The 115343-nt window shown below is 44.1% G+C and carries 96 protein-coding genes, 1 tRNA gene and 1 other RNA gene (1 of these 98 running past the window's edge); 51 read left to right on the forward strand and 47 right to left on the reverse strand.

Going from position 1 to position 115343, the window contains the following annotated elements; genetic code table 11:
* The first annotated feature begins 947 nt into the window (after window positions 1-947).
* The 3 genes from FE810_RS09875 to FE810_RS09885 are packed head-to-tail and all read left to right on the forward strand — an operon-like array spanning window position 948 to window position 3658.
* Window positions 948-2018: a 3-deoxy-7-phosphoheptulonate synthase gene (locus FE810_RS09875; protein WP_138319899.1), complete on the forward strand. Its 1071-nt coding sequence runs from the start codon at window positions 948-950 to the stop codon at window positions 2016-2018.
* Between the two features lie 4 nt (window positions 2019-2022).
* Window positions 2023-3159, forward strand: a complete 1137-nt coding sequence (tyrA, locus tag FE810_RS09880) for a bifunctional chorismate mutase/prephenate dehydrogenase (protein ID WP_138319900.1) — start codon at window positions 2023-2025, stop codon at window positions 3157-3159.
* A 1-nt stretch (window position 3160) separates the two neighbouring features.
* The gene (locus FE810_RS09885) at window positions 3161-3658 is read left to right on the forward strand and encodes a thioredoxin family protein (RefSeq protein ID WP_138319901.1); all 498 of its coding nucleotides are present in this window, start codon (window positions 3161-3163) and stop codon (window positions 3656-3658) included.
* A 109-nt stretch (window positions 3659-3767) separates the two neighbouring features.
* On the opposite strand, the gene FE810_RS09890 is transcribed toward FE810_RS09885, so the two are convergent.
* Both FE810_RS09890 and FE810_RS09895 read right to left on the reverse strand, forming a co-directional pair.
* Complete coding sequence (locus FE810_RS09890) at window positions 3768-4199, reverse strand: hypothetical protein (RefSeq protein WP_138319902.1); 432 nt, start codon at window positions 4197-4199, stop codon at window positions 3768-3770.
* Between the two features lie 102 nt (window positions 4200-4301).
* Entirely contained in the window at window positions 4302-5033 is a 732-nt protein-coding gene (locus FE810_RS09895) for an AsmA family protein (protein WP_138319903.1), read from the reverse strand.
* A 149-nt stretch (window positions 5034-5182) separates the two neighbouring features.
* Here FE810_RS09895 and FE810_RS09900 point away from each other — a divergent pair, with 149 nt between their 5' ends.
* Together FE810_RS09900 and FE810_RS09905 are read left to right on the forward strand one after the other, a co-directional pair.
* On the forward strand, window positions 5183-6262 hold the full coding sequence (locus tag FE810_RS09900; protein WP_138319904.1) for an efflux RND transporter periplasmic adaptor subunit: 1080 nt from the start codon (window positions 5183-5185) through the stop codon (window positions 6260-6262).
* The gene (locus FE810_RS09905) at window positions 6262-9360 is read left to right on the forward strand and encodes an efflux RND transporter permease subunit (RefSeq protein WP_138319905.1); all 3099 of its coding nucleotides are present in this window, start codon (window positions 6262-6264) and stop codon (window positions 9358-9360) included. Before FE810_RS09900 ends, FE810_RS09905 begins: the two co-directional genes overlap by 1 nt.
* A 102-nt stretch (window positions 9361-9462) precedes the next feature.
* Here the strand turns inward: FE810_RS09905 and FE810_RS09910 are convergent, their stop codons facing one another.
* On the reverse strand, window positions 9463-9744 hold the full coding sequence (locus tag FE810_RS09910; RefSeq protein WP_138319906.1) for a hypothetical protein: 282 nt from the start codon (window positions 9742-9744) through the stop codon (window positions 9463-9465).
* Between the two features lie 377 nt (window positions 9745-10121).
* Between FE810_RS09910 and FE810_RS09915 the strand changes: the two genes are divergently transcribed.
* Window positions 10122-12920, forward strand: a complete 2799-nt coding sequence (locus tag FE810_RS09915; RefSeq protein WP_138319907.1) for a M16 family metallopeptidase — start codon at window positions 10122-10124, stop codon at window positions 12918-12920.
* Between the two features lie 94 nt (window positions 12921-13014).
* On the opposite strand, the gene pheA is transcribed toward FE810_RS09915, so the two are convergent.
* On the reverse strand, window positions 13015-14199 hold the full coding sequence (gene pheA, locus FE810_RS09920) for a prephenate dehydratase (protein ID WP_138319908.1): 1185 nt from the start codon (window positions 14197-14199) through the stop codon (window positions 13015-13017).
* 295 nt (window positions 14200-14494) lie between these two features.
* On the opposite strand from pheA, the gene FE810_RS09925 reads away from it, so the two are divergent.
* From FE810_RS09925 to FE810_RS09945, 5 genes are all read left to right on the forward strand, one after another.
* A complete protein-coding gene (locus FE810_RS09925; protein WP_138319909.1) occupies window positions 14495-15049 on the forward strand; it encodes a DUF2058 domain-containing protein in 555 nt (184 codons plus the stop codon).
* 81 nt (window positions 15050-15130) lie between these two features.
* Window positions 15131-15496 carry a glutaredoxin family protein gene (locus FE810_RS09930; protein WP_138319910.1) on the forward strand — a complete coding sequence of 122 codons (366 nt, stop codon included), beginning with the start codon at window positions 15131-15133 and terminating at the stop codon, window positions 15494-15496.
* A 187-nt stretch (window positions 15497-15683) separates the two neighbouring features.
* Window positions 15684-16709 carry a protein-methionine-sulfoxide reductase catalytic subunit MsrP gene (msrP, locus tag FE810_RS09935; protein ID WP_138319911.1) on the forward strand — a complete coding sequence of 342 codons (1026 nt, stop codon included), beginning with the start codon at window positions 15684-15686 and terminating at the stop codon, window positions 16707-16709.
* Window positions 16710-17327, forward strand: coding sequence for a protein-methionine-sulfoxide reductase heme-binding subunit MsrQ (gene msrQ, locus FE810_RS09940; protein ID WP_138319912.1), 618 nt, complete (start codon window positions 16710-16712; stop codon window positions 17325-17327).
* Between the two features lie 110 nt (window positions 17328-17437).
* Entirely contained in the window at window positions 17438-18289 is an 852-nt protein-coding gene (locus FE810_RS09945) for an RluA family pseudouridine synthase (protein ID WP_138319913.1), read from the forward strand.
* Between the two features lie 778 nt (window positions 18290-19067).
* Here FE810_RS09945 and megL read toward each other — a convergent pair.
* Window positions 19068-20306 carry a methionine gamma-lyase gene (megL, locus tag FE810_RS09950; RefSeq protein WP_138319914.1) on the reverse strand — a complete coding sequence of 413 codons (1239 nt, stop codon included), beginning with the start codon at window positions 20304-20306 and terminating at the stop codon, window positions 19068-19070.
* 309 nt (window positions 20307-20615) lie between these two features.
* Between megL and FE810_RS09955 the strand changes: the two genes are divergently transcribed.
* Window positions 20616-22187 (forward strand): sigma 54-interacting transcriptional regulator, encoded by a 1572-nt coding sequence (locus FE810_RS09955; protein WP_138319915.1) that lies wholly within the window; start codon window positions 20616-20618, stop codon window positions 22185-22187.
* 10 nt (window positions 22188-22197) lie between these two features.
* Here FE810_RS09955 and FE810_RS09960 read toward each other — a convergent pair whose 3' ends face one another.
* Both FE810_RS09960 and FE810_RS09965 read right to left on the reverse strand, forming a co-directional pair.
* Window positions 22198-23322 carry a hypothetical protein gene (locus FE810_RS09960; RefSeq protein WP_138319916.1) on the reverse strand — a complete coding sequence of 375 codons (1125 nt, stop codon included), beginning with the start codon at window positions 23320-23322 and terminating at the stop codon, window positions 22198-22200.
* Complete coding sequence (locus tag FE810_RS09965) at window positions 23319-24131, reverse strand: class I SAM-dependent methyltransferase (protein WP_138319917.1); 813 nt, start codon at window positions 24129-24131, stop codon at window positions 23319-23321. The genes FE810_RS09960 and FE810_RS09965 overlap by 4 nt, the downstream gene beginning before the upstream one ends.
* Window positions 24132-24244: 113 nt before the next feature.
* Here FE810_RS09965 and FE810_RS09970 point away from each other — a divergent pair, with 113 nt between their 5' ends.
* Complete coding sequence (locus FE810_RS09970; RefSeq protein WP_138319918.1) at window positions 24245-24877, forward strand: fumarylacetoacetate hydrolase family protein; 633 nt, start codon at window positions 24245-24247, stop codon at window positions 24875-24877.
* A 37-nt stretch (window positions 24878-24914) separates the two neighbouring features.
* Here the strand turns inward: FE810_RS09970 and FE810_RS09975 are convergent, their stop codons facing one another.
* The 3 genes from FE810_RS09975 to FE810_RS09985 form a co-directional block, all read right to left on the reverse strand.
* On the reverse strand, window positions 24915-25241 hold the full coding sequence (locus tag FE810_RS09975) for a translation initiation factor (protein ID WP_138319919.1): 327 nt from the start codon (window positions 25239-25241) through the stop codon (window positions 24915-24917).
* A 283-nt stretch (window positions 25242-25524) separates the two neighbouring features.
* Window positions 25525-26451, reverse strand: a complete 927-nt coding sequence (locus tag FE810_RS09980; protein WP_138319920.1) for an electron transfer flavoprotein subunit alpha/FixB family protein — start codon at window positions 26449-26451, stop codon at window positions 25525-25527.
* Window positions 26451-27200, reverse strand: a complete 750-nt coding sequence (locus FE810_RS09985; RefSeq protein WP_138319921.1) for an electron transfer flavoprotein subunit beta/FixA family protein — start codon at window positions 27198-27200, stop codon at window positions 26451-26453. Before FE810_RS09985 ends, FE810_RS09980 begins: the two co-directional genes overlap by 1 nt.
* Before the next feature lie 345 nt (window positions 27201-27545).
* Between FE810_RS09985 and FE810_RS09990 the strand changes: the two genes are divergently transcribed.
* Entirely contained in the window at window positions 27546-29177 is a 1632-nt protein-coding gene (locus tag FE810_RS09990; RefSeq protein ID WP_138320041.1) for an electron transfer flavoprotein-ubiquinone oxidoreductase, read from the forward strand.
* A gap of 177 nt (window positions 29178-29354) precedes the next feature.
* Here the strand turns inward: FE810_RS09990 and pdxH are convergent, their stop codons facing one another.
* Complete coding sequence (gene pdxH, locus FE810_RS09995; RefSeq protein ID WP_138319922.1) at window positions 29355-30008, reverse strand: pyridoxamine 5'-phosphate oxidase; 654 nt, start codon at window positions 30006-30008, stop codon at window positions 29355-29357.
* A 289-nt stretch (window positions 30009-30297) separates the two neighbouring features.
* Here pdxH and FE810_RS10000 point away from each other — a divergent pair, with 289 nt between their 5' ends.
* A complete protein-coding gene (locus FE810_RS10000; RefSeq protein ID WP_138319923.1) occupies window positions 30298-31185 on the forward strand; it encodes a polyphosphate kinase 2 family protein in 888 nt (295 codons plus the stop codon).
* 5 nt (window positions 31186-31190) lie between these two features.
* The gene (locus FE810_RS10005; protein ID WP_138319924.1) at window positions 31191-31670 is read left to right on the forward strand and encodes an NUDIX hydrolase; all 480 of its coding nucleotides are present in this window, start codon (window positions 31191-31193) and stop codon (window positions 31668-31670) included.
* Between the two features lie 49 nt (window positions 31671-31719).
* Here FE810_RS10005 and FE810_RS10010 read toward each other — a convergent pair whose 3' ends face one another.
* Genes FE810_RS10010 through FE810_RS10030 form a run of 5 tightly spaced genes read right to left on the reverse strand, consistent with a single transcriptional unit; the run spans window position 31720 to window position 36399 of the window.
* Window positions 31720-32379: a 3-oxoacid CoA-transferase subunit B gene (locus FE810_RS10010; protein ID WP_138319925.1), complete on the reverse strand. Its 660-nt coding sequence runs from the start codon at window positions 32377-32379 to the stop codon at window positions 31720-31722.
* An 8-nt stretch (window positions 32380-32387) separates the two neighbouring features.
* Complete coding sequence (locus FE810_RS10015; protein WP_138319926.1) at window positions 32388-33089, reverse strand: CoA transferase subunit A; 702 nt, start codon at window positions 33087-33089, stop codon at window positions 32388-32390.
* 25 nt (window positions 33090-33114) lie between these two features.
* Window positions 33115-33882 (reverse strand): 3-hydroxybutyrate dehydrogenase, encoded by a 768-nt coding sequence (locus tag FE810_RS10020; protein WP_138319927.1) that lies wholly within the window; start codon window positions 33880-33882, stop codon window positions 33115-33117.
* 3 nt (window positions 33883-33885) lie between these two features.
* Window positions 33886-35049: an E22 family MetX-like putative esterase gene (locus tag FE810_RS10025; protein WP_138319928.1), complete on the reverse strand. Its 1164-nt coding sequence runs from the start codon at window positions 35047-35049 to the stop codon at window positions 33886-33888.
* A gap of 54 nt (window positions 35050-35103) precedes the next feature.
* A complete protein-coding gene (locus tag FE810_RS10030; protein ID WP_138319929.1) occupies window positions 35104-36399 on the reverse strand; it encodes a GntP family permease in 1296 nt (431 codons plus the stop codon).
* A gap of 307 nt (window positions 36400-36706) precedes the next feature.
* Between FE810_RS10030 and FE810_RS10035 the strand changes: the two genes are divergently transcribed.
* Window positions 36707-39010, forward strand: a complete 2304-nt coding sequence (locus FE810_RS10035) for a TonB-dependent receptor (RefSeq protein ID WP_138319930.1) — start codon at window positions 36707-36709, stop codon at window positions 39008-39010.
* Window positions 39011-39128: 118 nt separating this feature from the next.
* On the forward strand, window positions 39129-39794 hold the full coding sequence (locus FE810_RS10040) for a response regulator (RefSeq protein WP_138319931.1): 666 nt from the start codon (window positions 39129-39131) through the stop codon (window positions 39792-39794).
* A 10-nt stretch (window positions 39795-39804) separates the two neighbouring features.
* Here the strand turns inward: FE810_RS10040 and FE810_RS10045 are convergent, their stop codons facing one another.
* Window positions 39805-40281 carry a DsrE family protein gene (locus FE810_RS10045; protein ID WP_171022327.1) on the reverse strand — a complete coding sequence of 159 codons (477 nt, stop codon included), beginning with the start codon at window positions 40279-40281 and terminating at the stop codon, window positions 39805-39807.
* 175 nt (window positions 40282-40456) lie between these two features.
* On the opposite strand from FE810_RS10045, the gene FE810_RS10050 reads away from it, so the two are divergent.
* Both FE810_RS10050 and FE810_RS10055 read left to right on the forward strand, forming a co-directional pair.
* A complete protein-coding gene (locus FE810_RS10050; protein WP_138319933.1) occupies window positions 40457-41173 on the forward strand; it encodes a response regulator transcription factor in 717 nt (238 codons plus the stop codon).
* Window positions 41174-41304: 131 nt separating this feature from the next.
* A complete protein-coding gene (locus FE810_RS10055) occupies window positions 41305-41703 on the forward strand; it encodes an ExbD/TolR family protein (RefSeq protein WP_138319934.1) in 399 nt (132 codons plus the stop codon).
* Between the two features lie 347 nt (window positions 41704-42050).
* Here FE810_RS10055 and FE810_RS10060 read toward each other — a convergent pair whose 3' ends face one another.
* From FE810_RS10060 to ccmA, 8 genes are all read right to left on the reverse strand, one after another.
* On the reverse strand, window positions 42051-42335 hold the full coding sequence (locus tag FE810_RS10060) for a hypothetical protein (protein WP_138319935.1): 285 nt from the start codon (window positions 42333-42335) through the stop codon (window positions 42051-42053).
* 80 nt (window positions 42336-42415) lie between these two features.
* Window positions 42416-44887: a TonB-dependent receptor plug domain-containing protein gene (locus tag FE810_RS10065; RefSeq protein WP_138319936.1), complete on the reverse strand. Its 2472-nt coding sequence runs from the start codon at window positions 44885-44887 to the stop codon at window positions 42416-42418.
* Window positions 44888-45331: 444 nt separating this feature from the next.
* Entirely contained in the window at window positions 45332-47140 is a 1809-nt protein-coding gene (locus tag FE810_RS10070; RefSeq protein ID WP_246037018.1) for a polysaccharide lyase family 7 protein, read from the reverse strand.
* A gap of 878 nt (window positions 47141-48018) precedes the next feature.
* A complete protein-coding gene (ccmE, locus tag FE810_RS10075) occupies window positions 48019-48480 on the reverse strand; it encodes a cytochrome c maturation protein CcmE (protein ID WP_138319937.1) in 462 nt (153 codons plus the stop codon).
* Complete coding sequence (gene ccmD, locus FE810_RS10080) at window positions 48477-48725, reverse strand: heme exporter protein CcmD (RefSeq protein WP_138319938.1); 249 nt, start codon at window positions 48723-48725, stop codon at window positions 48477-48479. Before ccmD ends, ccmE begins: the two co-directional genes overlap by 4 nt.
* 2 nt (window positions 48726-48727) lie before the next feature.
* A complete protein-coding gene (locus tag FE810_RS10085; protein WP_138319939.1) occupies window positions 48728-49471 on the reverse strand; it encodes a heme ABC transporter permease in 744 nt (247 codons plus the stop codon).
* A 1-nt stretch (window position 49472) separates the two neighbouring features.
* Complete coding sequence (gene ccmB, locus FE810_RS10090) at window positions 49473-50159, reverse strand: heme exporter protein CcmB (RefSeq protein WP_138319940.1); 687 nt, start codon at window positions 50157-50159, stop codon at window positions 49473-49475.
* Window positions 50156-50800 (reverse strand): cytochrome c biogenesis heme-transporting ATPase CcmA, encoded by a 645-nt coding sequence (gene ccmA, locus FE810_RS10095; RefSeq protein ID WP_138319941.1) that lies wholly within the window; start codon window positions 50798-50800, stop codon window positions 50156-50158. The genes ccmB and ccmA overlap by 4 nt, the downstream gene beginning before the upstream one ends.
* A gap of 418 nt (window positions 50801-51218) precedes the next feature.
* On the opposite strand from ccmA, the gene FE810_RS10100 reads away from it, so the two are divergent.
* The 11 genes from FE810_RS10100 to FE810_RS10150 all read left to right on the forward strand — a co-directional run bounded on the left by FE810_RS10100 (window position 51219) and on the right by FE810_RS10150 (window position 63016).
* Window positions 51219-53294 carry a heme lyase CcmF/NrfE family subunit gene (locus FE810_RS10100; protein ID WP_138319942.1) on the forward strand — a complete coding sequence of 692 codons (2076 nt, stop codon included), beginning with the start codon at window positions 51219-51221 and terminating at the stop codon, window positions 53292-53294.
* A gap of 18 nt (window positions 53295-53312) precedes the next feature.
* The gene (locus FE810_RS10105) at window positions 53313-53876 is read left to right on the forward strand and encodes a DsbE family thiol:disulfide interchange protein (RefSeq protein ID WP_138319943.1); all 564 of its coding nucleotides are present in this window, start codon (window positions 53313-53315) and stop codon (window positions 53874-53876) included.
* Window positions 53877-53880: 4 nt separating this feature from the next.
* Window positions 53881-54357 carry a cytochrome c-type biogenesis protein gene (locus tag FE810_RS10110; protein WP_246037019.1) on the forward strand — a complete coding sequence of 159 codons (477 nt, stop codon included), beginning with the start codon at window positions 53881-53883 and terminating at the stop codon, window positions 54355-54357.
* Between the two features lie 36 nt (window positions 54358-54393).
* A complete protein-coding gene (gene ccmI, locus FE810_RS10115) occupies window positions 54394-55650 on the forward strand; it encodes a c-type cytochrome biogenesis protein CcmI (RefSeq protein WP_138319944.1) in 1257 nt (418 codons plus the stop codon).
* A gap of 75 nt (window positions 55651-55725) precedes the next feature.
* A complete protein-coding gene (locus FE810_RS10120; RefSeq protein ID WP_246037020.1) occupies window positions 55726-56313 on the forward strand; it encodes a glutathione peroxidase in 588 nt (195 codons plus the stop codon).
* A gap of 33 nt (window positions 56314-56346) precedes the next feature.
* Window positions 56347-57363 carry a ferrochelatase gene (gene hemH / locus FE810_RS10125; protein ID WP_138319945.1) on the forward strand — a complete coding sequence of 339 codons (1017 nt, stop codon included), beginning with the start codon at window positions 56347-56349 and terminating at the stop codon, window positions 57361-57363.
* 31 nt (window positions 57364-57394) lie between these two features.
* Window positions 57395-59032, forward strand: coding sequence for a PepSY-associated transmembrane domain-containing protein (locus FE810_RS10130; RefSeq protein ID WP_138319946.1), 1638 nt, complete (start codon window positions 57395-57397; stop codon window positions 59030-59032).
* 319 nt (window positions 59033-59351) lie between these two features.
* Complete coding sequence (locus FE810_RS10135) at window positions 59352-60908, forward strand: SulP family inorganic anion transporter (protein ID WP_138319947.1); 1557 nt, start codon at window positions 59352-59354, stop codon at window positions 60906-60908.
* Between the two features lie 128 nt (window positions 60909-61036).
* Entirely contained in the window at window positions 61037-61399 is a 363-nt protein-coding gene (locus FE810_RS10140) for a DUF1289 domain-containing protein (protein WP_370738931.1), read from the forward strand.
* 162 nt (window positions 61400-61561) lie between these two features.
* Window positions 61562-61637, forward strand: a tRNA-Phe gene (locus FE810_RS10145).
* A 404-nt stretch (window positions 61638-62041) separates the two neighbouring features.
* Window positions 62042-63016 (forward strand): transposase, encoded by a 975-nt coding sequence (locus tag FE810_RS10150; protein ID WP_138319948.1) that lies wholly within the window; start codon window positions 62042-62044, stop codon window positions 63014-63016.
* A gap of 301 nt (window positions 63017-63317) precedes the next feature.
* Here FE810_RS10150 and FE810_RS10155 read toward each other — a convergent pair whose 3' ends face one another.
* Genes FE810_RS10155 through imuA form a run of 4 tightly spaced genes read right to left on the reverse strand, consistent with a single transcriptional unit; the run spans window position 63318 to window position 68927 of the window.
* Window positions 63318-63710: a hypothetical protein gene (locus FE810_RS10155; RefSeq protein ID WP_138319949.1), complete on the reverse strand. Its 393-nt coding sequence runs from the start codon at window positions 63708-63710 to the stop codon at window positions 63318-63320.
* Window positions 63711-63728: 18 nt separating this feature from the next.
* Entirely contained in the window at window positions 63729-66797 is a 3069-nt protein-coding gene (locus FE810_RS10160) for an error-prone DNA polymerase (protein WP_138319950.1), read from the reverse strand.
* A gap of 38 nt (window positions 66798-66835) precedes the next feature.
* Entirely contained in the window at window positions 66836-68245 is a 1410-nt protein-coding gene (locus tag FE810_RS10165; protein WP_138319951.1) for a Y-family DNA polymerase, read from the reverse strand.
* Between the two features lie 4 nt (window positions 68246-68249).
* Window positions 68250-68927, reverse strand: coding sequence for a translesion DNA synthesis-associated protein ImuA (gene imuA / locus FE810_RS10170; protein WP_138319952.1), 678 nt, complete (start codon window positions 68925-68927; stop codon window positions 68250-68252).
* Window positions 68928-68992: 65 nt separating this feature from the next.
* Here imuA and FE810_RS10175 point away from each other — a divergent pair, with 65 nt between their 5' ends.
* Both FE810_RS10175 and FE810_RS10180 read left to right on the forward strand, forming a co-directional pair.
* On the forward strand, window positions 68993-69700 hold the full coding sequence (locus FE810_RS10175; protein ID WP_138319953.1) for an SOS response-associated peptidase family protein: 708 nt from the start codon (window positions 68993-68995) through the stop codon (window positions 69698-69700).
* Between the two features lie 80 nt (window positions 69701-69780).
* A complete protein-coding gene (locus FE810_RS10180) occupies window positions 69781-70641 on the forward strand; it encodes a DUF2189 domain-containing protein (RefSeq protein WP_138319954.1) in 861 nt (286 codons plus the stop codon).
* Window positions 70642-70782: 141 nt separating this feature from the next.
* Here the strand turns inward: FE810_RS10180 and FE810_RS10185 are convergent, their stop codons facing one another.
* Both FE810_RS10185 and FE810_RS10190 read right to left on the reverse strand, forming a co-directional pair.
* Window positions 70783-71001, reverse strand: coding sequence for an EF-hand domain-containing protein (locus FE810_RS10185; protein ID WP_138319955.1), 219 nt, complete (start codon window positions 70999-71001; stop codon window positions 70783-70785).
* Between the two features lie 104 nt (window positions 71002-71105).
* Window positions 71106-73214, reverse strand: a complete 2109-nt coding sequence (locus tag FE810_RS10190; protein WP_138319956.1) for a cation:dicarboxylate symporter family transporter — start codon at window positions 73212-73214, stop codon at window positions 71106-71108.
* Window positions 73215-73484: 270 nt separating this feature from the next.
* Here FE810_RS10190 and FE810_RS10195 point away from each other — a divergent pair, with 270 nt between their 5' ends.
* Window positions 73485-75860 carry a diguanylate cyclase gene (locus tag FE810_RS10195; protein WP_138319957.1) on the forward strand — a complete coding sequence of 792 codons (2376 nt, stop codon included), beginning with the start codon at window positions 73485-73487 and terminating at the stop codon, window positions 75858-75860.
* A 387-nt stretch (window positions 75861-76247) separates the two neighbouring features.
* The gene (locus FE810_RS10200) at window positions 76248-79118 is read left to right on the forward strand and encodes a M14 family zinc carboxypeptidase (RefSeq protein ID WP_138319958.1); all 2871 of its coding nucleotides are present in this window, start codon (window positions 76248-76250) and stop codon (window positions 79116-79118) included.
* Window positions 79119-79198: 80 nt separating this feature from the next.
* Here FE810_RS10200 and FE810_RS10205 read toward each other — a convergent pair whose 3' ends face one another.
* A complete protein-coding gene (locus tag FE810_RS10205) occupies window positions 79199-80695 on the reverse strand; it encodes a CoA-acylating methylmalonate-semialdehyde dehydrogenase (protein ID WP_212744498.1) in 1497 nt (498 codons plus the stop codon).
* Window positions 80696-81191: 496 nt separating this feature from the next.
* On the opposite strand from FE810_RS10205, the gene FE810_RS10210 reads away from it, so the two are divergent.
* On the forward strand, window positions 81192-83771 hold the full coding sequence (locus FE810_RS10210; protein WP_138319960.1) for a TonB-dependent receptor plug domain-containing protein: 2580 nt from the start codon (window positions 81192-81194) through the stop codon (window positions 83769-83771).
* 336 nt (window positions 83772-84107) lie between these two features.
* On the opposite strand, the gene FE810_RS10215 is transcribed toward FE810_RS10210, so the two are convergent.
* The 4 genes from FE810_RS10215 to FE810_RS10230 form a co-directional block, all read right to left on the reverse strand.
* Window positions 84108-87578 carry a PAS domain-containing hybrid sensor histidine kinase/response regulator gene (locus FE810_RS10215; RefSeq protein WP_138319961.1) on the reverse strand — a complete coding sequence of 1157 codons (3471 nt, stop codon included), beginning with the start codon at window positions 87576-87578 and terminating at the stop codon, window positions 84108-84110.
* Between the two features lie 53 nt (window positions 87579-87631).
* Window positions 87632-89146 carry a matrixin family metalloprotease gene (locus tag FE810_RS10220; protein ID WP_138319962.1) on the reverse strand — a complete coding sequence of 505 codons (1515 nt, stop codon included), beginning with the start codon at window positions 89144-89146 and terminating at the stop codon, window positions 87632-87634.
* Window positions 89143-89805 (reverse strand): hypothetical protein, encoded by a 663-nt coding sequence (locus tag FE810_RS10225; RefSeq protein ID WP_171022328.1) that lies wholly within the window; start codon window positions 89803-89805, stop codon window positions 89143-89145. Before FE810_RS10225 ends, FE810_RS10220 begins: the two co-directional genes overlap by 4 nt.
* A 476-nt stretch (window positions 89806-90281) precedes the next feature.
* Window positions 90282-90521, reverse strand: coding sequence for an HP1242/YdcH family protein (locus FE810_RS10230; protein WP_138319964.1), 240 nt, complete (start codon window positions 90519-90521; stop codon window positions 90282-90284).
* 188 nt (window positions 90522-90709) lie between these two features.
* Here FE810_RS10230 and FE810_RS10235 point away from each other — a divergent pair, with 188 nt between their 5' ends.
* The gene (locus tag FE810_RS10235; protein WP_171022329.1) at window positions 90710-91483 is read left to right on the forward strand and encodes a DUF3313 family protein; all 774 of its coding nucleotides are present in this window, start codon (window positions 90710-90712) and stop codon (window positions 91481-91483) included.
* A gap of 297 nt (window positions 91484-91780) precedes the next feature.
* Window positions 91781-93028: a carbohydrate porin gene (locus FE810_RS10240; RefSeq protein ID WP_138319966.1), complete on the forward strand. Its 1248-nt coding sequence runs from the start codon at window positions 91781-91783 to the stop codon at window positions 93026-93028.
* A 222-nt stretch (window positions 93029-93250) separates the two neighbouring features.
* Here FE810_RS10240 and FE810_RS10245 read toward each other — a convergent pair whose 3' ends face one another.
* From FE810_RS10245 to ssrA, 3 genes are all read right to left on the reverse strand, one after another.
* Window positions 93251-94666 carry a metal-dependent hydrolase family protein gene (locus FE810_RS10245; protein WP_138319967.1) on the reverse strand — a complete coding sequence of 472 codons (1416 nt, stop codon included), beginning with the start codon at window positions 94664-94666 and terminating at the stop codon, window positions 93251-93253.
* A gap of 20 nt (window positions 94667-94686) precedes the next feature.
* Window positions 94687-95889: a dipeptidase gene (locus FE810_RS10250; protein ID WP_138319968.1), complete on the reverse strand. Its 1203-nt coding sequence runs from the start codon at window positions 95887-95889 to the stop codon at window positions 94687-94689.
* 492 nt (window positions 95890-96381) lie between these two features.
* Window positions 96382-96732: a transfer-messenger RNA gene (gene ssrA / locus FE810_RS10255) on the reverse strand.
* A gap of 284 nt (window positions 96733-97016) precedes the next feature.
* Between ssrA and FE810_RS10260 the strand changes: the two genes are divergently transcribed.
* Window positions 97017-97490 carry a hotdog fold domain-containing protein gene (locus FE810_RS10260; RefSeq protein ID WP_138319969.1) on the forward strand — a complete coding sequence of 158 codons (474 nt, stop codon included), beginning with the start codon at window positions 97017-97019 and terminating at the stop codon, window positions 97488-97490.
* Window positions 97491-97577: 87 nt separating this feature from the next.
* Here the strand turns inward: FE810_RS10260 and smpB are convergent, their stop codons facing one another.
* On the reverse strand, window positions 97578-98060 hold the full coding sequence (gene smpB / locus FE810_RS10265; RefSeq protein ID WP_138319970.1) for an SsrA-binding protein SmpB: 483 nt from the start codon (window positions 98058-98060) through the stop codon (window positions 97578-97580).
* Window positions 98061-98221: 161 nt separating this feature from the next.
* Here smpB and FE810_RS10270 point away from each other — a divergent pair, with 161 nt between their 5' ends.
* Window positions 98222-98659: a type II toxin-antitoxin system RatA family toxin gene (locus tag FE810_RS10270; RefSeq protein WP_138319971.1), complete on the forward strand. Its 438-nt coding sequence runs from the start codon at window positions 98222-98224 to the stop codon at window positions 98657-98659.
* On the forward strand, window positions 98656-99006 hold the full coding sequence (locus FE810_RS10275; RefSeq protein ID WP_138319972.1) for an RnfH family protein: 351 nt from the start codon (window positions 98656-98658) through the stop codon (window positions 99004-99006). Before FE810_RS10270 ends, FE810_RS10275 begins: the two co-directional genes overlap by 4 nt.
* A gap of 46 nt (window positions 99007-99052) precedes the next feature.
* Here FE810_RS10275 and FE810_RS10280 read toward each other — a convergent pair whose 3' ends face one another.
* Complete coding sequence (locus FE810_RS10280; protein ID WP_138319973.1) at window positions 99053-99439, reverse strand: hypothetical protein; 387 nt, start codon at window positions 99437-99439, stop codon at window positions 99053-99055.
* 494 nt (window positions 99440-99933) lie between these two features.
* Here FE810_RS10280 and FE810_RS10285 point away from each other — a divergent pair, with 494 nt between their 5' ends.
* Both FE810_RS10285 and FE810_RS10290 read left to right on the forward strand, forming a co-directional pair.
* Window positions 99934-100560: a PEP-CTERM sorting domain-containing protein gene (locus tag FE810_RS10285; protein WP_138319974.1), complete on the forward strand. Its 627-nt coding sequence runs from the start codon at window positions 99934-99936 to the stop codon at window positions 100558-100560.
* Window positions 100561-100938: 378 nt separating this feature from the next.
* Entirely contained in the window at window positions 100939-101589 is a 651-nt protein-coding gene (locus tag FE810_RS10290) for a PEP-CTERM sorting domain-containing protein (RefSeq protein ID WP_138319975.1), read from the forward strand.
* Window positions 101590-101834: 245 nt separating this feature from the next.
* On the opposite strand, the gene FE810_RS10295 is transcribed toward FE810_RS10290, so the two are convergent.
* From FE810_RS10295 to pspF, 6 genes are read right to left on the reverse strand one after another with little or no spacing between them, the layout of a single operon-like run.
* Window positions 101835-102614 (reverse strand): ATP-binding cassette domain-containing protein, encoded by a 780-nt coding sequence (locus FE810_RS10295; RefSeq protein WP_138319976.1) that lies wholly within the window; start codon window positions 102612-102614, stop codon window positions 101835-101837.
* Complete coding sequence (locus FE810_RS10300; RefSeq protein WP_138319977.1) at window positions 102614-103603, reverse strand: peptide ABC transporter ATP-binding protein; 990 nt, start codon at window positions 103601-103603, stop codon at window positions 102614-102616. The genes FE810_RS10295 and FE810_RS10300 overlap by 1 nt, the downstream gene beginning before the upstream one ends.
* Window positions 103603-104496, reverse strand: coding sequence for an ABC transporter permease subunit (locus FE810_RS10305; protein ID WP_138319978.1), 894 nt, complete (start codon window positions 104494-104496; stop codon window positions 103603-103605). The genes FE810_RS10300 and FE810_RS10305 overlap by 1 nt, the downstream gene beginning before the upstream one ends.
* Window positions 104486-105514 carry an ABC transporter permease gene (locus FE810_RS10310; protein WP_138319979.1) on the reverse strand — a complete coding sequence of 343 codons (1029 nt, stop codon included), beginning with the start codon at window positions 105512-105514 and terminating at the stop codon, window positions 104486-104488. The genes FE810_RS10305 and FE810_RS10310 overlap by 11 nt, the downstream gene beginning before the upstream one ends.
* Window positions 105515-105516: 2 nt before the next feature.
* Window positions 105517-107148, reverse strand: coding sequence for an ABC transporter substrate-binding protein (locus FE810_RS10315; protein WP_138319980.1), 1632 nt, complete (start codon window positions 107146-107148; stop codon window positions 105517-105519).
* 4 nt (window positions 107149-107152) lie between these two features.
* Window positions 107153-108253 carry a phage shock protein operon transcriptional activator gene (gene pspF, locus FE810_RS10320; RefSeq protein WP_138319981.1) on the reverse strand — a complete coding sequence of 367 codons (1101 nt, stop codon included), beginning with the start codon at window positions 108251-108253 and terminating at the stop codon, window positions 107153-107155.
* Window positions 108254-108475: 222 nt separating this feature from the next.
* On the opposite strand from pspF, the gene pspA reads away from it, so the two are divergent.
* The 8 genes from pspA to tyrR form a co-directional block, all read left to right on the forward strand.
* The gene (gene pspA / locus FE810_RS10325; protein ID WP_138319982.1) at window positions 108476-109174 is read left to right on the forward strand and encodes a phage shock protein PspA; all 699 of its coding nucleotides are present in this window, start codon (window positions 108476-108478) and stop codon (window positions 109172-109174) included.
* 41 nt (window positions 109175-109215) lie between these two features.
* Window positions 109216-109428, forward strand: a complete 213-nt coding sequence (gene pspB / locus FE810_RS10330; RefSeq protein WP_138320046.1) for an envelope stress response membrane protein PspB — start codon at window positions 109216-109218, stop codon at window positions 109426-109428.
* Entirely contained in the window at window positions 109425-109856 is a 432-nt protein-coding gene (gene pspC / locus FE810_RS10335; protein ID WP_138319983.1) for an envelope stress response membrane protein PspC, read from the forward strand. The genes pspB and pspC overlap by 4 nt, the downstream gene beginning before the upstream one ends.
* 122 nt (window positions 109857-109978) lie before the next feature.
* Window positions 109979-111421 carry a YcjX family GTP-binding protein gene (locus FE810_RS10340; RefSeq protein ID WP_138319984.1) on the forward strand — a complete coding sequence of 481 codons (1443 nt, stop codon included), beginning with the start codon at window positions 109979-109981 and terminating at the stop codon, window positions 111419-111421.
* Entirely contained in the window at window positions 111418-112455 is a 1038-nt protein-coding gene (locus tag FE810_RS10345; RefSeq protein WP_138319985.1) for a YcjF family protein, read from the forward strand. The genes FE810_RS10340 and FE810_RS10345 overlap by 4 nt, the downstream gene beginning before the upstream one ends.
* A 291-nt stretch (window positions 112456-112746) precedes the next feature.
* Window positions 112747-113550, forward strand: a complete 804-nt coding sequence (phhA, locus tag FE810_RS10350; protein ID WP_138319986.1) for a phenylalanine 4-monooxygenase — start codon at window positions 112747-112749, stop codon at window positions 113548-113550.
* 3 nt (window positions 113551-113553) lie between these two features.
* On the forward strand, window positions 113554-113892 hold the full coding sequence (locus FE810_RS10355) for a 4a-hydroxytetrahydrobiopterin dehydratase (protein WP_138319987.1): 339 nt from the start codon (window positions 113554-113556) through the stop codon (window positions 113890-113892).
* Between the two features lie 108 nt (window positions 113893-114000).
* Window positions 114001-115343, forward strand: the 5' portion of a protein-coding gene (tyrR, locus tag FE810_RS10360) for a transcriptional regulator TyrR (protein WP_138319988.1). 208 nt of this gene lie beyond the right edge of the window; the window shows 1343 of its 1551 coding nt (coding positions 1-1343); its start codon is at window positions 114001-114003; its stop codon lies off the right edge, out of view.

The raw sequence follows: 115343 nt of genomic DNA on the forward strand, positions 1-115343 counted from the left end.
GCGGAAGCAGTTTTACAATTTATTTTGATAGTATCCTTGAAATGAAACGGGAGTCCATATAGGGAATGACGCGAGGCTGGGTTGCTTTTCACTCGAAACAGCGTGTCCTCGGAGCTGATGACATCAGCGTACTCAAAGCGACGTTTTTCGTCGCGTTCCCGAAACAATCTTCGATTGTGTACTCGAAGTGACGATTTCCGTCACGTACTCGGAGTATCGCTTGCGATGCGTACTGCTCTTATTGGCACATAGCCGTTCAAGCGGTGGTGATAGATTCCCTGTCGCGGCAGGGAATGACGCGAGATTAGGTTGTTTTTCTCTCGGAATAATGTGTATTCGGAGCTGATGACACCAGCGTACTCGAAGCGACGTTTTTCGTTGTATACCCGGAACAATCTTCGATTGTGTACTCGAAGTGACGATTTTCCGTCATGTACTCGGAGTATCGCTTGCGATACGTACTGCTCTTATTGGCACTTGCAACCTGCCACCTTCGACCTTGAGGGAATTTAATTCCCGCTATTGTCACAAAGCCGCTATTGTCACAAAGCCGCCATCGTCATGCCGGCGTAGTCCGGTATCTAAACATTAAAAAGAAAGATTACGGCCGTCGCCACAATGACGAAGTTTACGTCTTCGACAAAGTCCTCAGCGAATGTGTTTTATACATTCGTCACCGATGAAATCCTCACCCAAAATCAATGGTTTCAATTGCCTGTACAATAAAATTGCCAAAAGGTGCAAAAAATACTTGCCAGTTGAAACAATGCTTGTTAAAAAGGTCTCACTCAGGCGAGTATGTTTCCAATAACAACGAGTAGCAATGCAAAACTTTAAACCACATTTCCGATATTACCGCCTTACCTATCTTTATTGGTAATCCTTTACCGATCCCTCGTTATTCGTTTTTATTTTTAGTTTTATTTATTTCATCGGAAGTCGTAACAATGCAAAACACCAGACTAAATGACGTTCACGTCAACTCAGAAGAAATCCTAATCACCCCAGATGCGTTGCGCGAGCAATTCCCATTGGCAGATCATCACCGGCAGTCAATATTACAATCTCGGGATATTATTGCGGACATTATTCACAAACGCGATCCAAGACTCCTGGTCATTTCCGGCCCATGCTCAGTGCATGATGTGGAAGCGGCCAAAGAATATGGTCGTCGCTTGAAGAAATTGCATGACCAGTACAAGGATACCCTTTACATCGTTATGCGGGTTTACTTTGAGAAGCCCCGTACAACGGTTGGCTGGAAAGGGCTAATTAATGATCCACATATGGACAATACCTTTGATGTCACCACCGGATTGAAAACAGCGCGAGAATTGTTGCTATATCTTACCGAGCTTGGTTTGCCGCTGGCGACAGAAGCACTTGATCCGATTTCACCCCAGTATTTAGCTGAGTTATTTAGCTGGTCGGCGATTGGTGCCCGTACCACGGAATCTCAAACTCACCGAGAAATGGCCAGTGGTCTGTCGATGCCAATTGGATTTAAAAACGGCACCAATGGCAGTCTGGATGTCGCCATCAATGCATTGCAATCTGCAGCATCGTCACACCGGTTTATGGGAATTAACCGCCAGGGCCAGGTTGCATTGATTAAAACCTCAGGCAACCCTGATGGTCATGTAATTTTACGCGGTGGTAAGCAGCCGAATTATGATTCTGTCAATGTCTCTTTATGCGAAGAACAGTTGCAGAGCAAAGGACTGGATCCTGCGTTAGTGATTGATTGCTCACATGCCAACTCAAGCAAAGACCACAATCGTCAGCCTTTGGTCGCCGATAATGTCGTCAATCAAATCTGTGAAGGTAATAAATCGATTATCGGGATTATGCTCGAAAGTCACTTAAATGGTGGCAACCAAAGTGCCAATACGCCAAAAGACGAATTGGCCTACGGGGTTTCGGTAACCGATGCATGTATCGATTGGCAAAGCACGGAAACTTTATTATTCTCGATGAATGAGAAATTGGGCGCGACGCTCAGTAAGCGAATAAGCTGATTGCATGCCAATAACAGACGAAAAGTTTAGCGCCGAGCTATCGGCGCTACGAGAGCAGATTGATGATATTGATCACCAGTTGCTCTCATTGCTGGCGACACGACGTAAAATCACCAGTCAGGTCGGGACACTGAAAAGTAAGGCTGGGGTGGCTATTTTTGATCCCTCTCGCGAACAGGCTTTGCTGGCCAGTCTGGCGGATAAATGTAAAGACTATGAAGTATCCCCGGATCTTATTCAGGATCTGTTCAAGCGTATTATGCGTGATTCTTATTCATCGCAAGATGAAAGAGGCTACCAAAAGGTCAATGCCGATATCGAAAAAGTTGTCGTAATCGGCGGTAAAGGCCAACTTGGGAGTATTTTTGTCGACCTGTTTAAGCGTTCCGGCTATCAGGTTCACACACTGGAAGCGCAAGATTGGCCCAACGCCGATAATATTTTAACCGGTGCGAATCTCGTGATTGTTGCCGTTCCGATCAATGTTACGGAACGAGTGATAAATCAACTGAGTGACCTGGATAAAGATTGCATTTTGGCCGATATTACTTCAATTAAGTCCGAGCCAATGACCCATATGCTTAACGTTCACAAAGGCCCTGTGGTTGGTTTGCATCCGATGTTTGGCCCGGGTGTGACAGGCATGATCAAACAAACCGTCATTGTGTGTGAAGGACGTGCTTTGCACCATTGTGAATGGTTAATGCAACAACTGCAGGTTTGGGGGGCAGAGCTTAAGTATTACTCAGCTGCTGAGCATGATGAAACCATGGCGATGGTACAAGTCATGCGTCATTTCTCGACTATCAGCTATGGTTATCATTTGATGCAAGAAGGCACCGACTTACAGCGCTTGTTGGATATGAGTTCGCCGATTTATCGTCTGGAATTAGCGATGGTGGGCCGATTGTTCGCTCAAGATAAACAGCTTTATGCGGACATTATCTTTTCTAATGGTAATAATGTCGCGGTTATGAAACGATATGCTGAACGATTTTTAACCTTGCTTAGTGCGGTCGAATGTCAGGATAAGGAATTGTTTTTAAATACCTTTACCCAGGTTTCCGATTGGTTCGGTGATTATGCACAAAGCTTCTTGCTCGAAAGTCAGCAATTACTTAATAAGACAAAGGAGAGCTAAAATGTCAGCCAATGTTTATTCTTATCTAAAGTACGGTCTATTAGTGGCCTGTCTATTCACCCTAACTGCGTGTCAATCGACTTCCTCAGACGATATTGAGCAAACTTACGGGGCAATGGAAGGGAGTGTATTGTTAGCCGACTATCCACAGTTCACCCTGTCCTATGAAAATTATGATGTCACGGAACAGGAAACTGCTGCGTTACAACCTTATGCGGAAGCGATTAAGGTAAAAGTGTTTTTTGGCACCTGGTGTCATGATTCTCAGCGTGAAGTCCCGCGTTTTTTAAAATTAGCCGAGCTGCTCCCTGAACTTGAATATCAACTGATTTCGCTGGATTATCAAAAATCCGATCCCGACGGAATGGCGGAAAAATACCAGGTTAAGTTCACACCGACTTTTGTGGTATTTAAAGATGGTCAGGAAATTGGCCGTGTGATTGAACGCCCACAAGTATCACTCGGTGAAGATATCGCCAACCTTGCGGCTAAACACTAACGATAAATGTTTGCATATCAAGGGGCAGAACAGTTGCACGTTCAATGACGCTGACTCCTTGATACGCTCTTATTCAGTTCTTGTTATCGTGCTGTTTATATTTCGCCCGCTATTTAAGTTCTTTTAATTCCGCTAACACCTGCTCGCGACATTTTTTTATCGCCTTAGTTACCGCCTCAATACTTTGTTTATCGGAATCTATTTGTTGAAAGTTCTGCTGCCACACCGTAAATAATTCATTAGAAGCATGCTGACTGGATCGTGACATGGCCGAGGTTAAATCCCGGATATAAAGCACATACGACCAACCTTTTAAAGGATCGCCCTTATTAACGTCGTCGTAATACGTGTAATCGACCAATAGTTGCAATTGTGCCAATGACATGATGATTTCAAAAGACGAGGTTCGAATATTGCGGTTATATTCCGTTTGCTCATTGCGCCAGGTGTTGTAAGCCAACGAAGAGATCGCAATAAATATCGAGATTATGGCAATAAGGTTATTTCTTAGTTGTTGTTTCAGGGTTACTTTTGTATTCAATTCACCTGTCCAGGCTCAGTATACCAAGTTAAATATTAGCTATCGGTAATGAAAAAGGCGAGCCTATAGTGACTCGCCTTTGGTTTGAGTGAGTAAAATGGATTAGTCTTTCTTAAAAAGCTTATCGAGAAGCTTTTTACCTTCTTTTTCTGCCTTATCCATAATCGTTTGTTTGGTCATATCTTCCGCTTGTTCTTCCACAACCTCTAACACTCGGTTCGCTAATTCCGCGCCGATTTGATCCGCTGGAAGCCCTTTGTCACCGCCAATACTGCCTAGCTCAACTGCTGGCACATTGACATCATAAACTTTTGAATTAAGTTTGCTGGTGTCTGCTTTAACCGCCATACCCGATAACGTGATCTTCTTTATTGCGATTAATGTTTCTTGCTTATCTTCTGCTTTTGGCTGCGGCTGCTTGTTGCCTTTTGGGAGTTGTTTTTTCACATTGCTGATCAGCTCCTGAATATTGGAGCTAGCGGTACCGGTAAATTCAATAAAGGCTTTTGGATCCTTAATTGTGACATGTTCAATTACGATAGGAGAGCCGCGTAAACTTTCCAAGTCGATATCCATTGCCACTTCGCCAAAGTCAATGGCATGCTTAGCATTAAAACCTTCAGGATTGGCAACTTTGAAGCCTCTGATCGCGCCAAAACCTTCCATTAATTTAAGGTCAACTTCCTGTACAGTCACGGGTTCGCCCATCAGCGCAGTACCGCGTATTTCCAATTGTGATTTTAAAAATCCATTCCAATCCTGTGACGCCAAATACCAAAGTGCGGCACCACAAAACAACAAAATAATGAGCGCAATTATGCCTAATTTTTTCATGGGATATCCTTTTGAACCTTATCTCAAATGTATTCGTATGTTGTTAATCGTAAAAATACTGTAAATCATAGAATTTAGCTTACTTGATTATCGTGTTAAAAGGCAATCTAAGCTATATTAACGCCAGTTTTATATTAAGAATTCATATCATGGAAAATCAAAACGCTTCTCGCCTTCCTTTAATTATTTTAGCTGTTGTTTTATCAGCGTTAATTGTTTATTTACAATGGCCAGAAGAAAGTGCCGAGCAAGAACGTGGAGCTCGACAGGTTACCGTCAAAACGTCGCCGGTGATCCGCGCAGAGTTTAGTGACGAATTCGAAGCATTAGGTACTGCAAATGCCAATGAACAAGTGATGATAACCGCGCAATATTCAGACATCGTGCAATCCATCTATTTTGATGATGGTGACAAAGTTGAGAGGGGCGACGTTTTAGTTCAACTTGCCAACGCCGAGGAACTCGCCAAAGTGAAAGAGCTGCAATCGAACTTGGACGAAGCAGAATCACAATTGAAACGATACAATAATTTGCTCGATCGTAATGTTGGCAGCATTTCACAGCGTGACGAGCAATTATCGAAAACTCAATCGATACGCGCGCAGTTGAAAAGCGCACAAGCGGTTCTCGATAACTTGACCATTAAGGCTCCGTTTGCGGGGCAACTCGGCTTCAGACAAGTCAGTGTGGGCGCGTTGATAAGCAATGGTGACGTGATTACGTCTTTGGATGATTTAGAAACCATTAAAGTCGATTTTGCCATACCAGAACGTTTTTTGCCCACAGTTTCGGTTGGTCAAACGATTACCGCCCGCAATGTGGCGTATCCAGATGAGTCTTTTAAGGGGACGGTTACTGGTATTTCATCGCGCGTCAACTCTATGACCCGCACCATTCAAATACGGGCAAAGCTACCAAATATGGAAGGTAAGCTACGCCCTGGTATGTTGATGGGCATTGCAATTAAGCGCAAGGTTGAAGAAATTATGCAATTGCCGGAGAGCGCGGTAATCCCTTTCGAAGACAGCCATTTTGTATTTGTTGCTGAGCAAGGCGTGGCCAAGCGAAAACCCGTGATAATCGGTCGTCGTAAACCGGGCATTGTTGAAATTATCAGTGGCTTGGATTTAGCGGAAGACGTCGTGGTAGAAGGTGCATTGAAGTTGCGTGATGGATCGCAAGTGAAAATTATCGGTGACTCCCCAACAACGGTGAAAGGAGACGAGTAATGATTCTTTCCGATTTATCCGTTAAACGCCCGGTTTTTGCAACGGTTCTTAATCTCCTTATCATCACCTTTGGTATCGTTGCATTTTTGATGTTGCCATTACGTGAGTATCCAGATACGGACAAGCCAGTGATTACCGTCTCCACCAAATACAACGGCGCTTCTGCCGCTATTGTTGAAACTAAAATCACTCAAGTGTTAGAAGATAGAATTAGCGGTATTGAGGGGGTTAAAAATATTAAATCCCAGTCCCGTGATGGGCGCTCGCGTATTTCTATCGAATTTGATATCGATCGTGACATTGATGGCGCGGCCAACGATGTACGCGACAAAATATCTTCCGAAATCGGTCGCTTGCCAGAACAAGCTGAATCGCCAGAGATCCAAAAAGCCAATGACGACGAAGACGTAATCGTTTGGTTCACATTACAGTCGGAAGTCTTTAATACCCTGGAACTTACCGATTATGCCAATCGCTATATTGTTGACCGATTTGCGGTGGTCAATGGCGTTGCTGAAGTGATGGTTGGTGGCGGCCGTACCTATGCAATGAAAATTGTATTAAATCGACAGGCGATGGCGGCTCGCAACATCACGGTAGCGGATATCGAATCGACCCTGCGCAAAGAAAATATTGAATTACCTGCGGGTGAAGTCAAATCCATCGATCGTAACTTTAATGTGCGTGTCGCTCGAAGCTATAATACGGCGCAGGACTTCGCGCAAATGGTGATTGCTCGCGGCGACAATAATTCGCTGGTTCGACTCGGTGACATCGCTGAGGTCAGTGTGACGGCTGAAGACGATGAAACCCTGTTTCGCGGATACGGTGAAAACATGGTCGGGCTCGGGATCATCAAGCAATCGACCGCGAATACGCTAGATGTGGTGGAAGCTGCTCGATCGGAAATGGACATTATCAAAGAAAACCTGCCTGCCGGTACAACGATTATTCCCAGTTATGATTCCTCCATATTTATTAAGCAATCGGTTGATGAGGTATACAATACGTTAGGCATCGCGATGTTAATGGTCGTGTTGGTTATCTTTATCTTCCTGGGTAATATACGGGCGACGTTTATTCCAGCCGTCACCGTACCCGTTGCTTTGATTGGCTCGATGATCATTCTCTCGGCGCTGGGGTTCTCCATTAATCTGTTGACCTTACTTGCACTCGTGCTGGCAATCGGTCTGGTGGTCGATGATTCCATCGTTGTCTTAGAAAACATATATCGCCGTATCGAAGAGGGCGAAACACCACTCATGGCAGCCTACAACGGTGGGCGCGAAGTCGCCTTTGCTGTTGTGGCAACAACGCTGGTATTGGTCGCAGTATTCGTCCCGCTGATTTTCTTATCCGGTGATATAGGCCGATTATTTACCGAGTTTGCTCTGGCAATTGCCGCAGCTGTGATTTTCTCTTCAGTGACCGCATTATCATTAACGCCAATGATGTGTTCCAAGCTATTAAAACACCGTCAACGTAGCTCATCATTTGGGCAATTGCTTGATAAAGGCTTTGCCAAATTAGAAGCGAGTTATGGCAATAGTTTAGTGTCGGTGATTAAACAGCCGATGATGATTTTTGTGGTAATGGGTTTAGCCTTTGCCAGCTTATGGGTACTCTTCGACAAACTGCCTTCTGAGTATGCACCAAAAGAAGATAGAGGTAGTGCCTTTATGATCATGTCAGGCGCTGAAGGCGCAAGTTTCGAACGTAATGCCGAAAACATGACGATGATCGAATCGAAATTAATGGACTATCATGACGAAGGGGTTCTTGAACGGGTTCTGGTTCGCGTGCCTGGTTTTGGTGGAACCGGTGGTATTGCCATTATTGGTTTGCCTGATTGGGAAGACCGTAAGGTTTCATCGTTTGAATTTATGAATATGTTTAATCGAGATTTGGCGCAATATACCGATGTCCGCGCGTTTGTGATGATGCGTGGTGGGCTCGGTGGTCGCGGTAGTGGCGGTCAGTCGATTGGTTTCGTGTTACAAGGTAATGACTTTGAAGAACTCGCTCGTTGGCGCGATATCGTTTTGGCAAAAGCTCAGGAAAACCCAAAGATTATTGGCTTGGATAGTGATTATAAAGAAACCTATCCGCAATTAATGGTGAGTATTGATCGCGCCAGGGCTGCGGATTTAGGTGTATCCGTTGGGGACATTGGCGCAACGCTTGAAACCATGTTGGGGAATCGTCGCGTAACCACGTACCTTGAGCGCGGCGAAGAATACGATGTGATGCTCGAAGGTGATGAAAATGATTATCGTAGCCCAAGCTCGATAGACAATTTATATGTGCGTTCGTCATCGACTGGGCAGTTAGTAGCATTGTCGAATTTGGTATCGATCACTGAAAATGCTACCTCGTCAAACTTGAACCGTTTTAACCGTCTGCGTTCGATTACCTTAACCGGCAATGTGGCAGACGATTATACCCTGGGTGAGGCACTGGACTATCTCAATGACATCGTCAAAAATGAATTGCCAGTGGAAGCCGCGGTGGATTACACCGGTCAGTCGCAAAAGTTAAAAGAAACGGGTAACTCGATGTTACTAATCTTTGCTCTGGCTCTGCTTATTACCTACTTGGTTTTAGCCGCTCAGTTTGAAAGCTTTATTCATCCATTGGTAATCATGATCACCGTACCATTAGCATTGGTTGGTGCGTTGGCTGGATTATACATGTTCGATATGACCCTTAATGTATACAGTCAGATTGGTATTGTGATGCTCATTGGTCTGGCGGCGAAAAACGGGATCTTGATTGTTGAGTTTGCTAACCAATTACGTGATAAAGGTGAAGCGTTTGAACATGCATTGATTCATGCATCAAAACAGCGTTTACGTCCAATCGTGATGACATCTTTCACCACTATCTGTAGCTCAATCCCATTAGTATTGGCTTCCGGACCTGGTTCTGAAAGTCGTATGGTTATCGGTGTGGTAATCTTCGCAGGTGTGGCGATGGCAACAATCTTTACGTTATTTATTGTACCCGGTGCCTATTATTGGTTGTGTCGAAACACCCAATCACCAGAGTTCATCACTCAACAAATTGAAGAGCAGCAGCGTAACGCCACTTCCAATTAGTGTGATTGCTAAATACAGATGAAAAACTTGAAAAAGCCGGCAGATGTCGGCTTTTTTATGGCTTAAATTACAAACGATTCGCGCAATTGAGAGGATGATTCGTTAGACACCCATAGTTAACAAGACACCCATAGTTAACAAGACACCCATGGTTAGCAAGACATCCATAGTTAATAAGACACCCATGGTTAGCAAGACATCCAAAGTTAATAAGACACCCATGGTTAGCAAGACATCCAAAGTTAATAAGACACCCATGGTTAGCAAGACACCCATAGTTAACAAGACACCCATGGTTAACAAGACACCCATGGTTAACAAGACACCCATGGTTAGCAAGACACCCATGGTTAACAAGACACCCATAGTTAACAAGACATCCATGGTTAACAAGACTGGTTAGCAAGACACCCATGGTTAACAAGACACCCATGGTTAGCAAGACGCCCATAGTTAACAAGACACCCATGGTTAGCAAGACATTCATAGTTAACAAGAGACTAGGCGTCAATAGTTAGCAAGATATCCGTTGTAAACAAGACTACGATTTACAATGCATGGATAATTTACATCGTTAAGCCAGACTTGTTTAAAGTGCGAGAAATGAATGAGTTAGAGTGTTCCAACCTGAGAAGCACTTTAGCTGGCGGATAAATCTTTACATTTTTAATTGCCTGGCAGACTCGTGTAACCTTTAAATTGTCGTGACTTTTATCCATAATGATTTAACTCAATGAAATTCCACAGGATTGGTGATCTTTATGATCTTTAAAAAGAATTTTTACTTTTGTCTGGCATTTACAACGGCGCTTATGGGCTGCTCTAGTGTTGATGATAATTCCCCTACGACGGCTGAAGATTCAACCATTGAACAGGCCGAAAATTTACCAACACACACGTTAGAGTATGTGCGCAATGTCGAAGGCATTGAAGAGTATATGCTCAGCAATGGTTTAAAAGTGCTGCTGTTTAAAGATGACTCGCAGCCAAAAACCATGGTAAATATCACCTATAAAGTTGGTTCTGTACATGAAAAGTATGGTGAGACAGGCATGGCTCATTTGCTTGAACATATGTTGTTTAAAGGTTCGACTAATTATGTGGAAATTGACAAAGAATTTAAACAACGTGGCATGGCTGCCAACGCCAATACCTGGTATGACCGAACCAGTTACTTCGAATCATTTGAAGCCAGTGAAGATTCATTGCACTGGGCATTGGGTATGGAAGCGGATCGTATGGTCAACGCGACGTTTACCGAAGAACAACTGAAAAGTGAAATGACGGTCGTACGCAATGAGATGGAACGCAATGAAAACTCACCGTCACGAATTCTCATGGCTCGTTTGGCTTCTGTGGCCAACCTCTGGCACAATTACGCCAATTCAACCATAGGTGCCCGCTCCGATGTTGAGAACTTCCCATTTCCTAAGTTACGTGAGTTTTATCATTCTCACTATCGCGTAGATAATGCCACCTTGATTGTTGCTGGTCGATTTGACAGTGACAAAACCAAACACCGAATAGAACAAACTTTTGGCGCGATTGACCAACCCCAAAAACCGGTCGAAAAATTGTATACCCGTGAACCTACACAAGATGGAGAGCGCGTGGTTAACCTTCGCCGAACAGGCGATGTGCCTTTTCTGGGCTTGTACTATCATGGACCATCTGGCCTAGACCCGGATGCCGCGCCGTTACAGGTATTGCAGGTAATTCTTGCGGATGGTAGCCGTGGTCGAATTAAAAAGGATTTAGTGGACAAGGATCTCACCTCTGGTGGAACCCAAGTCTCATTTTTTCTAAAAGAAGGTACTCAAATTTTATTTCTAGCCCAAGGTGAGAAAGGCCAGAATATTGACGAACTTAAGCCGTTGGAAAATGCATTGATTCGCCTCGCGGAAAATATCGGAAACAAGCCGATTACGGAAGAGGAAGTCGAATTTGCCAAAGCACTTCTCGCTAAGCAGGTTGAGCAGGAGATGCGCAATGCGACCGGCGTTGGTATGGCTTTAGCGGAATATATCGCTAAAGGTGATTATCGGTATATGTTCTATTTCCGAGACTTGGTTGAGCAGGTAACCGTTGAACAAGTACAAATGGTCGCCGAAAAATATTTAATCAGCTCGAACCGAACGTTAGGACGCTTTTTACCCACTCAAAACCCGAAAAGAGCTCAAATCGCCAAGGTTCCCGTGGCCAGTGAAATACTTGGCGATTATGTGGGTAGAGATGCCGTGACTGCCGGAGAAGTTTACGATAATTCGGTTGAGAATATTAAAGCACGACTTTACACTGAAACCTGGCCGGAAGGTACCAAAGTCAGTATCTACCCAAAAAAGCTTCGCGGAGAAGAAGTGCTCATCAAAATGTATTTTCCGACCGCGAATGAAGAGGCATTAAATGGTCACGCCATAGCCATGGGATTTATTGGCGGTCAAATCAAGGCGGGAAATGAAAATTACAGCAAATCGGAAATTGCTGACCGTCTCGATCAATTGAAATCTAGTTTGTCATTTGGCTCTAATGCGATAGGTGAGTTTAGTATTGATATTAAAACCGATGTTACAAACATGCCGGCGGTTATTGATTATATGGGCGAGTTACTGGCTGCACCAACGTTTCCTGCCAAAGAACTGAATATCGCGAAAAAGGGCATGATTGCCGGGCTAAACCAGCAGCGCACGGAACCCGGTACTGTCGCATTAAACAGCTATCGTGAAACATTATTTGATTATCCCACAGGGCATCCAAAGGCCTACATGGATACCGATACCCAGATTGAAGCCATCAAAGCGTTAGACAGTGTCAAACTTGAAGCTCTATACAACGAATTTTTTGCCATCAACAATGGCCATGTTGCGGTAGTTGGTAATGTAGATAGTAAAGCGGTTTCTGAACATTTACAGGCAGTGTTAAATCCCTATACGTCAGAGATTGAATACCAATACATCCCGATCAATCTGCGCGATAAGCAAGGCCTAATGGTAAGTTCTGAAACACCGGACAAGGCAAACGCTTCGGTCTATATGATTAACCCTGTGATGATTAAATCCACCGATGATGATTATCCGGCGTTATTTATCGCCAATTCAATCTTTGGTGGCGATGCGTTTACTTCGCGCATTGGTGCACGAATTCGTGTCAAGGAAGGTTACAGTTACTCGGTTGGCTCGGGCCTACAAGCCTCAACAAAAGATGATACCGGCGTTTTTTATGCAACAGCAATTTCGGCACCGGAAAATATGGATAACGTACTTAAGGCGTATCAGGAGGAAATTGACAAGGTCAATACCGAAGGGTTTAGTGATGAAGAAGTGCAGCGGGCGATTGACGGTTATATTAGTTCGCGCAAACGTCAGTGGGCCAGTGATGCTTATGTTGCGGGGATTTTAATTGATGCCACGGAAGAGGAACGCGACTTAAGCTATTACGAGGAGCGAGTGGAGGATTACAAAACGTTAACCACAGAACAAGTTAACGCCGCCTTTAAAAAATATATCGGCTCGCAAAAATCGAATGTTTTCAAAGCGGGTGACTTTAACAAATTGACGAAATAACTCTGTTAATCACATTCTATTGTGGAAGCGTTGTTTAAGTGAGCCCTAAGGCTCACTTTTTATTTGCACGGCTTAATATGTATCACTCAACGTACTATTCATTATGAAGAGCGGCAAAAGGCACGCTTGTAGGGTTTACCTGTTCACTTGGATAACACCCTAATACTTTGATAAAGCGCGTGAGTTCGGTCAACTTGGTTAAGCATTCCTGCATTGCAATGGATTTTAAATTTGCTTCTAAATCAATATAAAACATTTCTTCCCATGGGCGTCCTTGAATCGGGCGGGATTCTAACTTGGTCATATTGATATCGTATTGCTTAAGGACAACAAGACAATCGACTAACGCACCAGGCGCCTGGCCCGTCGCTAAAATTAACGTCGTTTTTGCAGGGATCTGTTCGGCTACATCCACAGGCTTGCGAGCGACCAAAATAAATCGTGAGTGATTTTCTTCTTGATTAGCAATGCCTTTTTGCAAGGCTTGCAAACCGTACAGTTGCCCGCCTTCTTCCGAGCCAATAACGGCCACGTTTGGCTGTGTAAGTTTTTCAACCATTTGCATGGCATCAGCGCTGCTTTCACAATATTCAATACGAATATCACTTTGTTTATTTAAAAAATTACTACATTGTTGAACCGGTTGTGCATGGGCATAAATGGTATCGATAGCATCGAGGGAGGTATTCCCCGCCGATAACAGGCAATGCTCGATGGGTTGCGATAACTCGCCAACAATCGAAAGATTGGTGTGCTGTAACAGATCATAGACTTCGTTAATACTGCCGGAACTAGTATTTTCAATTGGTAGCATACCGTAGTCGACATTACCGGATTCCACTTGATTGAGAATATCGTTAAAACTGGCACAGCCATATTCAATAATCTCTTCGGCGCGTCTTGAAAAATAGCGGTAGCTGGCAAGATAACTGTATGATCCTTTGTCACCCAAAAACGCCACGCTTACGGTGGGTGTCTTAGTATTTGGGTTCTTCAATTCCTGTAAAAATGCTTGTTGATTGAGCACCGAATCTTCAATGATTAACTGGAATAAACGGGTGACATAGTGGGCATCGAGACCTAAGGCTTTGCCTTGTTGGATCAATTTGACCAACAATTCCTGTTCTCGTTGCTGATCTCGAACCGGACGGATGATATGGGCTTTACTCTTTGCCACATTCATTGTCAGCTCACGCCTTTTGGCTGCCAGACCTAACAGCTGATTATCCAGTGATGAAATCTGTTCCCGAATTTTTAATAAATCTAATTTTTCTTCCATTGCCTGTCACCAATATATACATGCATAAAAAAACCTCCATCTGGAGGCTTTCATCGTTGTTATTTCACGAGAAACCCTCCGGCTAACACCGAATAAAGGTAATAAAGTGAAATACAACTAAAACGTTAGTCAATTTAAGCTCTGCAAATCGTTGCTTGTAAAATTTGAGTTAATACTTTAATACCATACAGTATGGGAGTGGTTAAAAACTGTCAACCGCTAAATGAGGTTATTTGATTTCAGCAGGATTCTGGTAGAATAGCGCCAGATTTGAATACAGGAATTGATAATCGATATGGCATCATTACAAGATCAATTGTTAAAGGCTGGATTAACCACCAAACAAAAAGCCCGTCAGGCAAACAGTGACAAACGCAAGCGCAATAAACAAAAGCGCAGCGGTGCGCAGGTGGATGTCAGCCTGCAAGAGAAAGTTAAACAAGATTTAGAGCTTGCTCGCCAGGAAAAATCCCAGAAAGATCAAGAGCTAAATGCTCAACGTCAACAGGCGTTAGCGGACAAAGAGCAGAAGCACCGAATCGCCCAAATCCTCGAACACCACACTCTAAAGGGTATCGATGGCGACGTGAAGTTTAACTTCACTCAAGACACAAAAGTGAAAAGCCTGTTTATCGATGAAAAAACCCATACGGCCCTTACCAAAGGGGTTTTAGCGTTATGTGCATTAGATCAATCATTATTTGTAGTGACGTCACAAACGGCTGATAAAATCGCGACTTTAGATGCGACCTGTGTATTAGTGAATTATGAAACGAATCAACAGGATCAGGCTGTGGATGAAGATGACCCTTATGCAGAATATCAGATCCCAGATGATCTTATGTGGTAATACACGTCCACCAACAACCAACAGTTTTATCGTCTGGTAACGAATTGCCAGGCTAAACCCGTTTTTTTTACAGGAGTCGTTATGACGATTATTCGCTTTATTTTAGGCAGATTGATTTTATTATTTAACTTTATTTTTGCCCCGAAAAAAGCAAAACGTGAACAGGAATTGCAACAACAGCTTGATGCAACCACCCGCCACTTTAGTTTATACCAGCTCAATGCTTGTCCGTTTTGCGTCAAGGTTCGTCGCACGATCCGCCGTGAAAATTTGAATATCGAAATTCGTGACATTAAGCAGGACAACATTCTGGCCGAATTGATGGAAAATGGTGGCAAGCGCACCGTACCGTGTCTTCGTATTGATCGCGAAGATGGTTCATCACAATGGATGTATGAATCTAAAGCGATCGTTCATTATTTACAGCAGGTCGCTCACGCCGCATAACGCTTCTGAGTGCAAAAAAACAAATATTGGAAGGACAGTTGTTACTGTCCTTTTTTTATCTCGACACTTTTCTCCTTTAGCCACTTTACAAGACGCTAGTCAATATTGCCTGTTATCGATAAACTCAGAGAAAGATTATTCATACTTTATCTGTCTTTGTGTATATCGAACTTTTCTGGCTTAATTTATGTTGATTAAAAATATTGGCAAAACAAGTATATCTGACGATGGTCGCTCGCGCGGACTAACCGAGGCGGATGTGACCGATGAGTCTGTTTATGTAAAGCGCAGGCAAGTACTTAAAGGTTTGGGGTTTGCCGGTGCCAGCAGCTTGCTATGGGCCAATGGTGTTGGCGGAATAAATACGGCCAATGCCGCGACGTTTAAAACCAAATCGTTAGAGGTGGTGAAAAGCAATTCTGATTTGGTGAGTGATACGTTGACGCCAGAAGCTAAAGTCATTAGTCACAACAATTTTTATGAGTTTGGTGCTCAAAAAAATGAGCCGCAGGAAAACGCTCAAAAATTCAATGTTGATCCTTGGTCATTAACGGTTACCGGAGAAGTCGAAAAACCCTTTACGCTCGACTACCAACAGTTGTTTTCAGTATTTGATTTGGAAGAGAGAATTTATCGTCTGCGCTGTGTAGAGGCCTGGTCAATGGTGATCCCCTGGCTTGGATTTGAGCTCAGCAAGCTCATTAAACGGGCGCAACCGACGAGCAAGGCGAAATATGTGGCATTTAAAACGCTGTATGATCCTGAGCAAATGCCTGGCCAAAGTAGTCGATTTTTGGGCGGTGGTATTGATTACCCCTATGTCGAAGGGCTGCGCATTGACGAAGCGATGAACTCTCTTTCGCTTTTGTCTGTTGGCTTATACGGAAAGACCTTACCGCCACAAAACGGTGCGCCGATTCGTCTGGTCGTTCCCTGGAAATATGGATTTAAAAGCATCAAGTCGATTGTTGAAATTAAACTTATGGAAGAGCGCCCACCCACAACCTGGAATATTCTCGCCCCGGGTGAATACGGATTTTTTGCCAATGTGAATCCTGAGGTAGATCACCCAAGATGGAGTCAGGCAAGTGAGCGACGCATTACCCGCGGAGGCCTGTTCACCCGCAATCGAATCAAAACACAAATGTTTAATGGCTATGGCGAACAGGTGGCCGATTTATACCGAAACATGGATTTGAGAAAAAATTATTAAATGAGCAGCTACCGACCTTCTTCTCGAACAATTATTATTCTGAAATGTTTCGTTCATACGATAGCTCTGGTTTGGGCACTCTATTATTATTTTCTTGCGATTAATGACCAGCTCGGCAGCGATCCCGTTAAAGCGATCATACATTTTACCGGAATGTCGGCACTCAACACCTTGTTATTAACCTTAATGATAAGTCCTTTAGCGAAATTATACCGATTGCCATGGCTATTGCGCTTCAGGCGATTGCTGGGGCTCTATGCATTTTTCTTTGCCTGTTTACACCTTGTTAATTTCATCTTCTTTGAGCTGCAATTCGATTTTAGTTTGTTTATTGAAGAGGTCATTGAGCGACCATACATCACCTTAGGTATGGCCGCGTTCGTTATTTTATTTGCGCTGGCGATAACCTCCTTTAAGAGATTGCAGCGCAAAATGGGACGCCAGTGGCAAGCACTGCACAATATGGTGTATCTCGCGGCAATATTGATCGTGATACATTTCTACTGGTCGGTAAAATCCGACATTATTGAACCTGGCGCATATGTGTTGGCACTGCTGATATTGCTCGCATTGCGTCGAGCAAAGCTACTTTCAGCATACTATCGTCGTTCTAACTAACGCTCTTTATCATTTTTGACAAATTTGATCGCAACCATTGGACGAGTTGACGTCTTTTTCATTAGACTACGCTTTAGAAGCATTGCACTTAATTAATCATTTGAAATTTCATGCCAAACTCCGTTTTCGAAATACATCATACCGTGACGGATGACTCAACGAATTGTGTTGAGCTTCTTACCGAATTGTCATCATTATCGGCAACCAGAATAAAACAGGTTATGCAGCAAGGTTGTGTTTGGCTCTCGACGGGGAAAAAAACAACGCGATTACGACGAGCGAATCGAACATTGAAAAGCGGTCAAACGCTGCATATGTATTTTAATGAAGAAATACTGGCGCAACAGGTTCTTTGCGCAACATTAATAAAAGACTGCGGGCATTATAGCGTTTGGTATAAGCCCTATGGCATGTTGTCACAAGGCTCAAAATGGAGTGACCATACCACGTTAACTCGATATGTAGAGCAAAAGCTAGTGCCACAAAGGCCTTGCTTCCTGGTTCACCGCCTCGATAGAGCAACCTCAGGGGTTATGGTGGTTGCACACAGTAAAACGACGGTTCGAAAATTAACGTCGGCCTTTGAAAATCGACAAACAGGGAAAATCTATCATGCCATTGTTTGCGGTGATGCATCGACATTAATTGATAAGCGAATTGACAACGAACTCGATGGTAAAAACGCCATTAGCGTTATCAGTGGGATAGAGTACGATAAATCGCGTCATCGCAGCAAAGTAAAAGTTGCGATTGAAACCGGGCGTAAACACCAAATTCGTCGCCATTTATCGCAATTATCTTTGCCGATTGTTGGGGATAGGCTGTATTCAACCCCTGATGATGGCTGGTCAGTATCGGAAGATCTACAACTTTGCTCCATTTATCTGGCATTTCCCGATCCCCAAAGCGATTTGCTGCAAGAATTTCACTTACCCGTACAATGGGACCTCAACCTCAAGTAAGCGCCGAGAAACAACAACCGCTTTCACGACCAATCACATAGTTTACACTTGCCAACTGTTAAAGTGACTTTCACATTGGCTGGAGCTTATCATCGCTAATAAATGTGCTTATCAAGACACCCATGTTTATTTAGAGTTACTCAAACTTTCCGCTATCAAGACACCCATGTTTATTTAGAGCTTCACAAACTTGCCGCTATCAAGACACCCATGTTTATTGGGAATTTCGCAAACTTGCCGCTATCAAGACACCCATGTTTATTTAGGGTTACTCAAACTTACCGCTATCAAGACACCCATGTTTATTTAGAGCTTCACAAACTTGCCGCTATCAATACATCCATGTTTATTTAGAGTTTCGCAAACTTACCGCTATCAAGACATCCATGTCTATTTAGGGTTACTCAAGATCTCAGAATTTATTGAATCAGAACGCTTTGTCGATGAAAGGAGGAGGAAAAACAATTAAATCCTCCAGATAAATTGATCCGCTGGTTAATTGCCGTGGGTGTGTAGTGGTCAAGTTAAATTGGTTATTCATTGATGGTGTCTTGATAAAAGTGAGAGTAGTTACATTGGTTATTTATTGATGGATGTCTTGATAGTGTTAATAGGTGCCTTGATAGTGCTTAGTTAATACGATTGTTAATGCGGCGTATAGAAAAATGGTAAAGCTTTATTTGTGCACGGGCGATGGTGATGACGACGTATTGGCAATAGACATCATTGCAATCGAGGTTGCGACCAATTGATGTCTATTCCTTGTTATCATTTTTGTTTACGCACAGTCAGCGATGGTTTGCGACGTTGCGTGCGGTTCTTGGGTGGTTTGAGGAATTGTGGACAGGGCGTTGTCGAGATCTGCGATGATATCGTCGACATGCTCAAGACCTACGGCAATGCGTATTAAGCCATCACTGATGCCAGCGTCTAATCGCTCTTCTGGTGAGTAGGGCGAGTGAGTCATTGAGGCGGGATGTTGAATTAAAGATTCCGCATCGCCGAGACTTACCGCGATGGAAAATAGTTGGGTTGCATTAATCAACGCCTTGCCATCGTCAATTCCACCATCGATTTCAAAACCAATTACGCCGCCGGCGCCAAGCATTTGTCTGCCCATGTATGGGTAGCCTGGGTGGCTTTTCAAACCGGGATAATATACGTTTTTCACCTTAGGATGGGATTGCAGATATTCTGCAACCTCCTGGGCGGACTCACAATGTTGTTTGACCCGAATCGCCAGAGTTTTCAAACCACGTAAAATCAACCAGGCATCGTGTGGACTCATCGTCGCACCGATATCTTTCAGTACGGTCAGCTTTATCTGCTCTATCATTGCTTCACTACCACAGACTATGCCAGCGACCACGTCGCCGTGGCCATTTAAATACTTAGTCGCGCTGTGGATTACGATATCAATGCCAAATTTAACCGGCTGCTGCAATATTGGGCTTAAAAAGGTGTTGTCGACTATGGATATCAGATTGTGCTTATTGGCAACTCTACCCAACATATCGAGATCGATGACGTCAAGATTAGGGTTGATTGGTGTCTCGGCAAAGACGACTTTTGTATTGGCCTGAATTGCCATTTCGATTGCCCCGCTCACGGTCATATCGACAAAACTCACCTCAATACCAAATCGGGTCAATTGATGGCGGATCAAAGAGTAACTGCAACCATACAAGGCTTTGGAGGCAATTAAATGATCACCAGCGGATAAGTTGGTTAATAGAGCGGCTGAAACCGCGCCCATGCCAGTTGCTGTAGCCGCTGCATCTTGCATGCCTTCAAGTTGCGCCACTTTCATTTCCAACTGTCTGACGGTTGGATTTCCCAAACGGGAATAGATATAACCCGCCGCTTCTCCCGCAAACCTTTCTCCACCTTGCTCGGCACTTTCAAAGACAAACGTTGAGGTTTGGTAGATAGGTGTTGTTAGTGCGCCAAATTGCTCGTCTTTAATTTTTCCGGCATGGATAGTTGCTGTTTCAATATGCTTAAATGACTTGTTCATAACCTTTAACCGATTGCTTGTTATTAGAATTTAAATTTGATTGGCTAAATGCCATCAGCGAATAATGCGTTGTTGATACCTAATCTTTAGCAATTCATACGCCATGTTTTTAAATTGCTTCTAAATCATATGGTTATGGTTTTCCTGTAAGTGTGGATAGTTATTTTGTAATACATGTATTACGGTTTGAAGGCGAGCTTGCTCTTGGGTAAATATTGTATTATTTTTATTACGGATGTAATGTTTAGGTTACGATTTGAGCCCGTACTGGTTTATGTATTCACCGTTTGAAATGAAATAGGAACAAACATGCGCTTGGCTGTAGAGTCTGAAGATAGAGTTGGTATTACTCAGGAAATATTATCCAAGGTGGCTGAGGCGGGCGTTAACCTGACGGCGATGGAAGTCACTCAGTTTTACAATTACCTGCACTTGGAAACGGAAAGTCAGCATTTATTGGCGCAGTTACTGAGTATTTCCGGTGTAAAGCAAGTTAAATCCATTGAATTGCTGCCTGGGGAGAGACTCGCCAAGCAACTGCAGGCGATGCTTGCCAAAATTCCGGAACCGATTTTAGATATTGATCGCAATGGTCGTATATTGATCGCCAACCAATCTGCCGAGGATGCCTGGCTTCGTTATTCTGCGAATCAGGATCGGGAACCGCTTATTGGCTTAACCCTATCTAAATGCATTGAACAAAAACTCCGGGTATTTCTGACCGATCAATCGGTTACCCAAGAAATTACGTTTTCCGGTCAGCAGTATTTTTGTGATATCACCCCGGTTAAAGTCGAAGACAAAGTGCAGGGGGCGGTTTTAGTCTTGCGTGCGCTAACAGACGTCGGCCGCCACCTCGCAGCGACACAAACCAGTGATCGCGGTGGCTTCGATAATATTATTGGAAAATCAGCAAACCTACTGCAAACGCTGGAACAAGGGCGAAAGTTCGCGAACCTTGATTTGCCGGTATTGATTCAGGGGGAAACTGGCACCGGTAAAGAGCTGCTCGCCCGGGCCATACACGACAATAGTAGCCGCGCAAGAAAACCATTTTTAGCAATAAACTGTGCTTCGTTAGCAGAGCACTTGCTCGAGAGCGAATTGTTTGGCTATGCCGCTGGTGCATTTACCGGTGCTCGCAGTGGCGGTAAACCTGGGTTGTTTGAGCTCGCCGACGGCGGCACCATATTCCTCGATGAAATCGCCGAAATGTCGATATATCTGCAGGCAAAGTTATTACGATTTCTCGAAGATTTTCGTTTTCGCCGCGTTGGCGGCGTAAAAGAAAAACAAGTAAATGTTCGTATTATCAGCGCAACCCATGAGACCCTGTTAAACATGGTGGGAGAAAAAACATTTAGAGAAGATCTATTCTACCGTCTGAATGTCCTTAGCTTGCAATTGCCGGCTCTGAGGGAGAGAAAAGACGATATCCCATTGTTGATGCACCATTTTGTCAAAAATGCTGCGACTCAGTTCCGTCAGGAAACGCCGGTAATTCCAGCAAAGATCCAGCGCAAAATCGTGAATTATGCCTGGCCCGGCAATGTGCGACAATTGCAAAACACGCTGTTTCGGGCTGTCGCATTGGCGGAATCAGGTAACCTGGTCTCTTTGGAGCTTGATCAGGAATCGGCAAAGGTGCAAGCTTGTGATGATGCGGGAACGGAACAGAGCGTCATTGTAGAGCAATTCGCGCAGCAGTCGGGTGACATTTCTCATGCAACCTTGAGTGAGGCTCATCATGATTTTGAAAAAGAGATTTTTCAGCGGCTCTTACCTTTGTACCCCAGCACCCGAAAACTGGCAAAGCGACTCGGTGTTTCACACAATACCGTGGCGTTGAAATTACGACAATACGGTTTGTCAGCGCGTTAACCCGACATAGCTAATGGCTATTAATGCCAAACATTCGATAGACCCCGCTTTTGAGGTATCCATTGAATAGTCGCTTATCGAACAACGCCAAACGATTTTTAAATGTTTCCCGCCTGATAAGGTATTTCAGACAGCGAATGACATTTTTATCTTTTTGATGTCGTGCTGCACGCAGCAAATTATCAACAATCTTGAAGTCTTCGATTTCCCGTAAGCGCCACCTTAATATCGGCTTTAAATCGTTAAGCGGTTGCAGTGTCGGACACTGACTCTTCAATAAACGTAAAATGAGCCTGGTGCGCAGGCATTTTTCACAAAGACCGCAATTATATCCTTTATCCATCCAGCACACTCGCAACGTTTGCATCGCGAGTCGATGCTTGCTTAAAAAAGCAAGTTTTTCATATCGAACCAAGGGAGTATCGTAGAAAAATCGTGTCGCTTCACTGGCATAGAGAGGGTCGGTAACGGGGGTAGTGCCGTCAGGATAAATATCTATAATTGGCTGGCTCGACGGGATCAGTACCATTTGAAAGCCGGTAAGCAGGCCAGTTGCTGCAAGCCCTGCACCGCAAAAATACTTCTTCCAGCTAAGACCGAATGCGTGGGGGAGGTAGCGAATATTGGAACGAATGTTAATTAACGGAATGTTAAACGTGTTGGCGAATGCCTGATTTTTTGTTTTAACTTCATCGAGAAGTCGATGATTGTCCAATTGTATGTCGATACCTTCAACAAATAGCAGGGCATCGAGCTGTTTTCGATTTTTCACGAAACTGTATATGCTATCAACGCCGCCCGAGAAAAAGCTGGCATTGGATTTGATATAGATATCACTTGTGCCTTGCTCAGCGACGATATCCACCATACTCAGGTGCGGCCACCATTGGCAATAGACCCGTTGTAATTGCGTTAAGCCAAATAACAAGGTTCTTGATAACGGTTTTTTAGACTGAACAATGATCGGTTGGCCAGTGTGCATAGCCGGTAGCAATGCGGCGGCAACAAATGCATCGATTACATCGGTTCTGCCGATATCGGTTGGCAAGGTAAACCATAGTTTAAAGTTGTCCAGATAGGCACTGATTGTATGTTGCTCGCCGTTTACCTCATGACTAAGCTCAGAGATTATCATAGCCTCGCTTCCAGCCCCGGGGATGTTGCTATTCGTATCGGTAATGACTCAGGCCGCTTGACCGTGATGAACAACAATGACCAGTTCATCAGTACTTCGCCATGCTTCACCTGATAACCCAGATAGCTGCCGATGCCGTCTACAATCTCATCTAAACTGGCCAGATCTAAGCCAAAAAGCATCTGACAGTAGCGGGCCATATCTTCAAGGGATTTAAAGCGCCAGTGATAACGCTCCTTTTTATGAGCAATCACGTCTAGCCCTGCGGCTTCTATCGCAGTAAAATCTCGGTCGTCTAAAAACATCCCATGGTGACCGATAGAATTAAATCTATGGACAAATTCATTTAAGAATTTACCGGTAGCACACCCTTGCAGTACATCGGCAATCACCCCTTTTCCGCCCGGTTTGAGGACTCGATAAATTTCTTGATAAATAGGCAGTCGATCAAAGGTATGGTGCATGCCTGCCAGCGAATAAAAACTGTCCTGACTTTGATCTGCTAATGAGATATGGTTTAAAGGACAAAGAATTCGATGACGGTTGTCATCCTGTGGGCAAAAATCGAAAAAAGTCTGGCTGGTCTCAATCGCAGTATATGAGATATTTTCCTGGTCCAGACTTTCATGCAAATATTGACTTAAATAGCCGCCGCCGGCAGGCAGGTCGGCTACATGTTGATTGGCGTTAACCGGGAGTTGTTTTAAAAGGTGGTTAAATTCTTCATCTCTGGCATTGGGGAAACGGCTCATTGCCTGCTGGTAAAGCTGTCCACGTTGCTCAAATATTCCTTGATAAGATAGGTTCATAGCTAACTGTTTTTATTATTGAAGTTCTTGGTGTAATCATTAGTATAGTTGACATTATTTATGCTGCTTGTTTGATCCGCAGCGATGTTTGTTATTTTCGACGGTGACTTTTTATGCATTCAATTCGTTTTCATCAGCAAGATATCTACCCCTCCAAAATCGTATGTATTGGACGTAATTATGTAGAGCATATTCATGAGTTAGGAAATACAGTTCCGGAAGATATGGTCGTGTTTCTTAAACCGAATTCTGCGCTGTCGAGTATTTTGCATGCAAAGCACAATGAGCCACTGCATTTTGAAGCGGAATTAGCCTTTTTATATCAACAAGGAAAATTCACCGCGGTGGCTGCGGGATTGGATTTAACCAAACGGGGTTTGCAGAGCCAACTTAAAGCGCAGGGCTTACCCTGGGAGCGAGCGAAGGCGTTTGACGGTTCGGCTCTATTTAGTGAATTTGTAGCGATTACGGATACAACATCGGATGGCACTGATATTATCGAGGAATTAAGCATCAGTTTGTACATCGACAATGTATTGCAACAACAGGGAGGTGTCGCAATGATGATGTACTCACCCAAGGATATTCTTCAACAACTTAGCCAGTTTATGACACTAATGGACGGGGATATCGTGATGACAGGTACGCCGAAAGGGGTAGGACGTGTGGTATCTGGAAAGTGCTACAAAGCAACCGTTAGCCGACAAGGCGAAATCTTAGTTTCCCATTCCTGGGAAGCGGGTTAATCCGCTATCCACTGGAGTCGAGGTGGAAAGGCTGAAACTAACCGCCGATAAACTTCACTTTGAAACCGGCTTTTTCTAGCTCAGCTTTGATCACATCGCGTTTATCACCCTGGATCTCAATGGTTTCATCAATCACGGTCCCGCCGGTACCACATTTTTGTTTTAAGGTCTTTGCCAACGCTTTCAGTTCTTTTGGAGCCAACCCTAATCCGGTAATAGTGACCACGCCCTTACCTTTACGACCTTTGGTCTCTCGTCGGACTTTGGCGAAACCATCCGATGGGGTAATCGTTGGCGCTTGTGGTTCCTCTTTAATTCGACCACCATCAGTTGAAAATACTAACTTGGATAATTGATCGCGCATTGCAAATTCACTTTATAAAAATCGGTTGTTGTAGGGATTATAACTGCTTTGGTTTTCACTTCGCAAAAGAGAATCACATCAATCTGCATAAATCGCGCGTAATGAAAACCGTCTAAAACCATTGCCAGCAGATCAAAACAGAAGCGGACAGTACAAAAAACAAATACAAAAACACCTGCAGATGCAGGTGTTTTTATTGTTTGAGTTTAATCAGCGCGTTAACTGCGTTAACTACTTAAAACGCATGACATGTCTTAGCCGCGCTAAGCAAATCCCGTTTAGATTAAAGCTTACTCTCTAATTCAGGTAGCACGTCGAACAAATCGGCCACAAGACCGTAATCTGCAACCTGAAAAATTGGCGCTTCGCTATCTTTGTTGATGGCGACGATGACTTTAGAGTCTTTCATACCAGCAAGATGTTGAATTGCGCCGGAAATACCCACCGCAATATACAGATCCGGGGCGACAATTTTACCGGTTTGACCAACCTGCATATCGTTAGGAACAAAACCTGCATCGACGGCTGCGCGAGATGCACCAATGGCCGCGCCCAGTTTGTCAGCAATGCCTTCGAGCAATTGAAAGTTTTCACCGTTCTGCATGCCTCGACCGCCTGAAATTACCACAGAAGCGGCACCTAAATCCGGACGTTCAGATTCGGTAAATTCATCTTTTACGTGGCTGGAAATGCCTGCGTCTGTCGCTTGTGACAGATTTACAACGGTAGCGTTACCATCCGTAGCCACTGCATCAAATGCCGTAGCGCGTACGGTAATGACTTTTTTACTATCTAAACTTTGTACGGTGGCAATGGCGTTGCCGGCATAGATAGGACGAACAAATGTATCGGCGGATTCGACGCTGATAATGTCGGATATTTGCGCCACATCGAGCATCGCGGCAACCCGTGGCATAAAGTTTTTGCCCGTGGTCGTTGCGCTGGCGAGCAAGCAATCATAATCACCACTAATTTCATTCACTAACAGGCTGATATTTTCTGCAAGCTGCTGTGCATAGGCGGCATTATCGGCGACCAATATGTTTCTTACCCCATTGGCTTTGGCCGCTTGTTCGGCGACTGCGGAGCAGTTTTCACCGGCAACAAGGACATCGACTTCGCCACCAATTTTTTGAGCGGCGCTCAATGTTTTCAACGTTTCAGCTTTGAGGCTGTTATTGTCATGTTCTGCAATTACTAAAATAGCCATTAGATCACCTTCGCTTCATTTTTTAATTTTTCGACCAGCTCATGCACTGACTCTACGACAACACCGGCTTCACGTTGCGCTGGCGGCGTGACTTTTAAAAGTTTACTGCGAGGGGATAAATCAATGCCGAAATCCGCGGCGCTCTTCACATCTAAAGGTTTACGCTTTGCTTTCATGATGTTGGGTAATGAAGCATAACGAGGCTCATTTAAGCGTAAATCAGTTGTGATAATTGCGGGCAGGTTGAGGCTTAATGTTTGCAAACCGCCGTCAACTTCACGTGTGACCGAAACTTTATCACCGTCGATACTCACTTCTGAGGCAAATGTGCCTTGGGCGTAGCCGGTTAAGGCAGCGAGCATCTGACCGGTTTGGTTATTATCACTATCGATGGCTTGTTTTCCCATCAATACAATTTGTGGCTGTTCTTCCTTGACGATCTGTTGCAATAATTTCGCAATATTTAGCGCATCCAAATTTCCTTCTACATCTATCTGGATTGCACGATCTGCACCTAACGCCAGAGCGGTACGAAGTTGCTCCTGGCAGCTTTTATCGCCAATGGATACCGCAACTATTTCCGTTGCCACGCCTTTTTCTTTGAGGCGTACCGCTTCTTCAACGGCAATTTCACAAAATGGGTTGATTGCCATTTTGGTATTCGCTAAATCCACATCAGTGTTGTCGGCTTTGACCCGAACCTTGACGTTGTAGTCAATCACTCGTTTGATTGGCACTAAAATTTTCATATTAACCCCATGGTGCCCGTGGCACGAATCTTCTTGGTGCAAATTACACCTGTATTTTTTTAATTAATTTACTGCACTTGCTGGTCAAATTCAATCAAGTGTTTTAAATTGATGTTTTAATTTTCTCGTTGTGTGCATGAAAGATTACTCACGCAGGGTCAAAAGATCAATGACAGCGGGGGTAGAAACTGATGTTTAGTATTCGCACAAAGTGTTCACATAGGTTTCCGAATGATAAAGTGCTATAACGTACTCAACAAACAACGAAGGCTATTGCAAATAGCCAGCTAGAATTATTACAACAAGTATTAACGTGAAAAGGGGGTTTACGTGGAACGTGAATCGATGGAATTTGATGTCGTGATTGTGGGGGCTGGCCCGTCCGGTTTATCAACGGCAATCAAATTGATGCAACAGGCTCAGGAAAAAGAACAAGAGCTTATGGTGTGCGTGGTTGAAAAAGGCTCGGAAGTAGGAGCTCATATTCTATCTGGCGCAGTATTGGAGCCCCGTTCACTGGCGGAGCTTTTTCCAAACTATGAAGAGTTAGGTGCGCCGGTACATACCAAGGTAACTGGCGATGATATCTATTATCTGACAGGCGCTGAGAAGGGAACGAAGTTACCGGGTTTTGCCACCCCAAAAACCATGCATAACGAAGGCAACTACATTGTTTCCATGGGCAACGTATGCCGTTGGTTGGCAGAGCAAGCTGAAGCGCTTGGGGTTGAAATTTTTCCCGGTTTCCCTGCACAGCAGGTAATTTATGATGAGGGTAAAGTTGCCGGGGTGATCACTCAGGATATGGGCCTTGATAGTGATGGTAATCCAAAAGATTCCTATATGCCGGGCATGGAGTTACGAGCCAAATATACGGTATTTGCTGAAGGTTGCCGAGGTCATCTGGGTAAAGAGCTGATCGCTAAATTTGCCTTGGATGAGGGGAAATCTCCTCAGCATTATGGTATTGGTTTTAAAGAAATTTGGGACATTGACCCTGACAAACATCAACAAGGTCTGGTGATTCATAGCGCGGGTTGGCCATTAACGGGGGATACTACCGGTGGTGGGTATTTGTATCATGCCGAGAATAATCAGGTCTTTGTCGGCTTGATTGTGGATTTAAACTACTCAAATCCGCACTTAAGCCCATTTGATGAATTTCAGCGGATGAAACACCACCCTGTATATAAACAGTATCTTCAAGGCGCAAAGCGAGTTTCCTATGGTGCACGAGCGCTGGCCAAAGGTGGATATAATTCACTGGTTAAGATGACGATGCCTGGTGGATTGCTCGTCGGTTGTGACGCCGGTACGATTAATTATGCCAAAATCAAAGGCAATCACACGGCAATGAAGTCGGGTATCTTGGCCGCGGAAACAATTTTTGACGCGCTGGCCAGTGGCGATCAAGGTGGTAACGATTTAGTCGACTTTACCCAACGATTTGAGTCCTCTTGGTTGTACGACGAGTTATACAATACTCGCAATTTTGGCCCGGCGATGCATAAACTCGGGACATTTGCTGGCGGTGCGTACAACACGCTGGATCAAAATGTATTTGCCGGTAAATTGCCGTTTCAATTTAAAGATGAAACTCGAGATTATGCGCAGTTAAAACTGGCAAGCGAAGCGCCGATGATCCATTACCCGAAACCCGATGGCGAACTAAGTTTTGATAAATTAAGCTCTGTGTTTTTATCAAACACTAATCACGAGGAAGAGCAACCGTGTCATTTGAAGCTTAAAGATGCTCTGATCCCGATCACGGTAAACTGGCCTAAATATGGTGAGCCCGCGCAACGTTATTGCCCGGCTGGTGTTTATGAGGTTGAAGAAAGTGATGAAGGTGCAAAATTTGTGATTAACTCGCAAAACTGCATTCATTGTAAAACCTGTGACATCAAAGACCCAAGTCAAAATATTACCTGGGTGACACCGGAAGGTACTGGTGGGCCGAACTACCCGAATATGTAAGGTAAACAAAAAAGGCGCTGTTAGCGCCTTTTTTTTATGGTGACAAAGGGGGATAAAGGTGACAGCTTGAAAGGGATAACTTTTAAGCAGCTGACAACGAATATCTCTGAATTCTGCCTTCTTAACGCTACAACCTTTAATGCCTTATTTAAAATAAAATGAGGCATTGCTACTGGGCTACGGTTGGAGCAAATAGGTTTGCCAGTTACCGTCGATTTTTTCAAAGCACAATCGATCATGCAGACGGTTCGCCCTACCTTGCCAAAATTCTATATAGTGGGGGACGACACGATATCCCCCCCAAAACTCCGGTAACGGGATATCTTTACCGGAAAACTCATCTTCAAGATGCTTTTCGATTTGGTGCAATTCGTCTTTGCTAGCGATTTTTTTACTTTGCTTAGATGCCCAGGCGCCAATCTGGCTACCTCGACCGCGACTGTGAAAATACGCCTCGGATTCTTCCTTGCTGATTTTCTCTACACGCCCTTCAATGCGCACCTGGCGCTGTAACACCCCCCAGTGAAATAACAACGCAACTTGGTTATTGCCGGTTAATTCCGCACTTTTGCGACTGCCATAATTGGTAAAAAACACAAACCCTTGGTGATCGAAAGATTTTAACAACACCATGCGTGAAGAAGGTTGTCCCTCGGCACTACAGCTACTTACCGACATCGCTTCAGGCAACAATAAACCGGATTTATTGGCGTCTTCGAACCAGGTGGAAAATAAAGAAATCGGGGATTTATCTTTAGGGATCTCGGCCATGGGGAGCGCGACCCCTTGACCAAATGTGAACAAACAGCGGATTTTTTCTAAAAATGTCATTGGCTTAGAAGTTCAGTAAATAATCTTATTCTAACAGGTATCTTTTACGATTAAACCTTGATGATGTTTTGTTAAGGTTTACTCATAAGGGGGAGTTTTCATGATAAAACGCTGCGCTGCCTGATATTGGTTGTTGTTAGGGAGTAAAAATGATTATTGTTTGTTTTAGAACGTTTTTTATAACCTTGTTTTTTATAATCTATTTGGCAAATATTAAAATCTGTACTGTAATTAAAAGGTCACAAAACAATAATAAACTGAGATCTTTTTGGTTCCCCCTTTATCAATTATGAAAGTAAACAGTGTTCATTACATTGATACCCCTTATGAAGGTATCAGTGAGGCAGATTATCTAATAGAAAAAAAGCGTCTTCAGGTAGAATTACTGAAGATCCAACAGCGCCTTGTTCGTGAGAATCAACGTTTAGCGGTAACGTTCGATGGCAGGGATGCAGCCGGTAAAGGTTCAACCATCAAACGCTTCACTGAATTTTTGATCCCCAGTTTTTTCAATATTGTCGCCTTAGGCATTCCCACCCCTGCGGAATCTAAGTATTGGTTTCGGCGCTATGAAAAGAACCTGCCAGAGCCCGGGAATATCGCATTTTTTGATCGTTCCTGGTACAACCGGGCGTTAATCGAACCTGTGATGGGGTATTGCACCGAAGGTCAGTATAAATACTTTATGAAAAAAGTGCTGGACTGGGAACACAAGCAAATAGACAACGGCCTGTTACTGGTTAAGTTTTACCTTTCGGTTGATGCCGAAACACAATTGTTGCGTTTTGAAGACCGATTAAGGAACCCGCTCACTTATTGGAAATTTTCCGATAACGATTTAAAAGCCAGGAAAAAATGGAAGTTATATACAGACTATAAATTACAGATGCTAGCCAGTACATCGTCGGTGAAATCGCCTTGGGTGATTGTTCAAGGCAACAATAAACGCGAGACTCGCTTAACCTGTATGCTACATTTAGTCAGACTGCTCGGCGAAGACGATTTTACTCCGATGACAGGAGAGCGGATCGTTAAGAATCAGGAAATCGAAGTCGCCGGTGTGAAATTTAAAGGTTTGAGCTTAAGACAAATCGCTGTACTTGAAGACCTGCAGGACAAAGCAGATAACTTCCCGCCTGCTAAATTGGAAAAGGTTCAAACCAGCAACACTGAGTAGCGATTATGACGTCAGAAACGAAAAAAGCGACTTTGAAAGATACCCTCGGATTGCCAACCATTGCTTCTGCCGGAGGTCTGGTTTACAACGATTCCCATCATATATTATTAATGTTCAAACGCGGAAAATGGGATATGCCTAAAGGCCGTATTGAAGAAAATCAAGCGGTTGAGATAACCGCGTTACGGGAAGTGAATGAAGAAACCGGCTTGGATATCAATAAGTTAGAAATCACCGGTAAGCTGGTTTCTACCTGGCACACAACCCGGCATGGGAATACCAAGTACTTAAAGAAAACTCACTGGTTTTTGATGAAATACAGCGGTGATGATGATAAGACTGACCCGCAAATCGAAGAAGGCATTATTGAATGTCGGTGGGTGCATTTAAGTGATTTACCGGAATATCGAGAATTGTTAACCGCGAGGGTGAACTATGTGGTCGATTTCTGGCATCAAAATATGGCCTATACACCCAGAAAGTAAACGATTGCAGCGCCAAGATTATCGTCGCGATAATCTGGCGCTTTTTGATTTAAGAAAATGTCATTTCCGGCACATCGTCGCTTATCACAAGCTCTCCATCGGTCAGTGCTTGGATCTCCTCAACGCTAACACCCGGTGCACGTTCTAATAGATAAAACTTGCCATCTTTAATCTCGATAAACGCGAGATCGGTCAGCACTTTTTTAATACAACCTTTGCCGGTAAGTGGCAAAGTACACTGTTTTAACAGCTTAGATTGACCATGTTTTGAGGCATGGGTCATGGTAACTATGATATTGTCTGCGCCAGCAACCAAGTCCATGGCACCGCCCATTCCTTTGATTAACTTACCCGGGATCATGTAAGAAGCGATATTGCCTTCAACATCAACCTCAAAAGCGCCCAATACCGTGAGATCCACATGACCGCCACGGATCATTGCGAACGATTCGGCACTGTCAAATAACGATGCGCCTTTAACCATAGTCACCGTTTGTTTGCCGGCATTAATTAAATCGGCGTCCAGCGACTCTTCGGTAGGGAAGGCGCCCATGCCAAGTAAACCGTTCTCCGATTGCAACATAACGTCCATCCCTGGAGGAATGTAATTAGCCACAAGGGTTGGGATGCCAATCCCCAAATTAACGTAATATCCGTCTTGTAATTCCTGAGCCACACGCATGGCCAGTTGTTCTCTTGATAATGCCATGTAACCTCCTAGCCTTGAGAAAGAGTGCGTTGTTCGATACGTTTTTCAAAGGTACCTTGAATCAGGCGATCGACATAGATCCCCGGGGTGTGGATTTGATCAGGATCTAGGCTTCCGAGCGGGACAATTTCTTCCACTTCAACGACAGTGATTTTCCCAGCAGTTGCTGCCAGTGGATTAAAATTGCGGGCGGTTTTTCGAAAAATCAGATTGCCGTATGGGTCGGCTTTATAGGCTTTTACGATGGCAAAATCACCGCGTATGCTCTCTTCGAGTATATATTTTCGGCCACCAAATTCGCGTACTTCTTTACCTTCCCCCACTGGGGTGCCGTAACCGGTTGCGGTAAAAAAGGCGGGGATGCCCGCGCCACCGGCACGCATTTTCTCGGCCAGCGTTCCCTGAGGCGTTAATTCAACTTGCAATTCGCCATTCATCATTTGCCTTTCAAATTCGGCGTTTTCGCCAACGTAAGAGGCGACTATTTTTTTGATTTGGCGCTCGCCTAACAGCAATCCTAAACCAAAGTCATCAACACCACAGTTATTAGATACCAGGGTCAGCCCTTTGGTCTTTTGTCGTTGAATTTCTTTAATTAGGTTTTCTGGAATACCGCACAGACCAAAGCCGCCGGCAATCACCGTCATATTATCGGTAAGTCCTGCTAGCGCTTCTTCGTAGCTACCAACCACTTTGTTAAATCCTGACATACTTACTCCTGTATTTGAAAACGGACTATTTAACCGTCCAACCGCCGTCGAGTACTAACGCTTGACCTGTCATGTTGCATGCGTGGCTGGACGCAAGAAACTCAACGGTATGGGCAATTTCTTCAATGTCGATAAATGATTTTTTCGGCATAGGCTCAAGCATGATTTTGTCGACGACTTCAGCTTCACTCATACCGTGTTGTTTCGCCTGATCGGCAATTTGTTGTTCTACCAAAGCGGTTTTAACATAGGCAGGGCAAATGGTATTGATGGTGATATCCGTATCTGCGGTTTCTAAAGCAATGACTTTGGAAAAACCTAATAAGCCATGTTTAGCCGAGACATAAGCCGATTTAAATGGCGACGCGACAAGACCATGAATCGACCCGATATTGATAATTCGCCCAAACCCCTTGGCGCGCATTTTTGGTAACATCCGCTGGCAGGTCCTGGCCGGCCCCACCAATAAAATATCCAGTATTAATTGCCATTTATCCATTGGAAAGTCTTCTAAACGAGAGACATGCTGAATGCCGGCATTATTGACTAGCACATCGATATCAATATTCTCGATATTCGCCATCAAACGCTCCAAGTCGTCGATGCTAGTGACATCTAAAGGGTAGCCGCAAGCGTTTAGTCCCTCTTTGGCAAGCTTGGCCAAAGCATCATCGACTCGCGCTTGATTGATATCGGTAATAATAATGTGATGGCCTTTTTGCGCCATGGCTTTGGCAACGCCAAAGCCGATACCACTGGCGGCGCCCGTGATCAACATGGTTTGTACTGTCATAGTTTACTGCTCCAGAAATGCACTCAATTCATTGGCTTTACTTTGGATTGAAAATATCCCGTCCAGGTGTCCCCATTTGCCTTCGATTTCATCATATTGTGAGCCTTCGCCGATGAGTTCATGGGCCTTTTGGGCCATGGCCGGGTAAAGCAATAAGTCATTGCTGGCAGGCAAAAACAGGGTTTTGGCTTTGACGTTTTGTAATGCACTGGCAAGATCATTGCCGTAACCGGCGATAAAGGTCTGGTTGGCTCGAACCAGATACAAAATATGATTGGCATCGATGAGTTTGGTGCGCTTTTCTGCGGCACCATATAGCCAGTCAACAACCGGATAATTGGCATTGATATCCATCAACGGCGCTTTTTCTAACGGGTTGTGGTTTGGATTAGACGCATTAAAAATCGCCGGGTGCATGGCTTCTTGCGTAATTAGCGCTAATGATTGCGTCAATCCGGTTATCGGTTTGTCACCGTCATAATAGTTACCCTGTTGCCAGTTTGGATCCTGTTTAATCGGGTAGGCCCATTTTTCTAATGCGGCGACTAACCAGGCATCGGCTTGTGCGGTGCCAATGACCGACACCATGCGCTCAACCATATCTGGATACGCGACCGCCCAGTCAATAGCCTGCATCGACCCCATGGATGGTCCGACGACGGCATGCAGCTTTTTGATACCAAGGCTGTCTAATAACGCTTTTTGGACATTCACAAAATCGCGAATGGTTACTACCGGAAACGTTAACCCAAACGGTTTTTGAGTACGTGGATTGATGGTTGCCGGACCTGTGGTAATGACATTTGGATCATAAGCACTGGCATTCACCAATGTATCTGAACTGATCACATAGTATTTATCCGTATCAATCGCTTTGCCGGGTCCAATAATGGCATCCCAATAACCCGGTAATGGGTCGGTTTCGGCATATTTTCCCGCGGCATGGCTATTGCCAGTAAAATAGTGTGTGATCAGGATCACATTGGATTTATCATCATTTAACTGACCATAGGCTTCCCAGCCAATATTGACCGTGTCGATAGTAGAACCATTAAACGTTTTAAAATTATTAACGGTAAATTGCTGTTTGTTTACCAGCATTGTCTCGGCAAACGCCGAACTGACTAGCAAAGACACAGATAACAGCAGTATTTTTATCATATTCATTCTTGTTACCTTCTTATTCTTCGTTTCTTATTAATAACTTAGGTTATTCATAGTTTAGAACAGAATAAATAAGCCGATGGCAATTGCCAAACCAATTAAGGGGACAACACCTGTCATGGCAAACATTGACCAGTAGGCACTGGCATGGGTTTCCTTACAGATTGCACGAATCGTCGTTACCACGTATCCATTGTGGGGCAGGGTATCGAGTGCACCGGAGCTAATTGCAACGACGCGGTGTAACTCTTCCGGATTCACCCCCTGATCGATGTAATGGGGTGCCAGTAATGGCAAAGCAATCGCCTGACCGCCAGATGCCGAACCGGTTAAACCGGCGATGACACTCACCGCAACTGCAGCACCGATAAGTTCGTTGCCCGGTATTTGCGTCATGATATCTACCGCAACGTTGAATGCATCGGTAGATTTCGCTACCGCACCAAAGCCAACAACAGCCGCGGTATTACCGATTGCAATCAAGGCGCCAGTCGTGCCTTCCGTGATGGCATTGCTGATATTGTGAAAGTGTTTTGAGTTGATGATCATAATACTGATGACGCCGCCACCTAATGCCAGGATCAAAGCGTTATGACCAAACATATCATGGAAAGTAAAGGATAAAGCTAACACCACTAACAGTGGTATTACACCCGTTATTGGGTGTGGGTAGTCACGTTCAGGAATATGCGGATCGTCGTCACGATCTTCAAATTTTTCGCCATTGGCGACGGCTTTGGCAATCATCCGCTTTAACCACCAATAACCGAAAAAGGCCATGAAAATTGCCACGACTATGCTTACTTCCCAACCAGCATAAGGCGATGTGCCGAGGTATTTGATCGGGATCCAGTTTTGGATTTCGGGTGATCCGGCGGAGGTCATGGTAAAGGTCACAGAGCCAAAAGCTAAAGCTGCAGGGATAAACCGTCTGGGTAAATTTGCGTCTTTAAACAGGCTCAATGCCATTGGATAGACAGAGAATGCGACGACAAACAAATTGACGCCACCATAAGTTAAAATGGCACAGGCGGCGACAACCGCAAATACCGCTTTTTTCATCCCAAGTCGGTCAACAATCCAGCGAGCAACACTGTCTGCCGCCCCGGTATCTTCCATAAACTTGCCAAATAATGAACCAAGCAAGAACATAAAAAACCAGGAGGCGATAAAGCTGGTAAAGCCTGACATATAAGTGGCGACGAAATATTCGTCGCCGGTGAGAATGGCCATTTGGTTCGATACGGCAACGATTAGTGCACACAAAGGGGCACTAATAAAGAGGTTCATTCCTCGCATGGTCAGAACTATTAGTAAAACTAATCCGCCGACCAAACCCAGCATACTTAACATAGGTATTTCCTGAATTGGTGATAATTATTATTGTTGTTTTGATTGAAATAAACTGAGCTGCCAGGGGCGCAAGCTGCGAATTACTGTTCGCAGTCAATTGCAACCCCGTGGTAAATTGTGCGTCAGAATCAACACCTTGGGTATAGTACTTAAGTATGAGTTACTTTCTTTTCGTGATCGGCTAGATTGTGTTTTGATTGAATTAAATTACTGCAAACCAGATGATTAGTGTCAGCCACAATGGATGATGCCAAATCAAAAGATATTAAACATAACAAGAATAATTCCAAAATTAATTGGGGGAGATATGAAGTCAACCTATAGTAATTCACGCAAAACACTTTGTGCATTGGCCGTGAGCGCTGCAATTTTTGCACCGACAACGGTATTGGCGCAAGAAGAACAAGAAGCACTGGATAGTGCAGGTCTTGAGCGTATTGAGGTTACCGCGCGTAAGACGGTCGAAAATCTGCAGGAAGTACCCGTTGCGGTTACGTCCATTGGTGAAGAAGAGTTATTGCTAAACGGTATTGAAGTAATGACTGAAGTTCAGCAGTTTTCACCAAATACGACGCTACAGCGCAGCCGTGGTACTAACTCTACAATCACTGCCTTTATTCGTGGTGTTGGTCAACAAGATCCATTGTGGGGTTATGAGCCAGGTGTTGGTATTTACGTGGATGATGTCTATATTGCCCGTCCACAAGGTGCTGTGCTTGATTTATTAGATGTTGAGCGCATCGAAGTGTTGCGTGGTCCACAGGGTACCCTATACGGTAAAAATACCATTGGTGGTGCAATCAAATACGTTACTAAGGAAATGAGTGGCGATGCCGAATTCGGTGTGCAAGGTACCGTCGGCACCGATAACCAGTTAGATTTTAAAGTGACAGGTCAATTGCCGGTCATCGACGATATGCTGTATGTGGGCTTTGGTTTCGCGTCGTTGCAGCGTGATGGTTTTGGTGAATATCTGGAAATCGACCCGCAATTGGGTGACCAGGATAACGAAAACTACAATAAAGATGTGATGGCTGGCCGGGTAACGGTGGAGTTCCGTCCTATCGATGATTTGTTCTTCCGTTTTAATTACGATAAGACAGAAGATGAATCCAATTCCAAAGGTGGTTACCGTTTATTACCAAGTATCCTGACCGATGCGCCAGTACCTGACAGCGTTTATGATTCTTATACCTCGCTGCCAACCTGGAACAAAGTAGAGCTTGAAGGGTATAGCTTCACCGCAAACTGGGATCTGTCTGATAACAGCAGCATCAAATATACCTTCGCTGATCGCGAAAGTTACTCACCGACTAACATTGATTTTGATAATACGCCACTGCGTATCTTCGATGTACCGGCGATTTATGATGATGAGCAAACTACCCATGAGTTGCAGTTTAATAACGTTGGCGATAACCATACATTTGTGGCCGGTTTATATCACTACGATGCGCAATCCTGTGGTCAGTTTGAAGCGATACTTGAAGTGTTAGGTAACGCATTAGGCGCGCCTGGTCTGACTCGTGAAGTAAGTGGTTGTTCAAATGGTACGTCGCAAGCGGCTTACGCACAACTATCCTATGATCTGACGGATCAGTGGTCTGTTACCGCAGGTGGCCGTTATACCAAAGATGAGAAAGACGCCATCGTTAATAATGGTTTGATTTTTGCCACGGTTTATCCTGAATCCGGTTGGGTTGATGGATACGTTCGCCCAGAAGGGGATTTGGTTCCTACCGTACTTGATGACTCCGATGACTGGTCAAAATTCACGCCACGCCTTGGTGTTGAGTTCCAGGCAACGAATGACATGATGTTCTTTGCAAGTTTCGCTCAAGGATTTAAATCCGGTACCTTTAACCCTCGTGCTACGACAGCAGAACCGGCGGCAGATCCGGAAAATGTAGATTCGTACGAAGTGGGTATGAAAGCCGAGTGGTTAAACAATGCATTGCGAACCAATGTAACCTTGTTCTCATTGGATCATGAAGATCGCCAATACATCTCGGTACTTCCGGGCGAAAGCTCGACCGACTTGAACCAGCGTTTAGGTAATATCGGTAGCTCAGAAGCGCAAGGTTTGGAAGCTGAAATTTCCTGGCAAGCCATGGAAAGTCTACGCTTCGATGTGGCGTTAGGTTATATCGATTCTGAATTTAGCGAAGTTATCGATTTCGATGCAGATGGTAATCCATTCGATAAGTCCGATCGCTTTACCGTTTCCAATACTCCGGAGTATACCTTCAACTTCGCTGCTAACTACACCTTAGAGACCGGTGTTGGTGACTTCATCTTTAATGGTAACTACTACTATCGCGATGATTATGTGTTGTTTGAAGAAAGTAGTTTGTTAACGCAGGAAGGTTATGGCTTGGTTAACCTAAGCGTGAACTGGTACTCCAATAGTGGTGACTGGTATGCGGGTCTGCATGTTAAGAACTTAACTGACGAAGAGTACCTGATTGGTGGCTATCAATTCGTTACGCCGGATCCGTCCGACCCAACGAACACCGATTTGTACACCGCAGGTCTTGGTGGCGATAATACCCTGATTGGTTATTATGGCGACCCACAAACAATCTCGTTAACTGTGGGTTATAACTTCTAATAACCGTTCTGGTAAGTCTGGTATCAGAAAGTTTCTCCCGCTTTCTGGTACCTGTTATCGATTCACGGTTTTGCTGTGAATTTAAACAAAGTATGTTATTAATAAGGCCTGTTTCCCAATGAGTTATGAAGTTGTGAAAATAGCCATCGCTGATGATCACCCATTATTTCGTACTGCGCTTATTCAGGCCGCTTCGAAAACCTTAGCCGATAGTAAAATTCTTGAAGCTGAATCCTTTTCCGAACTGCAGACCCTGATAAAAGAACACAGCGATCTGGAGTTGATTTTCCTTGATATTAATATGCCAGGCAATGATGGATTTTCTGGATTATCTCGGATTAAAAATGGATTTCCTGATATTCAGGTGATCATGGTATCTGCAATTGAGAGTGGCAAAGTTATAAGCCGAGCCATCGATCTTGGTGCCAGCGGTTACATTCCCAAATCCTCATCGTTAGAGCAAATATCCAGAGCCATAGGCACTGTCTTAAATGGAGAGACCTGGATCCCGGAAGGAATTGTGGTAGAAGATGTCAATGGACCTGAAAAACAACTGGCAGAAAAATTAGAAACCCTGACTCCGGCGCAATTTAATGTGTTGCAAATGATTTGTGATGGCTTGCTGAATAAACAAATTGCGTATGAAATGAATATTCAGGAAACCACCGTCAAGAATCATGTCTCGGCTATTTTGCAAAAGCTGAGTGTCAATAATCGCACCCAGGCAGGGTTAATTTATCAACAGCTTAAATCTGTTGACCAGCAAGTAGACACATTAGTGTGATCCAATCCCCTTAAAAGGGATTGAGAATGTAGCCTTGCTGTTGTAATAGTTGATTTGCGGTCATGGCCGATAACGCCATGTTAATACCTGGTTTTAGCTGCGATGAATCTATTTTGTAATAGCTCGCAGATTGCCCACAAACATAAATATCCACCCCGGCGTTGATCAAATCATTAAGCAATTCGTCATTGACATTGTCTTTGCTAAAACGTGCCTGATAAAGGTCTCTTGTCAGCATTTCCGAACTGGCCTTACCGTGAATTACCATTGCGATATCCAGATTTTTCAGTGGTACGCCTGCTCGAACATGCATATTGATAAACCTGGCAACGGTGTTGTAATTTGCATTAACCTTGTCGCTCTTGGAATCTTCGCTGATATCAAAAATAATCTTAAAGTTGCGCTGACTCGGGTTCTCTAAGGCGCCGGCGATTTGGGCATTTTGACCATAGTTTTTAATGATCGGCCCTGTCTTGAATTCCGGCACTTTTGCACTTACAGCGCTTGTAATTAAGGTGAAAGATAAACTAACTGCTAATATTAGATTCTTGAACATAGACAAATTTCAGTAATGATTGAATAGGATTACTGTTGCATAAAAATCGAGCACTGAAAAGTACTGAGTATGCGCAGCGCTTGATCTTAAAGTTTAGGGCGGAGCAATGAATCAACAAACAGGGAACATAAGTCAATTTTCAACCATAATGCTGGTAGAGGATGATCAGGTATTCTCCTCGTTGATGAAAACCTATCTGGAAAAATCCTCTTATGTGGTGGAGCAAGTATTTCGTGGCGACCAGGCTTATCGTACCCAAATAAAAACCCAGCCCGACTTAATTATTCTCGATATAGGTTTACCCGGTAAAGATGGCTATAAGGTGTGTCACGAACTAAGAAGTACCTATAAGGGGCCAATTCTTTTTCTTACCTCTCATGCCAGCGAAGCAGAGCATTTGGCGGCATTTAATGTTGGTGCCGATGACTATCTGGTAAAACCGGCAAGCCCGCAGGTGGTTTTGGCCCATGTTGATGCGTTGATGCGCCGCTATAAAGAGCAAATCAATTCGGGCAAGCGTCAAACCCTGGAAGTGGGAGAGATTTCGCTTACTCCAGCAGAGCAAAAATGCATAATCAATGGCGAACAAGTCGCGCTGTCTAATTTTGAATTCGAATTACTGACATTGTTGATGTACAACGTTGGCAAGGTGATCACTCGAGATAATATTTACAAGCTTTTACTCGGCCGTGAATATGATGGCTCGGAACGCTCGGTAGATGTCAGAGTTTCAAGGCTTCGAGACAAATTGATGAGCCAGGGCGCAGAGAAAGCTCATATCAAAACAATCTGGGGGAAAGGTTATCTTTTGAGCGAAGATTAACCAATGAAGCAAAAATTTGCGAAAAAATTGCATTTATCCGATGAGTTAATGTCCTTAATCGTTGCAATTTACCGCTTTTTTCGTAATTATGTGGGTTATTAAAAAATTAACTGTCCTTTTGGAGGTCTGTCATGGGAATTAAACGTGCCCGGGAGAATGACGAAGCTGAAGTCGATATGACACCGATGCTGGATATCGTTTTCATCATGTTGATTTTCTTTATCGTTACAACGTCTTTTGTTAAAGAATCTGGGTTGGACGTGAATCGCCCAAAAGCAACAAAATCTCAGAATGATTCAAAGCAAAAATCGATTTTGGTGCGTGTTAATGAATACGGTAATATCATTATCAATAACCGTATTGTTGATGAGCAGCGTGTTGAAGCTTATATCGAATCGTTGTTGGCGGAAAACCCGACTGATACCATCGTTTTAGATGCGCATGAAGATGTCACGCATGAGACGATTGTAACCGTAGCCGATCAAGTGAAAGCTTTAGGATTGAACATCGCCGTGGTGTCAAAAATTTAAACGCTATTTTTCACATTAAAAAAAACGACTGTGAATTCAGTCGTTTTTTTTTGCGCTAAATCAATGGTTATACATTGAATTGGATAAAGTATTTAATCAATCGCAACCCTTAACCCTCGACTCTCAGTCAGCAATCACCAATCAGCATTCACAACCATTAATCCCATCGACCATAAATCTCAATCAACAACGCAAGTCCCGTTTCGAAACCCATGGTTTTCAATCGTCCTCAAAACATGATCAAGAAACGACTATTTATTGCCACAGCGTTCAACAATGGACCCAGTTGCTGCATAGTCGCTCAGGTTTGACAATTTTCTGACTCGAGAGGGATGATAAGTAGAGAGTTAATTTATGGATGTCTCAATCGCTTGATCCTGCGCGATCACTTCTTCATCCAACAGATCGGATTTTGCCAGACCGAGTAAAACAAAAATCACGATTGTGCCGATAAAACTGCTAGCAAAAGCAACTTCTAATGAAGGAAAGGGTATTTGTGGCTGCAGCATCAACACCAGTTCAATAATGCAGGACGTTACGGCGGTTAAAGATAAAAATACCAAGACAAAATACAATTTAGGTGAGACTAAGATATGTTGTTTTTCTTGTTGTAATAACTTTTTCATGCGCATGGACTAAGATTCCCTGGACCTTAATGTTGTGAATATAAAAAAGCGATGGCAATACCATCGCTTTTTCTACGTTTAATTCCTTAGAAATTAAACGTTGTGCTTACGAAGAACGTACGACCAATTACATCATAAACACTGGGTACAGTATCCATGTCGTTACCATTCGGTACATTTTCCGGCTCAGTATCCAATAGGTTTTTCACACCCGCATTGAAGTTCCATTCGTCGCCAAGATAGTAAGTTGCCGATACGTTGTGATAAATCACATCATCGGTTGTAAACGGGTCACCCCAGGCGTTACCTTCCATACCCTTAACGTATTGTGCGTAATACTGCGCACTGAGGTTGTCAGTGACATCCGCATTGACCATAAAGGTAGATTTAAGCTCAGAATAACCACCGATGTTACCATCGATTGTACCCGTGTAGTCGACGCCATCCTGTTCAAATTCAAGCAAATAAGTGCTATCCCAGGTAAAACGATAGCGATCGAATGCGTATGATACATTCCAATCAAGACCTGAGGTATTTTGCTGACCAATGTTTGTTAGCGCGGATGTCAGGTTAGACAAATCACCACTTTGACTGATATTGATCGTGTCACAGGACGCCTGAACACCTTCAAAACACTGGTTTAACTCATTTTGAACATCAACACGGGAAATCGCGTCGGAAATTTCAAACTGCCAGTAATCGAATGTTGTCGATAAACCACTGGCGATTTCCCAGACAGCACCTAACGTGAAAGAATCACTTTCTTCCGGTTGCAGATTTTCATCACCGGTGTAGTTCACCAGGATTTGTGGATCGGGAGCGTTACCCCATGGATCCGCTAGGTAGTCATATGAACCAGAATTACCCGCATAGAGTTCGCTTACCGACGGCGCACGGAATCCCGTCGCCAATACGGAACGCAACATAAATGCATCAGTAAAGCGGTATGTCGCACCAAGTTTCCAGGTCGTTGCCCCACCAAAGGTAGAGTAATCGTCATAACGCGTCGCGCCTTCAACCGTAAATGCATCACTTAGCGGCACAGAAACTTCCAGGTATGCAGAGTTTACTGAATAATTACCGGCAGTAGGATCTTGCTGAGCTGCAGTGCTTTCGCCCAGTTGAGTGATGATATCAGGGGTATAAAAACCACTTTCATAACGACTTTCAACACCAACAGCATAACCAATATCGGACTCAGTCAAACCACTATAACCTGCGGCTAAGGTGAACTGCTCGTTGCCACCTTCGTTTTCTTCCACGTATGAAATTCCATCTTGCATAAGTTGGGAATTAGCAATTGCCTCAGGGCTAAACCAAAGGTCCTGGTTGGCATAGATACTCTGTTCCATATTTCCAGCGTGGATAGAGTTTTCAACCTGATCTTTGGCATCATTGCGGCCGTAAGTCGCGGAAAAATCCCAGGTTGCATCATTTTCCAGATAACCTTTTACACCAACAGAAGCACGAATTGTGTCGGTCTGTTGTTTAAAGATACGCGGTCCGGCATCTGACATACGGCGCTTATATAAAAGCTCCGCCGGAACATCACCGTTTTCATCTTGAAACTGGTCGCTCCATTTACTATCGAGTTTGGACGTGTCTAAATCGATTGCCGCAGGCTGTGGCGCCATTTGTTGGGTTGAATCGCGACGAGTAAACATCACATCGGCGCTAAATTCTGTATCAGCATCTAGCTCACGGTTAAAACCTGAAAATACGCTGACCAAATCATTAGGTGTCTGTGCATAGCTTTGCTTGGTGTAGTCATAGCCATAATCACGTGGGATAAAACCCCCATTGCCATCTGGCACTAAGCCGCCTAAGGTACCCTCTGGCACATAAGAAGACTGCCCTGGAGAGACAAAGTCTCGATCCGATTGGATGATCTCGCCACGATTTGAATATTGAGCACCCAACACTAAGTTACCACCGGCAAGTTCAAAACCCGTTAAGGCACTAAAACCTGAGCTGGTGCCATCGCCTTTATCGGTCTGACTGGCTTCCACTTTTAATTCGGTACCATCAAAATCTTTTTTAGTAATGATGTTTACCACACCGGCAATGGCATCCGAACCATAGACTGCCGATGCACCATCTTTAAGAATTTCTATCGATTTTATCATCGAAACCGGGATGGTATTTAAATCAACAGAAGAGTCTGCACCCGTTCCCGATGCCACCATACGGCGGCCATTTAATAAAACCAATGTACGCTGCGCACCCATACCACGAAGGTTGACCGTTGCACTACCACCAGAACCATTGTTTGATGTCGCACCCAGGCTCATACCTGCGGCCGTTGGCTGAACATTTAAAATTTCTTGTACAGAGGTAAAACCACTTTTAGCGATTTGCTCTGCGCCGATAACTGCTACTGGGCTGGCAGTTTCCATATCGGTACGGTTGATCCTTGAACCTGTGATTTCAATTCGCTCTACATCTAGCGCTTGTTGTGCATCTTGTTGTGCTTCGGCATTCGCGGCCGTGACAGAGAGCGCAGATACCGTCGAGGTACCAAATAGAAAAGCTTTAACGATTGAATTTTTATTGAACATATTTAACTCCTAATAAAAGCGTCCAATCCGTCCAAGGAACAGATTCGTAACGACTTGTGGCCATATTAGGTGGAAAATGTAATGAGTTAGAATAGTCTGTAACAGTTGCGATAGGGATGTTGCAGTTTAGTTAATTAAGTTGTGTATCTATCTGATTCATAATTACTTTAATAAGTGATTAAACACTCTAATGTTAGCGATTTCAGGTCTAGAAGGTTGCCTGATTATGTTATTCATTTACCTGACTTAAGTCTGACTTTTATTTCTAATGTGCTGAATTTAAACAGGTAAGTGATTAATTGTACGGAGGAAGGAGAAGTAAACTTTTAATAACTTGCTGTTGCACGAATGAAACAAATGATCACAAAGTATTTGCAATGTCATTGGCAATTTAGAAAGACTTGAGCCAGGTAATGGCTCAAGTCTTTAAACGAAAGTGATTAATTAGTGATTATAACCATCATGAGTATTTACGATACTGTAGAAAGTGGCCTGAACATAATCATCAGCGTCGCCGGTATTATTTTGATTATAAACCCCAGCTTTGAAGTAATTATATTCGTCACTACCATTGTGATATCCACTATTGCTCATATCGACTTTTTGAACCACATCAGGTTTGCCGTCACGCATAATGGTTACCGTCAGGTCGTGACCCACGACTTTAATGGAGTAACTGAACACTTCGCCCAACGCAATCCCGTCGCTTGGATTCGACGCTGAGCTGGAGTTGCTACCGATCATGTCATACTTCTGATCATTGCCACCATTTGGTTCATGGGCTAAGTAGATAGAGCCAAGGCTATTGCCAGGAAGTTTACGGTAGTAAAGCTTTGCTGGCTCATCGTTTCTCGCATGAATTTGGCCGACAATGACACGTCCAACTTGACCGCTGTCACCTGTGGTGGTGACGTGATCCACTTTAAGTGTTGATACGAGTTCACCATCAATGCCACCAGCATTGGATCTATCTTCGGAAGAATAGGTAGAAAATACCCAATTGTTTTTGTTGATGCCCTGCGTTGAAATACTTTCATCACCGCGGCGTAACATTTCTCTCAATTCCGATCGCGTATAGCTGGTATTAGTCGAGGTTTTTGGCGCATCAATGGGAGCTTTAAACACCAGTCCACCATCGGCCGCATAGTAAAACCACTCAGGGTGCTCATAACCGGCAACCAGTTCGCTTTCACTAATTGAATCGGATTTGCCATCACCGTTGTTATCAACAGGAACCCCTAAATACCAGTCGCTCAAATCAATGCCTGTCGTTGGTGGCGGCGTCGGCGGATCTACTGGTGGATTGGTGCCGCCATCAATATCACCTTGATCACAACCTAGAATTTTCGCTTCAATGATACTGTTCCAGGTATTCGATGAGTTGCCGTAACCGGTAATACGCAGATATCTTGCCTGAGCATTAAACCCATTAACCGTTTCATAACTGCTGCTCGAGCCCGAAGACTGACCACTAACAATGGCAGAATCCCAATTATTGTTATCTAATGAAGTGTCGATATCAAAGTAGGAAACGCGGCTGTTGCCTTTAAACCAGACAATTTGCGCAGCATTAACCGTTGCCTCGGCGCCCAAATCGAAAATGATTTGCTTTCCGGAGCCATTGGAAGACCAGCGTGACTCGCTACCTAAATCACCATCTATGGTATTATTGGGTCCATGACCATCGTTCGAACCGTCATCATAGGCGCCAACAATGACCAAGTCGCCTGTGGTGTTGCACTCACCGCCGGAAGGGGGCGTTGTTTCACCACCATCACCAGGATCGGTTGGCTCACTGCTTTGTGTCAGACTAAAATCATCGAAACGACCTTCACCTGAGCTATACTGCCCAAATAGGGTCACTTGCGTGGCAGATCCGGAGTTAAAGGACACCGTAACCGCTTCAAAGTCATTGCTACCGCCACTATTCGCATACGTTGTTCCACCTACAATCGCGCCGATTGCGCCACTGCCTTTGATAAAGGCCTGTAGTTGGTAGTTAGTATTTTCTGTTACCGTGACAACCTGCTCGAAAGCACCGGAGCTACCGGTAATTTTTGCCGAACGATTCCCGGAATAAGAATCAGAGGAGATGGCAGACGGATCCGTATCTGCCCAACCATCCCAGTTGTTTTCAAACCCTGAATTTTCTATTTCTACGGCATTTACGTGTGCCGATAAGCCCGTCGCACCAAGCGCCAGGCTCCCCAGTAGTAAGCTAGATAAATAGCTCTTGTTATAGTTTTTCATCATTTAGCCTTTTTATAATTATTAGTTTGGTATTACCAAATTGTTAAATTCAGTAATGGTTTGATACTGCCTTATGTAATACCAAAGATCAAATGTGGTCATTGATCACCAGTAAGCTGTTATTTTAAATGGTTTTTACTCATATCGATTAAAAACCAATCAGGTGAAAAAGGGGTGTATGAAAAGTGAATGCTAACTATTGCTTTCCGTGGTCAGGCCAATTTATGCTGGTATGGTTACCAATAAAAATGCTGATGACAGCCCGGTATTATGGGGCTCGTCTTATATATCAGTGATTTTGACATCCTGAAAAAAATTTTAATAGAAAACGTGTTAATCGGCGTAATTATCAATTTACGATTCGAAGCTTTAAATCACAACATCAAGAAAGGGGGATTGATCGCTTTATATTGCACGAATATAAGTTGAGCATTTGCAAGGCGTGAATTGCATAGACAAATCTACATAGAAGGCGGAGCGTTTACAGGACTTGGATTGCAGCTCCATCGTTAAAATCAATAATACCAATCACATTAAGTTTGTGCACAGCTCAGAGTTAGGACCGTAAATGAGCCTCTTGTAAACTCCCTTCGGGTGTGAAGTTATCAAGACACCCATGGCAATTGGAGTTATCAAGGCACCCATAGCAATTGGAGTTTTCAAGACGCCCATGGTAAATGAAGTTATCAAGACACCCATGGCAATTGGAGTTATCAAGACACCCATGATAAATAGGGTTATCAAGACACCCATAAATACGTCTGATCTGGAATTCATCAGATATTGAACGACGGTGGCTTGAATGTGGTAATTACAGTGAGATGGTGGTGTGTATCAAGAAAGAACCAGTGCTTGCAAAGCACTGGCATGTACGAATAAGGCTAATTGTAGTTTGCAGGCTTGTGATGTTTGCCAACCGCATCTGCGATTTCTTTTGGCATATACTCTTCATCATGCTTGGCCAGGACTTCAGAAGCCATGACTGTTGTCGGCGTGATGAGTTCACCCTGGGCAACAATGCCTTGACCTTCTCGGAATAAGTCCGGCAAAATCCCTTCATATTGCACAGTGATCATTGGGCCAGAATCAATCAGGTCAAAAGAAACCTTCAGAGTTTCTGGGTCCCGCTTAACGCTCCCTACAACAACCAGGCCACCCACTCGAATATTTTGACCAACTTCAGGCTTTAAGGTGCCGTCTTCTTTACCGTTATGAACTTCTGATGGCGTATAAAAAACGTCGACAAAGTTACTCAGACCATACAGAGATAAGCCAGCAACGGTGGCAACACCAAAAAGAATCAGGCTAATAATGGTTAATCGTTTTTTGCGTCTTGGGTTCATACTACTTCCCCGGAATCTGTTGATGTCTGCTGTTGATTTTGACCTTCAGCCTTTTTCTGTTGATAGGCTTTCAGTTGTTGTTCACGTTTAAGTCGTTGGCGGATTTTTTCTAATTGAACTTTAGGTTGTCGCATACTGTTGATGCCCAAGGCCAATAGTATTACCAAAGTGCAACCATAAGACAGCCAGATGTAAAATCCATGTTTGCCCATGGTCAGAAACTCAGAAAATGATTCAAATGTCATGGTTAATGCTCCTCTGCCAGAGCCATTTTCTTGACCCAGGGGCGCAGGCTATTGCGTGCCAGGACTTGTCCTTGAAAACGCTTGCAAATTAAGCTTCCAGCGAGAAATGCAAAACCGAAGAAGCAAATGACAAACGGTATATACATGCTCATCGCCATTGAAGGAGCGGCAAATTTTGTTACTGTCGCTCCCTGATGCAAGGTATTCCACCATTCTACGGAATAATGGATAATCGGTAGGTTTACCACGCCAACCAGAGCAAGAACACTGACCGCTTTGGCGCCTTGGTTCTTATCATCAAAGGCGTTGCCAAGGGCAATGACACCTAAGTACAAAAATAGCAAAATCAATTCGCTGGTTAAGCGAGCATCCCATATCCACCAGGTACCCCACATAGGTTTGCCCCAGGCAGCACCAGTAATTAGCGCAATCGCGGTAAAAGCAGCGCCAATCGGAGCAATGGCTGCAATCGCTGCATGGGCTAACTTTAATTGCCAGACCAACGCACAAAAGCCGGCTATCGCCATGGAAAAATAAAGCCCCATGGAAAGAATGGCAGCAGGAACATGAATGTAGAAAATACGAACCGTTTCGCCTTGCTGATAATCGGCAGGAGAATAGGCTAACCCCATAAACATTCCTACGACTAAAAGCAGCGCAGCAATTATGTTAAACCAGGGGATCAATTTCCCGGTAAAATGATATGCCACTTCTGGGTTGGCATAAGGGTGTAACCATTTCCACATGTTAGTTTGTACTCACTTTTAAAGCGGCGCCGACAGCGAATGGCGCTGTAATTAACGAGGCAAAAAATAGGGCTGCAATTATAGCAAGGTGGCCTTGATAAGGCGAGTTCATCGTTGCGGCATCAACTGCTGCTGTTGCCAATATCAATACTGGAATATACAGGGGTAAGATCAACAAGCTTAACAATACACCGCCTTTTTTCAGTGCCACGGTTAATGCAACCCCTATGGCTCCGAGTAGGCTGAGTATAGGCGTGCCTAGCAGTAAGGTCAGGAATAGTGCCCAATAGCCATCTGGATGAAGATTCATCATCATCGCTAATAATGGAGCTAGCAAGATTAATGGCACGCTTGTCACTAGCCAATGGGCAAATATTTTAGCTAATACCAAAATGAATACCGGACATGGGCTAAGCAGAAGTTGCTCAAGAGACCCATCTTGGTAGTCATTCTTAAACAATCGTTCTAGGGATAACAATGTCGATAACAGCGCTGCAACCCAAATCACTCCAGGGGCAATCGTCATTAACACGTTGGGCATTGCGCCCACTCCAATCGCGAATAGGGTGATTACAATAATGAAAAATAATAATGGATTAACAATATCATCTCGGTGTCTTAGGGCGATTGTTAAGTCGCGCGACAATATCGCCTGAAAAGCTTTTCGGTAAGAAAGTGATGGGTTCATAGTGCAAACACTCTCTCTAGGGTCAAGGTCTGATAACGAGATGTAGGCAAAGACAAGTCCTGATGTGTGGTCAGGATCACGATACCGCCTTGATCTGCATGCTCGAGTACCCTTTGCTCCAGACGCTTTACGCCCTGTTTATCAATCGCGGTAAAAGGTTCATCGAGAATCCAAATCCTGGCATCGGTTAGCCATAATCTTGCCAGTGCAATTCTGCGGTGCTGCCCAGCACTAAGATGGGCTGCGAGCGTGTCAGAAAAACCGTACAAATCGACCTGTTCTAATAGCTGTACACATTGGTCGGTGTTTTGCCCGCACAATTGCAAATTGAACTGCAAATTTTCCAACACCGTTAGCTCAGCTTTAACTCCCGGCGAATGGCCAAGATATAAAAGATCTTGATGGTATTCTTCATTACACTGGCCAATTAACGTGCCTTTATATTTGATATTGCCATTTTCTGGCTCGTGTAATCCGGCCAGGATCCTTAAAAGGCTGGTCTTACCGGTTCCATTCGCTCCTGCAATTTGCCAGATGTCTCCATTTTTAAACTGAAGATCCAGTTCATCGAAGAGAATGCGCTCTTCGCGAATACAGCTAAGATTGTCAGCGGTTAAGACTAGTGATGATGAAGTGTTCAATAGTTTCTAGTGTTTAAACAGGTAATTGGGCGTTTTTTGTCATTCTACAAGTTTGGCAGAAAAATAAGAAGAAAAAGATGCGCTGGTGGTGAAGTGTTCAAAGACGGCGCAAAAAGATTGTTGAAAAGTACGTGTAACCGCGGGGCGCTTGGCAAATAATTGCTGTAAGCCTTTGCTGATTGAACAGGTCATCTCTAGGTTGCAACACATAGCTTTTTGTTTAATCCGTGATGCGAGTGACAAGGATTTTGTACGATTGACGGCAAAATTGAGTGGGAAAATCAACATACCCTAGTTTTCACTGTAACACTGAGTATAATACTTGCAATATTGCGTAGAGTTCACAAATTTAAACATTTGAGCTCGCACAGACTAACATCGTTTTGCAAGGTTAACTTGCTGAATTCTGGAGTAATCAATGATCCCTGAGTTAGGACACTTCTCTCTTTTTGTGGCGCTTGCTTTAGCCATTTCCCTTAGCGTCATCCCTTTGATCGGTGTTAGCCTACAAAATCAACGACTGATAACCCTGGCAAAACCATTAAGCGCAGGCTTGTTTGTTTTTGTCGGCATTAGCATCGTGCTCCTTGGCTACAGTTTCGTGGTCGATGATTTTTCGGTGGCCTATATTGCCTCCCATTCCAATTCGCAACTGCCTTATTATTTTAAAATTAGTGCGGTTTGGGGCGGGCATGAAGGATCGTTATTACTTTGGGTCTTTGTTCTGACCGCCTGGACTATGGCTGTCGCAACCTTTAGTCGCCACGTCGACCAGGCGTTTGTCTCTCGAGTTCTGGCGATCATGGGCATGATAACCGTTGGCTTCCTGGCATTTACCTTATTTACATCCAACCCCTTTGAACGAATATTACCAACGCCTCCGCTGGAAGGCCGCGATCTTAATCCATTGCTGCAGGATGTAGGATTGATCATTCACCCGCCGATGTTATATATGGGATACGTTGGTTTTTCTGTTGCCTTTGCGTTTGCGGTTGCAGCGCTTATGTGCGGCAAAATGGACGCCGCCTGGGCCCGTTGGTCACGTCCATGGACCTTAGCTGCCTGGATCTTTTTGACCATCGGTATTGCACTTGGGAGCTGGTGGGCTTATTACGAGCTTGGCTGGGGTGGCTGGTGGTTTTGGGATCCTGTAGAAAACGCATCGTTTATGCCCTGGTTAGTAGGAACGGCGTTATTACACTCACTTGCAGTTACTGAAAAACGCGGTGCGTTTCGAAACTGGACAGTGCTGTTGGCCATTTTCACGTTTAGCTTGAGTTTATTAGGGACATTCTTGGTGCGCTCTGGGGTTATTACCTCGGTGCACTCGTTTGCCGCCGATCCTACACGGGGGTTATTTATCCTGTTGTTGCTGGCGATCGCGGTCATAGGTTCATTGACGCTATATGCGTTCAGAGCATCGAAAGTCGGTAGTTTTTCTCGGTTTAGTTTATTTTCACGGGAAACGGCGCTACTGGTTTGTAATGTCCTGTTGGTGATCTCCTGCTTAACGGTTTTGATGGGTACCTTGTATCCACTGCTTTTTGATGCCTTGGGTCTCGGAAAAATTTCGGTAGGCCCACCGTATTTTAATTTGGTCTTCATTATCATTACCACGCCTTTGTTTATCGCCATGGGCTTAGGTCCACTGATCCGCTGGAAAAAAGCCAAAAAAGGTGACTTGCAACGGCAGGTTAGCAAATTATCGGTGATTGCCTTAACGTTAGGTATTGCTTTTCCGTTTTTATACGGCGGACAATTTAACGTCATGGTGGCTTTTGGTATGACATTGGCGATCTGGGTTGCCTTGGTTGCCGGACGCGATTTATATAATCAGATTTATTTGGGAAGTGGCAACTGGCAATTTAAACGTATTAGCTTGAGCCATCTGGGGATGGCTGTTGCTCATATCGGCGTTGGTGTCGCTATTGTCGGGGTTACGCTCGTTTCAAATTATGAGCAAGAACACAATGTGCGTATGAGTGAAGGCACAAGCGCAGACATTGCCGGTTATGAATTTATTTTTAACGGGGTTAAAGCGGTAGAAGGGCCAAATTATTCGGCTGAGCAAGGGCAAATTGAAATCCGTCAGGATGGCGATTTTGTTGCCTTGTTGCAACCAGAGCGTCGAACTTATCGTGTCCAGACGATGGGAATGACCGAAGCTGGTATTGATCCGGGCTTGTTCCGTGATTTATACGTGGCCTTAGGAGATCCTCTGCCGGGCAATGCCTGGGCGGTACGGGTTCACTATAAACCCTTTGTTCGTTGGATATGGTTAGGTGCCATTTTTATGGGGATCGGTGGATTATTTGCAATGGCAGATAAACGTTATCGTCAGCGTAAGCAAGGCGTTGCTATCAATAGCAGCGTTGCCAACAATAAAGCGCTGCTGTTAGAGCCAGGGGCTAGGGAAGATAGCCACACAGAACCGGGTGACACTCTGGCAAATGCCAGAGTCAAAGACACTGCATTAAATGAAGCACACGATTAACGTTAAGGGATGATGCTTATGAATAAGGTGATTCGATTTTTACCACTTATCCTGTTTGTTCTGCTCGGAATATTGCTGTTTCGCGGTTTATCGCTGGATCCCAATGCGATGCCATCGGCATTAGAAGGAAAGAAGTTTCCGCAATTTTCGCTAACTGAATTGCAGCAGCAATCGAAAGTGTTAACCACCGCGGATTTTCAGCCGGGTATTAAGTTGGTGAATGTTTGGGCAACCTGGTGCCCGGGTTGTAAGTATGAACACCCATTTCTGTTAAAAATTGCCAATGATAAGCGTTTTGCCTTGTATGGTGTGAATTACAAAGATGAGCGGGGCGAAGCGCTGAAGTGGTTGCAGCAATATAAAAACCCTTATCAGTTCACCATGTTTGATGGCGAAGGAAAACTGGGGATGGATCTTGGCGTTTATGGTGCTCCGGAAACCTTTATCGTGGATCATAATAACCAAATTCGTAAACGTTTCGCTGGAATTCTTGATGAAGTCGTGTGGCAGCAGCAATTCGAACCTTTATTAAAGCAATTGCAACAAGAATACCAAGATTCTCAAGCTAATACTCAAGGCTAGCCAGATGAACATGCAAATAATCCAACGTCTATTGACGCCAATCAGCAGCTTCTTTATTGCTTTGTTTATGGCGTTTAGTATCAATGCCGCACCTGTTGATACCTACGAATTTCCAGATCCAGTAACCAAAAAGCGATTTCAACAATTGGTCTATGAGTTACGATGCCCTAAATGTCAGAATCAAAATCTCGCAGATTCCAATTCGATGATCGCAGTGGACTTGCGTAAACAGGTATACGACATGCTTATTGACGGGCGTTCGGATATGGAAATCGTTAATTTTATGGTGGAAAGATACGGCGATTATGTTTTGTATCGACCTAAAGTTTCTGCCGCCACTTATCTTCTTTGGTTTGGGCCAATCGGATTTATTGTGATTGGTGGCATTGTGATAGCGCTGTTTGTTCGCCAGTCTAAAGAACAATCACAACCTTTAAGTGATGAACAAAAACAACAGCTTAACGAAATATTAAAAGACTAACATCGCAATGCATTTTACAGGGAACCTGCAAGTTTTATGACCTTATTTGTAATCATCATTTCCATTCTATTGCTGGTCGCGTTGGCGATTGTTTGGCGTCATTTTTTACGCACTTCATTGAAAGCAAGGCCACAGGATTATCGCGGCCAGACCAATAAAGATTTGTACCATGAGCATTTGGCAGAAATCGCCTTAGATTTGGATAAAGGACGCATCGATCAGGAAAGTTTTGATTTTCTAAAGTCAGAACTGGATCGTAGTTTATTGGCGGATATGCAGGCGACGGAAAAAGAGCAGCGCAGTCGTGATAAGAAAACGTCAGTGTTATGGCCTGTGATCATTAGTGTCTTTGTCTTCGGGTTTTCAGGTCTGGGCTATTATCAGTTTGGTTCATGGCAGTTGGCGATGAACCCAGTAGCTGTGACTGAACACGGCGCAGGGTCTCAAGCCGAAGTGATCATTAACCGTTTAAAATCCTTGCATGAAGAGGTGAAAGCTAACCCAGAAAATACCGATGCCTGGTTTCAACTCGGACAAATCCTTACCTCGGTAGGTCAGTACGAAAGTGCCGCAGTGGCGTACCAAAAGGTCATTGATGTTGAAGGGGAGCAAGCAGATATCTTAGCGTTGCAAGCTCAGGTGAAATACTACCAAAATGGCCAGCAGCGAAACGACGAAATTGATGCGTTAATTGCGAAAGCCAAAGCGCTGGATCCGGAAGATGCTTCGACTTTAATGTTTATCGGTATGGATCACTATGTAAATGGTCGATTTAAACAGGCGGCGCAACACTGGCAAAAAATTATCGACTCCGGTCGGGCAGGTGTAAATACTCAAGCCTTGCAAGAAGCCATAGATGAAGCGTTGGCAAGTGCTGGGGATGGCAACAAAAAAGCAGACGCAGCTGAGGAGGTTGCACGTCAGGACGTGGTGAATGGCGGTCCTTCTTTTACCTTGGGTGTCTCATTTAGTGAGGACGTTATCAACGCGATGGCTGAACAGGAAGATAAAAATATTTTTGTTTATGCCGTGAACAGTCAGGGGCCGAGAATTCCGCTTGCCGCAGTGAAAATCAAAGCGAGTGACTTGCCGATGACTGTGGTCTTGGATGATAGCAAAGCGATGAATCCGCAAATGCAGCTAAGCGGTGCTGAGCAGGTAACTATCTACGCGGTGCTTTCGATGCAGGGCACGCCTGGGATGAATGCTGGCGATTACAAAGGTGAAATTGAAAATATCGAAGTTAAAGGTCAGCAACAAATGAACCTGATCATCGACAGCATCGTAAAATAACTTACTCATAAGTACTGTGGGTTTGCCTGAACTAAATTTCATCAGAGCAAATCGGATCCAATAAAGAGAGAGATTATGTTAAACCAAGGTATATTTTTAGCGTTTTCGGCGGCGATGGCGTTGTCCTTTAGCACGAATGCGTTAGCGAATGAAGCGACGAGCCCGAAAACTGTGGCAAATACAGAACAACAATGTCCGGCGATTCTAAAGCATACGGTGCGAAAGCTGCACTCGAGTGAACAAGTCGATTTATGTCAGGCTTATCAGGGAAAAACCTTGTTAATTGTCAATACCGCGAGCAACTGTGGCTATACACCACAATTTAAAGCGTTGGAGGCTCTGTATCAAGAATACAAAGATGATGGGTTAGTGATTTTGGGTTTCCCGTCGGATAATTTCTTTCAGGAAGAAGATGAAGAGAAAGACACGGCAGAAGTGTGTTTCGTAAATTACGGAGTGACATTTCCGATGTTTGCAACAACCGTGGTTCGTGGTGACGATGCACATCCGATTTTCAAAGAGCTTGAAGAGAAAACGGCAGCGCCATACTGGAACTTTTATAAATACCTGGTGAGTAACGATGGACAAAGCGTGCAACGATTCTCATCAAAAATTGAGCCTCAATCTGACGAATTAGTTACGGCGATTAAACAACAGCTGTAAGTAAACATTAGACACAAAGAAGAAGAGCAAGTTATGTCACGTTTTGTTTCAGCGGGTAAAAAATTGCACGATGTTCAGGTTGAAACAGGTGTGCTTCTTACAAATCTGGGCACTCCGGATAAGCCAACAGCAGGCGCGTTGAGAGCATATCTACGCGAGTTTCTCTCGGATCCCCGGGTGGTGGAAATTCCACGTTTACTGTGGATGCTCATTTTGCATGGCATCATATTGCGGGTTCGGCCGGCAAAATCGGCCAAGTTATACGAGAGCATTTGGACCACACAGGGCTCACCCTTGCTAGTGCACTCTCTTGCCCAGAAAGATAAAGTGACGGCGCAGTTGGCAGAGCAATTCGCAGGTAAGATATCGGTAGACGTTGCGATGCGATACGGCAATCCAGGCATTGTCCCTGCGCTGAAAAAATTCCAGCAACTTGGTGTTAAGCGTATCGTGGTTCTACCTTTATACCCACAATATGCAGGGCCGACTACGGGCTCGACCTTTGACAAAATTGTCGATGAAATTCTGCAGTGGCGCTATATCCCCTCTCTACATTTTCTAAGTTCTTACCATGATAACCCTGAATATATTACAGCCTTAGCCAATAGCATTAGGGAAAGCCACGCTGAACATGGAGCGCCACAAAAACTGATAATGTCCTTTCATGGCATGCCGCGTTTATTTTTAGACCGGGGAGATCCATACTATTGCTTTTGTCATAAAACCGCGCGTTTAGTGGCAGAAAAACTCGGGCTTGAAAAAGACCAATACCAAATAACCTTTCAATCTCGATTTGGTAAGGCGGAATGGCTTAAACCCTATACCGATGATGTTTTGGCGCAATTGCCAGAGCAGGGTATTAAGGATGTGGCGGTGATAAGTCCGGCGTTCAGTGTCGATTGTCTGGAAACGTTGGAAGAGTTAGAGGTGGAAAGTCGCGGGGTATTTATGAATGCGGGTGGTGAGAAGTTTCGATATATCGCCGCATTAAATGATCGCGATGATCATATCCAGGCGTTAGTGAGTGTGCTGAAACCTCATTTGCAATAGTGTCAGGTAGTGACTAGACAAGGAGCTAAAGTTGGTTACCGAGAAGCGATTGCGCAAGGTTCACAAGGTATTGTTATCTCTGACCTTTTTACAACTAATACTGTGGGGAGTTTCCGGGCTCTACATGGTGGTTATGGATATCGAGTTTATCCGAGGCAGCCCATTTAAAGCCCCAGTTCAGATTCTCACCGCGGATAAAGTTAACGTATCACCTCATCGGGCATTGGCAGCAATTGAAGAACCGATATCTATCCGCCTTGCAATGTTAGCCAACACGCCAGTCTATTTTGTTAATGATGACAAACATACTCGTTTGATAGATGCGAGTACTGGTGAATTCATTGAAAATATTAGCGAAAATCTTGCCAGCAATATCGCCTCAGCTTTATATCGCGCCAATGGTGATGCTCCGGCCATTGCATCTATCAAACTTTATACGGACGTTGCTCCAGATGAGTTACCCACTAGCTTGTTACCGGCCTGGCAAGTTCAGTTTGATGATGGTTTTAACACCCGTTTTTATATTCATGCCAACACCGGGGAACTCCTCCGTGTCCGTCACCAGTATTGGCGCTTGTTCGACTTCATGTGGCAATTACATATCATGGACTATGACGACGGCGCCGATGTTGATAACCCATTACTTAGCGTATTCATAATATCGACGCTTATATCGCTATTGACCGGTATTTCTTTAATGGTTATCCATTTTCGTCGCCAGTCTCATAAACACAAGCGGCAGGCATGCATTTATCAAGACACCCATACGAAGGGTAGTTATCAAGACACCCATGTGATGAGTAGTTATCAAGACACCCATGTGAAGGGGAGTTATCAAAACACCCAGAGTGACGAGCAGAAGAAAATCTTTTTTGGTAAAAACAATCGCCGCTGTGTCAGTAACCGAAAATCGAGGATAAAGCGAAACGCACGCACCTGGCACAGAAACCTAGCAATATTGTCGATTATTCCTTTAACTTTATGGTTACTCAGTGGCGCTTTTTTCAATTTTATCGAAGTGCATATCCGATCCGACTACCCGTTGAATGCGGGTACAGACACTGCGACGTTACCGCTGACTTCTGAAGCTATGATTGACCTTTTATCCCTGAAAAAAATCCTACGAGGCCAGGGGAATATCGTTGAAGTTGAACTGTTGCCTGATGGGCACTTCATAGATTTTCAGGGTTTGTTGTTAGTGAGCTCTGAAGAAAAGTCTCGGCTTTTCAATACAAAAACATTAAAGGCACTGGTTATCGACGAGCAATTGGCAATGAAGTTGCTATTGACAATACATTCATTTAGTCGTGAACAAATAACCGCCCATCTGGTGGCTGATGGCGGAGAAGACCTCCCAGGCTTTAATGAAGATATTTGGCAGGTAAATATAAATGATGATATCGGCACCTCATTTTATGTCGATAAATATAGTGGCAAACTCTACGGCCCTTATAATCGCTACACACGTATGAAATCTTTGTTTTTAAGGATCCATTTTAATGATTACGCAGGAGATATCGGGTTTAATCATTGGTGGAATGTTCTACTTGCGTTAATGTATTTGATGTCCTGCTGCGCAGGAACGTACTATTTATTTACGTTTGTTAGAAATAAATTAACCTTGCGAACCACTAGATCCAAAAAACAACATAAGCGCCAAGTTGCTTGATTTATCGGCAATTAATTCCATTCTGAGATTGCAAAAATACTGTATACACTGTATATTTCGCCGCGGCTTCCAACCTTGTTTTGCCTTAAATTTGCATCAAAAGGTGAGCCTCCAACATCCGTGATATTGCATCACAAATAATTAAAGAACCGTGAAGATTCATTACTCTTCGGTGCTGATTCGATGGGAATTACCGTTCCCCGACGCAGGTTGGTTCAGTATTACGTACTATATTTATTATCGTTTACAGTCTTGGCAATATTACCGAGACTTAGTTGTTTTTGCCTTGTTTATTTGTATCGGGCAAGATGAGTTGATTATGTTTGAATTACACGCAAGTAAAGTGACTAGCCTGAAGAACGACGTTCTGTCTGGTCTAACGGTAGCTCTAGCATTGGTTCCTGAAGCGGTTGCCTTTGCATTCGTCGCCGGTGTTGAGCCTTTGGTAGGTTTATACGCCGCATTTATGGTTGGATTGATCACTGCTGCATTTGGTGGACGCCCGGGAATGATATCCGGTGCAACCGGCGCAATGGCAGTAGTGATGGTGTCTTTAGTCGCCTTACATGGTGTGCAATATCTATTTGCAACCGTCGTTCTCTGTGGTGTCTTGCAAATTCTCGCCGGTATTTTCAAGCTCGGAAAATTCATCCGGCTAGTACCGCATCCGGTGATGCTCGGATTTGTGAACGGCTTGGCGATTGTGATTTTCCTAGCACAGTTAGGACAATTTAAGGTGTTTAATGAAGCCGGTGAATTGGAATGGATGACAGGCAACGCCATGTACACCATGTTAGGTTTGGTCGCATTGACCATGGCCATTATTCATTTTCTTCCTAAGCTAACCCGGGCGATCCCTTCTTCTTTGGTTGCAATTGTCGTCGTGACGTTAATTGTTTTGGGGTTGGATTTAGATGCCCGCACCGTGGTCGATTACGTGCGTGATATGACCAATGACCCGAATGCAACCATTGCCGGTTCATTACCGAGTTTCGCGATCCCAATGGTGCCATTCAACCTGGAAACATTTAAAATTATTTTTCCGTTCGCATTGGTGCTTGCAGCAATCGGCCTGATTGAATCTTTGTTGACACTAACTTTAATCGACGAGTTGACTGGTACCCGTGGTCAAGGCAACCGTGAATGTGTTGCACAAGGTGCAGCAAACACTGTAAACGGTTTCTTTGGTGGTATGGGCGGTTGTGCGATGATTGGTCAGTCAATGATCAATGTTAATTCCGGTGGGCGAGGCCGAACGTCAGGTATAACTGCTGCACTTGCATTGCTTGGTTTTATTCTTTTTGCTTCAGGCTTGATTGAAATCATTCCGTTGGCGGCGTTAGTCGGTGTTATGTTTATCGTGGTTATCGGTACGTTTGAATGGTCCTCATTCCGTATTATCCGCAAAATTCCAAAAACCGATGCGTTTGTGTTGGTACTGGTATCTGGTGTTACAGTTATCTCTGATTTGGCGGTTGCCGTAGTTGTCGGTGTTATCGTTTCTGCGTTGGTTTTTGCGTGGGAACATGCGAAACATGTTATTGTCAATCGTTCTACCGACGAGAATGGTTGGACTGTCTATGAAGTTAATGGCCCGTTATTCTTCGGTGCAATTAGTTCATTTTTAGACCAATTTGATATCAACAATGATTCTGATGATGTCATCGTGGAATTTAAAAACTCCCGCGTTGCAGATCACTCGGCAATCGAAGCCATCGATACATTGGCTGAACGTTATCTGGCGAAAGGCAAGAAGTTGCATCTACGCCATTTAAGTGCTGAATGCCGTGTGCTTTTAACCAAGGCGGAAGATCTGGTTGAAGTCAATTATATCGAAGATCCTAACTACCATGTTGCGACGGATAAATTAGCGTAGTTATTTTTAACTGCCATTAAAAAGCCCGCGCATTGTCGCGGGCTTTTTGTTTGTTTCATGCGTTTTTTTTATCGACTTAATTTTTATCGTTGATTAAAAATCATACGCTCGTCTCAGTGTAGTTTTCCATGTTATATTTAATGGATGCTCACAGATTAAACCGCCAATTAACCATGAAAGACTTACAACTAGAGTTTTTTGAAATTCCAAGCCCTTGCCGTGGGGTTTGTGAATCGGATAATCGTGGTTACTGTCAGGGTTGCTTCAGGACGAGAGATGAACGTTTTGGTTGGTTAAACCTTACTAATTCAGAGAAGCAGCGGGTGATTAAGCTTTGCCTGCAAAGAGAAAGGCGTCGCAACCAACCCCAAAAATTAGAACAAGAGAGCGCCGCGCCCGAGCCAATACAAGCTTCATTACTAGATGCCCCATCTCGAGATATTTTGGATAAGGATTTAGGTGTGGATGATTTCGACGACTTTGAGCTTTAGCCAATATTCACCTCATTGAACAGAAACGCTGTGTAATTATTGTTCGCTTGACCTTTTTTCGTAAAAAAGGGGTTGCTAAGCGGATTAACACCCTTTATTATACCGCCTCATTCAGCAACACGCAGTGATTGTTGAGCAGGGATTTGCCCTTTAAACATATTTGCCCAGATAGCTCAGTCGGTAGAGCAGGGGATTGAAAATCCCCGTGTCGGTGGTTCGATTCCGCCTCTGGGCACCATATTTGAGAAACCAGCCTTATGGCTGGTTTTTTCGTTTTTAAGGGCCTATAACTGGAATTTTCGTTAGATCCGATCCTTAGTCGTTCTCGCTCTTTTCCTTTTAACGCAGCAAGCTTAATTAATTTAGACCGCTTAAATTAGACACCCATCGTATCGCCCATCCATTTGTATCAGCGCTTAAATTAGACACCCACCGTATCGCCCCATTCATTTGTATCAGCAAACTATACATCCGTTGTTAAACTAGACACCCCATCGTTGTTAAACTAGACACCCAATACTACGTCACTATTTCTGTCGATATAGGTTGGTTTCGAGATGCCAAAAGAAAATTTCCAGCACTGGCGGAAACTCTTAATTTAGCTAATCTAAAATTAAGTAAAAGTTTCCAAGGAATGGAACAATGCCAACCCCTCGAAAACAACAGGTATGTCTGCAGGCCACACCCTACTACCACTGTATAAGTCGATGTGTACGCCGTGCTTATTTATGTGGTAAAGATAAAGTTACCAACATTAGTTATGACCATAGGCGTGGATGGATTGAAGAACGCCTATTGTATTTGTCACAGGCATTTTGTATTGATGTCTGTGCTTATGCGGTGATGAGCAATCATTGTCATGTTGTACTTCACGTAGATATCGACAAGGCTAGGGATATGAGTGACTTAGATGTACTAAATTGTTGGCATCAGGTTTGTCGAGGTACCATGGTTACTCGAAAGTATGCTCTCGAAGGGAAAGTAGAAGAGCATTTAGAATCGACACTAAAAGAAACGATTTCTGTTTACCGGAATCGCCTGTCAGACATCAGTTGGTTTATGCGTTTATTAAATGAACCGATAGCCAGAATGGCAAATGCGGAGGATGAGTGTACTGGACGATTTTGGGAAGGAAGATTTACCAGTCAGGCATTATTGGATGATTCGGCATTAGCTGCCTGTATGGCCTACGTTGATTTGAATCCGATTAGAGCAGCAGGTGCTAAATCACCTGAAACGTCAGAGTATACAAGTATTAAACGGCGAATTGCGGCTGCCGAAACTGGAAAACAACCCAAGTCGTTAATGAGTTTTGTCGGTAATCCAAGACGAGACATGCCGAAAGGGTTACCTTTTTTATTTAAAGACTATGCGGAGTTGGTTGATCTGACTGGTCGAGTGATACGAGATAATGTCTCCGGATACATCGATTGTAACTTGCCAGATATACTTTCTCGATTAAATATTTCTCCTAAAAATTGGATCCGTTTGACGACAGGTTTTGAACAACATTTTAAAGGTGTAGTTGGGCAAATATCTTCTCTTACAGAGTTTTGTGAAATGCAAAATAGAACGCGACGCCCCAATTTTTTTAATTGCCAACAACTTTTCAAATAACCATTCAAGTTCGAAGGACAAATAAATATCTATTTTTGTCGAGACTCTTCACGTTTATATTTTGTCAACGAAGATATTTTTTACAAAAGCAGCCAACGCTTTGTTGTTTTGTTTTAAATTCGTTTGTTGTTTAAAAGCTTTTATGTTGGAAAAGCAAAAGTACGCTATTGATTCGGGGACCAATTTAAATTTCCTTATCTAATGATGGGTGTCTAGATAAGTTATTTCAATTGCTGAGGTGGGTGTCTAGGTAGTTTGTAGTATTTAGGTTGGGTGTCTTAATTATTTCCATATTTAGGTTTTAATATAGATTATCAAGACTCGTCAGAATACCAGTTGCGTTGTCTAATAGAGCTTTTTGGCGTTCTTCTTCGGTTAAGATGTTAACAAATGGGGTTTTGCGGCGCAGGCGACGCATTTTCGGTGTGTTCTCTAGCATGGCGGCACGAAAGTCGTTTGGATGTTCAATGATATCCAAAATACTGTCCCAGGTGATATATGCACCATATCCAATACGACCAAGCTCTCGGCGCTTTTCTAATGTTTGTCGTACCTGCGGGACTAACTCAATCTGGCGTAGCATCTTTTCGGTAATGGCAACATGTAGGGCCAATACCTGGCGATCAATATACTCATCTTTGATGCCGTTCTTTTTGACTTGATAGGAACGGTTTTTTCTGCCTGTACCTTGCATAAACTAATCAATACCCATTTAGTGAAAATCTCTGGATTGAGTCGTTAATAGTGATAGTTGTTCGCTGCGGTCAATTAACTTACCGGCGATAATATGGATCACTTCGCCCTCGCGTTCCAGTATGCCTTTTACTTCCAATACCTTTGCGGACAAAAATGCCTGTTTTTGGGCTCTGGCGGTGCCTGCCCATACCACGACGTTAATATTGCCAGTATCATCTTCTAAAGTCATAAATGTAACCCCAGATGCAGTCCCCGGAGATTGCCTACCAGTGACTACGCCCACAACTGTCACCAAAGACTTATGGGTTCTACCCGACAACTCATTCATACGGATGAAACCGGACAAGCGACCAGCCTGTTCTAACAATGTGATTGGATGTGAGTTTAAGGTTAACCCCGTGGCGGCGTAATCTTCATTCAATGTTTCAACATCCGTTGGTGAAAAAGCATGAGCTTCATTGATGTTAGCTTGTTTGAACAAGGGTAAATTACTTTCATTATTCATTAACGCCCAGCGGCTTTGGTAGCGATTACCGGTTATGGTTTGTAATGCATTTGCACTTGCCAGGTTTTGTAAGTCTTTGTTATTGATGGCGAGTCGGTGCAATTGATTTAACGTTTGGTAGCCTTGCTCAGGGCGATGTTCCAGTAACGTTATACAAGCCTTAGAGGATAAACCTTTAATAATGCGTAAACCTAATCGAATAGCATAATCGTTCTGCCTATGAACAACACTATGATCGTATTCGGATGTATTTACGCAAACGGGGAGTATCTGAATATTATGGCGATGGGCATCCTGAATCAGTTGTGAAGCACTATAAAATCCCATTGGTAAGCTATTTAATACACTGGCATAAAACATCGCCGGATAATAATATTTTAACCAGGCTGATACATAGGCGAGTACGGCGAAGGAGGCGGAATGGCTTTCGGGGAAACCATATTCGCCAAAACCACAAATTTGTTCGAATAGTCGCTCGGCAAATTCTGTCGGGTAACCTCTTTGCTGCATCCCGCTGATAAGTTTGGTTTTAAACCTAGCCAGTTGACCATTTTTTTTCCAGCTCGCCATCGCCCGGCGCAATTGATCTGCTTCACCACCGCTAAACCCTGCCGCGACCATCGCCAGTTTAATGACTTGTTCTTGAAAAATTGGTACCCCTAAGGTTCGCTCTAGCACGGCTTTGACAGCTTCGGAGGGATATTCAATGGCCTCAATACCACTACGACGTTTTAAAAAGGGGTGCACCATATCGCCTTGAATAGGCCCTGGGCGGACAATCGCGATTTGAATAACCAGATCATAATAACAAGCGGGTTTTAATCTCGGCAGCATACTCATTTGTGCCCGCGATTCGATTTGAAATACACCGACGGTATCGGCTTTTTGTATCATGGCATAGACGTTTTTATCATCTTGCAGTCGGGTGATGTCAGCAATACTCAATGAGCGATTTTCTAATGTTTCAATAAGAGTGAAGCATTTGCGAATGGCACTTAGCATGCCTAACGCGAGGACATCGACCTTTAATAAGCCTAAGGATTCTAAGTCATCCTTGTCCCATTGAATTACGGTGCGATTTTGCATTGCCGCATTCTCGACCGGGACTAACTCATATAAAGGGCCTGAAGAAATCACAAACCCTCCGACATGTTGGGACAAGTGGCGAGGAAAACCGATCAACTCGTTAACCAGATGAATAAAGTGGCGACCTTTATCGGACTCTGGCTGTAACCCTAATTCAACAATTTGCCCTTGCCAGCCTAAATGTTTATCACGGCGGTTGATGTTTTTAATAAAAAACTCTAACTGTGGCAAAGCGATCCCTAACGCTTTACCCACTTCACGAATAGCGCTTTTTAAACGATAACTGATTACGGTTGCGGCAATTGCGGTGCGCTCTCTGCCGTATTTTTGGTAAATATATTGGATCACCTCTTCTCGGCGCTGGTGCTCAAAATCGACATCGATATCTGGGGGCTCGTCGCGTTCTTTGGAAATAAAGCGTTCAAATAATACCGAAATTTGTCGCGGGTCTACCGAGGTGATCTCCAGACAATAACAGACAATGGAGTTGGCCGCAGAACCTCGCCCCTGATAGAGGATCTGCGCTCGCTGCGCAAACTGGACGATATCGTGGATAGTAATAAAATAAAAAGGGTAATTGAGCTCTTCAATTAAGCTAAGTTCTTTATCAATAACCTGCTGGATATGGCTTGGCACGCCATCCGGAAAGCGTCGTTTTGACCCTTGTTTCACTAACTGGCGCAAATAGTGCATTGCCGATATGCCTTCAGGCACAAGTTCGGCGGGGTATTCATAGCGCAATTCTTGCAGATTAAAGGTGCATCGTTCTGCAATCTTTTGAGTTTCCTGCAACCAATCCAAGGGAAATAAGCGTTTAAGCTTTTGCTGACTGCGTAACGCGCGTTCTGCATTGGGAAGAAGATCTTTACCAAGTTGCTCAATGGGAATGCCATTACTTATGGACGTTAGGGTATGTTGTACCGCTAATCGATTGGCGTTGTGCATTAATACACCGCCACATACGGTGATTGGCAGCTCAAATTGTTTCGCCAATTGCTGACAGTGATGTTTATACCTTTCATCGTCTGCACTTAAATGGCGTTGATAACCGAGCCATAATCGCTCATGGTGATATTTACACAGCCATTCCCCCCATTCATGATCCGAAGCCGTGGCTGTTGGTAACCACAAAATTAAACAATGCTTTATCGACATTAGGTCCCATTGGGCAAGTTGATACTCTCCTTTGTTACTGCGTCGCCTGGAATTACTGATAATGCGGCAAAGCTCGGCGTAGGCCTGACGATTTGGACACAGCAGAATTACTTGTAACTGTTGCTCTAACCAGAACATGCTACCAACGAGTAAACGGATCCCTAACTGATTATTCTTAATTACCGTATGAGCTCGGACAACGCCTGCCACAGAGCATTCATCAGTGATTGCCAGAGCTTGATAACCTAAAAATTCCGCCTGATGGACCAATTCCTCAGGGTGTGAAGCGCCCTGCAGGAAAGAAAAATTACTTTGGCAAAATAACTCTGCGTAGCTCAAGTGTTTAACTCCATTAATCGATGGTCAGGCTAACCGATTCAACTGAATAAACCATGGACAAACCAGCTTTGGCCTGAGGTTCGAAATATCCACAACCACTGTCCTTTTGAGTTTCGGGCAATAAAATAATCACGGGTCACGGGGTGTTTATCCCACCAGCCGGCCACGATGCGTTCGGGACCATGTTGAATATTCATTTTCTCCTGCACGGGTAAGGGCTGCGGTAAAATAAAGCTTGGTTGTAAAACCGTGGCGCTGGTTTTGGTTGGCTTTATGGTTGAGTGTTTTTGTAATGGCGGGCAAGGAATCGTAGATAATTCCGGACGATGATCATCAACTTGAGTAACTCCTTGTACTCGGCCTTTGCCTAATTTAGCTTGTAATCGAGAAACCAGTTCGTTGGCAGAAATTGCACCACAATGTTTGCTAAACATATCCATCACTCGAAAATCATTGCCTCGAATTTGCATCGCCTCAACCGTAATGGCAATAACCGGTGCACTGACTTTGATCGACTCCAGTGTTAACTGGCTTAAATTCAGCCACCGTTTCGCCTGATATTCCCCTTCGGCGCTATGAACCTGGAAATGCACGCTTTCGCTATCTCGTAGATGTAATTCAATATTTAGTTGTCCGGCATGTTTATCCCGAAAGCGTAAAAATTGTTCTAGTAAATGAAAAACCTTAAACAGGGGTTTTTGTAAATACTGAAGGTTGGATATTTCAAACATTAATTCCAGGTAGTGTTTGAATGTTTCCGGAGGGTGATAAAAATCCACTGGGTGTCTTAGTTGGCCGGTTAGGCGCCCTATATATGTAACTAGCTCTATATCAAAACGTTTGGCGATGTCGGTTAGCGGTAAACGCAGTAGATCGCCAATACTCTGGACCCCAACACGGCCCAGATGATTCACCACTTTTTTGGTTAAATCCGTTACCTGCAGTGGCATTGAACCGAGCAAGTTGTCTATCTGTTGTTTGTTGTCGTTAAGTTGATTCGATGCGCTCATCGCCAATAATTTGGCCGCATAAGGCGAGTAACCACATCCGTACTCGTATCTTAAGTTCAGTCGCTGTAAATGTTTTGTGAGTACTTGCCAATAGTTATCCAGCCCCTGATAAAGACTCAGCATATGACTTACCCTTAGCAGTAACCCATTAGGTGGATACAAACTGATATCCGCAGTAACCAGATATAACCATTGGGCAATATGAGTCAGTTTTGCTGTTTCCTGTTTCTCATCGTATGCCAGTACCTGTAGGTCCGGACATAAAGCCGCGGCTGAACCAAGGCCCATGCCAATTTTGATACCGGATTTTTTCGCATTTTCATTCCGCTGTACAACATCACTTTTTCGACCGTGTACGATGGCAACAGGCAGCGCGTTATCCGTTTGATAAAGACTATCCAGTTGTAGCGACGGGAAATGAAGGTACAGCCACAGCATAAGATTAACCGGCTTTCGATGCAGGAAAATAAATCAGGTTATCGGGGATCTCCCCTAAGGTCAGGGACGGCCAATGACGCTGCATATCAATATGAAACGCTTTCGATGGCCAGCCACGCTTGCGCTTATTAATTTGTGCGTCAACCCCAGCAGGACTCGCCGATAGGGACAGGCTTAAATCCAGCGGTAATGACAGCGTTTCATAGCGCTTTTGGCGCAACATAAAGACTCGGCTTGCGCCTTTCTCAGCCGCAAGTTGCAGACGTTTCACCTGATGAATTTCAATGGCTTGATCTAACCACAATAATACGGAACCGCAAGCACCACTTTTCAGGCATTCTTCCGTCGACCACAATGCATCTTTTTCTTGTTCGGGAGTAATTATGACAACATGTTGTAAATCTACCTTTTGTGCCGCAAGCATGGTGGCATTTACATGCCCTGGTGGATTAATAAAAATCAGCAAACGATCCGGATCTGCGGTGAGTGTTGGCAATAATAGTCGTAGCTCACCGATACCTGTTTCGGTTAATATTTCAATGGCTCCAGCTTTAATTAAACCACCGTTAAGGTGTTGATCAAGCTCGGAATAACCGGAAGATTCTAGTTCGGGTTCTGGTGTTTTTACCGCACCATGCCACACTAAATGGCGATGCTGGAGATCTTTAATTAACTTATTCATGACTAAATACCTGTATGAATGTACAGTATATTCGATCTTTTTATTTATGCAAGGCAATAAGTACTATGTGCGGACGATTAAATATCAGTGATGATCCTTTTGTGATGGAGTTGATCAATTGGTTAGGCGTGGAAAGCCCGCGGGAGAATATTCATTGGGGACGTTTTAAAAGAGCAACGGATACGATTTCCATTATTCGCCAGAACGAAGGCCAACGGGTAATCGATGATGCGACTTGGTGGTTGTTACTGGACAAAAATGAGCAAGGCTTTAAACCATCGCGCTATACCAGCTTTAATACCCGCTATGACAAGTTAAATGTCCCTCGTAGTGCGGGTTATATCCCATTTCGACAGAGTCGCTGCATCATCCCGGCAAAAGGCTTCGGTGAAACGGAATTTCAGAATAAAAAGCCCGTTCATTATTATGATATGGAAGCGCTACCTGGTGAGGCCCTTGCATTCGGGGGGCTTTACCGCCAATGGGTACATCCGCAAACCGGTGAAGTGCGGCTGTCGTGCTCAATTATTACCTTGCCTCCCCACGATAAATTGCGTCATATCCACTCAAAAGCAATGCCATTGATACTCCCCAGGCATCCAGGCCTGTTATCTGCCTGGTTAGATCCGAGCTATCAGCAGGTTGAAAATTTTCAGTTTTTGCTCACGCCTAATTTACCCCAGGCACTTAGCGCTTATCCGATTGATAAACCGAGCTTACACCAACGCATTGGTGCGATTGAGAAAATTGCCGCAGATCAGCAAAGAGCGTAGATACGGCATTTAGTCTAAACTTTACGGCACAAGGTAACGTATATAGAACTGTATCAGGCAAATAGTTGTTAGGAGGTTATATGCCAGTTGATCATACCGCCGGCTCTAAGGATGTGAAAGATACTGAACAAGACGCTAAGTCTGAATTCAGTGATGCACTCGAAGATCGACCAGATGATTACTTTGTGCAACGCAAGTTTGCTAAGGCGATAGATTGTCATCCCGTTGCCCAGTCCGCTCCATTTCATTGGCTTGCTCTTGCGGTTAATGACTTTACCAGAGCACCTTTGCTTTCTTTGATTTATGGGGTCATATTTAGTTTGATACCGGCAGCATTGATTGTTCTGGTATTGGCCGCGGATACGCATCTGGTAATTTTACCCGCGTCGGTGGCGTTTGCTCTGATAGGGCCGGTATTTGCGACCGGGCTTTATGATGTTGCATGGGAACTGGAGAAAGGCCATACGCCAACGTTTCGTCATAGCCTGAAATCGATGTTTCGAAACCCTGTCGGTGAATGGGGGTTTGCGATATTGCTAATGCTGATGATGCTGGTCTGGATGCGTATCGCTGCTTTGATTTATGCACTGTACCCAACAACCTTAACCCCCTCTTTAGAAGAAATGGTCGGCTTTTTAACGTTAGGCACTCTGGCTGGGGCGGTGTTATTGGCCGTGGTTTTTGCTTTTTCTGTCTTTACACCGCAAATCATGATGGAACGCAGAGTGGATATTATGACCGCAGTTGCCACCTCGTACAATGCAGTACGTAAAAACCTCAGCACTATGGTTGTATGGGCGGCTTTAATTCTAATTTCGGTGCTGATTGGGTTTGCGACATCCGCAGTTGGCTTTATTGTGATTATGCCGATTTTAAGTTACGCCAGCTGGCACGCTTATATCGCCACCATTAAAACCACACGTCCGAGAAAATACGAATAGCCATTATTCAGCCAAACCAAGACTAAACGCACGCACATAAAAAAGGGGCAGAAAACCTTATCTGCCCCTTTCGCGAAAAAGTGTCCATAATTAAGTCCTAAACGTGTAAACCTATTTCAGGACGGGACAAAGTATTAATGTTTACAGCGCTAAATCAATAATCATTTCCGTAAGCTCTTCTTTGGAAATGCTATTGTCGTGATTTGCATCAAATTTTTTGAAAATGCTTTCACACATGCGTATGCCTTTGTCTTGTAGCAAACAATGGATTAGCTCGACAAACTCGCTACGGCTAATGGCTCCATCTTTGTTTTCGTCGAAAATTTCAAACAGCTCATCGACCCATTCTTTAATCTGCATTTTACTCTTCCCAATCTAATTGACTTAACGCCACTCTAACCAGTTAACGGGCGTTTGTGAATCATTATTTTGTAATCAAATACCACTGCCAATGGTGCTGAATGCTAACGAACAAAGCCAATCGGTTTTTTCCCTTCAATCCAGAAAGTGAAAAGAGCATCGATGGTTTTGCCACTTTTTTTCATCGATATCCAGTTATTCATAAACTGCTCGAATTCATAATCCTGTTTTTGTACCGGAAACGCCATTCCCATTTCCGGCAGCCTTGGCTCTGGAATAACAACCGTATAATCCGGATACAGTAATGTCCAGGCCGACGCACCGGCAGCGCCATAAATCATCGCATCTATCTCCAGCTCTTCATCGATAAAAAATTGCCGTGGCGATGAAAGCTCATGAACAACATTATTTGGCATGTTTTTCTTTACGGTTCTGTCGTAGTAGTAGGTTTCCGGCATACCCAGTACAATCTCAGAGTTTTCAACAATGCGGTGCCAATTGCCATATTTACTGCGCTCGTTATCACGCACTAATAACGCCAGGGTTTCCTGAACATGCGGGTTGGTTAAATTATGATTAATTAAATTCCCCGGCGTAACCGGCAAAGAAGCGACAATATCCAGATATCCACGGTTTAAGAACTCTTCTATGTTGCGCCTTTTAATGCGTATAAATTCAATATCTACTTCAAGTTCTTGCGCGAGCAAATGTCCTATTTCAATGTCTAATCCCACCAACTCGCCATCTTTGTTATGAAATGCATAGGGCAATGCATCGGCGTAGTACCCCATTCGAATTACGCCACGGACATTGATTCTCTCCATGGTATTTTCAATCGAGTCGATATCCGGTGTTTCATCCGGTAGTGGTTCTTTTAGCACGCGAGCGCTTGCAGCGGGCAATAACAAATCACGATCGATGAACTTTTGGTAACCTTCATATTGATGGCTAATTGAATTGAAAGTGAAAGATAGCGCCACCAGGACCAAAGAGGTACATAACGGAACGGAGATCATAAAAATAACGAATGGACGCAGATAGAACTTCACTTTATGCATAATGACCATAGGGATCAGCATACAAAGTACGGTAATAAACATTACGGATAGTAGGGCCGCCAGACGACTGACCAACAATTGTTCCGCCACCACATATAATTCAAACATGGATGCGGAGATGGAAAACCGTTCGAGGATATTTGGTACGGCGATCATTTGTGAACCAAACAATTGTAAAATGCCGGTAAACACCAGGCGAGGGTAATCAGAAATGGCAATTTCTTCACCATTAAACCAGGCCGCAAACAGGATAAACAGCAGCACCAGTAATTTTCCCCCCATCGGTAAACTGTAGGAAATTGGCGCAATAATTGACGGCAATCGAGTGCTGGAGTTGTGGCTATGTGAGTGCGCAATCAACTGTTTTTTTACGTCTTCAGCAATCACAGGTATCACCACAAAAATGCTGCCAGTGGCAAATCCGGTAATTAGGGCTGAACGACAGGCCAAAAAAACCTGAGAGATGGTTAACGGCGTAAAAATAGCGACGATTAAAGGCAGAATGACAAACGTTAGTAACAACACCATTGAGGCGGTGGTCACAAAATAGACCAAAAGGCCATCCATCTCATCTTCGGCAAGCGTTGCACTGGCATTCCAGGCGATAGCAATAACCCCATACGGTGCCATTTTCATGACCGTGTTGGTTACCCGGGTTAATGCCTGACGGATGTCTTTAAACACATACAGGCTACGGCGTTTATTGTGGATACCAATAAATCCGATACCAATAAATACGCTAAATACCACGATTGCCGGAACGACGCCGTTTGCCATGGCATAAAAAGGGTTGGCAGGAAGGAAGTACTCTAATGGATTCGAGGTTTCTTTTTCACGAATAATGCTGGCGGAATAAAATGCGGCAGAATTCCAGTCCGGAAATGCAATTGGGGCAAGTAAAACAATACCAACCACGACACACAATAAAATCGCAAACGAAACGGCGCCATATTTCGCCAGACGTCTGGCCTGTTGACGACTCATTGAACCAATACCAAATACCAATGATACGGCGATATAAGGTAGGGCAGTCATTTGCAACAGCATAACAAAACCCTGACCGATATAGTCGATCACATCATTGCTATAGCCAGAGACAAAACCAATGCACAGGCCGAGAATCATGGCGATGATGATTTTATTTGCTTGGGACATTTATCGTTTTCACCATCCTTTGTGACTAGCTAACGCCTCACGAATACAATGGCAAGGAGTAAATGTGTTGGATATTTGGGCATTTACTCGCTCAAATATCAACGATTACTAGCAATCTGATTATGTTTAAAATAAAGTAAACAGGATTAAAAAATTATAGATAACTGACGGGTAATTGCATTGTTCTCCCTAATTATTGTCGCAATAAAATAATCCATACTGAGCTTCCCCCAGGCTCCATACTTAAGTGGTTGTAGCTAAAAACAAAAAATGAAAAAGCTTAGTGTTAAAATTAAAGAGCAGTATAAACCTGTTCTGTTCGTAGCCCTTATCTCTTTATTTGGCTATGCATTGAATTTCTATCCCATCCCATTATTTAATAATATTGATTTGGTATTGGGGAATGTGGCTTTTGTCATCGTCGCCATGCGTTTTGGCATGCTTTATTCGTTGTTGTGTGCATTAATTGTCTGTATTTCCCTGACCGAATCAACGGGACATCCTTTTGGCTTCTGGCTGTTTGGCTTAGAGGCGGTGTTTATTGCCTGGTTGCGTAAGCGGGGCTGGTACATTTTGTACGCCGACTTACTTTTCTGGTTTGTCCTTGGTATGCCGCTTACCGCATTGCTATTGTTCTATCAAATTAACATGCCGGAACAGTTATGGTTTTTGACGACCATAAAACAGGCTTTTAATGGTTTGGTTTATGCGTGTCTTGCGGGCCTAATTGTCTACTTTTTCCCAGCATTGTTTGATATTTCCTATCAGCAACAACCCCGTGCCGTTCGCACATTACAAAACCAGTTAGTCTATGCGTCTTCTTTGGTAATCAGCTTTTCCATTATCACCACTTCAATTTTTGTGAGCCATAAGGTCATCAAATCCCAGCACGATATCATTCAGCAAAATATCATTGAACGTAAGCACCACTTTGTGCAAACCACCAATAATTATTTGCAGACCTACCAGTCGGCGATTGAAAATCTTGCCATTATGCTGAATGCCAATCCGGATGACCTGACTCGCCAAGCAACCAAAGATCAGAGCTTGGCGTATGTTGAAAAGTTTCATAACAAGTATCCAGATTTTCTCGGGATTGCCCTGATTGCAGACGACAAACACCTAGTATACACCAGTCCATCGGCACTCATTGACCAGGTTAAGGACAGAGTCGGCACGGTTAAAGTGGGTCAGGATGAATTTTTCATTGGCGCACAAGTCACGTCTGGCAGTTATATTTCGAAAGTGTTTATCTCGAAATACCTCGGCGACAAGCCAATCATTACCATAAGTCAGGCACTGGATTTTTCCGGCGCAGACATTTCCTATTCAGGCTATAAACCAGTATTGGTGGCAGCTCTGGATAGTGGCAAATTCTCTAAGCTGGTATCGGCGAATTTGCAAAATAAGATGTCCTATATTATTACCGATCGGGTCGGTAATGTTGTGTTTGCCTCACCACAGTTAGGCATTGAACCGTTAAAGTCATTTCAGTTTTCCGCGGAAAATGATTATGCGTTTGGTAAAACCAAATTGGTCCGTTTTAAAACCAAGGAAGGCGATTCAGCGGAATACTTTCTTTCTCAGGGGAATTTGAAAAATGGCTGGCAAGCTTATGTATTGGTCGACTCCATTGCCGTCGTCAAACAGGTTGAACGAGAATATATCCTGGTATTTGCCCTATTAATTCTGGCATTTCTTATCGCCGTTTCTCTGGCGCAGCGCATTGGTTCGGAATTAACTCAGCCGATGGTGTTTATTCTTAAACAACTGAAAAAGTTTGATCGCAATAATAAGCTTGAATTTGCGCCTTTATTTAAAGGCGCACCGCAAGAAGTTATCTTGCTTTATGCCGAATTGCAGCGTAATAAAACGGAGATTCTCGAATATCAGACCGAGCTTGAGAATAAAGTTGCCGAACGCACCGATGAGTTGGAAAGAGCCAATGCTAAATTGACTCAACTGGCGCAAAAAGATGGTTTAACCGGTGTGTTTAACCGTCGCTATTTTGATGAGCATTTTGGCTTGCATCGCAAACTAGCATATCGTAATCAAACCAATATGGCGGTGGTGCTTATCGACCTTGATCACTTCAAGGGGGTAAATGACCAACACGGACATCTGTCTGGTGATGAATGTTTACGTGTGGTGTCGGAAATTATGAGCGAAGAATTTAGTCGGGAAACGGATTTAATTGCTCGCTTTGGCGGTGAAGAGTTCGTTCTTATGGTGACACAGATCACCGAGCAAAACCTGTCGTATAAGCTCGAACGTTTACGCCGCACAATCGCCGCAACGGTGATCTATGACGAACAAAACAAACCCTTTCATGTCACAGCGAGTATCGGTGCACTGTTGGCTCCGGCAACCTATAGTGATGAAGTGCAAAGCTGGGTTAAGCTGGCGGATCATAAATTGTACCAGGCCAAACGTGAAGGTCGAAATCAAGTGTGTATGGAAGTGCTTGCTAACGATCAGAAAGTTGAAATCATTGTTGATTCGGTTGATTCGGTTGATTCGGTTGATTCGGTTGATTCGGTTGATTCGGTTGATTCGGTTGATTCGGTTGATTCGGTTGATTCGGTTGATTCGGTTGATTCTGAAAACAAAAAAACGGATGCACAACTCAGCAAAAACGATCATTAAATCACTAGAAATGTCGCTAGGCTTTTTACGACTTAGCCATTTACCGGGTTAAGTGTGGCCAGGCGATTCATGTATTTTGATTTGTTTCATTGCAAATTGCCCAGGTGAGGGCGGCAGCAACGCCATTGTGAGACTTAAACGCTAAAGCATCTGATTGTTTTCACGCATCAGGAGCCGCGAATTGCTGTCGCTATTCCACCGATTTTTTACAACCCTTATCAAGTGCTAGCCACGCCTAAGAACCTGGCAGCAGCGGCTTAAATGCTTTTGCTACAAGATGTTAGATAAGCCAATCAGGCTCAATATTCTATGCGTATTTCCATCTTTACTCTTTATCTTTGACAGCCAGAAACCTATAGTGGAGTTAAAACAACGATAAGGAAGGTTATGAAACTGTTTTTAAAAGGGCTTTTATTGACAGGCCTACTAGGCATAACATTGATGAGTCAAGCGACGGTCTTGATGAAACCCAACCCAGTCCCTGGGGCGGAATACCCGCCATTATTGCAGGGCGATTACCTCGATAACATCACCACTCCGGAAGATTTCCTAGGCTTTGATGTTGGCCAGAAAACCGCAACACCGGCGCAAATTAATGCCTTGGTAAAGCGATGGGCAACCGAAAGCGACCGGGTTAAGCTGGTAGAATATGCGCAAAGTTATGAAGGACGGGCGCTGCATTATCTTGTTATATCAAGCTCGGAGAATATTCAGACACTTGATACCATCAAAAGCAATATCAGTACGCTAAGTCAGCCGGCAAAGTTGTCGGACAATAAGATTGAGCAACTGCTAACGGATACTCCTGCGACCGCCTGGATGGCATACAGCATTCATGGTAATGAGTCTTCCGGAGCGGATTCTGCATTGGCATTGATATACCACTTACTTGCCAGCAAAGATGCGGACAACAAAAAGATGTTAGACGAATTGCTGGTTATCGTCGACCCGATGATGAATCCAGATGGTCGAGCCCGTTTTACCAAACAACTGCAACAAAATCGCAGTACCGCACCGAACTTCGATGTGCAGTCTTTATTACATTCTGGAGTCTGGCCCTTTGGTCGTACTAATCACTACCATTTTGATTTAAATAGGGATTTTTACTATGCGGTAAATCCAGAATCCCGTGGCCGAATTAAAGCGATCAATGACTGGAATCCATTGTTAATGATTGATGGTCATGAAATGGGGGCATTGGATAACTTTTTGTTTGGGCCGCCGCGGGAACCGATAAATGAGCATATTGCCGACAGCATTAATCGCTGGAGTAAAGTATTTGCCCAGGATCAAGCCAGTGCGTTTGATAAAAAAAGCTGGCCTTATTACACCGGAGAATGGTTTGAAAACCTGTATCCTGGATATTCAAATTATGCTGAATATCGAGGCTCAATCCATATTCTCTATGAGCAGGCCCGTACCGCAGAAGATGGTGTGCGTTTGCGCAATGGCACCATTCGTAGTTACAAAAAATCGGTGCATCATCAGTTTTATTCCGCCTTAGCGAATCTCGATACGCTGCAAAAAAACCGTAAAGCGATTTTTTCCGATTACATAAAAAATCGAAAAAGCCATATTGATCGCAACAGTAAATACGCCGATCAATCTTTTGTCGTTTTAGCCAATAATAACCGCTCTCGCGTTCAACAATTCCTTGATTTGATGGATATTCAGGGCATTAAATATTATCGCAATGAGCAACCTCTGAAGGTTCGCGATGTCACCGACCAACTCGGGCAGGTGAGTAAAAATAAAACCGTTCCGGTGAACAGTATTATTATTCCTAACCGACAATATAACGCCCCCTTGATTGCGGCAATTTTAGAATTCGATGCGAATATTAAGGACTCAGTATTATTAGAAGAGCGCCAAAAAACGTTACGTGATGGCAGCTCGGTGATGTATGACTCTACTGCCTGGAACTTAACCATGATGTATGGTCTTTCAGCCTGGCAGGTCGGTCAGCACCTGTCTGGTGGTCTGGCAGAACATCAAGCCCTAAAAAGTCAGTTTAATGATATGGAAAATGCGATTGCCTATCTGATTGACGGTGCAGATGATGCCTCGGTGAGTGTGGCTGCACGTTTACTGGAACAGGATATTAATGTCCGGGTATTGGACAAACCCGGACTTTACAACAAGATTGATTTTGCCCGCGGTACCGTGGCGATTACTCAAGCCGATAATTCCCACAAAAGTGGCTGGTTAGAAACGTTAAAACGTGTTGCTGAAGAAACTGGCGCTGAGGTTCAGGCAATCAATCAGGGGCTAGGTGATGGCGATTTGCCTGATATTGGTTCAGAGCATTTTCAATTGCTACGCAGACCGCAAATTGCCATGTTGACTCAAAATGGTATCAGCCCTTATGACTACGGTCATATCTGGCACCTGATTGATACGCAGTTAGGCGTACGCCATTCTCACCTGGCACAGGAGATGATTTCCAATGCCGATTTGCGTGCATACAATGTTCTGGTTGTGCCAGGACGTTGGTACGGTGAGCTTTCTAAAGGCACATTAAAGGCGGTTGAAAACTGGGTGAATAACGGTGGCACATTAATTGTCACTGGTAGCTCTGTTACTCAATTTGCCAAAGCCAAGGACTTTATCCAGACTAAATTACTTGATGATAGTTTCGAAAATATTCAGGAATATAACCTTGCCCTTACGCGTCAATGGCTGTCTGAGCAGGAGAAAATATCAAATGACAATGTGCTCGACTCGCACAAGGTGGCGGATAGTATTTGGTATCCATGGCAGAACAGCAAAGAGCTCAAGCCGATGGATAAAAAACAGCTCACTCAATGGAGTCAATGGACCGAAGCCTTTATGCCATCCGGGGCATTATTGGCGACTCGTACCGATCAAAAACACTGGTTAACCTATGGCGTTGATCGGATCCTGCCGGTGCTTACCGATAACGCTCCGTTGTTGATGACCAAATCGGTTACCGGTGCAGTTGTTCGTTATGGTGTTCATGTCGATAACGATGATGCCAAAGAGCGGATGATTGGTTGGTCTACTGTGCCTAAAGGCAATGATTTATCATTGCGGATGAGTGGCTTATTGTGGCCAGAAGCGGCTCAGCGCATTGCCAATGCCGCCTATCTTACTCGAGAACGTAAAGGTAACGGCCAGGTTATCCTGTTTGCCAATTCGCCAAACTTCCGAGGGGCCACCAAAGGCACTGCGCGTTTATTATTAAACGCCATGATCTATGGACCAGGGCTAGGCAGTCGAGCGCCATTACAGTTATAGCGCTTGGATTCTAAATATTAGAATCTAGCGTCAAAAAAGGGAGCGAAAGCTCCCTTTTTTATTGATGAAAATCCGTGGTTTTATTTCAGACTGATTGTCGTATGGATTTCATCACCTTCGCTGTGATCTGGCTCAAACCACCGCGCGGTCACGGTTTTAGTCTGTGTCCAAAATTGCGTAACCTGTTTACCGTTTGGCCCCAAATCGCCGAGCTTAGATCCTCGGGAACCGGTAAATGAGAAATAGGCGACAGGGACAGGAATTGGCACATTGATACCCACCTGACCCACATCAATATCATTTTCAAATTTTCGAGCGACATAGCCTGAAGAGGTAAAGATTGAGGTACCATTACCATTTGGGTTGCCATTGATGATCGCAATCGCTTCATCAAGCGTTTCCACTTGTAAAATGCACAGCGCCGGACCAAAAATTTCCTGCTGATAAATATCCATATCCGTGGTTACGTCCGTAAACAAGGTCGGTCCGATGAAATTACCATCAGGATAACCCGGTACTTGAACATCACGACCATCTATCAGCATGGTTGCACCTTGCTGTTCACCGGTATTCAAAATATTGATAATGCGCTGTTTCGCTTGCGGTGACACCACGGGGCCTAAGTCGGCACGGCGATTTGTGCCGGCATCGATCACCAAAGTCTTCGTTTTAGCGACGATTTCATCTAACCATTCGCGACTATTGCCGACCAGAATCGTTACCGGGTTTGCCATACAACGTTGACCCGCAGCCCCGAAAGCAGAACCGATAATGTCATTGATGGCACGCTCTTTATTCGCATCAGGCATCACTACCATATGGTTTTTTGCGCCCATCATACATTGTGCGCGCTTGCCGTGCTGGCTGGCATGGTTGTAGATATGGGTGCCCACTGGTGTCGAACCGATAAACGAAACGGCTTTCACTAACGGGTGCTCACAAATACGGTTTACCACATCAGGGCCACCATGAACGACGTTCAATACGCCTGGCGGAACCCCGGCTTGTAATGCCAGATCCACCATTAACATGGTTGACGATGGATCTTGCTCTGAGGGTTTTAATACGAAGGTGTTGCCGCAGGCTATCGCTGCCGGGAACATAAATGCGGGAAGCATTATCGGAAAGTTAAATGCCGTGATCCCAGCGCCCACACCCAGTGGCTGATTCAATGTATAAACATCGACATTCGAGGCCGCGTTATTTGCCATTTCGCCTAACTGTAAACGAGTGATCGAGCAGGCGTTTTCTACCGCTTCCAGTGCTCGGCCAACTTCACCTTCCGCATCGGGTAAGGTTTTTCCATGCTCTTCGGTGATCAAGGCCGCAATTTGCTCGGTATGATCCTGCAATAACTGCTGAAACTTAAGCATGATACGCATGCGTTTAGTCAGTGATGTTTTACTCCACGTCGCAAAAGCACGGTGGGCACTTTCAACGGCGGCATCCACTTCTTCCAGGGTTGCCATTGGCACTCTGGCTACGACTTCCTGAGTCGCTGGGTTCAGTACATCTAAGTATTGCTGAGACGTTGACGGCACTTTTTTACCATCGATCAGCAATTCAATTTCACGCATTGTCATAATTTAACCTTTGTTTTCTAACCGGGTTTTCTAACCGGATTTACTTGCCGCGTTTTCTCGCCGTGTTTAGTGGTGAGAAGGTAGCAACCAGCAGATTTGTTGTTGTGATATCAGAGCCATGAATTTCGGTGTTTGTGCGCAAAATGCACGGAACCCAAACGGTTTGATATTTTTATTATTGTTTAATGCTAGGTTAGGGAGTCGTCGTGTTTGATTCAAGGATGTTTCATTTTCATCTTTAACGAGATCCTTTGATTTGTAAATATAGCTGAACATCCGCGAGGCCAAATGTTTGCAACATTAATTTTTTTCATCTTTGCTTACATCTTTTTCGCGTGTTTTTCATACAAAAGCTTTGCTGGATGGGCGTTAATTGGTTGTAAATAGTTCGTTAGTATTATATAAAAGTCGATGTTCATCCGATTGTAAACAACAACGTACAATACATTTCACTATGGATGATAAAAATAAAATATTTCAGGGAGTTAATATGTCAGTTAAATTTAGCAAGCGCAGTTTAGCGTTGGCAGTATCGGTGGCTTTATCAAGTCAATCGGCACTGGCAGCAGAAGAAGCTGCTCAAGAAGCGGTTGCCGAAGAGGATATCGAACAAATCGTTGTCGTTGGTAGTCGTGCGGCACCTCGTTCAGTCGCTGATTCACCGGTTCCAGTCGATGTAGTTGATGGCGATGAGTTAAGAAAGTCTGGCTCGTCAGATATGCTTGACCTGTTAGTCGCATCGGTTCCATCATTTGCGGCTCGTGCTCAACCTATCAGTGATGCTGCAACCTTGGTTCGCCCGGTAAACCTACGTGGTCTATCTTCCGACTCAACATTGATTTTACTTAACGGTAAGCGTCGTCACCGTGCATCGGTTATCGCTTTCCAGGGTGGTGGTGTCAACGATGGTGCCCAAGGCCCAGATATCTCAGTGATCCCGTCGGTTGCGTTAAAGCAAGTCGAAGTACTTCGTGATGGTGCATCTGCACAATATGGCTCCGATGCGATTGCGGGTGTGATGAACTTCGTATTGAAAGATGATGCCGACGGTGGCTCGATTTCAGCCAAATACGGTGAGTATTACGAAGGTGACGGCGGTACAACCACGGTTGATGGTAACATTGGTCTACCTCTTGGTGATGACGGCTTTGCTAACTTTAGTTTTCAGTTGAAAAATGCTGATGCGACCTCCCGAAGTGTACAACGTCCAGATGCTGCAGGTTTGATTGCCGCTGGTAATACGGATGTTGGTAATCCAGCCCAAATCTGGGGTCTGCCAGAAATCGAAGACGATATTACTCTATTTGGTAATGTTGGTTTGGATATCGGTTCTGATAAAGAAGTTTATCTATTTGGTAACTACTCAGAGCGTGATGTGACCGGTGGTTTCTATTATCGTAACCCACATAACCGTGGTAACGTTTATTCCATCGATGGTGGTGAGACCTTACTTGTTGGTGATGTGGCTCAAGCATCCGGTGCACCTCGCACTTGTGCGGTCGTGCCAGCGAACGTTGATAATGTTTTGAACACTCAGGCATATCAGGACATGGTTGCGGATCCAAACTGTTTCTCAATGAACCAAATCTTCCCAGGCGGTTATACACCAGCATTTGGTGGTAATATCACCGATACATCGCTTACCGGTGGGGTACGTGGTGATTTTAATGACGGCTTCATGGATGGTGTATATTTTGATTTAAGTGCCTCGGTGGGTCGTAACGAATCTGACTTTAACCTGGCAAATACCTTAAACCCTTCTTTAGGCTTAAGCACTCCAACGGAATTTGATACCGGTAAATACATTCAATTGGAAAAAACCATTAACTTTGATTTAAGTAAGGGTTTTGACTTTGGTTTGTATGAACCAGTAAATATCGCGGGTGGTCTTGAGTGGCGCGAAGAAAGCTTTGAAATCATTGCGGGTGAAGAATCTTCCTGGAAGGCGGGTCCTTATGCCGATCAGGGTTTCAACATCGGTTCTCACGGTTTTAAAGGCTTTGGTCCTGAATCTCAAGGCGTCAACACTCGTCGTAATATTGCTGCGTATTTAGATACTGAATTCTATTTCAGTGACGCATTTATGGCAGGTGCCGCAGTACGCTGGGAAGACTATGACAGTTTTGGTAGCACCTTCGATTACAAAATCACGGGTCAGTTCTCAATCACGGATGACTGGTCATTGCGTGCATCCCACAGTACGGGTTTCCGTGCTCCAACGGTTGGTCAGGCAAACGTGGTTAACACCCAGACATCCCTTATCAATGGTGAGTTGATTCAAACTTTCCTTGCACCAGCGACCGATCCATTGTCAGCGTATTATGGCGCGGAAGTTTTAACGCCAGAAGAATCTACCAGTTATACCTTTGGTACGGTTCTACAATTCGGTGAGCTATTTATTACTGCCGATATCTACAGCATTGAAGTGAAAGATCGTCTTGCACAAACGTCACAAATCGACGTGGAAGCTGATGACTATGATGATCTTCGCGCTGCAGGTGTACAAAACCCAGAATTGATTTCAGCGGTGACCTACTTTGCCAATGACTTTAATACCACGACTTCTGGTTTAGACGTCGTTGCTAACTACAACATGGAAATGTTTGGTGGCGAATCAGGGTTCAGCCTGGCCTATAACTACAACAAAACTGAAGTCGATAGCGTTGACGTTCAGGATGATGGTTCGGTACGTACAGGTCCAGACAAGGTAAGACGTTTGGAAGAAGGTATGCCTGAGCATCGCGGAACCTTTACCGTGAGCCAGAGCTGGGATTCTTTCGGCATGTTTGTTCGTGCAAACTACTTTGGTGAATACTGGGCGGTTCATGCTGATGATGCTGGCCCGGGTGGTTGGAACCAAGATGCAGATTCTGCAATCACGTTCGACGCCGAAGTCAGTTACTTCATGAGTGAGCACTTTACCTTTACCTTAGGTGCGAACAACATCTTCGATCAGGAAGCGGAACGCATTCCTGATGAATTCAACGGTGTTGGTGGTCAGTACTATGAAAGTGGTCCGTTCGACTATAACGGCGGATACTACTACGGTAAAATCACGTATAGCTTCTAATAAAGAACGCGTTTAAAAAAGGACCTTCGGGTCCTTTTTTGTTTTTGGAAGCGGCAGTGGAGTCAAGACGATAAATGTCTTGAAGGTGGAGTCGAAGCAAAAACGCTTCGAGGGTGGAGTTGACGTACGACGTCGATGGTGGAGTCGAGATAAAACTCTCGAGGATAATCACATGGCCGGATCCCGTATTGCTTTACGCAGTGACGCTCCGACTTGGCTGTTCTCGAAACAGCGTTTACCCTCAGCTGATGCATCAGCGTTCCCGAAGTGGCTTTTTCAGCCACGTACTCGGAGTATCGTTTACGATACGTACATTGCGATGCGTACTTTGCCTAGCTATTTCACCAGTTGTTTAATTGTCCGTTTTAATGCTGCAGGTTTTACCGGCTTATTCAAAAACTGAAAACCCTGTTCACGAATTGCTTCGCGAATTTCTTCACTGTGATCGGCACTATTCATAATTATCGGAATATCACTATCGACTTGTTGGTGTATAAACTTAACCACTTCCAGGCCGGTAACGCCATCGTCTAAATGAAAGTCAGCAATAATCAAATGCGGTTGGTGTTGTTCGGTTACCTGGACTGCCATATCTTGATCTTTTGCCTGCCAGGCTTGGCATCCCCATTCACTCAGGCGTTTATCCATCGCCGATAGCACCGCATCATCATTATCAATAATTAATACTTTTAATGACTTAAGGTCCTGGTGGTTTACCGGGTTAACTGGGTTGAGCGCCACCGTAGGGATGGGGTTATCGCTTAACATTATCACCGGTAACTGAATGCTAAACTCACTACCATGACCAAACTCAGATTTTAGGGACAGTTCGATACCAAGGATCTTGCAGATCCTTGATGTGATCGCCAGACCCAGCCCCAGACCTTGTTCCTTGTTTTTATTAATTTGTTCAAAGTCGTTAAATATCCGCTGTTGATCTTCATCTCGTATACCAATACCGCTATCTTTTATGTGTAAGAATATCGAGTTGAGCTTACGCTCAAGGACAAGTTCCACTTTCCCGTGGGAGGTGTAGCGAATGGCATTGGTCAATAAGTTTTGAATTACCCGGCGCAGCAGAGTTTTATCACTGCGGGTACCGACGTTTTCGATATTCGCATGAAACTCCAGTCCTTTTTCTTCGGCCATCATCTTAAACTCTTCACAAATGGGTTGTAAAAAGGTGCCCAGATAGAAATCGTCAATATGTGGGCGAATGGTGCCGGCGTCGAGTTTGGTGAGTTCTAAAATTGACGAGAGCAACTGCTCGGCATTTTCCAGAGAATGACTGATATTTTTACTCAGGTCGCGAATATCATCACGGTCACACTTTTCCTGTAAGATGGACGAAAACAGATTGGCCGCATTAAAGGGTTGCAATAAATCATGGCTTAGTGCGGCAAAGTAACGGGACTTGTTGATATTGGCTTGCTCAGCATCCTGTTTCGCTTCCCCTAGGGCTTTATTCAATCGCTGCAAATCTTCGGTACGTTGTTCTACTCGACTCTCTAGGTGCGCATTGATTTCTTCTAACGCCTTTTGGGTTTTTACAAACTCAGTAATGTCGGCATAGGTAGTCACGAAGCCACCACCAGGTAACGGGTTGCCATTCATTTCATAGACTTGTCCAGACTTTTGAACTCGCTGAAAACGATAGGGAATACCTTGTTGTAAGTAGGTAATGCGTTTTTCCACTTCCTGTTGTTTCGAACTTCCCCCGAAAAAGCCGCGGTTGGCATTAAAGCGGATAATTTCTTCTACCGGGCGGCCGACAAAAATCTCTTCGTCCGGGTAGTTAAACATTTCGATGTAGCGACGATTCCAGGCGACTAATCTTAATTCTTTATCGACGACCGAAATCCCCTGATTGACGTTTTGAATGGTGGCTTGTAACAAGGAACGATTAAAACGCAGTAATTCACTGGCTTCATCGACAATATCGACCACATCATTTACCAGAGCATGGCGCTGGCTTTTTGCGGAATTAAGAAGCAAACGAGCCGAGGGGCCACCTATCACACCGGATAATTCCTGTTCGACTTTTGCCTCAAACTCACCGGTAATCAGATACTCATCATGCACTTGTTTATTGCCATAGTAGTTTCCGATTAACGTATCGGCGTACGTCACGCCAAAGAATCGAACCAACAAAATACGCACATCTCCCAAGGTTAAAGGCGTATTCCCATAAGAGAAATGTTCGCTGTCGTGCTTGACGCGAATGTAGTTGCGAGCCTGCAATTGTTCACTCATTGACGGGGCGGTTGTCAGGCTAAAATAGATAAATGTCAGGATATTTAAGCCTAGGCTCATTAATACCCCATGGGAGATAAAATCGATATCCACGGTAAACAGTGCGGTGGGGATCAGCCATTCAAATCCAAACAAGCCCTGGGCGAAATAGTGTTGGTAAAACTGAGAGTCTTGCAGCATTGAAGGTAGCAGTAACGTATATGCCCAGACTAAAGTGCCGATGACAATACTGCGATATGCGGCCTTATGATTGGCTTTGCTCCATAGCAAGCCGAGAAGCATTGCCGGTGAAAATTGCGCAACTAAAGTCATCGCCATCAGACCGGTGACCGCCAATAGTTCGGAATTCGATATCGATTGATAGTACGCCCAGGCGGCGAATAAAATGACGGCAATGGTAATGCGGCGGATAATCAATAATCGGTTCGGACTCAATTGTTGACTATCGACAAGTGATGTTCGTTTTCCTTGCTCATGGGCCAGAAGTTTCGGGGTGATCAGGTCGTTGGAAACCATAATGCTAAGCACTATTGTGGCAACAATAACCATAGACGTGGCGGCGGAAAAACCACCGAGATAAGATACCAAAGTCATCAGATCATTGTTTGCGTATATTGGCAACTGCAACATAAAAGAATCACTGCCGATATCCTGATTGGCAAACAGAATTAGGCCGGCATAGGCGATAGGTAAGGCAAATAAGTTTAATGCGATCAAAAATAACGGAAATAGCCAGCGCGCACTTTTCAGTTCTAACTCGCTTTTTTGCTCGATAAAGGCCATGTGAAATTGTCTGGGTAGGCAAAACATCATCAACACGCCAAGTAACGCTTGGGTCAGATAAACATAACCAGGCGGAGCCTTGATGGCGGTGAGTGCGGAGTGCTCTTTGGCGGCATGTAGCAACTCTGTCGGCGAAGCAAAAATCCAGAAGCAGACAAAGATACCAACCAGTAAAAATGTGACCAGTTTAACAATGGATTCAAAGCCGATTGCCAGTAGCAAGCCAGGATTTTGTTCTGATGGGCGAATGCGGCGAGTACCGAATAAAATTGCAAAGATTGCCAGCATCACGGTAAATACCAGGGAGATATCTACCCAGCCAGTGACTCCTTGATATTGAGTGACGGCGGTAAAACTATCGGTTATCGCACGTAGCTGAAGCGCGATATAGGGAATAATGGCACATACAGATACTAAGGTAATCAATCCGGCAAGTCGGGTTGATTTTCCATATCGGGACGAGATGAAATCTGCCAAAGAGGTCAGCGACTGCTGACGACAGATTTCTGCAACCTTTAACACCAATGGCCAGGCGAGGATAAAGGTGATGATTGCCCCAGCATACGTGGGTGTTAACCACCACCCCGTAGTCGCGGCCTGCCCGGTGACACCATAAAATGCCCATGAAGTACAATACACCCCCAGGCCGAGGCTGTAGACAACGGGTTTGAATCGCTTGGGCAGTTGATATTTATCACCAATAAAGGCAATTAAAAACAAAAGGATCAGATAACAAATGGTTACCAGAACCATCAATGATATGGGTAACATGGACAAAAATTTCTTATTCTTTTTTATCCATACTAACTATTTTTTTCCGGTTGTCATCTATTACCTAACGGATAGTGACGATGTACAACGTTTTTCGGCGTCAATGGATATCGCCGCCGGCAGCGCCACAGCGCAATCAGCAGTAATAATGGCCATTGCGATAAAGCGGCACCATCATCATTGTTGGTGGTTGTTTTACTCGCATCAAATGGAAACGCATCCCGATTATCGCCAATCCCATCGTTATCAGAATCTTTTGATTCACTGTCATCGAATGGGAAAGCATCACTATTGTCGCCTACACCATCATTATCGCTGTCCAGCCATTCCAGAGGGTTAAGTGGAAAAGCGTCTTCGCTGTCGATGACATTGTCATTGTCATCATCATTATCGGTATGGTTGTCGGTGCCATCATTGTCGTAATCTTCGCTACTTGCTGGTGGTACTTCGTCATCTGGTGCATCAATATCATTCGGGTCGCCCGCAAGTAGCCGAATGCGATGATGAAAAGGTGTGTAGTTATTGTCAGGGTTGAGATCAGCCTCATTGGCATTGGTTTGTATATCGATAATGAGGGTGTAATTGCCTAATGGGTAATCGTCACTAAATGGCATAACTAGACGTTTAGTGATTAGCTGACTTTCCGAATGGGTTACGGTTGGTGAAATAAAATGTTGAGCAAATGCTTGATAGAGGTTTGCACGAAAACCATTGGTGTCATAATCGCTTGAGCTAAGGAGATAAAAAGAGGCGGTGGCATTACTCTTTATGTTGCCTAAATCCAGATAGACAAAACTAATTTCAATACTTTTTCCCTGTCGAATCTGGGTTGATGCTGGTTTAGGTAACGGCACATTGTAGCGGCCATTGCTACTACTTTGATACAAGGTGATTGCTAGATCTAAGGCACTTTGATCACTTGTATATAAATTGCGCAGGCCGGCTATTTCATCGGCAACAGGGACTCGCTGGTAAAGATAACCGACGCTTGGGCCTGGTGAACTGGGTCTGAGATTTGAGGGGGCGGGTAGATTCCCGGTTTCATGATCCAGACCCGACATATGACCGATTTCATGAACCAGCACCGATTGCAAGTTATGACGGCGTGAATTGAGATCCTGTTGGGTCAGAGACGGGTCTTTATTTTCTACCAGCCAACTGTAGCTGTTATTGAGGCTGATATCGGCTTCAGAAAATTCACAGCTGCTCTGATAATATTCAAATTGGGTGATGCCAAGGGTATCGCTGTCGAGATCATCGCTAAAGTAAACCTTGTTGATACCATCCCCGAGGGCCGATGATGTCGAGTTGTCATTGCTGATCGCATATTGCAAATTACTGCCAATAACATTGTTCCAGGAATTGATTGCAAAGATGGCGGCGTTGCGAAACGCGCTATCGCGCGGAAAAGATATATCGGACAAACTAATGGTGGTAACACCATCAGGCCAGTGTAACGCGCCCTGGTCATTGTTGCAGGTATAATACTGGCTTGCAGTTGCCGGTTTTAACAAGACCAACACAAGCGTCATAAACAGCAACGTGACACGGATGCGATTGTATTTCATTGCTGACTCATTTTTAATTCAGTGGCATTGTGCCGTGGCAGGGTATAGGTTTCAGGGTGAACACTTTCTAATTGTGTTGTCCTTTTCGTCACGGTTACTCGGCTAATGGATTCGATAAATTGCGCTTCTGTCATTGGTGTTAGCAGAGGCGTAGTTTCAGCCGGTTCTGGCGCTCCAATCAGAATAACATCTGGCACGGTTAATCTTTGTACCTGGATTTGATCATTGACGATGCCAAGCACTGGGTTTAATTGATAATCGTGAACCATATTTTCGTTAACCACAAACATGCCCTGGCCCCAACCGGAGATAGGTACCATACGCTTGCCATTACCTTGCAAAAATAAGATGAGGTTTTGTGCCAGTTTAAATTGTGGCGCGCCCTGAATCTTTTGTACTAAACCGTTGACTTCGCCGCCGTGGCTGACCAGAGTAAACTCCGCAAAAGCGTAGTCTCCCCGATGCAAATCCAGATTGGTAAGGGTAACAAATGTGACTATGGTGCCATTGTCTAATCGGCGGCTGCTTATCTGCTGAACCTGTCCTTGCATAATGGCATCCGCATTCAAGACCAATTCAGTAAAAGAACGGTATTTCAGCGCCGTTGCCAAAGACTGACAGGAAAACAAAGCAATGCTGATAAATATCAGAGAGTTCACGAATCGATTACGGATACGCAGCATAGAGTCAATTCTCTTGTTTAGATAAACAAAAACTCAGTAGCTGCACTTTAATGCGCTTCGTTATTGGACCGTTTACGACTGTTGTTTGCGACCCAAAACAAAGAAAGATTACTGATGTGAAAATCGTCCATTGATTTACAATCTCGCCCTATAAAATCACAGGTATTTGGGCTTGTCCTGATACCTGTTTGCTTGACCGAACCTAGCCAAATACTGTTATCTTCGATCCGCAGGCCGGTGTACTTCTCTAAGCTTAGCTCAACCTTTGGCTCCTGGTAGGCGATTGATGTAAAGATTGGCAGCAAGGGTTGCAGAGGCGAATATGGAAAAGGCCAGCGCTATCGCTGCCAGCCCTGATATTTACCCCTGATTTATATAATTATTTATACAAATACATAGGCATATGCGAATACGAATAGACACGCAAACATCTATGCAAATGCTAGAAGTGCTTACTCAGCCTTTAAACGAGCATAAAGTGCATCCTTGAGGGCTGCCCGATGCTTTTTCATTTCATTGAAGTGTTCATCATCTGTGGGAACGTTGTTTTTTTCCAGGGTTCGAATTTCTTTATCTAGCTGATGATATTCATCACTTTGGGTTTTAAACGACTGATCTGAAGCTTTCAGCGATTGGATCTTTTCTGCATATTCAGGGAAGTCGATATCGAGAGCATGGTTTTCAATAGGCATAGTTAACCTTCGTTTGTTGAACTTTGGTGGGTTGTAGCATTAAAACTTTAAAGAAAGTATAGGCAACATTTCTGTCTCCACGAAAGCCATTGGCGAAAATCACGGTCGACTGTTAAAGCAATTATCAAAGGGTTGGCCATTTTGGTATAAGCTTAATGTTAAATTACTTTACTTTGTGGAGAGGATTAATGCTTAAAATTCAGACAGTAACAAACGATATTGTGATGATGGTAAGGTCTAGAGTTAATGGCCTAAAGCACCAACAAAACGGTTTTTTATTGCTTGTGTCACTGGTGCTTTTTTCCTGCTCTTCAGAGCCGCCGAGCCTGCAAACCGGTGCGGATAAAGAGGTTAACAAGGCGGGTTTGACCCGAGTAGACAATTCGCCAATGGATCTGTCTTACGCAAGAGAAGATGTTGCATGGAGCAAATACCACAAATTGATGTTTGCAAAGGTAAATGTCAATAATGATCACCCCGATGATTATCGTCCGCCACGCATTGACCCTATGTCTGACGGTCCTAATGCGACTTATGATTTGGACGATGCGACATTACTCAAAATGGGGCAAGAGTTCGTGAAAGTGGCACAGGGTGTCTTTGATGAGGATCAACCTTTTGAAATCGTTACTCAGGCCGATGCTAATACGCTAGTGATTGAAGTGATGATCACCGATATTCGTCTCACCGCACCGGTCGAGTCGTCACGTCGCAGTTATAACTCAATTGGTGGCACCACATATACGGAGTCGTCAGGAAGCCTGGTGATTGCTGCGGGCCTGAAAGATGGTGAAAGCGGACAAATTTTAGCTCAGGCCCTTGATCGCGGTGCAGCAATCGATCAATGGAAACAAAATACTAAAGTATTTAATTGGGGAGATATGCGCACCATTTACCGTAACTGGTTAACGACGTTCAAAAGCAGTTTGATCCGCGTATCGGCAAGCGATCAACAGCCTTAACCGCATCAAACCCAAGACACCGTATTTTAGACAACATCACCGGTACTGTTCACTGGCACCCGAGACCATAATTTCCCATATGTTTCGGTGCCGTTTTTGTACCGTCGTAGTTGCGCCGCCGTTGTTTCTGCGACTTGCTGTATTGTGATCAGAGATATGTGTAGTGCAATTTGCGCCTTATCACCAAGCATTGAAGCAAAAATAACCCTGTTACGACGGCTTTTCCTCTCGATTATGCTCAATCTTAAGTGATAACGCAGACCTAAACTAAACTGTTAATTTTAAGTCTTTTTTAAGATGAACCGTTTTCTAATCGTTACTTTTTCCTATTTGCTACTCACGAGTGTGTTTGCACAGACAAATGGCGCTGATGCGACTAAGAAAAAACATGCCGGTCTGTCAGGGCCTGCGTCAGTAGAAGCACAACTCGAAGACGCAGCCAGAACCAACACACCGTTATATTACTGGCCTGATGTCGATAAGGCGTTGCAACCCTGGTTCGCCTTTAAAGACGATTTGTACCAAACCAGTGGTTTTAAATTTGGGATTTTTTATAACGCCCTATATCAACACGCAAACAAAACGTTGCCAGATCAAGAAGACACGAGTGCACTTGGGATCATTCGCTTTAATGGAGCATGGGATATTCTTCGAACGGCGGATAATTCAACCGGAACCTTGTATTTTAATGTGGATAATCGGCATAAACTTGCAACGGAGATAGCGCCGGCTGATATGGCAAGCCAGATTGGTTATGCCGGAATGACTGGAACACTATTTTCTGATGTTGGCACTGTGGTCGTGGATCTAAATTATCAGCATCGATTTAATCAGGATCAAGGGGGCATTGTTGTCGGGCGCTTTGACCCCAGTGACTATGTCTTTGTGTCGGGTTATGCCAATCCCTGGACTTCCTTCCAAAATGTCGCTGTGCTATTGAACCCAGCGGTTGCTTTGCCTGATGTCAGCTGGGGTATCGGCGCCGGAAGTTGGGTAAATGATCAGATTTACATGTTAGCCACCATTAATGATGCCAATGGTACCGTCACCGACAACCTCGAATTTTTATCGGGTGGCAGCGAGTTCTTTACTGCCGCTGAGGTTGGCTGGTCACCAGCTTCCGAATTACGATTTAATCGACAGATTAACCTTAGCATTTGGCATGCAGATCAAAGGGATGGTGTCACATTCGATGATAGTCACGGTGTTGCGATATCGGCTAGCTGGCTCTTTGATGATGTGTGGATGCCAATTATGCGTCTAGGCTGGTCAGAAGGTGAAGCGCCGATCTATAACCGTACCGCAACCGTTGGATTGATATATCGACCACCGATTCGCTCAGATGAATTTGGTATGGCAGTGAACTGGGGCAGACCCGCGGTTGATGGATTAACTGATCAAATCACCACCGAAGTCTTTTATAAATTACAGTTCTCGCAAAATCTGGCCATTACGCCGAGTTTGCAATACCTCAGAGATCCGGCGTTACACCCCACACAAGATGCTGTGACTATTTTTGGCCTGCGTTTCCGGCTTACTCTGTAATACGGACTTTTGATAAGGTTCGTCGCTAATCTGAGTTGTTCATGCCTTTTTCAACGGTAATGTTTTCAGTGGTAATGTATTCAACGGTAATATATTCGTTCCCTTGATAGGGGGATTACGGAGCAGGCGAATGAGCGTGCACAAAAGCGCTAATTAACGCTCTCTTAATTAACGATCTCATTGAATCTTAATGCTTGAAAAGCCTCAAACAGAGTCACCATTTTACAGTTTGTTATAAACAATTTTGCCATCTTTCATTACAAACGGAATGGTCTTGATGGTACGTTCTTCTCTTGGTGTCGCCCACATATCAAAACTCGCGCCCAAAACGGACAAATCTTTTAACGGGTTACCATCGACAAGAATAATATCAGCATAGGCTCCTTCTTCAATAACACCGAGTTTACTAGGATATGGGTTGTTTTTACCCGTCAATGCCATAAGCTTGCCATTATTTGATGTCATATAAACCAGAGTTTTATAGTTACCAAAACCTTCCACGAATTGACCCATTTGAAAATCACGAATGCCTCTGGATGCCAATTTGCTGGAAACAACGACATCGGTGCCATAACCGATATTGATATCCGTAGCATTTGCAAGAGCAATCCAGTTTTCATAGTTTTTAATAATTTGCTCTACCTTTGCTTTTAACGGTAGGTCTGGATTGCCATATTGTGGGTGCTTAAGGAGCTGATTAGAAAATCCTGCCATTGCGGGGACTAGATACGCACCTTTCTTTTTCACGTTTTTAAATGTTGATTTTTCGGTCATTAAATTGCCATGTTCAATCGACATAACCCCCGCATCAAGTGCGCGATTAACGGAATCATCATGGTAAGCATGGACGGCACCTATTGTATCCCATTGCTTTGTTGCTGTGGTCATTGCTCTGAGCTCATCCATGGTTCCCTGGATGGAATGTATCGGATCGCGCATTGAAGTAACGCCGCCTCCAGCCATCATCTTACAAAAATCGGCACCTCCGGCGAGACTGTTACGACAGGCTTTTAACACTTCATCAGCGCCGTCAGCAAGCGTAGAAATACCTAACTTTTGAACCTGACCATTCTTATTGCCATCATCCCCCAATGCTTGTGCATTGGTTCTCCAATCGCCATGGCCTGAGGTTTGGGAGATACAAGCGCCCGCTAAATAAATACGAGGGCCAATTAATGTACCTGCTTCAATATGTTTGCGCATGCCATCATGCATACCACACAAGTCACGTACCGTTGTAAAGCCTGAATATAGGTACTCCTGTGCGGCATCATAGGCTAAAGCCCCTATTTCTTCCCAGGTCATATTGCTAACCCCATCAATAGCGGCAGGATTATCCAGATTCTGTAGATTGAGATGCACATGTGCATCGATCAAACCCGGCATTAACGTGCGCCCGGCACCATCAATCACCACGACGTTTTTATGGCCTTGAATCTCCGTGGCAGATACTTGTTTTATGATGTTTTTTTCAACCAAAACATAATGATTTTGATAGAGTTTGTTATCTACTCCATTAAAAATGTTGACATTCCTGAACAGTGTCTGAGTTGGTAACTCTTGCTCGTTGTCAACGGCAAAGGCTGAAAAAGTACAGGCTAAACTTAACGGCAGTAAAAATTTACGGAATGTTTTCATTTTAATTTATCCTGTAGGCGTTATTTCCAATTCGCTTTATATACGCGTAAAACGTTTTCGCCCAAAAAGCCCTCTATCTCGTCTTTTGTCCAGTTATAGCGATCCTCTAGCTCTCGGACAACACCCCATATTTCGCCGGGTTTTCCCATATGCGAAGGCGTTGCATATCCTGACTCAATGGGAAAGTCTTTTGGATTACGTAAGATCCAATCTAGCGTTTCAGCATAGTTATAAACATAGTCAGGGCCTACACAAGTAGCTTGAGGGCCCACCAGATTGCGAATATATTGCACATGTTTGGCAATATCATAAGGAGTCGCTTCGCCTTTCGCATTGAGAAACCCGCCAATAAACGTCACACAAATTACGCCATCAGTGGCAGCAACAGCTTTAACCGCTTTATCGGAAACATTCCGAGGAATATCCTGAAATGTCATTAATTGTGAATGTGACATCATCACCGGCTTGCTGGAGTGAGCAGCCATTTCAATGCAGGTATTGTCACTCGAGTGAGAGCAGTCGGCGACGATACCCAAGCGGTTCATTTCTTTTAATACCTGCAAACCAAACTCGTGAATGCCCTCATCGGTTCCATCCAAATTAGATTCTCCTCCATCGGCAACATCGGGCAAATCAATATTGTAGGTGAAGTTCATTTGTCGGAGTCCAAGCTTATAAAACACCTCTACGTTATTAATATCTTTAGCTAACGGTCGCATGCTTTGAAAATTGTGGATGATACCGAGCTTGCTCGCCTGCTTTGCTTCTTCAATATCGTCGAAGCTTTTTACTTGCAGATAACGTTCAGGTTGCTGTTGCCAATAAGCATTGGTTTCTTCCATTCTCCTTTTGACTACCTCAGGTGTGTCATCTGGCTTGCCGTTAGAAACGGTTGCGGAGACCAATGTATATTTATTGTCTATCGAGTGTTGAATGGCTTCTTCATAGATTTGTGACGTAAGTCCCGCAGGAAACCCTGGCGCGCCAACAAACAGAGCATCGACAACATTAGAGTTATTGTATTTTTTTTGCATTTCAGCATCTTTGGCGCGGGCTTCTGCCGAGCGCGGCTCCGCGACATCAACTAAATATTTGATATATTCAGGGAAATCTTTTTCATCTGTAGGGCGGGGGCGCATTTCTATTTCAGCGTATGCTGATGTTGAAATTGCCATCGCTATCATCGTGCTCCATAGCACTACTATGTTTGTTTGTGCAGTCATAAATTCCTCGTTTTGAACCAATGAAAGTGCTCTGTTCACCTGTCGTTTATGGCCGGGCCCTTGCTACAAGGGTTTCAATATTAAAGCGAATAAATCCAAAAGCTTAGTTCTCTAAGTATCAAACAGTTTCGCGTGAATATTAAATTCTAGGCCAAGCTTTCAGATGCTGCCATTGCGGCTAACCCTGCGCATATACTCGGTTTGGTTACGTTTATTCGACTTGGCTTGTATCGGCGAAGAAAGGCTTAGCAAGATTTAGAAAGATTTAGAAAGGTTTAATTTGGATGGGCTTAATTTGGTTTCTTTCACAAAGGTTACTGATTTTGGCTGATTTTGAGAGCGGAATAACCATTCTCTGCAATCAAAGCCTTGTCTAAAAGCCTTTAAATTCTTACTGAGTGAGCAATAATTTAATGTGACTGGTATTATTGGGCAATAGTAAGTATTAGAGACAAAAAAAAGCCCCAATTAAGGGGCTTTCATTTGATGATTTGGTGGAGCCGGCGGGAGTTGAACCCGCGTCCAAAAAACCTACATCCTCGGTCCTACATGCTTAGTCGCTCTTTTGTTTAACCAGTCAGTCGCCGAGCGACAGGCTACTTTCTGGTGAGTCTGATACTATTTCGCGGTTCACCGTCAGACACAGTTCCCTCGCTAACCCATTTAGTATGACCATCGCATCACAAGCCAATAGGTGAGGCTACGTGAGGATGGCTAGCATTAAGCTGCTAGTGCGAACGTTTCGTCGTTTGCAACTATAGTTTTGCGGCTTTTTACCAGGCCAACCGCCCCTGGGCATGCACCTTGGGTTTCGTGAATCTTGTCGAATCCTGAATCGGCCCCAAAGTAAACTCGATTAATTAGAAACTTAAATAACCATTAAGTTCCCTAACCGAACTGCTATTGTAGCTGTTCTTGGTTCGGTAAACAACGTGAGAAAATATTCGACAATAACTGCCTGTAAAATAACCAGGTTTATCACTAACCTTGTATATGCCATATTATTCAGCGTATTATTGTTCTTAGTGGTCGTACCAGGTGCGGCAAATTGCTTTTGATGGCAATATAACTGTCGATGACGATATAACTGTCGATACAAGATAATAGATTAGCGTAAAGGATGTTAGATGGCACAGCCTCCTAAAGTATTAGATATTTACAACAAGTGGACGAAGTTCGCGTTTGGTAAGCGACTGTTTTCCTGGTTTTTTGCCCAATGGGCGCCTTACTTCAAAACCATTAAACCTTTAGTGCTCGACCTTGAACCGGGTAAGTGCGAAGTGCTAATCAAGAAAAAGAAAGCGGTACAGAATCATATTGGCACGGTCCATGTTATCGCCATCTGTAATGGTCTGGAAATGGCGATGGGGGCTTGTGCGGAAGCGACGATTCCCAATCATTTACGCTGGATCCCTAAAGGCATGAGCTTAGACTATACCGCTAAAGCGGGTAGTGATATTCGTTGTGTCGCGGACTGTCGGCAGATGGACTGGCAAGAAGGGGATTTTCTTATGCCCGTGACCGCCTATGATGACAATGACGTTGTCGTTGTTAAAGGCCATATTAAACTTTGGGTAAGCTTAAAGCCTGCGAAAAAATAAACCGGCGTGTTGAAATGCTTCACCACGAATATTAAAAAAACTCCAGCGCATGTGGAGCTTTTTTGTTTGCCGACACCGCGTAAAGGGTTACTGGGTACTCTTTTTCATCAGTCGGCCTTGATCGACTTTCCACTCTCGTTCTTTGATATCCGCGCGTTTATCGTGGGTCTTTTTGCCCTTACCAAGGTAAAATTCCAGTTTAACCCAGCACTTTTTCCAGTACATAGCGGTGGCGATCAATGAATAGCCATCTCGTTCGACACTTCCGGAAAGACGGTCGAGTTCACGACGATTCAATAATAATCGGCGGCTACGTGTCGGATCACAGACGACGTGACTTGAGGCGGCATTCAAAGGCAGTATCTCACTGCCAACCAGAAATGCTTCGCCATCTTTCATCATCACGTAGCAGTCAGAGATATTGACTTTACCACTGCGGATACTTTTGATTTCCCAGCCTTGTAGGCTCATACCTGCTTCAAATTTGTCGGTAAGGGTATAGTTGTGCCTTGCCTTTTTATTCAAAGCAATCGTATTGCTGTTTGCTTGTTTCGATTTTTTCTTTGCCATAATGGCGAATATTATACGTAAAGAATGGCTGAATGGTACAGGTATTCTGGCTTTTCATTGTAAATTTACAATCTCCTGCCGCAGATGACGCATTGGGATGATTTTTAATGAGGTTTCAGCAACGCTTTGTTATCATATCGCAATATTTTTTAGGGGGTTGAATGCCTGCAATTAATCGAAGTGCGCTAGTTATGCACAGCGCTGCGGAAATGTTTCATCTGATTAATGATATTCCGTCCTACCCGAAATTTTTACCGGGCTGCAAAGATGCCAAGATCATGGCCCAGGACGTGAATTCGATGACCGCGTCGATATTGGTTTCAAAAGCTGGCGTGGAAAAGTGGTTTACCACAAAAAATGCGTTAGTTGAAAATGAACGGATCAGTATGAGTCTGCTCGACGGGCCTTTTAAGCGTTTGACGGGTGATTGGCTGATTACCCCGTTAAGTGACAGTGCCTGTAAGGTTTCTTTACAGTTAGATTATGAGTTTTCCAGCAAGTTAATCGAGCTAGCGATTGGTAAAGCATTTAATGCATTAACCAACAATATGGTTAATGCATTCACCCAGCGTGCCAAAGAGGTTTATAAAAATTTATGAGCGCGGAACAGTTATTAATTGAAGTCGTTTATGCACTCCCGGATAAGCAAATATTGCTGTCCCTGCATGTTGAGGAAAGTTCGACAATTGAGCAGGCCATCGTTGCATCCGGGATGATCCAGCAATATCCACAAATTGATTTGCAAGTGAATAAAGTTGGTGTGTGGAACAAAGCTGCGAAATTAACGGACTTGGTTGAAGATGGAGATCGTATTGAAATCTATCGCCCTTTGATCGCCGACCCTAAAGAAGTGAGAAAGCGCCGTGCTGAAAAAGCAAAGCAAGAGGGACGTGCAGACAAAGTTACCGGGGGGCGGGTGAACCCGCTTCGTGGCCAGAAAACTTAAAACCTCAATCGACCCAAGCGCGGGACGAAGAGATTAAACGCGAATTTTAGAAAGAGAACAACCTGGCAAGTTTCGATGGCTGACACTGCTCTGAATCTTCATCGTGAGAATGTTGACTAAAGGTTTCTCCAACTAAGGCAAAAAAATACTGAACCCGATCCTGGGCTTTCATGGCCGTTTCAAAAAAGCTATTCGGCTTGCTCTGCTGGTGACTTACTAAGCGATAACTCGGTACTTCGATGAGTTGTGCTAATGGTTTATTGATCAGGGCATCATAGGCAGTGAAATGGTTGCCAGCAACCGTGGTAATGCTCACTTGCATATCTTTGGTAAAGTGAACTTTGCTGTCTTCTACTGCGAATACCGATGTTGTTACAAAAACCGTTAGCATCGATGCTAAGGTTAACGATATCGCGTTTTGTGTCCTTTTCATGCTTCCCCCTCGATTGGAAGTGCTGCCGTTAGTATACAACGTAATACAACTTTAATTAGCTGCCTGACTTTCCTTTCGGTCTTCCCACCAACCACGCTGACCTTGTTGCAGCGAGTATTTATCGTCATAGAGCTAACTTGCTATTTTAAGATATAAAACATTTGCTGAGAATACCAACGCAATCCGATGAAATCCCGCTTCGGCAGGATGAACGACACACGTGGTTACCTATATTCCTTTCTGTACCACCTTCACCGAACTCTTTCGTATTTTATGGTTGTTTTCTGAGCGATGCAAGATTATTGCTTTATCACTGTAAAACACCCCATTGTTGTAGGATCTTTTTACAATCTTGAATAAGTATGGTTAACCTTGGTTTTGCCAAAGTTAGTTATCTACCTGTTTTTTCGTAGGAAAAAATTGAGTTCTAAAAAGTGGCATAGAGACTGCATTATCCAATCCGCAGTTCATTTGTCATTCGGAGGTTCTATTAAATGAAAATGCTAAAAGTAATAACCGCTCCTTTATTAGCGACACTTTTATGTTTCAGTGGAATAGCTAATGCGGAATTAATCAAGGTCCTCGATTTTGAGGAATTAACCGATGCCTTAGGTGAAGGTAACTGGGATAGTCCATTAGAAGTTGAAACTTCAGTTGAAGGTTTAACCGTGGTTCTAGAGGTTGCTTCTGGATATCTTTATTTAGATAAAGGCGCAGGGCTGGGTAATTGCCAATCTGACAGCGGTTGTGCCAAAGACCCAGACGATAACTTTAATGTGGGTGAAATGTTCACGTTTACCTTTATGGCAGATGGTGAAGTATTTGTTCCTGAAGGTGCAACACTTCAAGCAGTCGCTCATGATTACGAAGGCTTTTTTGCTGGCAGTATGGCGGATATGAGTGATGGCGGTGAATGGATGCTAGATGATAGCGAAATTTATACCTTTGCAGAAGGTGAATCGTTCTCTATGACCGTAACTGTTGGCGAATACTATATCGCTGCACTGTGGCTAGATGATGGTCAGTTACCACCGCTAGGTGTTCCTGAGCCAGCTAACCTTGCGTTAATGGCATTAGGTATCTTTGGTCTTGTGGCATCTCGTCGTAAGTTACGTCGTTAAGTCATGGCAACCAGGTAACTACCTGATAATTTAACAGGTAATATGCCATTGTTGAAAGCCAGCGTAATCGCTGGCTTTTTAACGTGTGCAATAAAACACCAGCATTAAAACACCTTAACGCTTTTCGATATCAATTCATTGTGTTTTGCCGTATTTCTCTCCGAACGCTGAGCTCATATACTTTCAATTCGAACAAACAACCGGCTCACCCGATTAATTTGTCATGAATTTTTACAGAGTCGATGCGTTCTAGGTCAATGAAATTCTGCCTTGTAGCTATCTTTTTGAAATCTAAATCAAAAAGAATAAAAAATCAGATTGGCTTATTAATTGCTTTAAAGGGGTTGGATTTCATTCGACGTTTGGAGGTAAATTTAAATGAAGATCCTAAATGTGTTAAAAGCGACTGCATTAGCGGCAATTTTATCGTTTAGCAGCATGGCAAAAGCCGAATTGATTATGCTCTTAGACTTTAATGCGCTGGCTAATGAACTTGGCGATACCGTCATAGAAGACAATCCTGCCACCTTTGATCTTGGCGCCATCGTGCCGGGCCTAATGGTGACCATCACCGCGACTCCGGAAGACAATTACCACTATTTAGATGAAGGTACAGGCCTTGGTATCTGTGATACCTTGGATGGCTGTGTAGCCGACCCTAGTGATAATGCCAATGTAGGAGAAGGCTTTATCTTTGAATTTACTCTTGACGACGTTGCATTCGTTGCCGAAGGGTTTTCAATCCTGGTAATCGGCCATGATTATGAGGGCGGCATAATGGAAGGCACAGTTGTTGCGATGAGTGATGGTGGTGAATTTATGCCAACCAATGACGTTCCTGTCTATACATACTCAGAAGCGAGTGATATGTTTTCACTAGAAGTGACTGCAGGTGAAATCTATCTGGCGTCTATCTGGTTTGATGATGGTAGCTTGCCACCACAGGGTATCCCAGAGCCAGCCAATATTTTGTTAATGTCATTGGCATTAATCGGATTAGTGGCATCCCGTAAAAAAATGCAAAAATAGTCGTTAAAAGGAATGCCATTTTAGGTCATTGTCGAAGTACTTCGGCATCATGATACCTCGGTAGAGAATGAAAGCACCTAGCAGGATTGGTATTGTTTTTAATTATTAAACCTGAAAAAAGCGAAGCCACGGCTTCGCTTTTCTTTTGACAAGGGCTTGGTATACGTGTGTTGGAAGTAAGCCGTGGCCAAGTTAATTAAAGCAACAAATAACCTGATCTTATTGCCTTTTATGGGAATGTAAAATTAGATGGCAGGGCGTTTTCTTTGGCTCATAATAAGCTTTTTGGTGTACTTGTCTTTTGGGTCTTTAAGTACCTGCTCGGTTGTTCCTGTTTCTACCACTTCTCCATCACGCAATACGATCATTTTGTCACTAAAATGCTCAACGATATCCAGATCGTGGGAAATGAGTAAATAGGCCAGACCCATTTGTTGTTGTAAGTCGAGAAGAAGGTTTATCATTTGAGCGCGCAAAGATAAATCCAGCGCGGCAAGCGCTTCGTCTAAAATGACCAGTTGCGGCTCTAAAATGATGGCACGTGCTAACGATATGCGTTGTTTTTGACCACCCGAAAACATGTGTGGATAAAAGTGCATGTGATCTGCCAGCATTCCGACTTTTTGCAGAGTCTGTCGAATCAACAAGGTTCGCTGTTGCGGATTGAGTCGAGTATTGAGAAGTAATGGCTCTTCGAGTTGCTGCTTGATGGTTAAACTAGGGTTTAAGGTATTGCCGGCATCCTGGAATATCATTCTGACGTGCTGACATCGTTGCTTAAAGTTACCGGTTTGCAGGTGTTGGCCATTTAAAATAATTTCACCCGTCGTCGGACGTGCGGCTCCAACTAATAACTTGGCAAGTACTGATTTGCCCGAGCCGATACCGCCCACAACCGCCATGGTTTGTTTTGATTCAAGCTTGAACGATAGCGGCTTCAATACTGTTTTGTATTCTTTTTTCCACCAACCACTATTCACTTTATAGCGTTTACTAAGGTCATTTACTTCAATCAAACTGGCCATTAGTATTCATCCTTGTGAGAGAAATGGCAGCTTACCTGGTGACCATGGTAAGAGCGAATTTGCGGGGCGGTGACACATTTTTTACGGGCATTTGGACATCGGGGGCCGAGTCGGCAACCGATAGGCAGATGCTGCAATACCGGGATAGTACCAGGCAGTGTTTCCAACCGGGCTTTCTTTTGCCATTGTTTTTGAGGTGTTGGGGTACTGGCAATGAGTGCCTTGGTATAGGGATGAAAAGGGGTTTTAAAAATTTGCGCGGTTGTTCCCGCTTCAACAAATTGCCCGGAGTACATTACAGTAAGGTTATCGGTCCAATGGCTGATTTTATCGAGCTCATGGCTAATTAATAATACGGACATGCTTTTTAATTGATTCAAACTGGCCAGTAGGCGAAAGATCTGGGCCTGATTGGCCGGCTCCATCGACGCCGTGGGCTCATCGGCGATCAATAGCTTGGGGCGCCTTGCTAATGCCATGGCAATCATTACTCGCTGACACAGAGTTGTGGTCAGTTGATGGGGATATGATTTGGCAACCAAGGTGTGCTTTTTTATCCCGACTTTGTGGAGTAATTTAATTGCCGCTTTTCGGCGCTGCTGGGCTTTTTGCCAGAAATAGCCGGACAGTTGCTTACTATCAATCGCTTCCTCAATTTGCTCGCCAATGGTGTTGGTTGGGTCGAGGCAACTCATTGGTTCCTGGAAGATAATGGCGACATCACGAGTAATAATCTTTTTGCGTTCTTCCTCGGTTAAGCGCAATAAATCAATACCCTGCCAGTGAAACCGATCCGCTTCAACTTTCCACTTGTCATCAAGTACCCCCATAATGGCTTTTGCCAACAAGGATTTGCCGCTACCTGATTCACCAACCAGACCACGAAACTCCCCCTCTTTTATCGACAGACTCACCCGGTCAACAGCCAGGATCGGTTCCGCAGTTGACTGTAAAGTGATACTGAGATTTTTCACATCAAGAAGGTTCATTAGTTCTCTTTTTGCAATTTAAGCGAATGGCGAAATCCTTCACCTACTAAGTTTGTAACCACGACCGCGATTAAAATTGCCAATCCTGGCAGGTAAGTCGTCCATGGCGCGATATAAAATAGATCCAGACTGTTGGCGAGCATCGACCCCCATTCTGGCAATGCCACCGGAGCTCCCAGTCCTAAAAAACCAAGGGCGGCGATATCTAAGATTGCCGCCGATTGTGCCAGTGTCGCCTGGATAATAATTTTGTCAATAATGTTTGGGTAAATGGAAGTCACTAACACCCGCAATTCTGACGCACCATCGAGGATCGGAATTAATACATAGCCTTTTTTCTGCTCTTCTTTAATGGCATTTCGAGTAATATGGATAAATTGCGGGATCAGCACTAATCCAATCGCCCATAATACATTGGTTAAGCCGGGGCCGAGAATTGCAACGATAATAATCGCCAGTAACAGGGACGGCATGGATAACACGACATCGAGAAAGTGCGTCAACAAACTGGCTTTTACACCCCGGGAAAGCGCTGAAATAGAACCAATGACGACACCAATCACCAACGCCAAGATAACCACGATGATACTAAGGCCAAACGTCAGGGATGTCCCCTGAATCAACCGCGATAGCATGTCTCGGCCTAAATCATCGGTGCCAAGCAGATAACTGATATTGCCATCAACATGCCAGGCTGGTGGCATCAGTAGCATATCGAGATTATTTTCCATCGCCGAATGGGGCGATAACAGTGGACCAAAAACGGCGAGCAGCAATAACAGCACATAACACCCCAGAGCCCATATGGCCACAGGGGTGGATTTAAAGGTGAGCCATAGTTGTTTCATTGGCGCCGGAAATTCTTCTTCGATATAAATCTTATCACGTGCCATGACGAGCATACCTTTCTACGGGGTTTAGGGCGGCGTAAATAAAGTCAGCAAAAATATTAATCAGGAATGTAAAGCTGGCTAACGCGATAAGGCCACCTTGGATGGCGGTGTAATCGCGCTGGAAAATACTATCTATCAGCCAGCTACCAGCGCCTTGCCAATCGAAAATAACCTCGGCAATCATTGCCAACGTCATCAGGTTGGCAAATTGTAAGCCCATATCACGAATAATTCGCACCAAAGCATTACGAATGCCGTGGTGATAGATAATTTTGAGATTCGATAACCCTTTTGCTCTCGCCGCTTTTATATAATTCGATTCAAGGACTTCGAGCATGGAAGTGCGGGCCAGGCGAATAAATATCGTCATTGGTGCTACCGCCACCGCAATGGCCGGTAATACCAAGTGCTTGAGGGCGTCTAAAAACGCCTGCCATCGGTAGGGCGAGTCACTCAATAAAATATCGATTAATTTAAACCCAGTGACCTGCTCTATTTCAAATAATAAGTTGATCTGTCCCGAGGATGGAAACCACGGCAGGATGATCGCAAACACTAGAATCAAAATTAGCGCCAGCCAAAATACCGGTAATGAATAGCCAACCATGGCAATCACTAAGATGGTTTTATCGGCGCCTTTGTTATGAAAAATTGCAGCAATAAACCCTAGAGGAATACCAAATAACATCGCCAAAAACAGTGCTGCTAGGCTTAATTCAATCGTAGCCGGCAGGTAAGTTACCAACTCCTCACTGATCGGGCTTTGGGTCGACATTGAGACACCGAAGTTACCGCTAAAGATTTCTTTTAAATAGGCGAGGTACTGGAAAAACAACGACTGATCCATGTGGTACATTTGTTCATAGGTGGCAAGCTCAGCATCACTGGCATTGACCAACCCTGTCATATTGACAATCGGAGAACCGGGGAAGAAATAATTTAGGCTAAACGCAACCAGCGTCAACATTAGCAAGGTAAAAAACAATAAATTTAAGCGACGCAGGGCAAAGCTAAACATATCTAGTTTTCCTCCTTGGTCACTTTTTTAGTGTCGGCGAAGCTAATGCCGCCAAATGGCGCCAATATATTGCCTTGCACAGTTTCGACTTTTGCCTGCGCTCTTTTTGCATGGGCAATGGGTAATAGTGGTAACTCTTCGGTTAGTAACTCCTGCGCCTGCAAGTAATATTCGCGGCGTTTTTTATTGTTACGGGTTAACAAAGCCTTGGCGAGTAAATCATCGAAATTCTGATTACACCAAAAGCTGCGGTTACTGCCAGAACGGGCACTAGAGCAACTTAGCAAAGGTGAAAAGAAGTTATCGGGATCCGGATGATCCGCCGCCCAACCGATCAGTACCGCCTGATGTTCTGAATTGGCTAGCTTACCTAAAAAGGTTGTCCACTCATAGGTAATGATATTGACGTTGATGCCAATTTTACCAAGATCCGAGCGGATCAGTTTCGCCATTTTCATTGCATTCGGATTATAAGCCCGTTGTACAGGCATAGCCCACAAATCGAGGGTAAAGCCCTCGCTAAGTCCAGCGTCTTGCAATAATAATTTGGCTTGTTCAGGGGCGTAAGGGAGCAATTCACTGGGTTTGTCATAGGCCCAGGAAGCGCTTGGCAATAAAGAGTGGGCAATTTCTGCCTGATCGAAATAGACGGCATTAATGATCGCTTCCCGGTTCACGGCAAGGGAAACGGCTTTTCGCACCACCGGATTATCGAAAGGAGGTTTGGATGTATTAAATGCCATAAATGCGACATTAAACGAGGTCACCTCTTCCAGTCGCAAATTCTCTCGACTGCGGATCTCTTGTGGCGCTATGGGGTAGGAGATAACGTCACATTCATTGGTCAAAAGTTTGGTTAAACGGCCAGTATTATTCGGGGTAATATTAAAAATTAGTGTTTCGATGCCAACGTCATGAGCCCAGTAATTTTCATTGCGTTGAAAACGGATTAAGGCGTTGCTGCGATATTCATTAAATTTGAATGGACCGGTACCGATTGGTAGCGAATCTAACATTGGCAATACAGCGGGATCGTCTTCCGACAGTAATTGATCCGCATATTCTTTTGACAGAATGACCGCAAACGGCGCACCGACATTAGACAGGAAGGAAGCATCAGGCTGGTTTAGCTTAAACCGTATGGTGTAATCATCAATCTTCTCGATGTTGGTTACAAGTTGTTCAAAGTTAATGCTTTGGAAAAAGGGAAAGTTGCCCCTGACGGATTGATAAAAGGGATGCGTTTTGTCGAGGATGCGCTGGAAACTAAAAATCACATCATCGGCATTGAGGTTTCTTGAAGGGGTAAAGTAACGGGTTTGATGAAACTGTACATCTTTGCGTAGGTAAAACGTGATCATGGTACCATCATTGGTGACGTGCCAGGATCTTGCCAATGACGCCTCTAGCTGATAATTATCACGATTAAAGTCAATCAAACGATTATATAATTGTCGGGTTGTGGCATCAATGGTTGTGCCAGAAGTAACGAGCTGTGGGTTAAATGATGTGGGCGACCCTTCGGAACAATAAACCAGTCCATCGTTAAAGATGGACTCTTCGTTTGTTGTCGGTTCACAGCCACTGATAAAGACAATCACAGATGTGATTAGCCAATACCATTTGCATCTCATTGCTCTATGACTCTTCACTGTCATTACTGTCCAACAAATTGTACTTTTTTAAATAACCACGCAGTTGGTGGTAGGTTAATTCCAGTGCCTGGGCGGTTTTTTTCTGATTATACTGATTGGCGGCCAAGGCATCTTTGATCAAATTAATTTCAAAATCCTGCGACAAGCTCTTTAATGAAACTGGATATTGAGTCGCCTCGACTTTTAACCCTTTGTCTTGTACGTCATTCACCGTCACTTCATTGCTGCCGTGGTCCGTGCCAGGTTTCGTTAACGGTGCGCTCAATTGGCGATCCGCGGTTTTGATTCGGGTTGCTGGGCGATAGGGTGATTCAAATGGGTTAATGACCAGATCACTGACGGGTATATGGGGATTATTATGACGATAGACACTGCGTTCTACAACATTCTTTAATTCACGTATATTACCGGGCCAGTCATAGTCGAGTAGGGCGCGCTTTACTTTCTCATTAAAGCCTGAAAACAACTCGAACTCCAGTTCTCGTGCCATAGTAATGGCGAAGTGCTCCGCCAGAATTAAAATGTCTTCCTGGCGCTCACGCAGCGGTGGTAAGGTAATGACATCAAATGCCAGGCGATCGAGCAAATCGGCACGAAATTCACCTTTGTCGGCAAGGGTAGGAAGATCTTCGTTCGTCGCGGCGATGAGTCTGACATCGGTTTTGATGGTTCTTGAACCACCGACTCGTTCGAATTCGCCATACTCAACCACGCGTAGCAGTTTTTCCTGGATCAAACCCGATGTGTTGGCCAGTTCGTCAAGAAACATCGTGCCACCATCAGCCTTTTCAAAACGTCCTTCATGACGTTTGCTGGCACCGGTAAATGCGCCACTTTCATAACCAAACAATTCACTTTCTAACAGGTTTTCATTGAGCGCAGCGCAATTGAGTTTAAGGTAGGTTTGATCCCAACGTTTCGATAAATAATGTAGGCGAGCGGCAACAAGCTCTTTACCTGTGCCACGTTCACCAATTAACAGCACCGGCTTCGATAAGGGCGCTACTTGAGAGATATGCTCAAGTACCTCAAGGAAACTATTGGACTGGCCAATCAAATTATCCTGTTGTTTAAAGCGACTCATAATCGTCCTAATTATTAGTTTATTTCACTAACAAATAGTGTATTTTATTAAAGCGTTCCAGAGAAGTTTTTTTTATTTTTTATTTAACCCCACTAAAAACATAGGGTTGCAGGAAATTTCAAAGTTGGCATCAATAATGAATAATAATATCCAGTCATTCGTTATTTGTGTTAGCAAATGCGAAACATGAAACAACTAAATTAATAAAATGAGGTAATCATTATGGGTGTTTTTTCAAGATTTACAGATATTATTAATTCAAATATCAACAGTCTGCTGGACAAAGCCGAAGATCCAGAAAAAATGGTGCGCTTAATCATTCAGGAAATGGAAGATACCCTGGTTGAAGTTCGTTCATCATCCGCAAAAACTTTAGCGGATAAAAAAGAGCTGACTCGTCAACTTGCAAAAATGGCAGCCGATGCCCAACAGTGGCAGCAAAAAGCCGAGCTTGCATTGAATAAAGGTCGCGAAGATTTGGCAAGAGCCGCACTTATCGAACGCAAGAAGTGTGAAGAAGCGAAAACATCACTGAGTGATGAATTAGGTCACTTTGATGATCACATTGTAAAACTTCAGGATGAAATTTCTCAGTTGCAAGAAAAACTTGCGGACGCGAAAGCGCGTCAAAAAGCGATTGTGATGCGTGGCAAAACTGCATCTTCTCGCTTGAAAGTGAAAAGTAAACTGGATTCAGGCAAGGTTGATGATGCATTGACTCGCTTTGACCGCTACGAGCGTAAAATCGATGATTTGGAAGCTCAGGTAGACTCATACGATTTAGGCTCTAAATCGTTGGCAGATGAAATTGCAGATCTGGAGCAAGACGAAAGTGTCGATAGTGAATTAGAAGCTCTTAAGGCTAAACTAAGTCCGAAAAAGAAACCTGCTGCGAAAAAAGCAAGCACAACTAAGAAGTAATAGGGTTTTAAATAAGGAGAATTATCGTGGAAGAGTTACTAATGGTACCTGTCATCTTGTTTATGGCTATTGTCGCGCCTATCTGGTTGGTGCTGCACTATCGCTCAAAGCGACAAATTAGTCAGGGCTTGACCGAAGACGAATATCAACAGTTATCAGAGCTTTCCGAATTAGCCGATAAAATGGCCGCGAGAATTAAAACTCTGGAGGCGATTTTAGATGCGGAAACTCCCGATTGGAGGGATAGAGCATGAATAAGAGCCGAGGCGAATTATTTCGCGATCCGCAAAAAGGCAAATTAGCCGGCGTGTGTGCTGGTATCGCCGACTATTTCGGCTGGGAAACCTGGTTGGTGCGGATTTTAGTGGTGTCTGGTGTGTTATTGGGGATGGGCTGGTTTGTGATTTTATACATCGCTGGCTGGTTTATTCTTGATAAGAAACCAAACCGCAAATCTGCCAACGACATTCACCAGAACTTTAAACAGCAGATGGAAGAAGATGAGATTGTCAATGAACACATTAAAGTGAAATCTCGGATCTGGCAATCAGGTGAACCTCCGAAGCAGGCGTTTCATGATATCCGCACTAAATTCCATACACTGGAAACGCAATTGCAGGGTATGGAGCGATATGTAACCTCAGCCGAGTTTACCGTATCCCGTGAAATCAATAAGTTGTAATGCAAAAGCCAGGTGGTAACGCCTGGCTTTATTGTTAAATCCCGAGTCCTAGTTTCTTTCCATCACAGCGCTTTTCACTTACATTAACAAGAGTAAACGTTAACTCATTAGTCGCAATTGGCATGGCAATTATAAATCGAAAAAAATTATCCACCTGGAAACAAAAAATCCAATCCGGTGCGGGCGACCTGTTAAATCGTAGCCTGGATCAACATGTAAACCTGGCAGTAACCGGATTGAGTCAAAGCGGCAAAACCGCATTTATTACCTCGTTAGTCAATCAGCTGATTAATGAAGGGCATGGCAAACCGTTAAGTTTTTTCAATGCCGTGCATGAAGGACGATATATTGCCGCCAAACGCGTGCCTCAGCCAAATTTACAAATCAGTCGATTTGATTATGACGCGGGAATGGCAAAACTCGGTGAACAAGAGCCAAATTGGCCAGAGCCTACCCGCAGTATTTCTCAGATACGACTGGCCATTCGTTATACTCCGCAAGATTCTTTATTAAAATATGCATCGCAAATGTCGACGTTATATCTAGATATAACCGACTACCCCGGTGAGTGGTTACTGGATTTGCCGATGCTCAATCAAAGCTATCAGCAATGGTCGAAGTATATGACTCAGTTATTAACCTCTCAACCCCGGGCTGGGTTAGCAAGCGAGTTTTTACAAAAGCTTGAACAACTAGACCCTCTAGCGGTGATATCAGAAACTAAGCTCAAAGAGCTCGCCGATGACTACACACAATTGCTATTAAACTTTCGACATGATCTAGGGTTATCGGTTATTCAACCGGGGCGATTTATTCTTCCTGGAGAACATGAAGGGGCTCCGGTATTGCAATTTGTCCCTTTTCCTTGCTTTGAGCATTTAACCGCCGCGGACTATGCCAATGCCGATGAACAAAGCTTTATTGCGATGTGTCAGGCACGCTATCAGGAATATCGAGAGGCGATTGTGCGCAAGTTTTATAAGCAACACTTTGTCAATTTTGACCGACAAATTATTCTTGCCGACTGTTTAACCCCATTGCATAGCGGCCCTGCCGCGTTTAATGATTTACAACACGCAATCGCGCTGATCATGGAAAGCTTTTCCTACGGCAAATCCAATGTTCTGCGACGGTTGTTTGCCCCCAAAATCGATCGAATCTTGTTTGCCGCCACGAAAGCCGATCATGTTACCAGTGATCAACATCAAAATATGACGACCTTATTGGAGCAGGTCATTATTAAGGCCAAGAAGTTACTAACGTTTGATGGCATTAAAATGAAAACCTTATCGATTGCGTCGATTCAGTGTACTGAACAGGGAAAAAGTGAATATCAGGGCAAGAAATTGTCGGTTTTAAAAGGTAAACGCCTGGATAATAATCAGATTATTACCCTGTTTCCTGGCTCGGTTCCGGCTAAATTGCCGCAACCAAGTTTTTTTAGTCAGAACAAATTCGATTACATTCAATTTAAACCGATGAATGCCATCGACGAACATCAGGCGCTCGATCATATCCGACTTGATCAGGTGTTGCAGTTCTTGTTGGGAGATAAACTTAAGTGAGCCATTCCGATAAAAGTAAAGATCAGGACTTTCAACAACAGATTTTATTTTCTCAGTCAGAAACTGAGATTGACAGCGCATCGCAACCGAATACCCCAGTTGTTCTTCCTGAAGAGGCCTGGCAAGCGGTAGATGAAATTTTTGAAGACCACGATGAACCGCTGCCACGCAAGCGCGCGAACTGGTTGTGGCGGATTGCGGGGTTTAGTTTCACCGGCATCGTGATTTATGAACTCGTTGATTTTTTTATCGCAGGTTTTGCATCTTCACCACTCGTCACCGGTGTTTATGCATTACTTGCCGGTTCTGTAGGAACCATTGCGCTGTTAACTTTGTTCAAAGAGCTCAGAGGACTGCGTCAATATCGCCGGCAACAGGACAGACAACAGCAAGCAAGCGATTACCTTGAACACAAAGGGCATGGCGACAGCCGTAAATTTTGTCAAAAACTGACCGATAAGTTGCCCATGGATAGTGTCGAAGTGCTGCATCATAAGTTCGCTGACAACCTCAGTGAACATTTCAATGATGAAGAAGTCATGACCCTATATTCACGTCAGGTATTGTCTGAAGTCGATAAACAGGCCATGGAACAGGTGGCGAAATTTTCCAGCGAGGCGGTGGTACTGGTTGCCATTAGTCCGATTGCCATCGTAGATATGATGATATTGCTGTGGCGCAACCTGCGCATGCTCGATAAAGTTGCGGGCCTGTATGGAATACGACTCGGTTATTGGAGTCGCATCAGTCTTATCAAACAGGTCTTTGTGAATATGGTCTATGCCGGCGCCAGTGAAATTATTGCGGATGTTGGCGTTGATATGCTCGGTGTTGAAACGCTCGGTAAGCTATCAACTCGATTAGCTCAGGGCTTGGGCGCTGGGATGTTAACCGCTAAATTAGGGATTCGTACGATTAAGTTATGTCGTCCGGTGCCATTTGTGGAAAACCCTCCGGGGATCAAACAAGTTCGTCGTCAGGTGGTCGCCCAGGTGCGGCAACTGATGAGCAAGGCCACAACCAAAAACGACTAGTTCGCAAGGGATTTCATTATCGCTTTTTAATGGCCCTGCAGGTCAGGGCTTGACCGGATAATCAGCCAAATGACAGCGCCTGTACCTAATTCCTTACACCTGATAAAACGCCTCAAGCCTGATCTGTTTTTCTTCTGATCTGACATTTCTTACTATTAACCCATAAAGTTGCAATTCAGCGGTGTCACACTCAATGCCTATGCTTGGGTCTAATCATAATCATAACTCGACACTGATTTGAATTTGCCAATAAACCTGAAAATCAGGACAACAAGATAGGAATAGAAGTGAATGGCGAAAAGCACAACCTATGTGTCAAAAGCAGCCGATGACGATGGCAATATCTGCTGGACCGAGCAAGAAAACCGGATCTGGCAAAAGCTCTATGCGCGTCAGATTGAGTGCATCGAAGACAAGGCGTGTCAGGAATATCTCGATGGTTTGAAATTATTAGCGCTGCCTCAGGATCGAGTGCCGCAATTAAACGAAGTCAGCGCTGTACTTGAGCGGACCACGGGTTGGCAATGTGCACCGGTTCCAGCCCTAATCGGCTTTGGTGAGTTTTTTAACTTACTTGCACAGAAAAAGTTTCCGGTTGCGACATTTATTCGTAGCGAGGAAGAGTTTGATTATTTACAGGAACCGGATATCTTCCATGAGATATTTGGCCATTGCCCACTGTTAACAAATCCTGCGTTTGCGAAGTTTACCCAAACCTATGGCGAACTTGGATTAAAGGCCAGTAAAGAAGATCGGGTCTATCTGGCTCGACTATACTGGTTCACCGTAGAGTTCGGATTAATGCAGACCGAAAATGGTCTTAAAATATACGGTGGCGGAATATTATCTTCACCCGGAGAAACGCAGTACGCGATGCATGACGAAGGCCCGTTACGAAAACCATTTGATGCGTTAGACGTGCTGCGGACGCCTTACCGTATCGATATCATGCAACCGGTATATTTCTTAATAGACCATATCAATCAATTAGATGAAATCAGTAATCTTGATTTAATGGCGTTAGTCGAATCCGCCAAAAAATTAGGGCTACATGATCCGTTATTCGCCCCAAAGATGATAAAACAAGCGAGTTAAGCAATGACAGAACAATTAAATGCTCAAGTATGTGAAGCCTGCCACGCCGATGCACCTAAAGTCAGTGATGCCGAGTTGGCACAATTAGTGAAACAAATTCCCGATTGGGTGCCGGTAGTCCGTGATGATGTGATGATGTTAGAGCGTGAATTTAAATTTAAAAACTTTAAACTGGCGTTAGCGTTTTCCAATAAAGTGGCAGAACTGGCAGAAGCGGAATTTCATCACCCTTCAATTTTGACCGAATGGGGCAAGGTTACGATCACTTGGTGGACCCATGCGATTGGTGGATTACATAAAAATGACTTTATTTGTGCGGCCAAAACCGACGCACTTTTATAGTTTTCATCATCTAATTTCAGTTACTGAAAGAAAAAGCTCCCAAGTGGGGCTTTTTTTTTGTAAAATTTAATTTACAGTCATTCATCTAATCTATGCAGGAACCGTGACGTGCGTTTACAAATTACTTGCCAGGACCGAGTCGGTATTGCTCAGGAAGTCTTAGCTATTCTGGTAGAGCGGGAAATTAACTTAAAAGGTATTGATGCCATTACAGAGTCCGGAGAGATATATGTACATATTCCGGATCTTGAGTTTTCTCAATTACAGGACTTTATGCCACTATTGCGATTGGTTGAAGGTGTGATTGATGTAAAAACCACCACCCATATGCCGTCGGAACGCGAACATAACCTGTTAGAAACCATCGTCAGGACGTTACCGGACCCTCTGATTTCCATCGATATTCGTGCCAATGTTTATGGTCTAAATGAATTGGCGGAGCAAAAGCTTGGAGAGTCAGAAGCGGATGTCATTGGTCAGCCAATCAGTCATTTTATTAAAGGCTTTAATTTTTCTAAATATTTAGATAGCGGAGAGATCCTTCCTCATACCCGTAAACTGCGCCTTCATGATGAAGATTATGTCGCGGATATCTTGCCTATTTATGTACCCGGCGAAGATGGTCATGAAGTCTTTACCGGAGCGTTACTGATGTTGAAATCAGAAGCCCGCCTTGGTCAACAAATCAGCGCGTTTAAGCATCCCAAAGGAAATGACTTTGTAGGCGTTCAGGCCAGTTCTTCGCAAATGCGTAAAGTGATCCGCGAAGCCAGGCGAATGGCAGGGCTAGATTCGGCGATCTTGATTCAAGGTGAAACCGGTACCGGAAAGGAACTGTTGGCGCGCTGTTGTCATAATGCCAGTGATCGCAGTGACAACCCGTTTATGTTGTTAAATTGCGCGGCGTTGCCGGATGACGCCGCAGAAACAGAACTGTTCGGTAAGTATAGCGCCGAAGGGCAAAGCAAAAGAGGCCTGTTTGATTTAGCGGATGGCGGTAGCGTGTTTCTTGATGAAGTGGCAGAAATGTCACCGAAGCTACAGACTAAGTTGATTCGCGTGCTTCAGGATGGCAGTTTCAGACGAATTGATGATGAGAATGAAATTAAGGTTAATGTTCGTATTATTTGTGCGACCAATAAAGATTTACTGGAACTAGTACAAAAAGGTGAGTTTAGAGAAGATTTGTATTATCGACTAAACGTGCTTGGAGTTACGATTCCAGCGCTTAGAGATCGTCGTGCCGACATTATTCCTTTAGCAGAAACCTTCTTAAACAAATCCGCGAAGTTAAATCATCGTGGTGAAATGTTTATAGATACAGAATGTCGCGAGTTTCTCGAACATTATCCATGGCCCGGCAACGTACGCCAGTTAGAGAATGTGATTTTGCGAGCAGCGTCTTTGGTTGAAGGTGACACCATCAGTATCGAGCACCTGCAGCTTCCGAA

The sequence above is a fragment of the Thalassotalea litorea genome (assembly GCF_005843925.1).
Lineage (GTDB): Bacteria > Pseudomonadota > Gammaproteobacteria > Enterobacterales > Alteromonadaceae > Thalassotalea_A > Thalassotalea_A litorea_A.

Excerpts from the sequence above, each read along its gene's own strand:
- FE810_RS10155 (WP_138319949.1), bottom strand. The coding sequence starts at position 63,710 with ATGCAAGGTACAGGCAGAAAAAACCGTTCCTATCAAGTCAAAAAGAAC.
- FE810_RS09875 (WP_138319899.1), top strand. The coding sequence starts at position 948 with ATGCAAAACACCAGACTAAATGACGTTCACGTCAACTCAGAAGAAATC.
- FE810_RS09980 (WP_138319920.1), bottom strand. The coding sequence starts at position 26,451 with ATGGCTATTTTAGTAATTGCAGAACATGACAATAACAGCCTCAAAGCT.
- FE810_RS09985 (WP_138319921.1), bottom strand. The coding sequence starts at position 27,200 with ATGAAAATTTTAGTGCCAATCAAACGAGTGATTGACTACAACGTCAAG.
- FE810_RS10100 (WP_138319942.1), top strand. The coding sequence starts at position 51,219 with ATGATCCCTGAGTTAGGACACTTCTCTCTTTTTGTGGCGCTTGCTTTA.
- FE810_RS09885 (WP_138319901.1), top strand. The coding sequence starts at position 3,161 with ATGTCAGCCAATGTTTATTCTTATCTAAAGTACGGTCTATTAGTGGCC.
- pspB (WP_138320046.1), top strand. The coding sequence starts at position 109,216 with ATGGTACCTGTCATCTTGTTTATGGCTATTGTCGCGCCTATCTGGTTG.
- FE810_RS10175 (WP_138319953.1), top strand. The coding sequence starts at position 68,993 with ATGTGCGGACGATTAAATATCAGTGATGATCCTTTTGTGATGGAGTTG.
- FE810_RS09910 (WP_138319906.1), bottom strand. The coding sequence starts at position 9,744 with ATGGATGTCTTGTTAACTATGGGTGTCTTGTTAACCATGGGTGTCTTG.
- FE810_RS10340 (WP_138319984.1), top strand. The coding sequence starts at position 109,979 with ATGGCAATTATAAATCGAAAAAAATTATCCACCTGGAAACAAAAAATC.
- FE810_RS10245 (WP_138319967.1), bottom strand. The coding sequence starts at position 94,666 with ATGAAAACATTCCGTAAATTTTTACTGCCGTTAAGTTTAGCCTGTACT.
- FE810_RS10015 (WP_138319926.1), bottom strand. The coding sequence starts at position 33,089 with ATGTCAGGATTTAACAAAGTGGTTGGTAGCTACGAAGAAGCGCTAGCA.
- FE810_RS09915 (WP_138319907.1), top strand. The coding sequence starts at position 10,122 with ATGATCTTTAAAAAGAATTTTTACTTTTGTCTGGCATTTACAACGGCG.
- FE810_RS10200 (WP_138319958.1), top strand. The coding sequence starts at position 76,248 with ATGAAACTGTTTTTAAAAGGGCTTTTATTGACAGGCCTACTAGGCATA.
- FE810_RS10110 (WP_246037019.1), top strand. The coding sequence starts at position 53,881 with ATGAACATGCAAATAATCCAACGTCTATTGACGCCAATCAGCAGCTTC.
- FE810_RS10055 (WP_138319934.1), top strand. The coding sequence starts at position 41,305 with ATGGGAATTAAACGTGCCCGGGAGAATGACGAAGCTGAAGTCGATATG.
- FE810_RS10250 (WP_138319968.1), bottom strand. The coding sequence starts at position 95,889 with ATGACTGCACAAACAAACATAGTAGTGCTATGGAGCACGATGATAGCG.
- FE810_RS09930 (WP_138319910.1), top strand. The coding sequence starts at position 15,131 with ATGACGATTATTCGCTTTATTTTAGGCAGATTGATTTTATTATTTAAC.
- megL (WP_138319914.1), bottom strand. The coding sequence starts at position 20,306 with ATGAACAAGTCATTTAAGCATATTGAAACAGCAACTATCCATGCCGGA.
- pdxH (WP_138319922.1), bottom strand. The coding sequence starts at position 30,008 with ATGACATTTTTAGAAAAAATCCGCTGTTTGTTCACATTTGGTCAAGGG.
- FE810_RS10210 (WP_138319960.1), top strand. The coding sequence starts at position 81,192 with ATGTCAGTTAAATTTAGCAAGCGCAGTTTAGCGTTGGCAGTATCGGTG.
- FE810_RS09970 (WP_138319918.1), top strand. The coding sequence starts at position 24,245 with ATGCATTCAATTCGTTTTCATCAGCAAGATATCTACCCCTCCAAAATC.
- FE810_RS10035 (WP_138319930.1), top strand. The coding sequence starts at position 36,707 with ATGAAGTCAACCTATAGTAATTCACGCAAAACACTTTGTGCATTGGCC.
- FE810_RS10300 (WP_138319977.1), bottom strand. The coding sequence starts at position 103,603 with ATGAACCTTCTTGATGTGAAAAATCTCAGTATCACTTTACAGTCAACT.
- pspF (WP_138319981.1), bottom strand. The coding sequence starts at position 108,253 with ATGAGTCGCTTTAAACAACAGGATAATTTGATTGGCCAGTCCAATAGT.
- FE810_RS10285 (WP_138319974.1), top strand. The coding sequence starts at position 99,934 with ATGAAAATGCTAAAAGTAATAACCGCTCCTTTATTAGCGACACTTTTA.
- FE810_RS10050 (WP_138319933.1), top strand. The coding sequence starts at position 40,457 with ATGAATCAACAAACAGGGAACATAAGTCAATTTTCAACCATAATGCTG.
- FE810_RS10275 (WP_138319972.1), top strand. The coding sequence starts at position 98,656 with ATGAGCGCGGAACAGTTATTAATTGAAGTCGTTTATGCACTCCCGGAT.
- FE810_RS10220 (WP_138319962.1), bottom strand. The coding sequence starts at position 89,146 with ATGAAATACAATCGCATCCGTGTCACGTTGCTGTTTATGACGCTTGTG.
- FE810_RS09945 (WP_138319913.1), top strand. The coding sequence starts at position 17,438 with ATGCCAAACTCCGTTTTCGAAATACATCATACCGTGACGGATGACTCA.
- msrP (WP_138319911.1), top strand. The coding sequence starts at position 15,684 with ATGTTGATTAAAAATATTGGCAAAACAAGTATATCTGACGATGGTCGC.
- FE810_RS10230 (WP_138319964.1), bottom strand. The coding sequence starts at position 90,521 with ATGCCTATTGAAAACCATGCTCTCGATATCGACTTCCCTGAATATGCA.
- FE810_RS09925 (WP_138319909.1), top strand. The coding sequence starts at position 14,495 with ATGGCATCATTACAAGATCAATTGTTAAAGGCTGGATTAACCACCAAA.
- smpB (WP_138319970.1), bottom strand. The coding sequence starts at position 98,060 with ATGGCAAAGAAAAAATCGAAACAAGCAAACAGCAATACGATTGCTTTG.
- imuA (WP_138319952.1), bottom strand. The coding sequence starts at position 68,927 with ATGAATAAGTTAATTAAAGATCTCCAGCATCGCCATTTAGTGTGGCAT.
- FE810_RS09900 (WP_138319904.1), top strand. The coding sequence starts at position 5,183 with ATGGAAAATCAAAACGCTTCTCGCCTTCCTTTAATTATTTTAGCTGTT.
- FE810_RS09895 (WP_138319903.1), bottom strand. The coding sequence starts at position 5,033 with ATGAAAAAATTAGGCATAATTGCGCTCATTATTTTGTTGTTTTGTGGT.
- FE810_RS10295 (WP_138319976.1), bottom strand. The coding sequence starts at position 102,614 with ATGGCCAGTTTGATTGAAGTAAATGACCTTAGTAAACGCTATAAAGTG.
- FE810_RS09965 (WP_138319917.1), bottom strand. The coding sequence starts at position 24,131 with ATGAACCTATCTTATCAAGGAATATTTGAGCAACGTGGACAGCTTTAC.
- FE810_RS09990 (WP_138320041.1), top strand. The coding sequence starts at position 27,546 with ATGGAATTTGATGTCGTGATTGTGGGGGCTGGCCCGTCCGGTTTATCA.
- FE810_RS10140 (WP_370738931.1), top strand. The coding sequence starts at position 61,037 with ATGTTATATTTAATGGATGCTCACAGATTAAACCGCCAATTAACCATG.
- FE810_RS10025 (WP_138319928.1), bottom strand. The coding sequence starts at position 35,049 with ATGAATATGATAAAAATACTGCTGTTATCTGTGTCTTTGCTAGTCAGT.
- FE810_RS10040 (WP_138319931.1), top strand. The coding sequence starts at position 39,129 with ATGAGTTATGAAGTTGTGAAAATAGCCATCGCTGATGATCACCCATTA.
- FE810_RS09955 (WP_138319915.1), top strand. The coding sequence starts at position 20,616 with ATGCGCTTGGCTGTAGAGTCTGAAGATAGAGTTGGTATTACTCAGGAA.
- ccmB (WP_138319940.1), bottom strand. The coding sequence starts at position 50,159 with ATGAACCCATCACTTTCTTACCGAAAAGCTTTTCAGGCGATATTGTCG.
- pspA (WP_138319982.1), top strand. The coding sequence starts at position 108,476 with ATGGGTGTTTTTTCAAGATTTACAGATATTATTAATTCAAATATCAAC.
- FE810_RS10000 (WP_138319923.1), top strand. The coding sequence starts at position 30,298 with ATGAAAGTAAACAGTGTTCATTACATTGATACCCCTTATGAAGGTATC.
- ccmD (WP_138319938.1), bottom strand. The coding sequence starts at position 48,725 with ATGACATTTGAATCATTTTCTGAGTTTCTGACCATGGGCAAACATGGA.
- pspC (WP_138319983.1), top strand. The coding sequence starts at position 109,425 with ATGAATAAGAGCCGAGGCGAATTATTTCGCGATCCGCAAAAAGGCAAA.
- FE810_RS10305 (WP_138319978.1), bottom strand. The coding sequence starts at position 104,496 with ATGGCACGTGATAAGATTTATATCGAAGAAGAATTTCCGGCGCCAATG.
- FE810_RS10215 (WP_138319961.1), bottom strand. The coding sequence starts at position 87,578 with ATGTTACCCATATCATTGATGGTTCTGGTAACCATTTGTTATCTGATC.
- FE810_RS10065 (WP_138319936.1), bottom strand. The coding sequence starts at position 44,887 with ATGTTCAATAAAAATTCAATCGTTAAAGCTTTTCTATTTGGTACCTCG.
- FE810_RS10010 (WP_138319925.1), bottom strand. The coding sequence starts at position 32,379 with ATGGCATTATCAAGAGAACAACTGGCCATGCGTGTGGCTCAGGAATTA.
- FE810_RS09905 (WP_138319905.1), top strand. The coding sequence starts at position 6,262 with ATGATTCTTTCCGATTTATCCGTTAAACGCCCGGTTTTTGCAACGGTT.
- FE810_RS10165 (WP_138319951.1), bottom strand. The coding sequence starts at position 68,245 with ATGCTGTGGCTGTACCTTCATTTCCCGTCGCTACAACTGGATAGTCTT.
- FE810_RS10270 (WP_138319971.1), top strand. The coding sequence starts at position 98,222 with ATGCCTGCAATTAATCGAAGTGCGCTAGTTATGCACAGCGCTGCGGAA.
- pheA (WP_138319908.1), bottom strand. The coding sequence starts at position 14,199 with ATGGAAGAAAAATTAGATTTATTAAAAATTCGGGAACAGATTTCATCA.
- FE810_RS10120 (WP_246037020.1), top strand. The coding sequence starts at position 55,726 with ATGTTAAACCAAGGTATATTTTTAGCGTTTTCGGCGGCGATGGCGTTG.
- FE810_RS10005 (WP_138319924.1), top strand. The coding sequence starts at position 31,191 with ATGACGTCAGAAACGAAAAAAGCGACTTTGAAAGATACCCTCGGATTG.
- FE810_RS10180 (WP_138319954.1), top strand. The coding sequence starts at position 69,781 with ATGCCAGTTGATCATACCGCCGGCTCTAAGGATGTGAAAGATACTGAA.
- FE810_RS10235 (WP_171022329.1), top strand. The coding sequence starts at position 90,710 with ATGCTTAAAATTCAGACAGTAACAAACGATATTGTGATGATGGTAAGG.
- FE810_RS10280 (WP_138319973.1), bottom strand. The coding sequence starts at position 99,439 with ATGAAAAGGACACAAAACGCGATATCGTTAACCTTAGCATCGATGCTA.
- FE810_RS10030 (WP_138319929.1), bottom strand. The coding sequence starts at position 36,399 with ATGTTAAGTATGCTGGGTTTGGTCGGCGGATTAGTTTTACTAATAGTT.
- FE810_RS10135 (WP_138319947.1), top strand. The coding sequence starts at position 59,352 with ATGTTTGAATTACACGCAAGTAAAGTGACTAGCCTGAAGAACGACGTT.
- tyrA (WP_138319900.1), top strand. The coding sequence starts at position 2,023 with ATGCCAATAACAGACGAAAAGTTTAGCGCCGAGCTATCGGCGCTACGA.
- FE810_RS10195 (WP_138319957.1), top strand. The coding sequence starts at position 73,485 with ATGAAAAAGCTTAGTGTTAAAATTAAAGAGCAGTATAAACCTGTTCTG.
- FE810_RS10185 (WP_138319955.1), bottom strand. The coding sequence starts at position 71,001 with ATGCAGATTAAAGAATGGGTCGATGAGCTGTTTGAAATTTTCGACGAA.
- FE810_RS10310 (WP_138319979.1), bottom strand. The coding sequence starts at position 105,514 with ATGTTTAGCTTTGCCCTGCGTCGCTTAAATTTATTGTTTTTTACCTTG.
- FE810_RS10020 (WP_138319927.1), bottom strand. The coding sequence starts at position 33,882 with ATGACAGTACAAACCATGTTGATCACGGGCGCCGCCAGTGGTATCGGC.
- FE810_RS10355 (WP_138319987.1), top strand. The coding sequence starts at position 113,554 with ATGACAGAACAATTAAATGCTCAAGTATGTGAAGCCTGCCACGCCGAT.
- FE810_RS10290 (WP_138319975.1), top strand. The coding sequence starts at position 100,939 with ATGAAGATCCTAAATGTGTTAAAAGCGACTGCATTAGCGGCAATTTTA.
- FE810_RS09960 (WP_138319916.1), bottom strand. The coding sequence starts at position 23,322 with ATGATAATCTCTGAGCTTAGTCATGAGGTAAACGGCGAGCAACATACA.
- FE810_RS10060 (WP_138319935.1), bottom strand. The coding sequence starts at position 42,335 with ATGCGCATGAAAAAGTTATTACAACAAGAAAAACAACATATCTTAGTC.
- ccmI (WP_138319944.1), top strand. The coding sequence starts at position 54,394 with ATGACCTTATTTGTAATCATCATTTCCATTCTATTGCTGGTCGCGTTG.
- FE810_RS10315 (WP_138319980.1), bottom strand. The coding sequence starts at position 107,148 with ATGAGATGCAAATGGTATTGGCTAATCACATCTGTGATTGTCTTTATC.
- ccmE (WP_138319937.1), bottom strand. The coding sequence starts at position 48,480 with ATGAACCCAAGACGCAAAAAACGATTAACCATTATTAGCCTGATTCTT.
- hemH (WP_138319945.1), top strand. The coding sequence starts at position 56,347 with ATGTCACGTTTTGTTTCAGCGGGTAAAAAATTGCACGATGTTCAGGTT.
- phhA (WP_138319986.1), top strand. The coding sequence starts at position 112,747 with ATGGCGAAAAGCACAACCTATGTGTCAAAAGCAGCCGATGACGATGGC.
- FE810_RS09975 (WP_138319919.1), bottom strand. The coding sequence starts at position 25,241 with ATGCGCGATCAATTATCCAAGTTAGTATTTTCAACTGATGGTGGTCGA.
- FE810_RS10205 (WP_212744498.1), bottom strand. The coding sequence starts at position 80,695 with ATGCGTGAAATTGAATTGCTGATCGATGGTAAAAAAGTGCCGTCAACG.
- msrQ (WP_138319912.1), top strand. The coding sequence starts at position 16,710 with ATGAGCAGCTACCGACCTTCTTCTCGAACAATTATTATTCTGAAATGT.
- FE810_RS10190 (WP_138319956.1), bottom strand. The coding sequence starts at position 73,214 with ATGTCCCAAGCAAATAAAATCATCATCGCCATGATTCTCGGCCTGTGC.
- FE810_RS10105 (WP_138319943.1), top strand. The coding sequence starts at position 53,313 with ATGAATAAGGTGATTCGATTTTTACCACTTATCCTGTTTGTTCTGCTC.
- FE810_RS10240 (WP_138319966.1), top strand. The coding sequence starts at position 91,781 with ATGAACCGTTTTCTAATCGTTACTTTTTCCTATTTGCTACTCACGAGT.
- FE810_RS10260 (WP_138319969.1), top strand. The coding sequence starts at position 97,017 with ATGGCACAGCCTCCTAAAGTATTAGATATTTACAACAAGTGGACGAAG.
- FE810_RS10070 (WP_246037018.1), bottom strand. The coding sequence starts at position 47,140 with ATGATGAAAAACTATAACAAGAGCTATTTATCTAGCTTACTACTGGGG.
- FE810_RS10085 (WP_138319939.1), bottom strand. The coding sequence starts at position 49,471 with ATGTGGAAATGGTTACACCCTTATGCCAACCCAGAAGTGGCATATCAT.
- FE810_RS10150 (WP_138319948.1), top strand. The coding sequence starts at position 62,042 with ATGCCAACCCCTCGAAAACAACAGGTATGTCTGCAGGCCACACCCTAC.